Origin of the sequence: Pandoraea sp. PE-S2T-3 (assembly GCF_002179965.1) — a bacterium.
GTDB lineage: Bacteria > Pseudomonadota > Gammaproteobacteria > Burkholderiales > Burkholderiaceae > Pandoraea.
Window position 1 is genome coordinate 1 of the sequence record NZ_NGUQ01000001.1, and the last position, 115,343, is coordinate 115,343.

General features: G+C 63.0%; 101 protein-coding genes and 4 pseudogenes (1 of these 105 running past the window's edge). 34 read left to right on the plus strand and 71 right to left on the minus strand.

The features are described 5' to 3' along the window. From CDV46_RS00005 to CDV46_RS00055, 11 genes and pseudogenes are all read right to left on the minus strand, one after another. A pseudogene (locus tag CDV46_RS00005) lies at window positions 1-400 on the minus strand (allantoicase); the annotation flags it as partial. Between the two features lie 71 nt (window positions 401-471). Beyond that, window positions 472-1,005 (minus strand): 2-oxo-4-hydroxy-4-carboxy-5-ureidoimidazoline decarboxylase, encoded by a 534-nt coding sequence (gene uraD / locus CDV46_RS00010; protein ID WP_237171927.1) that lies wholly within the window; start codon window positions 1,003-1,005, stop codon window positions 472-474. A gap of 92 nt (window positions 1,006-1,097) precedes the next feature. After that, the gene (gene puuE / locus CDV46_RS00015; RefSeq protein WP_087689065.1) at window positions 1,098-2,054 is read right to left on the minus strand and encodes an allantoinase PuuE; all 957 of its coding nucleotides are present in this window, start codon (window positions 2,052-2,054) and stop codon (window positions 1,098-1,100) included. 326 nt (window positions 2,055-2,380) lie between these two features. Beyond that, on the minus strand, window positions 2,381-3,313 hold the full coding sequence (gene ldcA / locus CDV46_RS00020) for a muramoyltetrapeptide carboxypeptidase (protein ID WP_087721442.1): 933 nt from the start codon (window positions 3,311-3,313) through the stop codon (window positions 2,381-2,383). A 35-nt stretch (window positions 3,314-3,348) separates the two neighbouring features. Continuing rightward, the gene (gene tadA, locus CDV46_RS00025; protein WP_087721443.1) at window positions 3,349-3,954 is read right to left on the minus strand and encodes a tRNA adenosine(34) deaminase TadA; all 606 of its coding nucleotides are present in this window, start codon (window positions 3,952-3,954) and stop codon (window positions 3,349-3,351) included. Window positions 3,955-4,059: 105 nt separating this feature from the next. Continuing rightward, window positions 4,060-5,370 carry an MFS transporter gene (locus CDV46_RS00030; RefSeq protein ID WP_087721444.1) on the minus strand — a complete coding sequence of 437 codons (1,311 nt, stop codon included), beginning with the start codon at window positions 5,368-5,370 and terminating at the stop codon, window positions 4,060-4,062. 119 nt (window positions 5,371-5,489) lie between these two features. Further along, window positions 5,490-6,293, minus strand: coding sequence for a 2,5-didehydrogluconate reductase DkgB (dkgB, locus tag CDV46_RS00035; RefSeq protein WP_087721445.1), 804 nt, complete (start codon window positions 6,291-6,293; stop codon window positions 5,490-5,492). 181 nt (window positions 6,294-6,474) lie between these two features. After that, complete coding sequence (locus CDV46_RS00040; protein WP_170936024.1) at window positions 6,475-7,164, minus strand: GntR family transcriptional regulator; 690 nt, start codon at window positions 7,162-7,164, stop codon at window positions 6,475-6,477. 126 nt (window positions 7,165-7,290) lie between these two features. Then, window positions 7,291-8,178: a hypothetical protein gene (locus tag CDV46_RS00045; RefSeq protein ID WP_087721446.1), complete on the minus strand. Its 888-nt coding sequence runs from the start codon at window positions 8,176-8,178 to the stop codon at window positions 7,291-7,293. A 143-nt stretch (window positions 8,179-8,321) separates the two neighbouring features. Beyond that, window positions 8,322-8,936 (minus strand): LON peptidase substrate-binding domain-containing protein, encoded by a 615-nt coding sequence (locus tag CDV46_RS00050; RefSeq protein ID WP_087721544.1) that lies wholly within the window; start codon window positions 8,934-8,936, stop codon window positions 8,322-8,324. A 19-nt stretch (window positions 8,937-8,955) separates the two neighbouring features. Then, on the minus strand, window positions 8,956-9,894 hold the full coding sequence (locus CDV46_RS00055) for a LysR family transcriptional regulator (RefSeq protein WP_087721447.1): 939 nt from the start codon (window positions 9,892-9,894) through the stop codon (window positions 8,956-8,958). Window positions 9,895-10,065: 171 nt separating this feature from the next. Between CDV46_RS00055 and CDV46_RS00060 the strand changes: the two genes are divergently transcribed. Next, window positions 10,066-11,310, plus strand: coding sequence for an MFS transporter (locus CDV46_RS00060; protein ID WP_087721546.1), 1,245 nt, complete (start codon window positions 10,066-10,068; stop codon window positions 11,308-11,310). Between the two features lie 94 nt (window positions 11,311-11,404). Here the strand turns inward: CDV46_RS00060 and CDV46_RS00065 are convergent, their stop codons facing one another. From CDV46_RS00065 to gcvA, 10 genes are all read right to left on the minus strand, one after another. Continuing rightward, the gene (locus tag CDV46_RS00065; RefSeq protein ID WP_087721448.1) at window positions 11,405-11,884 is read right to left on the minus strand and encodes a VOC family protein; all 480 of its coding nucleotides are present in this window, start codon (window positions 11,882-11,884) and stop codon (window positions 11,405-11,407) included. Window positions 11,885-11,991: 107 nt separating this feature from the next. Further along, a complete protein-coding gene (locus CDV46_RS00070) occupies window positions 11,992-13,035 on the minus strand; it encodes a threonine aldolase family protein (protein ID WP_087721449.1) in 1,044 nt (347 codons plus the stop codon). 121 nt (window positions 13,036-13,156) lie between these two features. Continuing rightward, window positions 13,157-13,966 carry an AraC family transcriptional regulator gene (locus tag CDV46_RS00075; RefSeq protein WP_087721450.1) on the minus strand — a complete coding sequence of 270 codons (810 nt, stop codon included), beginning with the start codon at window positions 13,964-13,966 and terminating at the stop codon, window positions 13,157-13,159. 48 nt (window positions 13,967-14,014) lie between these two features. Next, window positions 14,015-14,407, minus strand: coding sequence for a hypothetical protein (locus CDV46_RS00080; protein ID WP_087721548.1), 393 nt, complete (start codon window positions 14,405-14,407; stop codon window positions 14,015-14,017). Between the two features lie 74 nt (window positions 14,408-14,481). Next, window positions 14,482-15,954 (minus strand): efflux transporter outer membrane subunit, encoded by a 1,473-nt coding sequence (locus tag CDV46_RS00085; protein ID WP_087721451.1) that lies wholly within the window; start codon window positions 15,952-15,954, stop codon window positions 14,482-14,484. Continuing rightward, entirely contained in the window at window positions 15,951-16,883 is a 933-nt protein-coding gene (locus CDV46_RS00090; protein ID WP_087689078.1) for an efflux RND transporter periplasmic adaptor subunit, read from the minus strand. Before CDV46_RS00090 ends, CDV46_RS00085 begins: the two co-directional genes overlap by 4 nt. Then, the gene (locus CDV46_RS00095; protein WP_087689079.1) at window positions 16,876-17,070 is read right to left on the minus strand and encodes a DUF1656 domain-containing protein; all 195 of its coding nucleotides are present in this window, start codon (window positions 17,068-17,070) and stop codon (window positions 16,876-16,878) included. Before CDV46_RS00095 ends, CDV46_RS00090 begins: the two co-directional genes overlap by 8 nt. After that, the gene (locus tag CDV46_RS00100) at window positions 17,060-19,195 is read right to left on the minus strand and encodes an FUSC family protein (protein WP_254915881.1); all 2,136 of its coding nucleotides are present in this window, start codon (window positions 19,193-19,195) and stop codon (window positions 17,060-17,062) included. The genes CDV46_RS00095 and CDV46_RS00100 overlap by 11 nt, the downstream gene beginning before the upstream one ends. 141 nt (window positions 19,196-19,336) lie before the next feature. Then, the gene (locus CDV46_RS00105; RefSeq protein WP_087721453.1) at window positions 19,337-20,251 is read right to left on the minus strand and encodes a LysR family transcriptional regulator; all 915 of its coding nucleotides are present in this window, start codon (window positions 20,249-20,251) and stop codon (window positions 19,337-19,339) included. 36 nt (window positions 20,252-20,287) lie between these two features. Then, the gene (gene gcvA, locus CDV46_RS00110) at window positions 20,288-21,184 is read right to left on the minus strand and encodes a transcriptional regulator GcvA (RefSeq protein WP_087721454.1); all 897 of its coding nucleotides are present in this window, start codon (window positions 21,182-21,184) and stop codon (window positions 20,288-20,290) included. Window positions 21,185-21,338: 154 nt separating this feature from the next. Between gcvA and CDV46_RS00115 the strand changes: the two genes are divergently transcribed. Beyond that, the gene (locus CDV46_RS00115) at window positions 21,339-22,043 is read left to right on the plus strand and encodes an SDR family oxidoreductase (protein WP_087721455.1); all 705 of its coding nucleotides are present in this window, start codon (window positions 21,339-21,341) and stop codon (window positions 22,041-22,043) included. Between the two features lie 90 nt (window positions 22,044-22,133). Here CDV46_RS00115 and CDV46_RS00120 read toward each other — a convergent pair whose 3' ends face one another. Further along, on the minus strand, window positions 22,134-22,856 hold the full coding sequence (locus CDV46_RS00120; protein WP_087689084.1) for a GntR family transcriptional regulator: 723 nt from the start codon (window positions 22,854-22,856) through the stop codon (window positions 22,134-22,136). Between the two features lie 171 nt (window positions 22,857-23,027). Between CDV46_RS00120 and CDV46_RS00125 the strand changes: the two genes are divergently transcribed. The 6 genes from CDV46_RS00125 (at window position 23,028) to CDV46_RS00150 (ending at window position 29,136) form a co-directional block, all read left to right on the plus strand. Next, window positions 23,028-23,789, plus strand: coding sequence for an alpha/beta fold hydrolase (locus CDV46_RS00125; protein WP_087721456.1), 762 nt, complete (start codon window positions 23,028-23,030; stop codon window positions 23,787-23,789). After that, on the plus strand, window positions 23,786-25,051 hold the full coding sequence (locus tag CDV46_RS00130; RefSeq protein ID WP_087721457.1) for an iron-containing alcohol dehydrogenase: 1,266 nt from the start codon (window positions 23,786-23,788) through the stop codon (window positions 25,049-25,051). The genes CDV46_RS00125 and CDV46_RS00130 overlap by 4 nt, the downstream gene beginning before the upstream one ends. A gap of 145 nt (window positions 25,052-25,196) precedes the next feature. After that, on the plus strand, window positions 25,197-26,579 hold the full coding sequence (locus CDV46_RS00135) for an MFS transporter (protein ID WP_087721458.1): 1,383 nt from the start codon (window positions 25,197-25,199) through the stop codon (window positions 26,577-26,579). A 46-nt stretch (window positions 26,580-26,625) separates the two neighbouring features. Beyond that, complete coding sequence (locus CDV46_RS00140) at window positions 26,626-27,435, plus strand: fatty acid hydroxylase (protein ID WP_087689088.1); 810 nt, start codon at window positions 26,626-26,628, stop codon at window positions 27,433-27,435. A 59-nt stretch (window positions 27,436-27,494) separates the two neighbouring features. Then, a complete protein-coding gene (locus tag CDV46_RS00145; protein WP_217896706.1) occupies window positions 27,495-28,439 on the plus strand; it encodes an alpha/beta hydrolase in 945 nt (314 codons plus the stop codon). 82 nt (window positions 28,440-28,521) lie between these two features. After that, window positions 28,522-29,136 (plus strand): 3'-5' exonuclease, encoded by a 615-nt coding sequence (locus CDV46_RS00150; protein WP_087721459.1) that lies wholly within the window; start codon window positions 28,522-28,524, stop codon window positions 29,134-29,136. A gap of 3 nt (window positions 29,137-29,139) precedes the next feature. On the opposite strand, the gene CDV46_RS00155 is transcribed toward CDV46_RS00150, so the two are convergent. Beyond that, a complete protein-coding gene (locus tag CDV46_RS00155) occupies window positions 29,140-30,447 on the minus strand; it encodes an SGNH/GDSL hydrolase family protein (RefSeq protein WP_254915882.1) in 1,308 nt (435 codons plus the stop codon). A gap of 111 nt (window positions 30,448-30,558) precedes the next feature. Here CDV46_RS00155 and CDV46_RS00160 point away from each other — a divergent pair, with 111 nt between their 5' ends. Next, window positions 30,559-31,473 (plus strand): LysR family transcriptional regulator, encoded by a 915-nt coding sequence (locus CDV46_RS00160; RefSeq protein ID WP_087721460.1) that lies wholly within the window; start codon window positions 30,559-30,561, stop codon window positions 31,471-31,473. Window positions 31,474-31,563: 90 nt separating this feature from the next. Here CDV46_RS00160 and guaA read toward each other — a convergent pair whose 3' ends face one another. The 3 genes from guaA to guaB are packed head-to-tail and all read right to left on the minus strand — an operon-like array spanning window position 31,564 to window position 35,314. Next, window positions 31,564-33,147, minus strand: a complete 1,584-nt coding sequence (guaA, locus tag CDV46_RS00165; protein ID WP_058378957.1) for a glutamine-hydrolyzing GMP synthase — start codon at window positions 33,145-33,147, stop codon at window positions 31,564-31,566. After that, window positions 33,122-33,847 carry a hypothetical protein gene (locus CDV46_RS00170; RefSeq protein WP_087721461.1) on the minus strand — a complete coding sequence of 242 codons (726 nt, stop codon included), beginning with the start codon at window positions 33,845-33,847 and terminating at the stop codon, window positions 33,122-33,124. Before CDV46_RS00170 ends, guaA begins: the two co-directional genes overlap by 26 nt. A gap of 6 nt (window positions 33,848-33,853) precedes the next feature. Then, window positions 33,854-35,314: an IMP dehydrogenase gene (gene guaB, locus CDV46_RS00175; protein WP_058378959.1), complete on the minus strand. Its 1,461-nt coding sequence runs from the start codon at window positions 35,312-35,314 to the stop codon at window positions 33,854-33,856. Between the two features lie 262 nt (window positions 35,315-35,576). Here guaB and CDV46_RS00180 point away from each other — a divergent pair, with 262 nt between their 5' ends. After that, complete coding sequence (locus tag CDV46_RS00180) at window positions 35,577-36,506, plus strand: DMT family transporter (RefSeq protein ID WP_087721462.1); 930 nt, start codon at window positions 35,577-35,579, stop codon at window positions 36,504-36,506. A 74-nt stretch (window positions 36,507-36,580) separates the two neighbouring features. Here the strand turns inward: CDV46_RS00180 and CDV46_RS00185 are convergent, their stop codons facing one another. Further along, window positions 36,581-36,916 (minus strand): RnfH family protein, encoded by a 336-nt coding sequence (locus tag CDV46_RS00185; RefSeq protein WP_087689093.1) that lies wholly within the window; start codon window positions 36,914-36,916, stop codon window positions 36,581-36,583. Then, entirely contained in the window at window positions 36,906-37,340 is a 435-nt protein-coding gene (locus tag CDV46_RS00190) for a type II toxin-antitoxin system RatA family toxin (protein ID WP_058378962.1), read from the minus strand. The genes CDV46_RS00185 and CDV46_RS00190 overlap by 11 nt, the downstream gene beginning before the upstream one ends. A gap of 154 nt (window positions 37,341-37,494) precedes the next feature. Here CDV46_RS00190 and smpB point away from each other — a divergent pair. Then, window positions 37,495-37,956 (plus strand): annotated as a pseudogene (smpB, locus tag CDV46_RS00195) (SsrA-binding protein SmpB); the annotation flags it as partial. A 136-nt stretch (window positions 37,957-38,092) separates the two neighbouring features. Here the strand turns inward: smpB and CDV46_RS00200 are convergent. From CDV46_RS00200 to ppsA, 3 genes are all read right to left on the minus strand, one after another. Beyond that, the gene (locus CDV46_RS00200; RefSeq protein ID WP_254915883.1) at window positions 38,093-39,115 is read right to left on the minus strand and encodes an SPFH domain-containing protein; all 1,023 of its coding nucleotides are present in this window, start codon (window positions 39,113-39,115) and stop codon (window positions 38,093-38,095) included. A 145-nt stretch (window positions 39,116-39,260) separates the two neighbouring features. Then, window positions 39,261-39,695, minus strand: a complete 435-nt coding sequence (locus CDV46_RS00205) for an NfeD family protein (RefSeq protein WP_087721463.1) — start codon at window positions 39,693-39,695, stop codon at window positions 39,261-39,263. Between the two features lie 157 nt (window positions 39,696-39,852). Further along, window positions 39,853-42,243, minus strand: a complete 2,391-nt coding sequence (gene ppsA, locus CDV46_RS00210; protein WP_087689095.1) for a phosphoenolpyruvate synthase — start codon at window positions 42,241-42,243, stop codon at window positions 39,853-39,855. Between the two features lie 264 nt (window positions 42,244-42,507). Here ppsA and ppsR point away from each other — a divergent pair, with 264 nt between their 5' ends. Further along, complete coding sequence (gene ppsR / locus CDV46_RS00215; RefSeq protein ID WP_084656603.1) at window positions 42,508-43,407, plus strand: posphoenolpyruvate synthetase regulatory kinase/phosphorylase PpsR; 900 nt, start codon at window positions 42,508-42,510, stop codon at window positions 43,405-43,407. Window positions 43,408-43,410: 3 nt separating this feature from the next. Here ppsR and CDV46_RS00220 read toward each other — a convergent pair whose 3' ends face one another. From CDV46_RS00220 to rpsB, 16 genes are all read right to left on the minus strand, one after another. Next, window positions 43,411-44,190 (minus strand): TrmH family RNA methyltransferase, encoded by a 780-nt coding sequence (locus CDV46_RS00220; RefSeq protein WP_087689096.1) that lies wholly within the window; start codon window positions 44,188-44,190, stop codon window positions 43,411-43,413. Then, window positions 44,187-44,822 (minus strand): ribonuclease HII, encoded by a 636-nt coding sequence (gene rnhB / locus CDV46_RS00225; protein ID WP_170936030.1) that lies wholly within the window; start codon window positions 44,820-44,822, stop codon window positions 44,187-44,189. Before rnhB ends, CDV46_RS00220 begins: the two co-directional genes overlap by 4 nt. Window positions 44,823-44,944: 122 nt before the next feature. Further along, window positions 44,945-46,120 (minus strand): lipid-A-disaccharide synthase, encoded by a 1,176-nt coding sequence (gene lpxB / locus CDV46_RS00230; protein WP_176398970.1) that lies wholly within the window; start codon window positions 46,118-46,120, stop codon window positions 44,945-44,947. 3 nt (window positions 46,121-46,123) lie between these two features. Next, a complete protein-coding gene (gene lpxA / locus CDV46_RS00235; RefSeq protein ID WP_087689099.1) occupies window positions 46,124-46,939 on the minus strand; it encodes an acyl-ACP--UDP-N-acetylglucosamine O-acyltransferase in 816 nt (271 codons plus the stop codon). A gap of 17 nt (window positions 46,940-46,956) precedes the next feature. Beyond that, window positions 46,957-47,433, minus strand: a complete 477-nt coding sequence (gene fabZ / locus CDV46_RS00240) for a 3-hydroxyacyl-ACP dehydratase FabZ (RefSeq protein ID WP_058378970.1) — start codon at window positions 47,431-47,433, stop codon at window positions 46,957-46,959. Beyond that, window positions 47,430-48,488, minus strand: a complete 1,059-nt coding sequence (gene lpxD / locus CDV46_RS00245) for a UDP-3-O-(3-hydroxymyristoyl)glucosamine N-acyltransferase (RefSeq protein WP_087721466.1) — start codon at window positions 48,486-48,488, stop codon at window positions 47,430-47,432. The genes fabZ and lpxD overlap by 4 nt, the downstream gene beginning before the upstream one ends. 14 nt (window positions 48,489-48,502) lie before the next feature. Then, on the minus strand, window positions 48,503-49,042 hold the full coding sequence (locus CDV46_RS00250; RefSeq protein ID WP_058378972.1) for an OmpH family outer membrane protein: 540 nt from the start codon (window positions 49,040-49,042) through the stop codon (window positions 48,503-48,505). A 52-nt stretch (window positions 49,043-49,094) separates the two neighbouring features. After that, a complete protein-coding gene (gene bamA, locus CDV46_RS00255; RefSeq protein WP_170936025.1) occupies window positions 49,095-51,398 on the minus strand; it encodes an outer membrane protein assembly factor BamA in 2,304 nt (767 codons plus the stop codon). A 91-nt stretch (window positions 51,399-51,489) separates the two neighbouring features. Next, entirely contained in the window at window positions 51,490-52,887 is a 1,398-nt protein-coding gene (gene rseP, locus CDV46_RS00260) for an RIP metalloprotease RseP (RefSeq protein WP_087721467.1), read from the minus strand. Window positions 52,888-52,934: 47 nt separating this feature from the next. Continuing rightward, window positions 52,935-54,134 carry a 1-deoxy-D-xylulose-5-phosphate reductoisomerase gene (ispC, locus tag CDV46_RS00265; RefSeq protein WP_087721468.1) on the minus strand — a complete coding sequence of 400 codons (1,200 nt, stop codon included), beginning with the start codon at window positions 54,132-54,134 and terminating at the stop codon, window positions 52,935-52,937. Between the two features lie 2 nt (window positions 54,135-54,136). Then, entirely contained in the window at window positions 54,137-54,946 is an 810-nt protein-coding gene (locus CDV46_RS00270) for a phosphatidate cytidylyltransferase (RefSeq protein WP_058378976.1), read from the minus strand. Next, entirely contained in the window at window positions 54,946-55,728 is a 783-nt protein-coding gene (gene uppS, locus CDV46_RS00275; protein WP_087689104.1) for a polyprenyl diphosphate synthase, read from the minus strand. The genes CDV46_RS00270 and uppS overlap by 1 nt, the downstream gene beginning before the upstream one ends. A 64-nt stretch (window positions 55,729-55,792) precedes the next feature. Then, the gene (gene frr, locus CDV46_RS00280) at window positions 55,793-56,353 is read right to left on the minus strand and encodes a ribosome recycling factor (RefSeq protein ID WP_058378978.1); all 561 of its coding nucleotides are present in this window, start codon (window positions 56,351-56,353) and stop codon (window positions 55,793-55,795) included. A gap of 89 nt (window positions 56,354-56,442) precedes the next feature. After that, window positions 56,443-57,156, minus strand: coding sequence for a UMP kinase (gene pyrH, locus CDV46_RS00285; RefSeq protein ID WP_058378979.1), 714 nt, complete (start codon window positions 57,154-57,156; stop codon window positions 56,443-56,445). A gap of 96 nt (window positions 57,157-57,252) precedes the next feature. Then, a complete protein-coding gene (tsf, locus tag CDV46_RS00290; RefSeq protein ID WP_058378980.1) occupies window positions 57,253-58,134 on the minus strand; it encodes a translation elongation factor Ts in 882 nt (293 codons plus the stop codon). Between the two features lie 152 nt (window positions 58,135-58,286). Further along, window positions 58,287-59,036 carry a 30S ribosomal protein S2 gene (gene rpsB / locus CDV46_RS00295; protein ID WP_058378981.1) on the minus strand — a complete coding sequence of 250 codons (750 nt, stop codon included), beginning with the start codon at window positions 59,034-59,036 and terminating at the stop codon, window positions 58,287-58,289. A 516-nt stretch (window positions 59,037-59,552) separates the two neighbouring features. Between rpsB and map the strand changes: the two genes are divergently transcribed. From map to CDV46_RS00310, 3 genes are all read left to right on the plus strand, one after another. Further along, the gene (gene map, locus CDV46_RS00300; protein WP_087689106.1) at window positions 59,553-60,416 is read left to right on the plus strand and encodes a type I methionyl aminopeptidase; all 864 of its coding nucleotides are present in this window, start codon (window positions 59,553-59,555) and stop codon (window positions 60,414-60,416) included. A 93-nt stretch (window positions 60,417-60,509) separates the two neighbouring features. Then, window positions 60,510-63,074, plus strand: a complete 2,565-nt coding sequence (locus CDV46_RS00305; protein ID WP_087689107.1) for a [protein-PII] uridylyltransferase — start codon at window positions 60,510-60,512, stop codon at window positions 63,072-63,074. Continuing rightward, the gene (locus tag CDV46_RS00310; protein WP_087721469.1) at window positions 63,071-64,750 is read left to right on the plus strand and encodes a pseudouridine synthase; all 1,680 of its coding nucleotides are present in this window, start codon (window positions 63,071-63,073) and stop codon (window positions 64,748-64,750) included. The genes CDV46_RS00305 and CDV46_RS00310 overlap by 4 nt, the downstream gene beginning before the upstream one ends. A gap of 95 nt (window positions 64,751-64,845) precedes the next feature. Here the strand turns inward: CDV46_RS00310 and def are convergent, their stop codons facing one another. The 5 genes from def to CDV46_RS00335 form a co-directional block, all read right to left on the minus strand. Next, entirely contained in the window at window positions 64,846-65,379 is a 534-nt protein-coding gene (gene def / locus CDV46_RS00315; protein ID WP_058378984.1) for a peptide deformylase, read from the minus strand. A 16-nt stretch (window positions 65,380-65,395) separates the two neighbouring features. Further along, a complete protein-coding gene (ligA, locus tag CDV46_RS00320) occupies window positions 65,396-67,519 on the minus strand; it encodes an NAD-dependent DNA ligase LigA (RefSeq protein ID WP_087721470.1) in 2,124 nt (707 codons plus the stop codon). Between the two features lie 250 nt (window positions 67,520-67,769). Beyond that, entirely contained in the window at window positions 67,770-69,287 is a 1,518-nt protein-coding gene (locus tag CDV46_RS00325) for a cell division protein ZipA C-terminal FtsZ-binding domain-containing protein (protein WP_087721471.1), read from the minus strand. 39 nt (window positions 69,288-69,326) lie between these two features. Further along, the gene (gene smc / locus CDV46_RS00330) at window positions 69,327-72,842 is read right to left on the minus strand and encodes a chromosome segregation protein SMC (RefSeq protein ID WP_087721472.1); all 3,516 of its coding nucleotides are present in this window, start codon (window positions 72,840-72,842) and stop codon (window positions 69,327-69,329) included. A gap of 156 nt (window positions 72,843-72,998) precedes the next feature. Further along, window positions 72,999-73,985 carry a DMT family transporter gene (locus tag CDV46_RS00335; protein WP_087688799.1) on the minus strand — a complete coding sequence of 329 codons (987 nt, stop codon included), beginning with the start codon at window positions 73,983-73,985 and terminating at the stop codon, window positions 72,999-73,001. Window positions 73,986-74,298: 313 nt separating this feature from the next. Here CDV46_RS00335 and dapC point away from each other — a divergent pair, with 313 nt between their 5' ends. The 6 genes from dapC (at window position 74,299) to cls (ending at window position 80,431) form a co-directional block, all read left to right on the plus strand. Beyond that, complete coding sequence (gene dapC / locus CDV46_RS00340) at window positions 74,299-75,513, plus strand: succinyldiaminopimelate transaminase (RefSeq protein ID WP_087688800.1); 1,215 nt, start codon at window positions 74,299-74,301, stop codon at window positions 75,511-75,513. 25 nt (window positions 75,514-75,538) lie between these two features. Continuing rightward, a complete protein-coding gene (gene dapD / locus CDV46_RS00345; RefSeq protein WP_087721473.1) occupies window positions 75,539-76,366 on the plus strand; it encodes a 2,3,4,5-tetrahydropyridine-2,6-dicarboxylate N-succinyltransferase in 828 nt (275 codons plus the stop codon). Window positions 76,367-76,412: 46 nt separating this feature from the next. After that, window positions 76,413-76,760 carry an ArsC family reductase gene (locus CDV46_RS00350; protein WP_087721474.1) on the plus strand — a complete coding sequence of 116 codons (348 nt, stop codon included), beginning with the start codon at window positions 76,413-76,415 and terminating at the stop codon, window positions 76,758-76,760. 4 nt (window positions 76,761-76,764) lie between these two features. Beyond that, on the plus strand, window positions 76,765-77,916 hold the full coding sequence (gene dapE / locus CDV46_RS00355) for a succinyl-diaminopimelate desuccinylase (RefSeq protein ID WP_087688802.1): 1,152 nt from the start codon (window positions 76,765-76,767) through the stop codon (window positions 77,914-77,916). A gap of 7 nt (window positions 77,917-77,923) precedes the next feature. Further along, window positions 77,924-78,835: a 50S ribosomal protein L3 N(5)-glutamine methyltransferase gene (prmB, locus tag CDV46_RS00360; protein WP_087721475.1), complete on the plus strand. Its 912-nt coding sequence runs from the start codon at window positions 77,924-77,926 to the stop codon at window positions 78,833-78,835. A gap of 168 nt (window positions 78,836-79,003) precedes the next feature. Beyond that, the gene (cls, locus tag CDV46_RS00365) at window positions 79,004-80,431 is read left to right on the plus strand and encodes a cardiolipin synthase (RefSeq protein ID WP_087721476.1); all 1,428 of its coding nucleotides are present in this window, start codon (window positions 79,004-79,006) and stop codon (window positions 80,429-80,431) included. Window positions 80,432-80,465: 34 nt separating this feature from the next. Here cls and CDV46_RS00370 read toward each other — a convergent pair whose 3' ends face one another. Continuing rightward, the gene (locus CDV46_RS00370) at window positions 80,466-81,062 is read right to left on the minus strand and encodes a hypothetical protein (RefSeq protein ID WP_140413259.1); all 597 of its coding nucleotides are present in this window, start codon (window positions 81,060-81,062) and stop codon (window positions 80,466-80,468) included. Window positions 81,063-81,360: 298 nt separating this feature from the next. On the opposite strand from CDV46_RS00370, the gene CDV46_RS00375 reads away from it, so the two are divergent. Next, window positions 81,361-83,283: an ATP-binding cassette domain-containing protein gene (locus tag CDV46_RS00375; RefSeq protein WP_087721478.1), complete on the plus strand. Its 1,923-nt coding sequence runs from the start codon at window positions 81,361-81,363 to the stop codon at window positions 83,281-83,283. Window positions 83,284-83,406: 123 nt separating this feature from the next. On the opposite strand, the gene radA is transcribed toward CDV46_RS00375, so the two are convergent. After that, window positions 83,407-84,783 (minus strand): DNA repair protein RadA, encoded by a 1,377-nt coding sequence (radA, locus tag CDV46_RS00380; RefSeq protein ID WP_058380337.1) that lies wholly within the window; start codon window positions 84,781-84,783, stop codon window positions 83,407-83,409. An 8-nt stretch (window positions 84,784-84,791) separates the two neighbouring features. Next, on the minus strand, window positions 84,792-85,862 hold the full coding sequence (alr, locus tag CDV46_RS00385) for an alanine racemase (protein ID WP_087721479.1): 1,071 nt from the start codon (window positions 85,860-85,862) through the stop codon (window positions 84,792-84,794). A gap of 492 nt (window positions 85,863-86,354) precedes the next feature. On the opposite strand from alr, the gene lplT reads away from it, so the two are divergent. Together lplT and thiD are read left to right on the plus strand one after the other, a co-directional pair. Beyond that, a complete protein-coding gene (gene lplT, locus CDV46_RS00390; protein WP_087688806.1) occupies window positions 86,355-87,647 on the plus strand; it encodes a lysophospholipid transporter LplT in 1,293 nt (430 codons plus the stop codon). 1 nt (window position 87,648) lies between these two features. Further along, window positions 87,649-88,494, plus strand: coding sequence for a bifunctional hydroxymethylpyrimidine kinase/phosphomethylpyrimidine kinase (gene thiD, locus CDV46_RS00395; protein ID WP_087688807.1), 846 nt, complete (start codon window positions 87,649-87,651; stop codon window positions 88,492-88,494). A gap of 34 nt (window positions 88,495-88,528) precedes the next feature. On the opposite strand, the gene CDV46_RS00400 is transcribed toward thiD, so the two are convergent. From CDV46_RS00400 to tsaB, 4 genes and pseudogenes are all read right to left on the minus strand, one after another. Further along, window positions 88,529-89,662: a DUF1853 family protein gene (locus CDV46_RS00400; RefSeq protein WP_170936001.1), complete on the minus strand. Its 1,134-nt coding sequence runs from the start codon at window positions 89,660-89,662 to the stop codon at window positions 88,529-88,531. Continuing rightward, entirely contained in the window at window positions 89,623-90,684 is a 1,062-nt protein-coding gene (locus tag CDV46_RS00405; protein ID WP_441339294.1) for a uracil-DNA glycosylase, read from the minus strand. The genes CDV46_RS00400 and CDV46_RS00405 overlap by 40 nt, the downstream gene beginning before the upstream one ends. A gap of 37 nt (window positions 90,685-90,721) precedes the next feature. Then, window positions 90,722-91,200 (minus strand): annotated as a pseudogene (gene rimI, locus CDV46_RS00410) (ribosomal protein S18-alanine N-acetyltransferase). Beyond that, window positions 91,200-91,961, minus strand: coding sequence for a tRNA (adenosine(37)-N6)-threonylcarbamoyltransferase complex dimerization subunit type 1 TsaB (tsaB, locus tag CDV46_RS00415; RefSeq protein WP_087721481.1), 762 nt, complete (start codon window positions 91,959-91,961; stop codon window positions 91,200-91,202). Before tsaB ends, rimI begins: the two are co-directional and overlap by 1 nt. Before the next feature lie 531 nt (window positions 91,962-92,492). On the opposite strand from tsaB, the gene CDV46_RS00420 reads away from it, so the two are divergent. Beyond that, on the plus strand, window positions 92,493-94,283 hold the full coding sequence (locus tag CDV46_RS00420) for a DEAD/DEAH box helicase (RefSeq protein ID WP_087688910.1): 1,791 nt from the start codon (window positions 92,493-92,495) through the stop codon (window positions 94,281-94,283). A gap of 138 nt (window positions 94,284-94,421) precedes the next feature. Here the strand turns inward: CDV46_RS00420 and CDV46_RS00425 are convergent, their stop codons facing one another. From CDV46_RS00425 to CDV46_RS00450, 6 genes and pseudogenes are all read right to left on the minus strand, one after another. Further along, window positions 94,422-95,423, minus strand: coding sequence for a hypothetical protein (locus CDV46_RS00425; protein WP_087721482.1), 1,002 nt, complete (start codon window positions 95,421-95,423; stop codon window positions 94,422-94,424). 65 nt (window positions 95,424-95,488) lie between these two features. Further along, a complete protein-coding gene (locus CDV46_RS00430) occupies window positions 95,489-96,448 on the minus strand; it encodes a hypothetical protein (RefSeq protein ID WP_087688813.1) in 960 nt (319 codons plus the stop codon). 178 nt (window positions 96,449-96,626) lie between these two features. Then, on the minus strand, window positions 96,627-97,556 hold the full coding sequence (pip, locus tag CDV46_RS00435; RefSeq protein ID WP_087688911.1) for a prolyl aminopeptidase: 930 nt from the start codon (window positions 97,554-97,556) through the stop codon (window positions 96,627-96,629). A 276-nt stretch (window positions 97,557-97,832) separates the two neighbouring features. Beyond that, a complete protein-coding gene (locus CDV46_RS00440) occupies window positions 97,833-99,176 on the minus strand; it encodes a hypothetical protein (protein WP_087721483.1) in 1,344 nt (447 codons plus the stop codon). A 246-nt stretch (window positions 99,177-99,422) separates the two neighbouring features. Further along, a pseudogene (gene aceB / locus CDV46_RS00445) lies at window positions 99,423-101,022 on the minus strand (malate synthase A). Window positions 101,023-101,122: 100 nt separating this feature from the next. Next, window positions 101,123-101,839: a haloacid dehalogenase type II gene (locus tag CDV46_RS00450; protein WP_087721484.1), complete on the minus strand. Its 717-nt coding sequence runs from the start codon at window positions 101,837-101,839 to the stop codon at window positions 101,123-101,125. A gap of 115 nt (window positions 101,840-101,954) precedes the next feature. On the opposite strand from CDV46_RS00450, the gene CDV46_RS00455 reads away from it, so the two are divergent. Both CDV46_RS00455 and CDV46_RS00460 read left to right on the plus strand, forming a co-directional pair. Continuing rightward, window positions 101,955-102,878, plus strand: a complete 924-nt coding sequence (locus CDV46_RS00455; RefSeq protein WP_087721485.1) for a LysR family transcriptional regulator — start codon at window positions 101,955-101,957, stop codon at window positions 102,876-102,878. A gap of 274 nt (window positions 102,879-103,152) precedes the next feature. Next, window positions 103,153-103,590: a universal stress protein gene (locus CDV46_RS00460; RefSeq protein WP_058379006.1), complete on the plus strand. Its 438-nt coding sequence runs from the start codon at window positions 103,153-103,155 to the stop codon at window positions 103,588-103,590. A gap of 83 nt (window positions 103,591-103,673) precedes the next feature. Here the strand turns inward: CDV46_RS00460 and CDV46_RS00465 are convergent, their stop codons facing one another. Both CDV46_RS00465 and CDV46_RS00470 read right to left on the minus strand, forming a co-directional pair. Beyond that, window positions 103,674-104,117, minus strand: coding sequence for a DoxX family protein (locus tag CDV46_RS00465; protein WP_087721486.1), 444 nt, complete (start codon window positions 104,115-104,117; stop codon window positions 103,674-103,676). A 75-nt stretch (window positions 104,118-104,192) separates the two neighbouring features. After that, window positions 104,193-105,065 carry a pirin family protein gene (locus CDV46_RS00470; RefSeq protein WP_087721487.1) on the minus strand — a complete coding sequence of 291 codons (873 nt, stop codon included), beginning with the start codon at window positions 105,063-105,065 and terminating at the stop codon, window positions 104,193-104,195. A gap of 100 nt (window positions 105,066-105,165) precedes the next feature. Here CDV46_RS00470 and CDV46_RS00475 point away from each other — a divergent pair, with 100 nt between their 5' ends. The 5 genes from CDV46_RS00475 (at window position 105,166) to CDV46_RS00495 (ending at window position 109,099) form a co-directional block, all read left to right on the plus strand. Then, window positions 105,166-106,074, plus strand: coding sequence for a LysR family transcriptional regulator (locus CDV46_RS00475; RefSeq protein WP_087721488.1), 909 nt, complete (start codon window positions 105,166-105,168; stop codon window positions 106,072-106,074). A 167-nt stretch (window positions 106,075-106,241) separates the two neighbouring features. Beyond that, the gene (wrbA, locus tag CDV46_RS00480) at window positions 106,242-106,841 is read left to right on the plus strand and encodes an NAD(P)H:quinone oxidoreductase (protein ID WP_087688820.1); all 600 of its coding nucleotides are present in this window, start codon (window positions 106,242-106,244) and stop codon (window positions 106,839-106,841) included. 38 nt (window positions 106,842-106,879) lie between these two features. Further along, window positions 106,880-107,308 carry an ester cyclase gene (locus CDV46_RS00485; protein ID WP_087688821.1) on the plus strand — a complete coding sequence of 143 codons (429 nt, stop codon included), beginning with the start codon at window positions 106,880-106,882 and terminating at the stop codon, window positions 107,306-107,308. Between the two features lie 10 nt (window positions 107,309-107,318). Continuing rightward, on the plus strand, window positions 107,319-108,092 hold the full coding sequence (locus CDV46_RS00490; RefSeq protein WP_087721489.1) for an SDR family NAD(P)-dependent oxidoreductase: 774 nt from the start codon (window positions 107,319-107,321) through the stop codon (window positions 108,090-108,092). A gap of 53 nt (window positions 108,093-108,145) precedes the next feature. Continuing rightward, window positions 108,146-109,099, plus strand: coding sequence for a quinone oxidoreductase family protein (locus CDV46_RS00495; RefSeq protein WP_087721490.1), 954 nt, complete (start codon window positions 108,146-108,148; stop codon window positions 109,097-109,099). 50 nt (window positions 109,100-109,149) lie between these two features. Here CDV46_RS00495 and CDV46_RS00500 read toward each other — a convergent pair whose 3' ends face one another. The 3 genes from CDV46_RS00500 to CDV46_RS00510 all read right to left on the minus strand — a co-directional run bounded on the left by CDV46_RS00500 (window position 109,150) and on the right by CDV46_RS00510 (window position 113,281). After that, window positions 109,150-110,409, minus strand: a complete 1,260-nt coding sequence (locus CDV46_RS00500; protein WP_087721491.1) for an FAD-dependent oxidoreductase — start codon at window positions 110,407-110,409, stop codon at window positions 109,150-109,152. Window positions 110,410-110,678: 269 nt separating this feature from the next. After that, entirely contained in the window at window positions 110,679-112,001 is a 1,323-nt protein-coding gene (aceA, locus tag CDV46_RS00505) for an isocitrate lyase (protein WP_058379015.1), read from the minus strand. A 368-nt stretch (window positions 112,002-112,369) separates the two neighbouring features. Beyond that, window positions 112,370-113,281 carry a DMT family transporter gene (locus tag CDV46_RS00510; RefSeq protein WP_087688825.1) on the minus strand — a complete coding sequence of 304 codons (912 nt, stop codon included), beginning with the start codon at window positions 113,279-113,281 and terminating at the stop codon, window positions 112,370-112,372. Window positions 113,282-113,465: 184 nt separating this feature from the next. On the opposite strand from CDV46_RS00510, the gene CDV46_RS00515 reads away from it, so the two are divergent. Further along, window positions 113,466-114,383, plus strand: a complete 918-nt coding sequence (locus CDV46_RS00515) for an NADPH-dependent 7-cyano-7-deazaguanine reductase QueF (protein WP_087721492.1) — start codon at window positions 113,466-113,468, stop codon at window positions 114,381-114,383. Beyond that, window positions 114,380-115,213 carry a queuosine precursor transporter gene (locus CDV46_RS00520; protein WP_254915884.1) on the plus strand — a complete coding sequence of 278 codons (834 nt, stop codon included), beginning with the start codon at window positions 114,380-114,382 and terminating at the stop codon, window positions 115,211-115,213. Before CDV46_RS00515 ends, CDV46_RS00520 begins: the two co-directional genes overlap by 4 nt. A gap of 44 nt (window positions 115,214-115,257) precedes the next feature. Here CDV46_RS00520 and CDV46_RS00525 read toward each other — a convergent pair whose 3' ends face one another. After that, window positions 115,258-115,343, minus strand: the final stretch of a protein-coding gene (locus CDV46_RS00525; RefSeq protein ID WP_087721553.1) for a gamma-glutamylcyclotransferase family protein. It continues 334 nt past the right edge of the window; the window shows 86 of its 420 coding nt (coding positions 335-420); the start codon falls outside the window, past its right edge — the gene reads right to left on this strand; it ends in the stop codon at window positions 115,258-115,260.

Here is a 115,343-nt window from a genome sequence, read left to right on the forward strand (position 1 = left end):
ACGTGGTCGAGGCGAGCAGTTCGAACCATTCGGCGTTATCTGCCGGGGTGCCGTCGGGGCTGTAGCAGCCTTCCAATGAGGCGGCGGGCGGGAAGTTGCCGGTGAAGTGGCTGGTGTCGAGATCGACGCCGAACAACACGCCCGGACGCGCCAGCTTGACGATGCACCAGTCGTAACCGTTGACGCGCTTGCGGCGCGTCTCCCAACCGTCCATCCACTTGCCGTTGTCGTCGTACTTGCCGGGGATGAACACGGCAGGGTCGGGGTTGAGCATGCGCTCTTTGGCCGCGAAGAATTCGTCGCTGGCCACCAGTGCCTGTGCACCCAGACGCGGGTCGGCCAGATTGACGTAACGGCGCACGAATTCCGGTGCGTTCGGGTCTTGCGGGGCGAGGGCCATGCCAACTCCTTAATGCGCTTTAGTGTCTGAAACGGTGATGCGGATGGTGCTTAAACCTGCTGGCGGGTGACTCAGTCGCTCACCAGATCCTGCAAGCGGAAACCCGCGATGCGGAATATCTGACGCAGGCACTCTTCGATCTCGTCGGCACGGCTGTTTTCCAGTCGCGTCGCGAAGTTCTCGATGATGCTGCTGCGCGTATGTCCACGCACGGCGAGGATGTACGGGAAACCGAATTTGGCCTTGTAGGCGTCGTTCAACTGCGTCAGCTGCGCAAACTCTTCGGCGCTGCATTGGTCGAGACCGGCACCGGCCTGCTCACGCGTGGATTCGGCCGTCAATTCGCCACGGACGGCCGCCTTCCCCGCCAATTCCGGGTGGGCACGGATGAGGTCGAGTTGCGGGCCTTCGCCGGCATCGATGACGGCCTGACACATCGCATCGTGCAAGGCGGCAACGGTGGCGAACGGACGATCTTCCCAGGCGGCTTCGGCCACCCACGGGGAATGCTCGAAAATGCCGTCGAGTGCGGCGATGAATTCTGCGCGCGGCAGCGCCGACAACGCGGCAACGGTACGTTGGGTCATAGGCAACGGGGCGTTCATTTACTGCTCTCCTGGAGAACAAGGGTGGCGCCCCGCCGCGCTCCCTCGCGCAGCCCGATGACGCCTGTCGGTTTCTAGATTAGGTGATGAACTCAAGCGGCCACGAACGGGTGGCGCTCCTGCCAATGGCGTGCCACGTCGATACGTCGGCACACCCACACCCGGTCATGCTTCTCGATGTGATCGAGGAATCGCTGCAACGCCGCAAAGCGCCCCGGACGACCCAACAACCGGCAGTGCATGCCGATCGACAACATCTTCGGTGCTTCGTCACCCTCGGCGTACAAGACGTCGAACGCGTCGCGCAGGTAATGGAAGAAGTGGTCGGCGGTGTTGAAACCCTGCGGCGCGGCAAAGCGCATGTCGTTGGTATCGAGGGTGTACGGCACGACCAGATGCGGCTTCACTTCGCCACTGCTGGTTTCCACCTGCGTCCAGAACGGCAGGTCGTCGCCGTAGTTGTCGGAGTCGTAGACAAACCCGCCCTGCTCGACCACGAGCCGGCGCGTGTTGGGACTGTCGCGCCCGGTGTACCAACCCAGCGGCGCGCTGCCGGTCATTTCCTTGAAGATGTCGATGGCGATGCGCATGTGCTCGCGCTCGGTCGCCTCGTCCATGTTCTGATAGTGAATCCAGCGCCAGCCGTGACACGCAATCTCATGCCCCAGCTCCTGAAACGCGGCGGTCACTTCCGGGTGACGCTGCATGGCCATGGCCACGCCGAAGACGGTCAGCGGCAATCCACGGCGCTCGAATTCACGCAGAATTCGCCACACCCCGGCACGTGAACCGTATTCGTAAATGGACTCCATGCTCATATGACGGGCTTCGTACGCGGCCGCGCCAATGATCTCGGAGAGGAACTGCTCGGACGCACGGTCACCGTGCAGCACGCAGTTCTCGCCACCTTCTTCGTAGTTCAGAACGAACTGGACGGCGACGCGCGCACGGCCCGGCCAATCGGCAAACGGCACGTGGCGGCCATAGCCGATCAGGTCGCGGGGATAATCCTTGGAGCTTGCGGTGTTGCTGGCTGGGCTGCTGGCCATGATGTCTTGGCATCCTTGTGACGGCGAAACGATCGAAGCAGTGTAGCCAAATCCACTCCGGCAAAACATAGCCGTACACAGATATTCAAGCTGTGCCGTGACATATAGTCGCCCTTCACCGCACCCGCTCGGCGATGCTCAGGCCGCCCCATCCGGCGCACTGGCGGCCCTGAACGCCCTGCCCGTTCTCCGGCGAACTGACAGCGATTTCCCCTGCAAATCCCCCAAAGCGCCCCGGATCTGCACGAAACCCAAAAAACAACGCCGGGCGCGAAATTCGGCCCGGCGTGGTTGTTCAAACGATGCGGCGGCGGTGATTTACGGCGTCAGACCGCCTTATAGGGATATCCCGTAAGCGTGAGCGTGACGCGCTCACCCGACGTCTGCAACCTCGCCTGACCGCCCACGGGCAAGGTCAGCTTGTCGGGGCAATGGCCGAACGGCAAACCCGTGACGATAGGAATACCGACGACTTTGCGCATGCTGGCAATCATGGTGCCCATGTCGTAGCCGTTGTCGTACTCGCTCAGCCGGTATTCGGAGAAGTCGCCCAGCACGAGCGCACGCTGCCGCCCGAGAATGCCGGTCTGATGCAACTGATACAACATGCGCTCAACCCGGTAAGGCGGTTCGTTCACATCTTCGACAAACAACACGCCACCGTCGATCTGCGGCAGATAAGGCGTCCCAATCAGGCTGCACACCATCGCTAGATTACCGCCCCACAAGGTGCCCGCAACGTCGATGTCTTTGCTGCCCCCGTCACCGGTCCATTCGGCCACGTGCTCGGGCGCGCTCAGAATCGACTGGAAATGCGAAAGCGTGAAGTCGCTCAGGGTCTCGGCCCCGAAGTCGGCGGTCAGCATCGGCCCGGAGAAGGTCGTCAGGTGCGAACGCGCCAGCAAGGCGAGTTGCAGCGCGGTGAAGTCGCTATGACCGACGATCGCCGCCGGCGTGCCGGACAGGCGTCGATGCAGTCCCTCGTAATCGAGTTGGTCGAGCAGATGCACCGCGCCGTATCCGCCGCGCACGGCCAGAATGACGTCGGGCACCGGATGGTCGCGCCCGGCGAGACGGTTGATCTCGGCAATGCGCTCGGCGTCGGTGCCGGCAAAACGCAGGTATTGGCGCTCGAGGGCTTCGCGGTTGTTCACGGCATAACCAAGGCGCTCGAGCGTCTCGATGCCGCGCGCGGCGACTTCAAGACTGGCCGGATAGCCGGAAGGCGCAATCAGTTCAAGCAGCTTCGTCTGGGTCAATTGGGTTGTCCCGGGTAGGCGTTGGGGGAGTTGTTTCAGGGGGTGTCGGGCGCGGGCGCTTTACCGGTGGCTTCGGCCGCAGTGGCAAGCCGTCGTGCCCGTGCAGCGGCACGACGTTCACTGAAGAACCGTTGCAGTATGCCGACGCACTCGTCGCGACGAACCCCGCCGACGACTTCGGCATGGTGATTGAGCCGCGGTTCCGCAAACAGATCGACGACGCTGCCGCAAGCGCCCGTCTTGGGGTCTGCCGCGCCGTACACGACACGCTTGATGCGCGCATGCATGATCGCGCCCGCACACATCACGCACGGCTCCAGCGTCACGTACAACTCGCAGTCGGGCAGCCGGTAGTTGCCTAGTGTCCGAGCGGCCGCACGCAAGGCCTGCATCTCGGCGTGAGCCGACGGGTCATGGCCACCCACCGGACAGTTGTGCCCGACGGCAACGACCTGCCCGTCGCACACGACCACGGCCCCCACGGGGACCTCGCCCTGCAACATGGCGGCGCGCGCCTGCTCGAGCGCCAGCCCCATATAGGTCGCGTCTGCGGTCGCTTCGGGAGTGCCGTGGAGGGCCGGATCGGTGTCGCCCGGCGGAACGTCGGGATGGTCGTCGGAGGCGGGTAAATCTCGATTCATGTAACGCTGACGGAAAGCCGCCACGCAACGCCCCGCCCTTCGGCGAGACGCCACGCAGCGCAATGGGCCGCTTTGGCAATGCGATATTCTCGCACGGCCGCGCCGTCAGGCCATCGCCGCCGTGGCCGCGCCGCGTTTTCGATACAGCACGAGGGTGGCGATCAGGCCGCACACGGCCGCGAAGGTCATCCACCAGCCGGGCGCAGCCTTGTTGCCGGTCAGCCCGATGAGCCCGGTCGCGACCGCAGGCGTGAAGCCGCCGAACAACGCCGTCGCCAGACTGTAGGCCAACGAGAAACCGGCCGTGCGCACGTCCACGGGCATGATCTCGGTCAGGGCGACCACCATGGCCCCGTTGTAGCTGGCGTACAGGAACGAGAGCCACAGTTCGACGACGAGCATCTTGCTGAAGGTCGGCTGCACGACCAGCCACGCCATCGCCGGATACGCGGTGAGAATGGTCAGCACGGTGAACACGATCAACAACGGCCGCCGCCCGATCCGGTCGGACAACGCCCCCATGATCGGCAGCCAGATGAAGTTGGACACGCCCACGCAGAAGGTGACGACCAACGCATCGGTGGTCGACAGTTTCAGCACGGATTTGCCGAAGGTCGGCGTGTAGACGGTGATGAGGTAGAACGACACGGTGGTCATGGCCACGAGCATGGTGCCCGCCACCACGAGGCCCCAGTTTTCCAGCATGGAGCGGAAGATTTCGCGAGTGCTCGGACGATGCTTGCGTGCGAGAAACGCTTCGGTTTCCTGCAACGAACGCCGGATGTAGAAGAGCACCGGCACGATCATGCAACCGATGAAGAACGGAACGCGCCAGCCCCAGTCGGCCACCTGCCCCGGCGTCAGCCACTTGTTGAGCAAGTACCCCAGCAACGCAGCCACGATGATCGCGACCTGCTGACTCGCCGACTGCCAGCTCACATAAAAGCCCTTGTGCCCCGGCGTCGCCATCTCGGACAAATAAACGGACACGCCACCCAGTTCGACGCCTGCCGAAAAGCCCTGCAACAACCGGCCAATCAGCACGAGCAGCGGCGCGGCGTAGCCAATGGTGGCGAAGCCCGGCACGAAGGCGATGAGGATGGTCCCCATGGCCATCACGGACAAGGTGACGATCAGCCCGCGCCGCCGCCCGATCCGGTCGACGTACGCGCCCAAGATGATGGCGCCCAACGGCCGCATCAGGAACCCTGCGCCAAACGTCATGAAGGTGAGCATCAGCGACGCAAATTCGTCACCCGACGGGAAGAACGTCGCGGAGATGTAGGTGGCGTAAAAGCCGAACAGGAAGAAGTCGAACATCTCCATGAAATTGCCACTGGTGACGCGAATCACCGTGGCAAATTTCGAGGAAGGCTTTTGGGACACGGAAGCGGAATCAGCAGGACTGGCAGCCATGATGCGTGCACCTCACCGGGGACGATGTCACTCAAGATAGCACTTGGCGCGACACTTGACATCATGGCTTTCACTTCTGCCGGCGCGACCGTATTACAGGTCGTTGGCCGCCGTCTTGCTTAGTCCCAAGCCGGGGCCAGCGAGGCCGGGTTGGCCTGACGGTCGTTGCGGTCGAGCGTCGCGATTTGCTGCATGTCGTCGTCGCTCAGACGCAGGTCACAGGCCTTCATATTACTGGCCAGATTCTCGCGCTTGGTCGACGACGGAATGACGGCGTAACCCTGCTGCATCGCCCACGCCAACGCCACCTGCGCGGTCGTCGCGCCGTGCGCCTGCGCAATCTTCACCAGCACCGGGTCGTTGAGCACCTTGCCGTACGCCAGCGTCATGTACGACGTCACCGGCACACCTTGCGCGCGGGCGAATTCGGCCAGCTTGCGGTTTTGCAGATACGGGCTCAGCTCAATCTGGTTGGTCGCCAGTTGGTCCGGCCCGGCAATGGCAATCGCCTGTTGCAACAACGCGATGGTGAAGTTGGACACGCCGATCGCCCGGGTCAGCCCCTGCGCGCGGGCTTCCAGCAACGCGCCGAGATACTCGTCCATGGACACGGCGTTGGCGGGCGACGGCCAGTGAATCAACGTCAGATCCACCCGATCGGTGCCCAGCTTCGACAGGCTGTCCTTGAGGCTCGGAATTAGCTTGTCGCGGGAAAAGTTGTCGACCCAGATTTTGGTGGTGAGGTACAGATCGTCACGCTTGACGCTGGAGGCCGCCAGCGCACGGCCGATATCGGCTTCGTTCTCGTAAATCTGCGCGGTGTCGATGGTGCGATAGCCCAGATCGAGCGCGTTGGTCACGGTGTCGAATACGGTTTGGCCCTTGAGGCGGAAAGTCCCCAGACCGAATGCGGGAAGCGTCATGAATGCCATCTCCTGTCAAAACGTCGCGCCGAAAAAATCAACAACGGTTGAATGGCGCGACAAAGAACGACAGTGTGGCCCAATCGCCCGATCCCCAAAAGTCCCCGCAGTCGCACAAGATTCGTGACGTAGATTCACAAATCTGTGCAACTCAGGCTGTGGCGTTCGGGAATCGAAAGACTCAGACGGCGGCGTAATTGAGGAAACCGCCGTCCTCGCGCGCCATCGCCTTGATTTCATTGCGTGTGGCGAGGATGTGCGCTTCGAGCAGCGACACGACGGCACTCACGTCGCGACGACGGCATGCCGCCAGGATTTCGTAGTGATCTTGCTGCGGCTTCTCTTTGCCGGTGGCCTGCGACATCGCGAGATGCGAGTGACGCTCGGTGTTGAGACAGTACTCTTCGATGAGCATGCGCAACCGCCGGTTGTTGGCCGGCGCACAGAGCGCCAGATGGAATCGCCGGTTGAATTCGGCCCACTCCGACACGACTTCCGACGCGGCGTACTCGGTGAGAATCTGCTCCATCACCTGAAAGTCGCGCTCGGCCATGTTCGGCACAGCCAGCTTGGCGGCATGGCATTCCAGCGCCACGCGAATGTCGAGCAACTCGCACAATTGCTCGAGATTCATGCTCGCCACGGTCGCGCCACGGTTGAGATGGTGCGTGACCAGCCCCTCCGCTTCCAGTTGGCGCAACGCTTCGCGCACGGGCACGCGGCTCGCGTGGAATCGCTCAGCCAAGGCCTCTTGGCGCAATTGATAACCACCCGGGAGCACGCCACTCAAGATCTCGTCTCGTAGCGTGTCGCGAATAGCCTGATGAAGTGCTTGGGGTCCGGGGGGGCGCATGGCGCGATTAGAGCACATTTCCTACAGTTTTTGCGATTATGGATCCAATTCCAATTTATTGGATCCAATATACGAAATAATATTTTTATCGATATATGTCACACATCGACGCTTGCGAATCGATGCGTGGCTTGGCGACAGGCGTTACTTCCCAGCGCGCGCTTCAGCGAGGGCGATCGTCAGGTGGGCCACCTTCTTCTTGAGTGCATCGCGCTCGGTGGTCATGGCCTTGAGCTCGTTCCCCAGACGCGTCAGCTCGTCCGGATACTGCGACGGATCGATGCTGGTGTCCCACGGCGGCGTGCCGTCGTCTTCCATCTCGTTCTCGTCTTCGCCCTTCTTCTTGCGCGGCTTGACCGGGCGCGCTTCGCGCACCTGACGGGCCAACTCGCGCAACTCCTGCTTGCCCGCCACCACGGCCGCGACCTGCGCCGCTTGGGGCAGCGTCGAGACAGCCGCCGCGGCATTGATCGACACTTCGCCGCGCTTCACGGCATCGACCAGTTCCGGTGCCGCTGCGTTATGGATCTGTTCGATCTGTCCGAGCGTATTGCTCGACAGTTTGGCCGCGCGTGCCAGAGCGGCACGCGTGAGCGCCATGGTGTGCGCCGGAATCCCCGAAGCGGCAGCAGGAGCGGCGCCGTCCTGCGCTTCGCCAGACGCCGAAGGCGCGGCCGGGGCCTCGTCCGCCGTCGCCAGCACGGCCGTGCGGGCTTCGATGATCGTCTTCTTGCGCAGGGCCAGCACGCCGCGCTGGTAGTCGGACACGCTGCGGCGGCCCAGATGGTTGTCGATCATCCACAGACGCACGTCGTCCATCGACTGGAACGACGGGTTCTGCGTCGTGCGGAATTCGATGTCGTGCTTGCAGCAGATTTCGTAGCGGTTGTGGCCGTCGACCAGCACGTCGCCCCACAGGACGAGCGCATCGCGGCACCCTTCGGCAAGCAGGCTCTGTTCGAGCGCCGCGTATTCGTCTGCCGTGAGCGGATCGATGTACGCCTTGAGTTCTTGGTTGATCTGGACTGTCATGGATTTTTCGTTACGGTCGCGCCGCGCGGAACATCGCCCCGGCGGGATTCACGGGACGACGCGGCGACGTGAGAGGAGAACTTTGCAGGCGGGATTATCGCCGATCAGCGAGGATGGCGACGCAAGAGAATGCCGTGATGGCGTCAGGACAACACGCCGTGATCGGTCAGAAACGCCTGAATACGGGCCAGACGGGCGACCGGATCGTCGATGCCGAGCAGCGTTTCTTTTTCGTGCGCCGGCAGCGGCAGCAACTCCGCCCAGCGATCGGCCACCCAGCCGCATTCGTCCAGCCGGTAAGGCGGCGCGAGCGGCAATTTGGCCGCACGGGCCGGGTCGCGCTGCAAGCCGGAGATCAGCTTGCCGAGCGTATCGGCGCTGACTTGCAGAGTGTCGGGAATGGCCGTAGGCGCATCGTCGGGCAGCATCTCGGCCTCGCCCATCCACAGGCCGTATTTGGCCAGCTCGACGGACGAAAGGCGAAATTTCGTCGTTCCCCGGCAGACCAGTTCGAGCAGCGCAGGCATCGGCGCGCGCCAGTCATCGATGCGCGCCAGGGTGCCGATCATCGCAGGCTCTTCCTGCGAATCGGGCAGGCGCACTTCACTGCCTTGCCGCAGCACGACGACACCGAACTCGGTCCCCTCGCTCAGGCAGCGCTTGATCATGTCGAGATAGCGCACCTCGAAGATGCGCAAATGCAGCACCCCTGCGGGAAACAGGGCGTTGCCGAGCGGGAAAAGGGGGATCTTTGCCATGCCGTATGATGACATGAAGTCAAACTTGGCACCGGTCGACATTCGGCCAGCGTGCGGTCTCCTGCGCGAAGCGTTCGATCAGAAAATCGAGCAGCGCGCGCACCCTCGGCACCATGTAGCGCGTGCGATGCCGCACAGCGTACACGCCCGGTTCCTTCGCAATGTAATCCGTCAGCAGAATCTTCAACCGCCCTGCCCGTACGTCGTCCGCCGCGTCCCATAACGTCTTGCGCACGATGCCCCGACCGTCCAGCGCCCAGCGCCGCGCCAGCGTGCCGTCGTTCGTCTCCCATGCCTGTGCCATCGGCACCGTGAACTGCCACGTGGCCTCGTGCTTGCGGAAGTGAAATTCGTTCAGCGGACCGGACGACGTCACCAGCACGATGAATTGATGCGCGGCCAGCGCCTCGGGCGTCTGTGGCTCGCCATGCCGGGCCAGATACTCGGGCGACGCGCAGAGCACGCGGCACATCGGCGCGAGACGACGGGCCACCAGCGCACCGTCATCGGGTTCGCTGAAACGGATGGCGAGATCGACGTCGTCCTGCACGAGATGCGAGATCGAATCGGTCAGCGTCATCGACAAACGCACATCGGGATAGCGCGCCGTGAATTCGTCCAGCCATGGCGTGAGGGTGTGCAGCCCGAAGTCCGTCGACGCCGAGAGCCGGATCTTGCCGCGAATGGCGGCGCAACCCGCTTGCAGCGCCGCCTCGCCGTCGTCGATGGCCTGCAACGCCACCAGACAATGTTCGAGATACACACGCCCCTCGTCCGTGAGGCGCAACTGACGCGTCGTGCGCACGAACAGCCGCGTCTGCAACGACGCTTCGAGCTTCATCAGCCGCGCGCTCGCCGCCGCCGGAGAGAGCCCCAGCTTGCGACCGGCCGCCGACAGACTCCCGAGCGTCGCCGCTGTCGTGAACAGGCGCATATCGCCCAGCTTGTCAGTGGCCATCTGCCCGCATCCCCTGCGTTCGATTGACGCGATCTAGTTGATCTAATCGATCCATTTGCCTGTCAGATTTGAAAGTCATTCAATTATTCGACGAATTATCAAATGTAACTCGCATCGGCAGACTTCGTCATGTTGTCCCTGCCGGGGACGTTTCGATGCCGATGAATGACCATGTCCTCTCCTTCCCCCGCGACCAGTGGCGGTCGCGCCGCACCTGTCTGCCCTGCTGACATCCCCATCACCCCGGGCCATGCTTCCGACGCCACACCGTGGGCGTCGATGGTCGCGCTGATGCTTGCCACGTTCGTTGCCGCCGCCAACGAAACCGTACCCGCCGGCTTACTGCCGCAACTGGCCGAAGGCTTCCATGTGTCCGAAGCGTGGGCCGGTCAGTGGGTGACGCTCTGTGCGTTGGGCGCCGGGCTCGGCGCAGTGCCGCTCACGACGCTGCTCCAGCGCTGGCCGCGCCGCCGGGTGCTGACCACCGCGCTGCTCGGCTTTTTCGCCTGCAATCTGGTCACGGCGGTGTCGACGCACTTCGCACTCTCGTTGGCCGCGCGCTTCGTCGTTGGGATGGCCACCGGGCTGGCGTGGAGCGAGATCGCCACCTATGCGCGCCGTCTCGTGCCGCCGTCGCGTCAGGGCCGGGCGCTGGCGATTGCCATGCTGGGCGTGCCGTTAGCGTTAGCGCTCGGCGTGCCGATGGCCACGTGGCTCGGACACCTGATCGGCTGGCGCTGGGTGTTCGGCGGTCTGTCGGCGTTCGCGCTGATTCTGGTCGGCTGGGTGCAACTCATCGTGCCCGACGTGCATGCCGAGACAGTCGGCGAGCGCGCCCGCATCGGTGACGTGCTGCGATTACCGGGCGTGCGGCCGGTGTTGGCCGTCGTGATGCTGTGGGTCATTGCGCACTACACGCTCTACACCTACATCGCACCGTTTTTGGCATCGGTCGGCCGGGAAGACCGTCTGGCGACCGTGCTGTCGACGTTCGGCATTTGCACGCTCATCGGCCTGTGGGGCGTGGGCATGTGGGTGGATCGCTGGTTGCGCCGGCTCGTACTGGTGGCGCTGGGCACATTTGCGCTGGTGATTGTCGCGTTCAGCGGATGGGGCGAGTCGTGGCCAGTGCTCTGCCTCGGTGCCGTGTTCTGGGGCTTGAGCTTCAGCGGCGCCCCCACACTGCTGCAAACCGCACTGGGCGATGCTGCGGGGGAACACGAACACGTGGCGCAGTCGATGCTCGTGACTGTGTTCAATCTGTCGTTCGCCGTCAGCGGCGTGCTCGGGGGGGCCGTGCTCGAAACGCTCGGGGCGAAGGCCATGCCTTGGGTGTTGCTCGGACTGGTGCTGGCGGCGTGGCTTGTCGCCTTCGCCGCGCGACGGCACGGCTTTGCGCCGCGACGCCGTCACTAAGTCGCACTTGAGGTGAACCCCGCCGAAGGGCCCGGCAGATCGCGTGAATCAGGCGCTGCCGGTGGCACTTCGGCGTGCCGATCGCGCCGTCGCGTCAGTCCGCGGCGGCGACCGCACGGTCCAGTGTGGCGATATCGATCTTCTGCATTTGCATCATGGCTTCCATGGCGCGCCGTCCGGCGACGGGATCGCTGCCGCCGATGAGATCGAGCAGACGCTGCGGCGTGATTTGCCACGAAAAGCCCCAGCGATCCTTGCACCAGCCGCAATCCATGGCCGCCCCGCCGTTGCCGATAATGGCGTTCCAGTAACGATCGGTCTCTGCCTGATCGCCGGTCACCACCATGAAGCTTACGGCTTCATTCGGCTTGAAATTCGGCCCACCGTTCAGCCCGACGAAACGGCGGCCGACCACGGTGAAATCGACAGTCAATTCCGGCCCCGCGCCGATGCCCGGGATGGGCGAAACATTTCTGGCGTCGACATGACTATCGGGAAACGTTGCCGCATAGAACTCAGCGGCCTCGCGGGCCTGACCCTGATCGAACCAAAGCATGGTGACGAGTTGTGTCATCGCTATCTCCTGTCAGACGCACGCAACCGCGTGCGCGCCCATGATAGTCCTGTCGCTGGCAGCAAACGTTCGCTATCCCAAGCCTGACGCGCTGGACTACCCCAACCTTATTTGTCGGATTCAGCGAGCGACGCCAGAAACGCATCGACTTGCCGGACATCCGTCGCCCACGATGTCACCAACCGAACCAGTGAACGGCTGGCATCGGCGCGCTCCCAGACGTAGAAGTCAAAGTCGCGCTTCATCGCTTCGATGACGGTGTCGGGCAGTATCGCGAACACCAGATTCGTGGCCGTATCCGAAGCCAGTTGATGCCCGTTGGCGACGATGCCTGCCGCTAGTCTCGCGGCCATCGCATTAGCATGGCGTGCGTTCCGGAAGAACAGATCGTTGTCGCCGAACAGCGCCTGAAACTGAATGCCCAGCAAGCGCCCCTTGGCAAGCATCGCGCCGCGCTGCTTGAGATGGAACGCAAAGTCCACCGCCAGTTCGGGATGGCAAATGACAATGGCCTCGCCGATCAGTGCGCCCGCCTTGGTGCCGCCGATCCAGAAGATATCCGCCAGCGACGCGATATCGGCCAGCGTCGCGTCGTTCTGGTCCGAGGCCAGCGCCGCGCCCAATCGCGCACCGTCGACGAACAACAAGAGCCCGCGTTGCCGGGCCAGTGTGGATATCGCGCTCAGTTCCGCCAGCGTGTAGACCGTTCCCGTCTCCGTGGCATTCGAGAGATAGATGAGCCGTGGCTTCGCCATGTGCGGAAAATGCGCGTTGCTGGCCAGCGCCGCTTCGATGCTCTGCGGCGTGAGTTTCCCGTCAACGGGCGGCACGACGATCAACTTGTGGCCGGTCGCCTCGATGGCCCCCGCCTCGCGCGTCACGATATGCCCGGAGGTCGCCGCGATCACGGCTTCGTGTGGCCGCAGGCAAGCGGCAATCGACACGATATTGGCAAGCGTGCCGCTGGCGACATAGTGGATCGCGCCTTGGAAGCGATCGCCCAGACGCGCCTTGATACGCGCCGTCGCGTCGGCACAGTAGTCGTCGTCGCCGTACGGGCGCTGTTGTTCGAGGTTGGATGCCGTGAGCGCGCTGAGGATGTCGGGGTGTGCACCCTCGCTGTAATCGTCGAGAAAGCTGAAAGTCGTCATACCGGGCTTCTGCCTTGGAAGAGGAACGCCCGGACGAGGGTCCGGCCGGGCACTGGACAGAAGACTACCGGCAGTTATCCGAATCGCCTTGTAAAAAATTGATCGGGGTGCCCATTGGGCATCAGAATCGCGCGGGCGTCACCCCGTAGGCCTGCCGAAAGGCCCGCGTGAAATGACTTTGATCGAAGAACCCAACGGCGTGCGCGACATCCGTCATGGGCATCTCACGATTCGCATGCATCAGCGCCACGGCCTTTTCGAGCCGCATTCGCAGCAGCCACGCGTGCGGTGTCATGCCGATGGCGTGCTTGAACAACTTGAGAAACCGGAACCGGTCAAGGCCGACCAGACCCGACAAGTCCTCCAGCACGATCTTCTCCGCGACATGGGCCTCCACATAATCGCGCACGCGCTGCAATTGTTGTGACGACAGCGCCCCCGCGACCGCCAGCGGTGCCGGCCGCCGCATGCGGGCAAACAGCGATTCAAGCACGGAAAGCACTTGGGTTTCGCTACGCATGACGTCGCCGCAAGGCTGGCGCAAGGCCGCATGGATGCCCAGCAGTTGTTCGGCAAGGCTCGCGTCCTGAAGCACGACGGCGGCCTGCGACGGGAAATAGTGCTTGCCCGTGATTTCTTCACCGAGACCGTCTAGCAAGGCCGGCGAGAGCCGAAACGTCTGGAGCGTGTACGAGGCTTCGGCGCCTGCCGTGCCGTCATGAACTTCGCCCGGCGGCATGAGCTGGATCGTGCCTCGGGTCAGCACCAGCGACTCACCCCGCATGGTTTGCCGTTGCACGCCGCTGGCGATCAGCGCGATATGACAGTCGAGATGGTAGTGAGGCGCAAAACGGAACTCGGCGAAACGCGCCGTGCCCAGCGTCAAGCCCGGAATGTCGCTCGAATGACTGTAATGCACCTCTTCTGACACCACCCGCCTCCTGCCCGCAGCCGGCCGTCCGCCATGCGCAAGCCTGCATTATGTCAGGCGCCGGACCAGCGCGAGCGCCTCCTCTCGTGTCGCAACCGCTTCATGGGCGATGCCGAACGCCTTGACCGCCGTCTCGCCCATTGCCTTGACCATGGCGCGCTGCGCGTCGTCGGGCTCGATGCTCACGAGCGCCTTGCACACTTCGGCCAGCGCCGCCTTGTTGTGCTTGAGCCAGACGGCGCGCTGCTTGCGGTCTTCGTGCGATTCGTCGCCCTTCAACTGATCGTAGACCACCACGAACGGTTCGCCGTTGTTCACGAGCGCGGCCATTTCTGCTTCCCACTGGCGGGCATAGCCGGGCTCGGCGGCGTGTTGATTGAAGAGGACAAACGGCAACTCGCGAATGTCGTGGATCGAAAACATCTGTGGATCGAGTGGCATGGTCGGTAACTCCTGTTGCGTGTTGAACGAAATGCGTGAATCGAATACATGAATGATTGCGGTATGCGGGGCGGTCAATTCACCGCCTCGCCCCATCCCGCCCCGAGCGACTTGTAGAGCGCGATCGCGCTGCGCACCTCGCCGCCCTGACTCAACGCGAGCGCATCGCGCGCATGATTTGCCGTTCGTTGCGCGGTGAGCACCGGCAAGTAGCCGCTCAGTCCACGGCGATACAAGCGCGTCGCCCGGTCGAGGGCCTGCTGGCTGTCGCTCACCGCCGCCGCCAATGAAATCTGCCGCGCGCGTTCGCTGTTCAGCCCGGTGAGCGCATCTTCGACGTCGCGTAACGCCAGCCGCACGTCGCGCGCATAGGCCAGCCGTGCCGCGTCCGCCTGCGCTTGTGCTGCCGTAACACCCGCACGTGAGCGCCCGCCGTCGTAGAGCGACTGGCTCGCTTGCAACGCTACGGACCACGCGAGACTCGCGCCCGAGAACAGGTCACTCAGCAGACTGGCCGTCGTGCCAAGGCTCAGCGGAATGCTGAAGTGGGGAAAGCGCGTGGCCTCCGCGACACCGATCTGTGCCGTCGCGGCAGCCAACCTGCGCTCGGCGGCGCGCACGTCCGGGCGCTGACGCATCACCTCCGACGGCATCGACAACGGCAACGACGGCGCGACAGGCAATCGTGGCGACGGCTGCGCCAGCACCTCTCGCCAGTCCCCAGAGAAGCCGCCCGTCAGCACACCGATGGCATGGCTCAGCCGAGCGACTTCGGCGTCCAGTTGTGGCGGCAACGCTTGCGCCGTCTCGCGCTCGGCGCGCGCCTGCGCCGCGTCGGCCGACGTGCCGAGGCCATGCGCCAGCGCCCGTTCGGCAAGCTGCTCCCCTTGGCTCAGGTTGCGGATGTTTTCCTGCGCAATGGCGAGCCGCGCCTGCACCGTGCGCAACATGGCGTAGTCGGCGGCGAGCTCAGCAAGCAAGCTCACCTGTACCGCGTGCGCGTCGTCTGCCACCGCATCGATTTGCGCGTCGGCGGCTTCCACCGCGCGGCGCGTGCCGCCAAAGATATCGAGCTCCCAACTGGCGTCGAAGCCTGCTCGCCATGTGCGCGATCCACCAATGCCGGGCGGCCAGTCGAGGCGTTCGCTGGAACGCAGCGCTTGCCCGACACCGCCGACCGAGACTGTCGGCCCAAGTCCGGCGGCGATCTGAATGCGCTCGGCTCTCGCTTGGGTCAGCCGTGTTCGGGCAATCGCGAGATCCTGATTGCCCGCCAGCGCGGCATCGACCAGCCGGTCAAGTATCGGATCGTTGAACGATCGCCACCACGTGCGCAGTTGATCCTGCTGGGCAGCACCGAATGCGCCGCGCCCATCGTGCCCCTGTTGCGCTTCATGCCATTGCGACGGCACATCGATATGAGGGCTGCGGTAGTCGGGACCGAGTGTCGTGCAGCCAGTCGCCAGCACGGCAAGTGATGTGGCAAGGACCCTCGCTCGCAGCGGCGGACGGCGCCGGGAGCCGTTCGAAATCAAGACAGCGCTCATGACATCCACCGCATCAGCAGGCTGGCCAGCGCGCCTTTCGGTGCGGCGCCCTGCCCTGACGAGCCAACATCGACGCTGCATGTCATGCCGGCGGCCAGTACGATCCCCGGCGGCACGCGGTCGATGGCGACACGCACGGGAATGCGCTGCGCCAGACGCACCCAACTGAATGTGGGCTCAACGCTCGGCAGTCCCTGCGAATCCGGACGCTCGTTGGCATCGGTGATGCCGCGCCCGATGCTCGCAACGTGGCCGTCAATCAGGTCATCGAAGCCCATCAGCCGGATGCGTGCCGGTGCGCCCGGGCGAATGCCCCGCAGTTTCGTCTCTTCGAAATAGCCCGTGACCCAGAAGCTGTGGGCGTCGAGCAGCGCAATGCTGGCGTGTCCGGCAACAGCGTAATCGCCCGGCCGCAAACGCAAGTGAGTGACGTAACCGTCGACCGGCGCGCGCAATTCGGTGCGCGCAAGATCGAGTCGCGCGACGTCGAGCGCAACCTGTGCCCGGCGTTGATCCGCCACGGCAATCGCCACCGCCTGACCCGCGCGCTGAATCTCTTCGCCGGGCACGAGATCGTCCATCCCGCGCCGGCGTCGAGCGTCTTGTTGCTTCTGCTGCAAGACGGCGCTCGCCGCGCCCAACTGCGCCTCGGCCTGCGCGACGGCAAGTCGAAAACGCTCGGGATCGACGCGATACAACACGTCACCGCGCTGCACAAACTGATTGTCGACGACGGCCACGTCTTGCACGGTGCCGGAGATTTCCGGCGCAATGCGCACGACTTCGGCACTGACGCGCCCGTCGCGCGTCCATGGCGCGAGGACGTAAGCGCGCCACAGTGCAACGACAAGAACCACCGCCAGACAAAGCGCGACCAAGGTGCCCGCCGCTTTCGCGACCGGACGGAACCACAACGCACGATTAGACATAAAGCATCAAGACAGAAACCAGACAGAGGGAAATGGCGAACTCGAAGAGCGCCGGATGCCAAACGCGCCGCAACACGCCGGTGCGCGCAAGGACGAAGCGCACACCGAGGAAAAGCGGCACCGCAACGCAGGCATAAACAAAGAACGGCGGCAAATAAATGCCCGCCACGGCAACTTCACTGAGCATGGGTACGCCCCGGAGGCAACGTTGAGAAATAGCTGGCGTGAGCGTCGAGCAAGTCGGCGATATCGGTCAGCGCGGCTCGCTCGCCGGCAACACCTGCCGCCTCTGCCTGCGCTGCCGAAAGACGCCGTGCGGCATCACGGGCGTGACGCGCTGCCCGAGGCGGATCGTCCGCACGGCGCGCCATGCGCGCGAGGGCCGTCGCGATGATCTGGCGACACAAGGCATCACCACCCTTGCGTTGCAACCACGCGCGCAGGCGATGAATTTCGCGCCCGAGATGCAGGCTGGCCAGCGCATCCGCAATCGCTCGATCCATGGCGTCCGGCTGCGTCTTGAGCAACGCGCCCAACTGCGCAATCCGATGCTGTTGCCGGCGTTGCCAGACGTGTGAACTGTGTGAGGCGGCCGCATGACTTCCCACACGCAACAACTTCACGGCCTCATCTCGAATGCGCGCTCGCAGGCGTGCGATGTCACGAGGTAGCTGTCGCGGCAGGAACAGCCGGAAGCCCATCCATGCGAAGAGCGTGCCCAGCACCCACGCAATCGACCAATTCAGAAACAACGCGACGTCGTAGTGCATCGGGTTGTCGGCCCCCGTCAACGTGTTGAAGCCAACGAGGTACGCCAGCGCAGCAAGACCATGCTGCGGCATCGTCGTCGCGTAAATACCGGGCAGCCAGAACAAGGCCAGCACGACGAGCAACAGCGGCAGGCCTTCGATGTGCGGCAGCACGACGAACGCGCAGACAAACGCCGCCGGCACCGCGATCACCGTGCCCTTGACGAACTGGAACGCCCCGGCCGCCGGGTTGGGTGCCGTCGCAAGCAACGCACAGTAAGGTGCAACGATCAGCAGCATCATGTCGCCGTGCGGCCAGCCCGTGACGATCCAGAACGCGCCGGTGCAGACCAGTGTCAGCATGGCACGCAGGCCGTTTTGCCACGCGGCGCGAACGTCGCGATGGAAATGCACGGGGCGTACGAGGGACATGGGGGGCACGGATGTCCCCGGACGCGTTCGACGCAGCGACGTGAGGCCATCCAACGCGGCCAGATAGTCGTCAATCTGTTCGATCAGCCGGTCGACGGCGATGTGAAGCGCCGGGGGCGTCGATGACGTGACGCTCGACGGTGCATCTCGCGTTGCCGATAGACGCGCCCGCGCAGTGCGCAGGATGTCCACCGCTTTTGGCAGGCCGGTTTCACCCGCTGCCACGGCCTGCCCGGCCTCGCGCCACGTGGTGGCGAGCATGGACTGCATGCCGCGCCAATGCTGCGAGTGCTGCCAGTGCCGCGATTGATCGCGCTCGCGCTCCGTCGATGGCGCACCACCCGCCAGCGCCGCAAAAAGCGAGGCCATCGCGTGTCGCACGGCGTCCGCGCGATGGGCGAGATCGGACGATTCGGCCTTGCCGAGCGACAGCAAGTCGTCGACGCCGTAAATTTCCGCCATCAGTTGCCGACGCGCCGGTGCGATCCGTGACGTCGTTGCGCCGCTCGCGTCTGCGCTGCCAGCGTCATGCTGGGTGGCCAGCGCCTCGGCAACATTGGCCGACAAGCGGCCCAGCAACGCGTCCAGCTTGTTGCGCACACTGCGTCGGCTGAACAATGCCGACACCAGCCCCAGACACACGACGCCGATCATGACGGTCGAGCCCCGGCCGATCACATGCTCAAAAGTCAGTTGCGGATGTTGAAGCGCGCCGAACGTTGCCAGCCCGACGGTGTAGCCTGCGACCACCACGCCTGATGCCCGGAAGTGCCGGAGCAACGTCATGCCCGCCACACAAAGCCCTAGCCACAGGCCGAAGCCCAGCAGAAACAGCCATGGCATCTGCCCGAACGCGCTCATGAGCAGCACCGACACGACCATGCCCCCAAGCGTGCCGAGCACACGCCACGTCCCCTTGCCGATGACGGCGCCCTGAATGGGATTGATGACGAGCAAGACCGTCGATGCCGCCGAATACGGCATCTCCAGTTCCAGCGCATAAGCGACGACGAGCGCGAGCCACGCGGCGAGGATGGACCGTAAGACGTAGGTGGCGCGCGGCGAACTGAGATCGAACCGCCCGAGCAAGACCAGTAATCGGCCGGTCAGGCGGCCGGGCAGTGTTGCCACGGCATTCGTCGCCGTCTGCGATGACGCGGATTGCACGATGACCCTTTACCGAAGTGATGTTGATCACCACTGTAGGGGTCACCGCTATGCTGCGAAAAGTGACTTGATCGAAATTGACGAGTGCATCAGACGCAATGATTCTCAGACGGCAGCGGACAGATCCCCGCATAGCTCGCGAATCGTGCGGCGCAGCCACTGATGCGCCGGATCCGCCTGAAAGCGCGGGTGCCACGCCTGCGTGAGCACCACGGTCTCCAGTGGCACCGGCAGATCGAACGCGCGAATGCGCATGCCCGCCGAGACGGCGCTCTGGGCAAGATCGGACGGCAACGCCAGCAACAAGTCCGAGTCTTGCAGCGCAAACAGTGCCGTGAACGGGGTCGAGACTACGAGCGCCACGTGGCGGCGAAGGCCGAGCCCGTCGAGTGCCGTATCGATCGGCCCCGCAAACTTCCCTCGCCGCGATACCCCGATATGCCCCCAGCGAGTGATTCGCTCGGGCGTAATGTCCTCGTCGAAGATCGGGTGATCGTCGCGCGCGATGCCCACAAAGCGCGTGGTGAACAGCGATTGCACCCGGATTTCCGGTCCGAGCTGGCGCGAGGCGCTGATGAAGAGATCGATGCGTCCACTGCGCAACGCTTCGTCGTCGATGTCGTCCTCTTCGGGGGCGAAACGCAGCATCGCGCGCGGCATCTCGTTGGACATCGCTTCCAGCAGGCGGCCCGAATGCATGCCGACGAAGATATCGTTGGCGCGCACGTTGAAGCGTCGCTCCAGCGTTTTCAGATCGACTTCCGCACTCGGCGAAAGGACCTGTGTTGCCTGCTCGACGGCCAGCCTGACCTGCTCACGCAACGCCAGCGCGCGTGGCGTCGGTACCAGCTTGCGACCGGCCTGCACGAATACCGGGTCGCCCAGCGTTTCGCGGATACGACTGAGCGTGCGGCTCATCGCCGGCGGGCTCAGATGCATACGCCGGGCGGCGCCCACGACGCTCCCTTCCTCCAGCAGAATGTCGAGCGCGTGAAGCAAATTCAGATCGGGGTAGGCCATGGCAGGTGAGTGTTTTCGATTGCGTTTGGCGAAATCCTAACCCGCGAAGCGTGTCTCCTGCAAAAGCCAATCGCGCACATTCGCCACCTGCCCCGCGTGACGCTGGCGACGCGGCGACACGATGTAGAAGCCCGCGCCCGTGCGCAATTCGGCATCGAAGAGGCGTACGAGCCGCCCGGCCGCGACGTCCGGGGCAACAAAGTCCATGTGGGCGAGGGCCAGCCCCTGCCCGGCGACAGCGGCGTCGATCGCAAGTGCGGTCTGGTTGAATCGGATGTTTTTCGCGACCGAGGGAAGTGACTTCGGCATCGCCTGATCGAGGAACTGCGGCCACGCGTTGTGCGCATCGTGCAGCAAGGCGTGGCCGTGAAGCGTGCCCGCAGGCCCGGGATGCCCGGCGGTAGCGAGCAATTGCGGGCTGGCGACGGCGACCTGCACTTCTTCGAACAGCAACTCCACACTCACGCCACCACCGAACGGCGGGCGGCCATAGCGCACGGCGAGGTCGACGGCGTCGGCCTGAAAATGCGACAGCCGGTCGGTCGCGAGAATGCGCAGATCAATGTCGGGATGCGTAGCGAGAAACGCCGGAAGCCTCGGAATCAGCCACTTGGCCGCGAACGTCGGCGTCACGCTGATCGTCAGCCGAAGCGGCTCCGGCCGCAACGCCTGCGTCGCTTCGCTGAGCACTTCGAACGCTCGGCGCACGCTGCTGGAATAGCGTCGGCCATTCTCCGTGAGCGAGAGTGTGCGCGGATGGCGCTCGAACAACTTCATGCCCAACTCGGCTTCCAGTCCCCGAATCTGTTGCGCGACGGCGCCCTGCGTCACGCCCAATTCCTCGGCGGCAATACGAAAATTCAGATGCCGGCTCGCGGCCTCGAAGGCGCGCAAGGCATTGAGCGATGGGAGACGGCCAAACGCTTCGGACATGGTGTAGTTTTTCTACTGTATCAAGCGTTGAAATCTGGTGCATCGACCAGGACGTGGGATGTTACGCTTTCATCCGTGGATTTCGTGAATTTCTTGGTTTATGAGCGTCGGGACGCCATGATGGCTGCCGCCGATGCATCTGGAGGATAGCAGCATGACTGTAGAAAAAGTGGCGTTGGTGACCGCCGGCGGTAGCGGCATGGGTGCAGCGGCAGCGCGCCGGTTGGCGGCAGACGGTTACAAGGTCGGCATTCTGTCGTCGTCCGGCAAGGGCGAGGCGCTGGCCGCCGAGTTGGGCGGCGTGGGGGTCACGGGCTCAAACCAGTCGGTGGAGTCGCTACAGCAACTGGTCGATGCCGCCGTCTCGCGTTGGGGCCGTATCGACGTGCTGGTCAACAGCGCCGGGCACGGTCCGCGCGCGCCGATTCTCGAAATCAGCGACGACGACTGGCATCGCGGGATGGATACGTATCTGATGAACGTGATTCGTCCGACGCGGCTGGTGACGCCGATCATGCAGAAGCAGCAAGCGGGCGCGATCATCAATATCTCGACGGCTTGGGCCTTCGAGCCGAGCGACATGTTCCCGACATCGGCCGTGTTCCGGGCGGGGCTCGCATCGTTCACGAAGCTGTTTGCCGACAAGTACGCGAAGGACAACGTGCGGATGAACAATATCCTGCCCGGCTGGATCGACAGCCTGCCGCAACAGGACACGCGCCGCGACAGCGTGCCGATGCAGCGCTACGGCAAGGCCGAGGAAATTGCCGCAACGGTGGCGTTTCTGGCGTCGGAAGGCGGCGGCTATATCACCGGCCAAAACATTCGGGTGGATGGCGGACTGACGCGCTCGGTGTAAGCCTCCCTCGCGCGCACGAAAAAGCCCCGCCATGTCTTGTCATGGCGGGGCTTTCTTTCTGAGGCGGCGTACTGACGTTCCCGATAGGCGCTATGCCCGGTCACCCAGCACCGTGGCACGCGTGAATTCCTCGATGTTGTCCAGCAGCGCGTCGAGCGCTTCACCGGCCCGCTTCACTTCTCCGGCGGCAATCGCTTCGGCCACTTCGGCGTGCAGACGCGCCATCGTCGGCAAGTCGGCCGCTTCCTTGTAGTGGTAGTACCAGAAACGGCGTGACAGGCCGTGCAGCAAACGCATCGCACCTTCGGCGAATTCGTTGCGCGCAGCAACCAGACACAACTCATTGAAGTCGCGGTCGGCCCGGACGAACTCCACATCCTTGCCGCTGCGTGCAGAACTCTTGAATTCCTTCGCCAGACGCGTGAAATGCTCGCGCTGTTCGGCAGTCGCCTTCTTCGCGGCGCTTCTGGCGATCAGCCGTTCCACTTCGCGCCGTGTTTCCAACAGCCGCAACTGCTTGCCCACATCCATCGGCGGCACGAGCAGCCCGCGCTGCGGCAGCACCACGATCAGATGTTCGCGGGCCAGCCGCTGAATCGCCTCGCGAATCGGCGTGCGGCCAAAGCCCGTCATTTCGCTCAACTGCAACTCCGACATGGTCGAGCCCGGCGCGAGCCGCAGCGTCACGATCGCCTCTTCAATCCATTCGTAAGCGCGATCGACCATGTGACCGCGAGGGATCGCTTCCACGCGCGGATCCGGCGTTGCCGCTTCTGCTTTTTCCTTACGTGGTGTCGCTTTTTTTGTCGCCATTGGGTCGGGGTTCAGAGCAAATATTAATTGTATATCACTTGCTTCTACGTCCTCTCCCGACGCCCCTCCCCTGCACTACCCCGGGCTTTCCCGGTGTCGGTACTGCTTGCCCGATCAAACTGATATGCTATTATTCATCAACTAATATATTACTCAAACAAAAGGCTTGTCATGGAGATTCGGCGCGTAGGAACGTCCGACGGCTTTCCGGTGGTGGCCCTGCACGGCATTCAGGGGACGAACGATTCCTGGGTGCCGCTGGCGACCGCGCTCGGCGACGCTTTCGAGTTCATTCTTCCGAATCTGCCCGGCAGAGGTGATGCGGCATTTCCGGCGTCTGCAAAGGCGTGCAGCGCGGACGCCTTCGCGCAGCTCGCCGGTGACGTCATCGCACAGGAAATCGGCGCTCGCCCCTACGTGCTGGCCGGCTGGAGCATGGGCGTGTCCGTCATCTTCGAACTGATGGCACAACTGGCGAATGGCACAGCACGACACGCGCCGCCGGTGGCCGTCATGCTGATGTCCGGCACCGCGCAATTGAATGAAGTGCGCTGGTTCGAGGCGTCCGAAGAGAGCGCGCTACGCGACGAGATACGGCAGCGGGAGATCCGTCTGGGGCTCAAACGCGCGGCTCACCCGCAGGTTGTGGCGTGGACTTGGCAGGCGCTCAAACCTGTCTCGCATCTCGCGCATCTGACTCACGTCACCATGCCCGCCCTCATCGTTCACGGCAGCGACGACGAAGACTGCCCGGTCGCGCACGCCCATCGCATGCATGAGGGCATTCGTGACGCGACGCTGCATGTGATTCCCGGCGCGCGCCATTCCCTTCTGACGCAGAACACGCAAGCCGTCGGTGTCGCCGTTCGGGCCTTCCTGTCCCGGCACAGTGCGCCGTCGCAGCCCCCGTTCAACCGAAAGGAAAATTCATGAGAATCGATGACTGCATCCACTTTTGTGCGCCCTCCCGGCTCATCATCGAACTGGGTTATCGCCACAAGCTTCCCCAACTGCTGCACAGTCTTGGCTACCGACGGGGCCTGCTCGTCACCGACCGCTTCTTCGCCGACAAAACGTCTTGGGTGAGCGACTACGTGGCGGCGTGCGCACAGCTTGGGGTCCACGTGGATGTTTACACCGGCGGCCAACCCGACCCCACCACCGACCTTTGCGATCAAGCCACCGTTGAACTGCGCCACATACTCGACGGGCAACGCCCCGATCATGTGGTGTCGCTGGGCGGCGGCAGCAACATCGATCTAGCCAAAGCGCTGTGCGTCACGCTCCCCGACGGGCGCCCCATTCGCGACTTCGGCGCGGGTGTCACCAGTGACTCGCCTGTCATCGACCATATCTCGGTGCCGACTACCGCCGGCACCGGCTCGGAGCTCACGCCGGGCACCATCCTGTTCGACCCGGCGACCGGCATCAAGACGGCCGTGATGGACAACCGCCTGCGCCCCGTCATCGCCGCCGTTGACCCCGAACTGACGTTCACCTGTCCGCCCAAGGTCACGGCCGAGTCCGGCATCGACGCCCTGACGCATGCGCTCGAATCGTTCGTCACGCTCGACTCCAGCCGGTTCGACCGCAACGGCAGCGCCGACCCGGGTTACAGCGGCCGCAGCGGCCTCACGATGCTCTTTGCCCGTGAGTCGATCCGGCTGGCGGCCGCGTATTTGCTGCGCTGCTATGAGAATGGCAACGACGTGGAGGCGCGCGTCGGCATGTGCTACGCGAGCGTCTATGCCGCGATGTCTTACGGCAGTGCGGGGCTCAACGCGGTCCACGGCATTGCTTACGGGGTTGCAGCCCTCACGCACAAATCCCACGGCGCCACGAACGCGGTGGTGCTGCCATATGCCATCGATCTCTTGCGCGAATCGCGCCACGCCGAGTTGCTGGAAGTCGCCCGAATGTTCGGCATCGACGACGCCGATGACGTGCAAGCCGTTCGCGCGCTGCCCCGCCTGCTGCGCGATCTCGTCGGCAAGTTGGGCATCCCTACCGATCTCAACGCGTTCGGCATCGCGCGTGCATCACTGAAAGACCTGCTCTCCGATTCACTCGGCGTGACTCGGTTGGCCAAAGCATTCCCCATCGGGAATATCGAAGAAGGCTATGCGCAAATCATCGACAACGCATGGCAAGGAGCGCTTCGAGACGAGAAGGCAGAGAGACTGACAGCCGCCTGATTGCGACGAATCGACTCGATTCGCGCTTTCACGGCTGCCCCCGCAAAGACACTACACATCAACGACCGGACTACCGGCCGCTTTGCGTCTCGATGTCTAATATGTTAGTTGATTATCAGCAACATGTATTGGAGGAGACACCCCTATGAATATGTCCGCAGCCGCGTCGCGGCTAGGTGTTGACGTGGTCGCCCGGCTTGAGCGGCTACCGATGACCCGTTATCAGCGCAGCCTTTTCTCGATCATTGCCACGGCTTGGTTTTTCGATTCGATGGATCTCGGATTGATGACGTTCGTGCTGGGCTCGATCAAGGCAGAGTTCGGTCTCTCCGCGTCGCAAGCCGGGCTGCTTGCCAGTTCAAGCTTCCTCGGGATGTTTGTGGGTGCTGCGACAGCGGGCTTGCTGGCCGACAAGTTCGGCAGAAAACCGATCTTCCAGATCAGCATGATTTTCTGGGGTGTCGGCAGCCTGATGTGCGGCTTCGCGCACAACGTTGATTCGCTGATGTTGTACCGCGTGCTGCTCGGCTTCGGCATGGGCATGGAGTTCCCGATCGGCCTGTCGATGGTCTCCGAGATCGTGCCGGCCAAGAGCCGTGGCAAGTATGTGGCCATTCTGGAGGGATTCTGGCCCATCGGCTTCATTGCTGCGGGCGTGTTCGCCTACTTCATGCTGCCCGTGATCGGCTGGCGCGGCATCTTCATCGCGTTGGCGGTCCCGGCGGTCTTCGTGTTCGTCATCCGGCGCATGGTGCCGGAGTCGCCCCGCTGGCTGGAAGACACCGGGCGCATGAAAGAAGCGGCCGACGTCATGAATCTCATCGAAGCCAAGGTGGAAAAGGCCTACGGGCACAAGCTGCCCGAGCCGGTCATCACCGCAAGTGCGCCGCGCGTTCAGTCTGATCGCAAGGCGCTCTTCGCCGAGATCTGGCGCGGCATCTATGCCAAACGCACGGTCATGCTGTGGACCACTTGGTTCTTCGCCCTCCTCGGTTACTACGGGCTGACGACGTGGCTCGGCGCGCTGCTGCAACAAGCCGGTTACGAGATCACCAAGTCGGTGCTCTATACCGTCTACATCTCGCTCGCCGGCATTCCGGGCTTCCTCTTTTCTGCATGGTTGCTGGAGAAATGGGGACGCAAGCCGACGTGTGCCCTGATGTTGCTGGGCAGTGCCGTGGCGGCCTATCTGTATGGGCAGGCAGCGGGCCACAAAGCGCCCATCGAGCAGTTGATCGCCGCGGGTCTCATGATGCAGTTCTTCCTCTTCGGCATGTGGTCCGTGCTGTACGCCTACACGCCCGAGCTCTACCCCACCCGCATGCGCGCCACCGGTTCCGGCTTCGCGTCTTCCATCGGACGCGTCGGGTCGCTGGCCGGCCCCTTCGCCATCGGTGTGCTGCTGCCGACGTGGGGACAAACGGGCGTATTCACCATGGGCGCCCTCTCCTTCGTCATCGCCGCGCTGGCCGTGCTGTTGCTCGGTGTCGAAACCAAGGGGCGATCGCTGGAGGACGTGTCGCATTAGTCGCGCACTTGTTAATTTTTCATCGTTCAAACGCAGGAGACTCGCCGTGATTACCGAGCGTCAATTGAAGTTCAGAGAGCAGTACAAGTCCGATATCAGCCCGATGTACAACGGTCTCCTGCACATCGTCGTGATGTACATCGTGGCCATTGGTGCAGTGACTTACGCGGTAAGCCGGTTGCAGCAGCCGACGTGGGAATGGTTGTTGATCGTGCCGGTGTTTTTGGCGGGCAACTTCGTCGAGTGGTTCATGCACAGGTTCGTGATGCATCGGCGCGTGGATGTCTGGGGTTTGCGCGAGATCTACAACCGCCATACGCGGCAGCACCACCAGTACTTCACCGATCAGTTGTCGACGATCGACACTACGCGCGAATTCCGGATCGTGTTTTTTCCGTGGCGTGTGCTGATTACGCTCGGGGTGGGCGGCGGCGTCTTCGGCTACGTGACTTCGCTGATTCTGAACACGAATGCGGGCTGGATGGTTTTCCTGACGATGGTCGGCCAGTATGTGATCTATGAGACCTTTCACTATTGCTGCCACTGTCACGAGAACTGGTTCGTGCGCAACATGCCGTTTATCAATACCATTCGCCGCCATCACACCGCTCATCACAACATGGGCATCATGATGAAATACAACATGAACCTGACGTTTCCGATTGCCGACTGGTACATGGGAAGCAGCGATTTGCGGCGCGGTTTGCTCGGCCATCTGTTCAACGGCTATAGCGAGAAGCACATTAAGGCGGAGCTCAAACCCATCATCGCGAAGTTCAGGGACGATCACTCTCAGGTCACGCTCGATGGCCCGATCCTTACGGAGGAAGAGCGCAAGGCGATGACAGCTTTCTGAGCGCACGGCTTTGGTAGAATCTGGCGCACACCGAGCGCTAGATAAGATAAGAGACCTTCATGATCGATCGACGTCAGTTCGTCCGCTATGGGTTGGGTGCCATGGCCGCCACATCGCTGTCCCGATTCGCCTACGCGGACGATACCGAAAAGAAGGTCTTTCTCGATTACACGCAGAAGCAGTTGGACGACGCCTACACGCAGACCGTGTGGGCGCCCAACGCCAAGCAGGTGATCGACGGCTATGCACGGACCAGCGAGGAAGTGCGTCAGAAGTTGCCGCCGACGACTTATTCGTACGGCAGCAAGGCGTCGGAAAATCTCGATGTCTTTGCACCGGCGGGTGCGCGCAATCTGCCCGTCATGGTGTTCATCCACGGTGGCGCGTGGCAGATGCTCTCCAAAGACGACAGTTCTGGCCCGGCGCCGACGTTTGTTGGTGCGGGAGCGATCTATGTCGCGATCAATTTCGACAATATGCCGGGCAACACGCTGCCCGGTATGGTCGATCAATGCCGCCGGGCGCTGGCTTGGGTCGGTGCCAACGCGCGGCGCTTCGGGGGCGACCCTGAGCGCGTTTATGTTTCGGGACATTCGTCCGGCGGTCATCTGACGGCGGTGATGCTCACCACTGACTGGAAGGCGCATGGTGCGCCTGCGCAGTTGCTCAAGGGTGGCGTTGTGATGAGCGGGATGGGCGACCTTGCGCCGGTCGTCATGTCGGTACGTGGGAAGTACGTGACGCTGAGCCCGGCACAGGTGATTGAATTCAGCCCGATGAAGCAACTGGACAAGGCCAATTGTCCCGCGCTGGTGGCGTGGGGGACATTGGAGAGTCCGGAGTTCAAACGCCAGAACCGGGAGCTTGCCGATGCACTGGCCGATCGTGCGCGGCTCGCTGGGGTGTTCCGGGTGCGAGGCGCAAACCACTTCGAAGTGGTTAATGAGTTGAATCGGCCCGATTCGGAGTTGTCGCGAGCGACGTTGGCGTTGATGAATATTTGATGCCGGCGGTCGACCCGGTGCCGAGCCCCAGCGCCAAGTTATTTGTAGTTCAGTAATTCTGTGATTCTTGATTTAGAGACGTATGCAAACTGTTGCCGTGCTTGACTTCGAAACGACGGGCCTGTCGCCCACGCAAGGTGACCGGGCCACCGAAATTGCCGTGGTGCTGTGGCGTGACGGGCAAATCGTCGACCGCTATCAGAGTCTGATGAACGCGGGACGACGCATTCCGTCCGACGTGGTGGCACTTACCGGCATCACGAACGACATGATCGCGTCAGCGCCGCCCGTGTCGAAGGTCATGCGCGAGGCGGTCGCGTTCGTGGGCAACTGTCCTGTCGTTGCGCACAATGCCGGGTTCGACAAGCGGTTCTGGCAGGCGGAGCTTGCGTTGCTCGGCACCCCGGCGAATCACGCGTTCGCGTGCACGATGCTGACGGCGCGCCGGATCTATCCCAATGCAGTGAATCACCGGCTCTCGAGCTTGGCGGCGATGCTGCAACTGCCGCAAACCGGACGCGCTCACCGGGCGATGGTGGACGCGGAAATGACGACGCATCTCTGGCAACGGATGCAGAACGATATCTCGCGGACTTATGGCCTTGCCCGCGTCGATCACGCACTGATTTCTCGCGTGCAAGTCACGAGCAAGGACAAGGTGCCGATGTTGTTGAGGACGTTGGCGGCGGGTGGGTAAGGTTCAGCGTCTTGCTGAATGGGTGAGGCCGATACCGGGCAGCAAAGCTTCGAGGTTGACGGTCTCTGCCATTGCACGATTTCCCTCGTCACCCGGGTGCAGGTGATCCCCGGAATCGAACCGTGTGTTCATTCGGGACGGATGCGTAGCGTCGCGCAGTGCTGCGTCGAAGTCGATGACGGCATCGAAAGCGCCGCCGTGACGAATCCACGCGTTCACCCGCTGACGTAGTGCGTCCTTTTCAGGCTGGTAGTAGTTATCAAGCGGCGTGCCGGGCAACGCGCCCTCGAACGGCGTGAGCGTCGCGCCGATCACGCGAATGCCTCGGTCGTGTGCCTGCGCGATCAGTTGGCGGTAGCCCGCCGTCAAGGCATCGAATGTCGGAAGCGCGCTGGTTGGCGCGAAAGCCGTCCCCGGCCATGAGATGTCGTTGATGCCCAGCATGACGACGACGCTCTTCACACCCGGCTGCGCGAGCACGTCGCGATCGATTCGCGCCAACGCATTCACCCCCATACCGTCGGACAACAGTCGAGCGCCCGAAATACCGGCGTTGACAACGCCCACTCCATATGGCGCCAAGCGAGCCGCCAGAAAATCGGGCCACCGGCTGTCCTTGTCGAGGCTGGCGGTCGCGCCATCCGTGATGGAATCACCGATGACTGCAATCGTTTGCGTGGTCGATGGTGCTTCGACGAGTACCCCGCTCAGCAGCGCGCGCGCTGTGGTGCTTTCCGCTTTCGGCCCTGACGCTGGCGGTGTCGCCACCGTCGTCTGGTCGCCGGCAACGATCCAACCGGTTTGGCGGCCGTCCCAATGGAAGGTGGTCACCGGGGTGTTCTCCGGCAAATACACGCTCACCGTCACCTGCCGGAGTGCGGGCACGGCCAACGCAACAGGGTCGCTGATCAACGATGCGCCGGGCAGGATCGTGGCCGTTTCGTGCCCGCCGAAGGTAGTGGTACGCAGGCTGTCATTGATAAATGCGCCATCCCCATTCGCCGCAGACAACGCGATCGTGGCCTTGCCCACGACGAGCGGCTGCTTTCCGTATGCATTGGACAAGACGATGCGTACCCGCTTCCCGCCCAGACTGACACGAGCTACCTGACGTACGGTCTGATCACGCAGTGTTGCCGGGATGTTGGTGGGAAACAGGAAGTCAGCGCCCCATACGGGCTGCGGGCTGGCGGTCCATGTGGTGATCCAAGTTGCGTCGGCAGCGCTTGCCTGCGCAGAGGAAACCGCTGCGCCAGTCGTTAGCGCCAAGGCCAGCATCGCGTTGGTCGAGGATTTTGAGACGATTTTCATATTGGTGAATTCAATGTCAATACAGGTGTTAATCATGAATTCAACGACACCTATGGACTAGACTGTCTCCGGTACAAATATTCATGACTTGAATTCACCGAGGAGGTCGTCGTGGCACGTCTTGAGGTCAACCGGTCCGGCGAGTTGGAAGTGTTCGTTCGCGTTATCAAACTGGGCGGCTTCGCGGCGGCGGCGCGTGCCAGCGGGATGACGCCGTCTGCCGTCAGCAAGCTCGTGGGGAGACTGGAAGGTCGTCTCGGGACTCGGCTGATCAACCGGTCTACTCGACAGCTTCAACTGACGCCGGAAGGCTGCGCATTCTATGAGCGCGGTATTCAGGTGTTGGCCGATCTGGACGAAGCCGAACGTTACGCCAGTGCGCAAGTCACGCCTCGCGGCAGATTGCGGGTCAACGCGAATGTGCCGTTCGCGCATCACTTCTTGTTGCCACTCGTTCCCGAATTCCTTGAGCGCTATCCCGATGTCTCGCTGGATATCGTGCTGACCGATGAAGTCATCGACATCCTTGAGCAGCGCACGGACGTCGCAGTTCGTGCGGGTCCGCTCAAGAGTTCCAGCCTCATGGCGCGCAAGCTCGGTCAGACGCGCATGGTGATTGTTGGAGCGCCCAGCTATCTGGCGCGTCGCGGGACGCCGATGACGCCAGACGAATTGCAGCAACACAATCTGCTCGGGGCGAATTACGTGCGAGCGCAGCCGGGGTGGCCGTTTCGGGTTGATGGTATTGACACCGTGTTCCCCGTCACCGGGAACGCGCAGGCCAGCGACGGTGAAGCGTTGCACCGTCTGGCAGTTGCGGGGCTTGGTTTGGCATGCCTCGCCGCCTTTCAAGTGCGAGAAGACATCGCCGCCGGGAGACTGGTGCCGCTACTCGAAGCGTTCAATCCGGGGGAGATGGAGGAAGTCCATGCGGTGTTTGTTGGGCAAGGTGGTCACCTGCCCTTGCGAGTGCGTGCGCTTCTGGATTTTCTTGCCGAGCGGGTCAGCATTAGTGAGGACTATTGAGCGGAACGAATGAAAAAACGGCTTGGCAATTGAATTGCCAAGCCGTTTCTCATTCGCTACCGAGCTAATCTCCTAACTGCGTGAAGATTTTCACTCCCATTCAATCGTCGCCGGCGGCTTACCCGAGATGTCATAAACAACCCGGTTCAAACCACGCACTTCGTTAATAATACGGTTCGAGACCTTGCCGAGCAAATCGTGCGGCAAGTGTGCCCAATGCGCCGTCATGAAGTCTTGCGTCTGCACCGCGCGCAGTGCCACCACCCACTCATACGTGCGGCCATCGCCCATCACGCCCACGCTCTTCACCGGCAGGAACACCGCGAACGCCTGGCTCGTCAGTTCATACCAAGTCTTGCCGCTGTTCGGCTCGACCGTGTTGCGCAGCTCTTCGATGAAGATCGCATCGGCACGGCGCAGCAGGTCGGCGTACTCCGACTTCACTTCGCCCAGAATACGAACGCCCAGACCCGGGCCCGGGAACGGGTGGCGATACACCATATCGTGCGGCAAACCCAGCGCCACACCCAACTCGCGCACTTCGTCCTTGAACAGATCACGCAGCGGTTCCAGCAGCTTCAGACCCAGCGTTTCCGGCAGGCCACCCACGTTGTGGTGGCTCTTGATCGTCGTCGCCTTCTTCGTCTTCGCACCGCCCGACTCGATCACGTCCGGATAGATCGTGCCCTGTGCCAGCCACTTCGCGTTCTTCAGCTTCTTCGCTTCCGCCTGGAACACTTCCACGAACTCGCGGCCGATGATCTTGCGCTTCTGCTCCGGATCGGTCACGCCCTTCAGGTGACCCATGAACTGCGCCGACGCGTCCACATGCACCACCTTCGCGTGCAGACGGCCCTGGAACATTTCCATCACCATCTGGCCTTCGTTCAGGCGCAGCAGACCGTGGTCAACGAACACGCACGTCAGTTGATCGCCAATCGCGCGGTGAATCAGCGCCGCCGCGACGCTCGAATCGACACCGCCCGACAGACCCAAAATCACTTCCTCGTCACCCACTTGCTCGCGAATGGCCTTCACAGCCTCTTCGATGTGGTCGCGCATGATCCAGTCCGGCTTGGCACCCGCGATCTGGAGCACAAAGCGCTCCAGCAACTCGCGGCCCTTCACCGTGTGCGTGACTTCCGGGTGGAACTGCACTGCGTAGTAGTTGCGCGCCACGTCGGCGATACCGGCAATCGGGCAGCTCGGCGTCGATGCCATCAGCTCGAAGCCCGGCGGCAGTTGCGTCACCTTGTCGCCATGGCTCATCCACACCTTGAGCATGCCGTGGCCTTCGGCGGTACGGAAATCCTCAATACCTTCGAGCAGCGGCGTATGCGCATGCGCACGCACTTCGGCATAGCCGAACTCGCGATGGTCGCTGGCCTCGACCTGACCGCCCAACTGCACCGTCATCGCGAACATGCCGTAGCAAATGCCCAGCACCGGCACACCCAGTTCCCAGACGGCCTGCGGTGCGCGCAGGTCCTTATCTTCGTACGTGCTCGCGTGGCTGCCCGACAGAATGACGGCCTTCGGGTTGAATTCGCGGATGAATTCGTCCGAAACGTCGTTCGGATGGATCTCGCAGTAGACGTGCGCTTCGCGAACGCGGCGTCCAATGAGCTGGGTGACTTGCGAGCCGAAGTCAAGAATGAGGATTTTGTCGTGCATCGTGAGGTACGGATGAAGTGGATTCGTTGGACGTCGGCGCCGTGGCGGAAGGCACGGGCGTGACAATGCCGGTGGCGCCTACAGGCTCGACCGGTGTAGCGGGTGCGGAGCCGCCGCGAGGCGTCTCCATGCGCGGCTCAGCGCGCGTGCCTCGGGCCTCGTCGGCCCGGGCATCGGGGTAGTCGTACGGAACGGTGTCGCGTGCATCGCGTGCATCGCGTGAATCACGTGAGGCCCGGCCTGCGCCATCAGTCACGACGCCGCCACGCACCCGCTCAGTGGACTGCTGTGCCGCCTTCACACGCTCTTTCGTGCGTACGCTGGAGGCCAGCTTGACGAGAATTGCGCCAATCACGAGCAACACGCCGCCGAGCGCCGGCATCAACAACTTGCCGCCGCCCGTGACCGGCAATTGCCCGGAAATCAGCCAGCCCAGCACGAACGCACCAATGACCCAGTTGATGTGCCCCGTCACTTTCGCGACGGTCGACGTCAACTGGCCATTCACGGTGGCGTGCCATTGCAGCCAGGCCACACCGATGAATGCCACACCCAACGCCTGCGCATAAAGCACAGGCGATGGCGCAGGCACCTCGATGGCTGCATACAGCGAGGACCAGAACGACGCAATCAACAGCACGCCAAGTGCCAGATTCAACGCCGCATCGAGGAACAGTACCGTACGCAACATGGCCTTCATGGGCAATTACTCCACGTGGTAGTTGGGGGCTTCCTTCATGATCTGAACATCGTGAACATGCGACTCGCGCATGCCGGCAGACGTGATTTCCACAAACTCGGCACGGTTGTGCAGGTCTTCGATCGACGGGCAACCCAGATAGCCCATCGACGAGCGAATACCGCCAGTCAACTGGTGAATGATCGCCAGCACACTACCCTTATACGCCACTCGACCCTCGATGCCTTCCGGCACGAGCTTGTCGGCGTTGTTGGCCGGGTCCTGGAAGTAACGGTCAGCCGCGCCATCCTTCATCGCGCCCACCGAACCCATGCCGCGGTAGCTCTTGTACGAACGGCCCTGATACAGGAACACTTCGCCCGGGGCTTCTTCCGTGCCCGAGAACATGCTGCCCATCATCACGGTGTGTGCACCGGCCGCCAGCGCCTTGGCGATGTCACCCGAGTAACGGATACCACCGTCCGCGATCAGCGGCACGCCAGTGTCCTTCAATGCCTTGGCCACATTGGCAATCGCCGTGATCTGCGGCACGCCAACGCCTGCCACGATACGCGTCGTGCAGATCGAACCCGGGCCGATACCGACCTTGACGGCGTCTGCGCCATGTTCGACCAGCGCCAGTGCGGCACTCGCCGTGGCAATGTTGCCGCCGACAACTTCGATTTGCGGGAAATGCTTCTTGACCCATTGCACGCGGTCCAGCACGCCTTGGCTGTGGCCGTGTGCCGTGTCGACCACGATGACGTCAACGCCGGCGGCTACCAGCAGTTCGACGCGCTCTTCGTTGTCCGGGCCCACGCCGACCGCCGCGCCAACGCGCAGCTTGCCGTGTTCGTCCTTGTTCGCGAGCGGGTGCTCGGTCGCCTTGGTGATGTCCTTGACGGTCATCAGGCCGCGCAGCTCGAACGCATCGTTCACGACCAGCACGCGCTCAAGGCGGTGGCTGTGCATCAGATGCTCGGCGTCGGCCGGCGAGGCGCCTTCAGGCACCGTGATCAGCTTGTCCTTCGGCGTCATGATCGCGCGCACCGGCTCATCCAGACGCTTCTCGAAACGCAAGTCGCGGTTGGTAACGATACCGATCAGTTGGGCGCCTTCGACCACCGGGAAACCGGAAATGCCATGCTGGTTCGACAGCGCAATCACGTCGCGCACCTTCATGTGCGGCGGAATCGTGATCGGGTCGCGCACCACGCCAGACTCGAAACGCTTGACCTTGGCGACTTCGCGCGCTTGCTCGGCCGGCTTCAGGTTCTTGTGAATAATGCCGATACCGCCCTGCTGGGCCATGGCAATCGCCAGGCGAGCTTCGGTCACCGTATCCATGGCGGCCGACAGCAAAGGCATATTCAAAGTGATGTTGCGCGTGAGCTTGGTTTTCAGGCTGGTGTCGCGCGGGAGAACGACCGAGTGGGCCGGGACGAGGAGCACGTCATCGAAAGTGAGTGCTTTTTGGATCAGACGCATGGCAAATCCTATAGGCGCAAAACCGAATTATACAGAAATCGCGCGATCGATGGCACGTCTACCCCATATGTCAAGGGGCTTTTTCCCCGATCAATTTCTCAACCGGGCCGGGTGCCGGATTCCACAATTAACGCCCGCTGAGCCCATGCTATTCTTGCGCCCTCCCGGATGGCACTGGCCATCGCCACGACCGGCCCGTCAGCCTCACCGGCTAACACGCCCGTCACCCTTCACTCTTCTACGGACAACAGGCGCGAACTTCATGGGCCAAGGCATTTCTTTCGGACTGGCAGCAGGCGCCCTCTGGGGACTGGTATTTCTCGCCCCGCGCCTGCTTCCCGGCTTTTCGCCCCTCGAATTGTCCGCCGCGCGCTACGTGCTCTACGGCCTCGTGTCCGCCCTGCTGCTCGCCCCGCTTTGGGCGCGCCTGCGACATTCGGTCACAGGCAATGACTGGCGTGCGCTTTTCCGGCTGAGTCTGGTCGGGAATCTGATTTATTACCTGTTTCTCGCCGGCGCCGTCCAGATGGCCGGCATTGCGCCCGCGTCGCTAATCGTCGGCGTGCTGCCGGTGACGGTGACGCTGGTCGGCAGCCGGGACCAAGGCGCCCTGCCCCTGTCACGGCTGGTCGGTCCGCTGGCGCTGGTGGCGGCCGGGATCGTCTGTATCAATGTGGATGTCTTTGCGCACGCCACGGCCAACGGTGGCGACTGGCGGCTGACGCTGCTCGGCATTCTCTGCGCCGTCGGGGCGTTGGTGAGCTGGACCTGGTATGCGGTCGCGAATGCACGCTATCTGGCGCGCTTCGGCCACTTCACGAGTCAGGAATGGTCGCTGCTGACGGGGGTCGCGACTGGCGTGCTCGCCCTAGTCTTGGCAGTGCCCGCCGTCTTGCTGCCGCATCCGGTGGCGGCCGATGTGCCGCGTGACTGGCAGATGTTCATTCTGGTGAACATTGCCGTGGCCGTCGGCGCATCGACGATTGGCAACGCGTTCTGGAATGCTGCCAGCCGGCGCCTGCCGCTGACGCTGTCGGGTCAGATGATCGTGTTTGAAACGCTGTTCGCGCTGGTCTACGGGTTCATTTACGAACACCGGTTGCCGCGCCTATTGGAAGTGGCCGCCGTCGTGCTGCTACTGGCCGGGGTGAGCGCCTCAGTGCGGTTGCATGCGCGTGGCTCCGCGCACTGACAGCGTTGAGTTCTCTAGATTTTCGAAGTATCTGAAGTCGGGGCCGCCCTCACGCGCGGCCACAGCGACTGTGATCAGCTGCCGCGACGGCTGCCGAGCCACTTCTGGCCCTCCCGGCTGCCTTCGTTGCGAACCTTGTCGACGCGACGCTGGCGGGCGAGTTTCGGATCCGCCTTGAGCGGGCGGTAGATTTCCACGCGATCGCCCGCCTCTACGGCCGCGTCGAGCGCCCGCACCTTGCCGAACACGCCCGCTTTCATGCGAGCCAAATCCAGTTCGGGGAATTGTTTCAGCAGACCGCTACGCTCGATGGCATCGCCCACGGTCGCGCCTTGCGGCAGCGTGAGCGCGACGATGGCCTGAGAATTGGGCAGCGCGTAGCAAACTTCGATGGCAAGCTCAGCGGACATAAACCGCCTCCGCGCGCTTGACGAAGGCGTCGACGAATGTATTCGCGATATGGCTGAACACGGGACCGATGACCTTTTCGAGCAGAAAATTCGCAAATTCGTAGTGCAGGCCGAATTCGATCTTGCAGGCGTTCTCGCGCAGCGGCGTGAACTTCCACGTGCCATGGAAACGCTTGAAAGGCCCTTCGACGAAGGTCATCTGGATGGAGTGCGGACGCTCCTGAATATTGCGCGTCGCAAACGAATGCTTCAGGCCCTTGAAGTCGATGAGCAGCGACGCCTCCATGCTGTGCTCGTCCTGGTGCCGAATATCGACACCGCCGCACCAAGGCAGAAATTTGGGGTAATCGGCGACATTGGTCACCAGATCGTACATTTGCTCAGCAGAGAAATGCACGAGAACGGTTTTGCTGACTTCGGCCATCGTCTGTCGGGCAAGGTGGGCGTTTGCGCGTGAGCGCATCGATCAAGAATCGACACGCCTGCGTCGTGGGCCGCCCCTTGCCGAGACTCTTTGTTAAAATCAGCATTTTACCCGAGCCCGACTCACCGGGTCCGACCAAGTTACCCGCCAAGGATCCATGAGCATCATTGACAACAAGAAAGCCTTCTTCGACTACTTCATCGAGGAGCGATACGAAGCCGGGATCGTGCTCGAAGGATGGGAAGTCAAGGCGATTCGCGCCGGGCGGGCGCAGATCAAGGAAGGCTACGTCGTCGTCAAACACGGTGAAATCTTTCTGATCGGCGCAAATATCAGCCCGTTACAGACAGCGTCGACTCACATCAAGCCCGACCCGGTCCGCACGCGCAAGCTCCTGCTCAAGGCCGACGAAATCAAGAAACTGATCGGCAAGGTCGAGCAGCGCGGCTACACGCTCGTGCCCCTGAACTTCCACTACAGCAAAGGTCTCGTGAAATGCGAGATCGGACTGGGCAAGGGCAAGAAGCAGCACGACAAGCGCGAAACCGAAAAGCAACGCGACTGGGATCGCGAGAAAGCCCGCCTGATGCGCACACCGACGCCGGCGGCGGACTGACGACGTCCGTGATGCCGCCTGCGATGGCAAGTGCAGCGCTCTTGCAGTTCCCTCTCAGCACCCGCAGTGTCGCCAACGCGGCACCATAGAAAAACGGCCCCTCGGGGCCGTTTTGCTTTTTCAACCACGCAATCGATCAGCGCCGAACGCTGGAGCCACCGAAGCCCGCTACGCCGCCAGTGCCGCCAGCACCACCGGCACCCGCCCCCGCACCTCCACCGCCTGCGCCGCCACCCGAGCCGCCCTCCGTGCCACGCACGATCTTGAGCGCCGACGCGATCATGCCGCTCATGTCCGTCAGATTGCCCGGCACGATCAACGTGTTGCCAGCCTTCGCGAGCTTGCTGAACGCGTCGACATACTGCTCGGCCACCTTCAAGTTGACGGCTTCCATACCGCCCTGCGTCTGAATGGCCGTCGCAATCTTGTGAATGGCCTCGGCGTTGGCTTCCGCCACTGCGAGAATCGCCGACGCTTCACCCTGTGCCTGATTGATCTGCGCCTGACGCTCGCCTTCGGACTTCTGGATCGCCGCTTCGCGCGCGCCAGAAGCAAGGTTGATCTGCTCCTGACGCTTGCCTTCCGATGCCGCAATCAACGCGCGCTTTTCACGCTCAGCCGTGATCTGCGCCTGCATGGCGTGCAGAATTTCCTTCGGCGGCGTGAGGTCCTTGATCTCGTAACGCAGCACCTTCACCCCCCAGTTCGATGCCGCTTCATCCAGCGCATTGACCACACTGTGATTGATGTAGCCGCGCTCTTCGAACGTCTTGTCGAGCTCCAGCTTGCCGATCACGCTACGCAGCGTCGTCTGCGCCAATTGCGTGATGGCCACGATGAAATTGCTCGAACCATACGATGCCTTCATCGGGTCGGTGACCTGGAAGTACAGAATGCCGTCGACCTGCAACTGCGTGTTGTCCTTGGTGATACAGATCTGGCTCGGCACATCGAGCGGAATTTCCTTGAGCAGATGCTTGTAGGCCACACGATCGACGAACGGTACGACGATCGACAGACCCGGCGTAAGCGTGGCGTGATACTTGCCGAGACGCTCAACCACCCAGGCGTGCTGCTGCGGCACGATCTTGATCGAGCGCGCCGCGATGATGATCGCAATGATGAACAGAATGAACGCGACGTTGGATAGAGCGAACATGGTTTCCCCTGAAGCGCCGGCGAATACTGCCGGCTAGTTCCCCGTTGCGTGAAAACACGGGGCGTATATCGTATACGGTCACTGCAACGCGTTTGCCCGGCGCGCTAACCAATCAGTGACTTTTCCTATGCAGCCGAATGCAGTCCTAGGCGACCTCGTGCACCACGAACAACCGGCTGCCGCGCACTTCGCGAATCACGAACCAACCGGCACTCGGTGCCTCCCCCGGCAACAACTCGACATCCCACTCCGCGCCACGATACTTGGTGCGCGCACTGCCGTCGGCCTGCCAGGCTTCGACATGCAAACGCTCGCCGATATCCAGATTGGCATTCGGATCGGCCGTCGCGTCGACCTTGATGCGACGACGCCCGAACCTGCTACGCCGCAACAGCCAGACCGCCACGGCAGCTACCACGGCGGCCGCGACCAACTGACCGGGCCAGCTGACGCCCAACAGCGCCGCCACACCGCCGGCGAACATACCCAGCGCAACCATCAGCAGATAGAACGTGCCGCTGGCAAGCTCCAGCACTACAGTCAATCCGGCAACGCCGAACCACAGCCAAGCCTGCTCCATTGCGATCCCCAAAAAACAAAAAACCCCGGTGTATTACCGGGGTTTATAGCATGAAACCGTGGCCATCAGCGCACGCGTCCCATGGGGCTAGCGGCCATTTGGGCGACGTCCGACACGTGGACCGGACTCTTCCCAAACGGGCGCCGACGCCGTTACATCACTTCAACACCTTGGCGAGTTGCTGCCACGTCTCGACAACCGTATCCGGGTTGAGTGACATGGACGCAATGCCTTCCTTCGCCAGCCATTCGGCCAGATCCGGATGGTCCGACGGACCCTGACCGCAAATGCCGACGTACTTGCCCTTCGCCAGACATGCCTTGATGGCACGGCTGAGCATGAAGGTCACCGCCGGGTCGCGTTCGTCGAAGTCCTTGGCCAGCAGTTCCATGCCCGAGTCGCGGTCCAGACCCAGCGTGAGCTGCGTCAGGTCGTTCGAGCCGATCGAGAAGCCGTCGAAGTATTCGAGGAACTCGTCGGCCAGAATGGCGTTCGACGGCACTTCGCACATCATCACCAGCTTCAGACCGTTGTCGCCACGCTTCAGGCCATGGCCTGCGAGCATGTTGACCACGCGCTCGGCCTGACCCAGCGTACGCACGAACGGCACCATGATTTCGACGTTCGTCAGACCCATTTCGTCACGCACGCGCTTGAGTGCACGGCACTCCATCGCGAACGCTTCGGCGAAGTCTTCCGAGATGTAGCGCGAGGCGCCACGGAAACCCAGCATGGGGTTTTCTTCATCCGGCTCGTAACGCGAACCGCCGACCAGCTTCTTGTACTCGTTGGACTTGAAGTCCGACAGACGCACGATCACGCTCTTCGGGTAGAACGCCGCCGCGATGGTGGCAATCCCTTCGGCCAGCTTGTCGACGTAGAACGCCTTCGGCGACGCGTGACCGCGAGCGACCGACTCGACGGCCTTCTTCAGGTCCGCGTCGATGTTCGGGTACTCGAGAATCGCGCGCGGGTGCACGCCGATGTTGTTGTTGATGATGAATTCCAGACGCGCCAGACCCACGCCTTCGTTCGGCAGTTGCGCGAAATCGAAAGCGAGTTGCGGGTTGCCCACGTTCATCATGATCTTCACCGGGATCTTCGGCATTTCGCCGCGCTGGATCTCGGTCACTTCGGTCTCGAGCAGACCGTCGTAAATCTTGCCTTCGTCGCCCTCGGCACACGACACCGTCACCAGTGCGCCTTCCTTGAGCACGTCGGTCGCGTCGCCGCAACCGACCACGGCCGGCACACCCAGCTCACGCGCGATGATGGCCGCGTGGCACGTACGGCCGCCACGGTTCGTCACGATGGCCGCAGCGCGCTTCATCACCGGCTCCCAGTTCGGGTCGGTCATGTCGGCCACGAGCACGTCGCCCGGCTGCACACGTTCCATCTCGCTCGGGTCCATGATCACGCGCACGGGACCGGCGCCGATCTTCTGACCAATGGCACGGCCCGTGGCCAGCACCGGGGCATCGCCCTTGAGCTTGAAGCGTTGTTCGATCTTGCCGGCCGACTGGCTCTTCACCGTTTCCGGGCGTGCTTGCAGGATGTAGATCTTGCCATCCTTGCCGTCCTTGCCCCACTCGATGTCCATCGGACGGCCGTAGTGCTTTTCGATGATCAGCGCGTACTTGGCCAGCTCGACGCAATCGTCGTCGGTGATCGAGTAACGGTTGCGCAGTTCCATCGGCACGTCGACGGTCTTCACACGGCCCGGTTCGCCCGGCTGCGTGAATTCCATCTTCAGGAGCTTGGAGCCCAGCGTGCGGCGAATGATCGGGTACTTGCCGGCCTTGAGCGTCGGCTTGAAGACGTAGAACTCATCCGGGTTCACGGCGCCCTGCACCACCGTCTCGCCCAGACCGTAGCTCGACGTGATGAACACCACGTCCTGGAAGCCCGATTCGGTGTCGATGGTGAACATCACGCCCGATGCGCCGGTGTCCGAGCGGACCATGCGCTGCACGCCAGCCGACAGTGCGACCTCGGCGTGCGTGAAGCCCTTGTGCACGCGGTACGAGATAGCGCGGTCGTTATAGAGCGACGCGAAAACGTGCTTCATGCGATCGAGCACGCTGTCGATGCCGACCACGTTCAGGTAGCTTTCCTGCTGACCGGCGAACGAGGCATCGGGCAGATCTTCTGCGGTGGCCGACGAACGCACGGCAAACGACGCATCCGGCTGGTCTGCCGTGATGCGTGCGAACTGCTCGCGAATGTCTTTTTCGAGCTGCGGTTGCAACGGCGCGTCGACGATCCATTGACGGATGTCGGCACCGGCTTCTGCGAGCGCCTTGACGTTATCGACGTCCAGACCCTCGAGACGCTTGGCAACGCGTTCGGTGAGATTGTTGTGCTGGAGGAACTCGCGGAAAGCGAAGGCGGTCGTGGCGAAACCACCCGGCACGCGCACGCCGGCGCTGTCCAGTTGGCTGATCATTTCACCAAGCGATGCATTCTTGCCGCCGACCGACTCGACGTCGGTCATGCGCAGATGCTCAAACGGCACCACGTAGGCGCCGTCGTGTGCTGCGTTAGTCATAAAAGCCCCTAAGGTAAGAAAAAAAATTCTCGGCGAATCGGCTGGGACTGACATGGGCCGACTGACCTGTTGGATAAGAAATCGCGCGAAGGCGATGTCGGCGGCCAGGGGCTAGCTCCCGACAACTTGCCTCGACCGTCCGAATTTCCCGGAGCGCCGCACCGGGCGGGCCTCTGACAGGAACTCACGCGACGCTCGCGCAATTGCTTATCCAACAAGTTGCCGCTATTCTACCGTGCAATGCACCATTTTGCGATTCTGCGCATGAGCGAAGCCTCTACTCCCCCGAATTCCCCGGCAAGCCCCGCCGTTGCTGCCGATACGTCTGCCGCAGCGGTTAAACCCGTGAGCGTGCGCCCGGTCTTTATCGTGTCCGACGGCACGGGCATCACGGCGGAAACCTTTGCGCATTCGATCCTCGCGCAATTTGAGATGCGTTTTCGTCAGATTCGCGTTCCGTTCGTGGATTCCGTCGATAAAGCCTATGAGACGGCGCAACGGATCAATGAAATGTATCGGGTCGACAATGTCCGCCCGATTATTTTCAGCACGCTCGTCGATGCGCGTGCCAATGAGATTCTGCGCAACACGCAGGGCGTGATTCTCGACATGTTCCAGACATTCATCGAGCCGCTCGAACTGGAACTCGGGCTCAAGTCGATGCACGCCATCGGCCGCGTGCACCAGAACGCGGACAGCGAGGCGTACAAGAACCGGATCGAAGCGGTGAATTTCTCGCTCGCGCACGACGATGGTCAGTCGAACAAGAATCTGAAGAGTGCGGATGTGATTCTGGTGGGGGTTTCGCGCAGCGGCAAGACGCCGACGACGCTGTATCTCGCCATGCAGTACGGCGTGAAAGCGGCCAACTACCCGCTGATTCCGGACGATTTCGAGCGCGAGAAACTGCCCTCCACGCTCGATCAGTTCAAGGACAAGATCTTCGGCCTGTCCATCGACCCGATCCGCCTGTCGGAAATTCGTAATGAGCGCCGCCCGGGCAGCAAGTACGCTTCGCTGGAGAATTGCCGTTACGAGGTCAACGAAGCGGAAGCCATGATGCGCCGCGAAGGCATCAAGTGGCTGTCGTCGACCCACAAGTCGATCGAAGAAATTGCCACGACGATCCTTCAGGAAATCAAGCTCGAACGCGACGTTTATTGATAGTCAACTCAGCCGCTGACGCACTGCCTCGAACAGACAAATGGCAGCGCACGCGGCGACGTTGAGCGACTCCATGCCGCCCGGCTGCGGAATCCGCACGGGCGTCTGCACGCGCTCCAGCCAATGCGGCGATACGCCCGCCCCTTCATTGCCGAAGATCCACGCGACCGGCTGCCGCAAATCCTCCTGATACAGCGATGTCTTCGCCTGCAAGCTCGTTGCCAGCAGCGGCACCGCCAATCGCGGCGCCAGCGAATCGGGCGTGCAATGTTCGACGATATTCAGCGAGAAATGCGCGCCCATGCCGGCGCGCAGCACCTTGCTCGACCACGCTAGTGCCGTCCCCGACATGCAATACACGTCGCGCACCCCGGCCGCCGCTGCGCTGCGCAGAATCGACCCGACGTTACCGGCATCTTGTACCGCATCGAGAATCACGCAATCCGCCGTTTGCGACGCCGGCAGGTGGCCATTCGGCATCTCCACCACGAACAGCAGCGGCACGCCGTTCACCAGCGTCGAGAGCGGCTCGAAAAGCGCATGCGGCAGGCTGACCCGGCGATCGGGATCGACGCGCGCCCAGATGGCAGCCACTTCGTCGTTATCGAGCGCCTCTTCCGCCGCCACGCAAACGAGCGGCTGACCCAGCGCGCCGAGATACGCGTCGGCCAGATGCACGCCTTCGAGCAGCGTCTGCCCGAGCTTGCGGCGTTGCTGATTCGACTGCGCGAGTTGCTTCAGTCGCTTGTAGAACGGGTTGTCTTTGGAACTAATCAGTTTCATGAGGACAGGGCCACGCGTGAGATCGTGAGCGCACCGAATTTCTCGAACGCCTCACGCACCGGGGCAAACGATTGGCGGTGATGCGGGCTCGGCCCGTGCGTGCGCAAAGCTTCCAGATGGCGCGGCGTGCCATATCCCGCGTGCTCGTCGAAACCATACTGCGGGAACGCTTCGTGCAGTTCGACCAGTTGACGGTCGCGCGTCACCTTTGCAAGGATCGACGCAGCGGAAATGGCCGGCACCTTGTCATCGCCCTTGACGATGGCTTCGGCGCGCATGGGCAGCACCGGGCAGCGATTTCCGTCGATCAGCGCCAGCGACGGCACGCGCGGCAGTCCAATCACGGCTCGCTGCATCGCCAGCATGGTCGCGTGCAGAATATTGAGCGAATCGATCTCGGCGACGCTTGCTTCGGCGATGTAATACGCCAGCGAACGCTCGATGATCTCTTCATAGAGCGCTTCACGGCGCTTCGCCGTCAGCTTCTTCGAGTCGGCGAGCCCTTTGATGGGACGCGACGGATCGAGAATGACCGCCGCCGTAACCACCGGCCCCGCGAGCGGGCCACGACCCACTTCGTCGACACCGCAGATCAGATCGGCTGCAATTTCACCGAACAGATCCAGCGACATTTGCGGCACTGCGGCCTTGGCGGCCCGTGTACGCGGCTTCACGACCGGCGACGATACTTCGGCCGCATTTTGCTCACGCGACGCGCTACGACTCGTCCTGCGTCCTTTGACGATGTCTTCGCTCATAGACGCCCTTTCTCGCGCAACACACGCTCGATCACTTCTGCCGCACGTGCGGCCGTGTTCTGGCGCAACTGCTCGTGAATTTTGGTGAAGCGCGCCTGTAACGACTCGCGCAACGCCGGGTCGGTCAGTTGCTTCCACACGGCATCTGCCAGCGCTTCCGGCGTGGCGAAATGCTGCAACAACTCCGGCACGACAAACTCCCCGGACAGGATGTTGGGCAACCCGACATACGGCAGATAGCCCTGCCGCTTCATGATCTGCGCCGTCAGCCAAGGCACCTTGTACGAGATCACCATCGGCTTCTTGTACAGCGCCGCTTCCAGCGTCGCGGTGCCACTCGCCAGCAAGACGCTGTCCGACGCTTCGAGTGCCAACGGGGCTTTCCCGTCAGTCACCGTCAGATTCAGGTCGTTATGCGCATCGAAAATCGGTTGCATCAAGTTACGCAGACGCGGCGTCGCGGCGGGCAAGACGAAGCGGATCGACGGATCGCGCTGCGCAAGCAGGCGCATCGCTGCGAAGAATACCGGTGTCAGGCGCTGCACCTCGGAGGTCCGGCTGCCGGGCAGGATCGCCACGACCGGCGCGTCGCCGGTCAGGCCCAGCTTGGCGCGAGCCCCTACCACATCGGGCACCATCGGAATCTTGTCGGCCATGGGGTGCCCGACAAACGTCGCATCGATTCCCGCGCGATGGTAGATCTCCGGCTCGAACGGAAACAGGCAGAGCATGTGATCGACGGCGCGCTTGATCTTCTTGATACGTCCGCCGCGCCACGCCCAGATCGACGGGCTCACGAAGTGAATCGTCGGGACGCCCGCCTCACGCAGCTTGATTTCGAGATCGAAGTTGAAATCCGGCGCGTCGAAACCGACGAACGCTATCGGCTTGTCAGCCAGCCAGTGCTCGCGCAGTTGCTTGCGGATCGAGAGAATTTCGCGCAGATGCTTGATGACTTCCACATAGCCCATGACCGACAGCTTGTCGATCGGCCAATAGGCGTTGAAGCCCTCTTCGGCCATATGCGGGCCACCGACACCTGCATACGCGATGTCGGCGGGAAGACTCTGCTTGAGACCGGCAAGCACGTTGCCGGCAATGAGATCGCCAGACAACTCCCCGGCCACCATCGCCAGGGTTCGCTGGCCGGTACCGGGAAGGGTCGGCGGCATAGGTCAGCGCACGATACCGCGCGTGCTGGTATTGAGGAAGTCGAGCAGTGCGAGCACCGAGCCGTGAACGTCGGCAGCTTCGGTGGCGGATGCAGCCGCCGAGTTGGCCTTGTCGAATGCGTCGATCTGCGCCTTGGCTTCGTCGAGCGTCAAGCCGCTCTTGTAGAGCAGCTTGTACGCATCGCGCAACGCCTTGATCGCATCGGCGGAGAAGCCACGGCGACGCAGCCCTTCGACGTTGATGCCGTACGGCACTGCGCGGTCACCCGAGGCGATCACGAACGGCGGCACGTCCTGCACGAGGACCGACGCGCCACCGACCATCGAATGCGCACCGATGCGCACGAACTGATGCACGCCGGTCATGCCGCCGATGATGGCCCAATCGCCAACGTGGACGTGCCCTGCCAACTGCGCATTGCTCGAGAACACCGTGTGATTGGCCACGTGGCAATCGTGCGCGATATGCACGTAAGCCATGATCCAGTTGTCGTTACCGACGCTGGTCAGGCCGCCGTCCTGCACCGTACCGGTGTGGATGGTCGTGAACTCGCGAATCGTGTTGCGATCGCCGATCACGAGCCGGGTGGGCTCGCCAGCGTATTTCATGTCTTGCGGCGTGCCGCCAATCGACGCGAACGGGCCGATCTTGTTGCCCTCGCCCAGCGTCGTGTGACCGTCGATGACCGTGTGCGACAGGATCTGCGAGCCCGCGCCGATCGTCACGTTCGGCCCGACGATGGCGTACGGACCGACGACAACGTCGTCAGCCAGTTGCGCCTTGGGATCGACAACTGCGGTGGGATGAATATTCGTCATGGACGTCTCGGTTCCGGTTATTCGCCGTTCTTCTTGACCATGCACGTAAACTCGGCCTCGGCGGCAACATTGCCATCAACGAGTGCCTGCCCCTTGAACCAGTAGATGGAACGCTTGTGCTTCACGAAGTCGACGTCGAGCACGAGCTGGTCACCCGGTTCGACCGGACGCCGGAAGCGAACGTTCTCGATACCCACGAAATAGTAGAGCGTGTTCTCGTCATGCACGGCTTCTTCCGAGAACGTGAGCAGCGCCGCGGCCTGGGCCAGCGCTTCGACGATCAGCACGCCCGGCATCACCGGGCGCTGCGGATAGTGCCCCGTGAAGTACGGCTCGTTGATCGTGACGTTCTTGATGACCTTGATGTTCTTGTGCGGCTCGAGAGCGATCACGCGGTCCACCATCAGCATCGGATAGCGATGGGGCAACAGCTTCATGATCTTATGGATGTCGAGCTTGCTGACGTCGACGATATTGGTATTGGTCTCGCTCATTTGTCTTGCAGGTCCTTGACCTTCGCTTCAAGTTGACGCACGCGGTCGCGCATCTTGTCCAGATTGCGCATGATCGCCGCGTTTTTATTCCATTCGGCGTTCGGAATTGCCGGAAACGCGCTGGTGTAGGTACCCGGCCCCGGAATCGACTTCGACACGCCCGATTTGGCCGTGACGATGACACGATCGCCGATGGTCACATGGCCCGCTACGCCGACGGCCCCGCCCAACATACAGAACTTCCCGATGGTACTGCTGCCGGCAATGCCCGTGCAGGCGGCGATGACGGTATAGGCACCGACCCGCACGTTGTGCGCGATCTGCACTTGATTGTCGATCTTGCAACCGCGCTCGATCACCGTATCCGCCATTGCACCGCGGTCGATCGAGGTCGACGCGCCAATCTCAACGTCGTCTTCGATCACTGCCCGGCCGACTTGCGGAATCTTCACCCACTCCCCGCCTGCGGCGGAAAAGTCGGGAGCAAAACCGAAACCGTCGGAGCCGATCACCGCACCCGCGTGAATCACGCAGCGCGCACCGATCACGCTCGTGTGGTACAGCGTCGCATTCGGATACACATACACGTCGTCGCCCAGCGTCGTGCCACGGCCGACGAACACGTTCGCCACCAGTTGCACACGCTCGCCAAGACGAACGCCGGCTTCGATCACCACGTTCGGGCCGATCACGCACGACGCCGGTACCACCGCCGTCGCATCGACCACAGCGCTCGGGTGAATGCCTGCGACCGGCGCCGGCGTGGCAGCGTCGGCGAACATCTGCGCAACCCGTGCAAAGTACGCATACGCGTTGGGCGCTATGATCCACGCACGGCCGTCGTGCGACGGCAGTTTGTCGAAATCGGCTTGGGAGAGAATCACGGCCGCCGCACCCGAATCGGGCACTTCGGCGAGATATTTCGGATTGGACAGAAACGCGAGTTCACGCGCGCCGGCACGATCGAGCGGCGCCAGACCTTCGACAGCGACCTCGGCGTTGCCGACGAGCGTGCCACCGAAGCGGGCAACCAACTGAGCGAGCGAGACCGACATGGAGCGCGCCCCCGTCACTTGCCGCCAGCGGTGCCGTTGCCCGAACTTGCGTTCAGCGTCTTGAGCACCTTGTCAGTGATATCGATGCGCGGGCTCACGTAGACCGCTTCTTGCACGATCAGATCGTACTTTTCCGCCTCGGCAATCGACTTGATCACGCGGTTTGCGCGATCGAGCACGGCCGCGAGTTCTTCATTGCGACGCTGGTTCAGGTCTTCACGGAATTCGCGCTGCTTGCGCTGGAATTCCGTGTCGGCCGCGGCCAGATCGCGTTGACGCTTGGCGCGCTCGGCGTCGGACAACGTGGCGTTGTCCTTGTCGAGCTTGTCCGACATCGCCTTGAGGCGTGCAGCCATGGCCTGAAGGTCCTGATCTCGCTTGGAGAACTCGGCTTCGAGCTTGGCTTGTGCGGCCTTGGCCGGTGCTGAATCGCGCAAGATGCGATCCGAATTGACAGCGGCGATGCGCGCATCCTGAGCCGAAGCGGCAAATGCCGCACCAGCCAGCAACGCCGCGGCCACGCCGCGCAGGCAATGCTTACGGATACCGTTCAATGTATTACCCCTTACAACGATGAAACATTCGGAACCGGTCGATGTGCCGTCGTTAGAACGACGTACCGACCTGGAACTGGAATTTCTGATACTGGTCGCCCGTCTTCTTGACGAGCGGGAAGCCCATCGAGAGCTTGAGCGGGCCAATCGGCGAAATCCACGACAGGCCGAAACCGTAAGAATAGCGCAGGTTATTCAGCGTAATCGCCTGGCCGTTATCGAACACGTTACCGCCGTCCATGAACGTGAAGATACGCAGCGTACGGTCATAACCGGTGCCCGGCAGCGGGAACGTCAGTTCGATGTTACCGATCAGCTTCGACGCACCACCCAACGGTTCGCCGTTGGTGTCCTTCGGGCCCAGCGAGCTCGGCTCAAAACCACGCACCGAGCCGATACCGCCGGCGAAGTAGTTCTTGAAAATCGGGAACGGCTGACCGCCCATCCCGTGGCCGTAGCCCACTTCACCATTCAGTGCCAGCGTGAAGCCGCGGCTCACCGGGTAGTAGTACTGGTGCTGGTAGTACGCACGGAAGTACTTGGTCGTCCCGATCGGCGTACCGACTTCGATGTTGGCCTGTTGATAGTGACCGCGATTCGGGATCAGCGCGCTGTCACGCGAGTCGCGCGACCAACCCACCGTCAGCGGGTAGTTGTTGCTGACGTAACCGAACTGGTTCGCGTAGTCGATGTAGCGTTGCGGCGTCGTGCCGTCGCTGGTCAGGTGCAGACGCGTCTGCTCGAAACCGATGCCGAAGAACACGGTATCGACTTCCGAGAACGGCACACCGAACTTCAGGTTGCCGCCCAGCGTGTTGATACGGAAATCGGAGTCGCTCGTGAGCAGCAGCGGCTGATACGTACGGTAGTAGACGTCGGTAATACGGCTCACGCCGTCGACGGTGAAGTACGGATCGACCTGCGTCACGGCCAACGTACGGTAGGTCTTACCGGTATTCACGTTCACCGACAGCGACGTACCCGAACCGAACACGTTGTCCTGGCTGATACCCGCTTGCAGCACGACCTTGTCGGTCGACGAGAAGCCGGCACCGACGTTGATCGTACCGGTCGGCTTTTCTTCCACCTTCACCTGAAGGTCGACCTGGTCGTTCGAACCGGCCACCGGCTCGGTCGTCACGTTCACGTCGGTGAAGTAGCCCAGACGGTTGATACGGTCTTGCGAGAGCTTCAGGCGGTCGGCGTCGTACCACGAGCTTTCCAACTGGCGCAGTTCGCGGCGAATCACTTCGTCGCGCGTGCGCGAGTTGCCCACGATGTTGATCTTGCGCACGTACACACGGCGGCCCGGATCAATCGTCAGCGTCAGCGCCACGGTGTGGTTGTTACGATCGATGGTCGGCTGGGCGTTCACGTTGGCGAACGCGAAGCCGTAGTTGCCGAGCAGGTCAGAGATCGCTTTCGTGCTCGCTTGCAGCTTGGCAGCCGAGAACGTATCGCCGGCCTTGAGTTGCACGAGCTTCTGCACGTCGTCCTGCTTGCCGAGCATTTCGCCGGTGAGCTTGACGTCCGAGACCTTGTACGGCTCGCCTTCGTGCAGGTTGATCGTCAGGTACATCTCGTCCTTGTCCGGCGTGATCGAGACGTCGGTGGAGTCGATGTTGAATTCGAGATAGCCACGGTTCAGGTAGAACGAACGCAGCTTTTCCAGATCGCCCGTGAGCTTGTCTTTCGAATACAGATCGTTCTTCGAGTACCACGACAGCCAGTTCGGCGTGCCCAGTTCCATTTCGGCCTGAAGGTCCGACGTCGAGAAGGCCTTGTTGCCGACAAAATTGATCTGCTGGATCGTCGCCTTGGGGCCTTCGGTCACGGCAAACTGGATGCCCACGCGATTGCGTTCGAGCGGCGTAATCGTCGTCTTCACCTCGGCAGCGTAGTAACCGCGCGTAAGGTATTGACGCTTGAGTTCCTGTTCCGACTTGTCGAGCAAGTTGCGGTCGAAGGTGCGGCCTTCAGTCAGACCGACCGAGCGCAGTGCCTTCTTCAGACCGTCCTTGTCGAATTCCTTGATGCCGAGGAAGTCGATCGTTGCAATGGCGGGGCGCTCATTGACGTGCACCACCAGCACGCTGCCTTGCGCCTCAACGCTCACGTCCGAGAACAGGCCCGTGGCATAAAGGGCACGAATTGCTTCGGTGCCCTTATCGTCGTTGAACTTGTCGCCCGGCTTGACCGGCAAGTAAGAGAACACGGTGCCGGGTTCAATACGCTGCAAGCCCTCCACTCGGATATCCTTGACCACAAACGGCTCGACGGCGCGTGCCAGGAAACTGTGTGCCGCCAGAACCGCAATCACCAGGGTCTTCGGAACAAGGTGGTATTTATTCGACAACTTGCTTCCCCAAGAAACAATTGAATCGTGAAAAACTCGGATTTGCCTGCGACCGGCAGGCACGTGACGCTGTCAGGGCGGAAGAATCACCCTAGTGCAACAATTTCGACAGGTCATTGAAAAGTGCTACGGCAGAGAGCGCAAGGATGCAAACGATGCCCACTCGTTGCAGCGCGCCCTGCCACCGCTCGGAGACTGCCCGACCGGTAATCGCTTCGACCGCATAATATAACAGATAGCCACCGTCCAAAACCGGAATCGGTAGCAGATTCAATACGCCCAGGCTGATGCTGACAAGGGCCAGAAAGGCTACGAAATAATCGAGGCCGAGGCGCGCCGATCGACCCGCATAATCCGCAATCGTGACCGGGCCGCTCAAATTCTTGAGCGAGGCCTGCCCCGTGATCATCTTGCCGAACATCCGCACGCTGAACGCCGTGACATCCCACGTGCGCTGCGCACCGCGCCCGACCGCCTCGAACAGTCCGTAACGCACCGTGACGGTGTCGACCTGACTCGCCAGCGCCGCACCGATCTTGCCCACGCGCGCCCCGCCCGCCTGCTCGGCGTCGACTTCGGCGCTCGGCGTCAGCGTCACATCCTGTGTCGCCCCTGCCCCATTGCGGCGAATCGTCAGTGTCATCGGCTTGCCGGGGTGCGCCCGCACGGCGTCGACGAACGCCTTCGCCGAGGCAATCGGGCTACCGTCGACGGCCGTGATCTCGTCGCCCACGCGCAGGCCGGCCTTGCCAGCCGCGCCATCAGGCAACAGTTGCCCCACTTTGATGCGCGCCGACGGCACCAGCCCCAGACGCTGCATGAAGTCCTGCTCGCTGTCGGCATCGAAATGCTGCCCGGCAGCGTCCAGCGTGTATTCCGCCCGGCCGTCACGTGTGCGTGCCACGAGCGTGACACGTTGGCCGTCGATCATCGGATCGACCAGACGCCAGCGCAAATCTTCCCAGGAGCGCACCGGGCTTTCGTCGCCCACGGCTTCGTCCGGGCTATTGCCGTTCTCGCGAACACCGGTAATGAGTTCGCCGCCCGCCAGACCGGCGCGCGCCGCCAGCGTGCCTGCCGCCGGGGCGGCCACGCGCGCGACCGGCTCCGTCACGCCCGCGAGATTCAGACCGGCGTAAAGCGCAATGGCAAGCAGGAAATTGGCGATCGGCCCCGCCGCGACAATGGCGAAGCGCTTGTAGACCGATTGACGGTTGAACGCGCGCGGCAGGTCTTCGGGAGCGACAACCTGCGTCTCGTCGCGTTCGTCGAGCATCCGCACGTAGCCGCCGAGCGGCAGCGCGCAAAGCGTCCATTCGGTGCGATCCCGCCCCATCGTCCACTTGATGAGCGGCGCACCAAAGCCCACCGAGAATCGAAGCACCTTCACACCGCACAGCCGCGCGACCGTGTAGTGCCCCAACTCATGGAATACCACCAGCACACCAATGGCGACGGCGAAGGCGAGCAACGTGGTGAGCAGGGTCATGAGCGAGATCGGGCCGCGGTGGTATTACGACAACAGGGAAAACAGCGTCATGACGACGCCGGTGCCGGCAGTTTGGCCACATAGGCCGTTGCCAGTTCACGGGCACGGCGGTCGGCTTCGAGCACGACGTCGAGCGACAACGCCTCACCCACGGCCTCGCTGTCGAGCACGTGCTCGACAACTTGCGAGATCGCCGTGAAGCGAATGCGGCCTTCAAGGAAAGCAGCGACGGCGATTTCGTTGGCCGCGTTGAGCAACGCACCGGCCGTGCCGCCGCGATGCAGCGTTTCGAACGCGAGGCGCAGGCACGGGAAGCGGCGCAGGTCCGGCGCTTCGAACGTCAGCTTGCCGATATCGGCGAGATTCAACCCCGCGACACCCGACGTCACGCGATCCGGGAACGCCAGCGCGTGAGCAATCGGCGTGCGCATGTCGGGGTTGCCAAGCTGCGCGAGCGTCGAGCCATCCGTATAGGTGACCATCGAATGGATCACGCTCTGCGGATGAATCAGCACTTCGATACGCTCGGGCGGCATGTTGAACAACCAGTGCGCCTCGATCACTTCGAGACCCTTGTTCATCATGCTGGCCGAGTCGACCGAAATCTTCCGGCCCATCACCCAGTTCGGGTGGGCGCAGGCTTCATCCGGCGTCACATTGTCGAGCGATGCCAGTTCGCGTTCGCGGAACGGGCCACCGGAAGCCGTCAGCACCAGCTTCTCCACGCCACGCGTGGAAATGCGGTTCTCGCCGGCCACTTGCGGCAGGCACTGGAAAATAGCGTTGTGTTCGCTGTCGAGCGGCAGCAATGTGGCGCCGGCGCGCTCGGCCGTCGCCATGAACAGCGCCCCGGAGAGCACCAGCGACTCCTTGTTCGCCAGCAGAATGCGCTTGCCGGCGCGCGCCGCAGCCAGCGTCGATTGCAGACCGGCAGCGCCCACGATGGCCGCGACGACCATGGTGGCTTCGGCCGCTTCGGCCACATCGATCAGCGCTTGCGGACCGTAGGTCACTTCGATCTTCAGTCCGGCATCCGCCAGACGCGCCGCAATCTGGCGGGCACCGTCGGCGTCCGCCACCACAGCAACCTGCGGGCGGTGCGCGACGCACTGCTCGAACAAGCGGTCGAGGTTGCGGTGCGCCGTCAGCGCGTAGACGGAGAAGCGATCGGGATGACGGCCCACGACATCGAGCGTGCTGACGCCGATGGAGCCGGTGGAGCCAAGAATGACGAGACGTTGCGACATGATCAGACGAAGAGCAGAGCCAGTGGCAGCACCGGAAGCAACGCATCGATGCGATCGAGCACGCCTCCGTGGCCGGGCAGCAGCGCGCTGGAATCCTTCACGCCGGCTTGCCGTTTGAGTTGAGATTCGAACAGGTCGCCGACGACCGAGAAGGCCACCAGCACCGTGAGCGCGATCACGCCGAGCCCAAGGCCGAGCGTGTTGGCGAGATGCGAAACAATGGTCGGTGCCTGAAGGCCGCTCGCGAGCACAACGCCCGCCACGACCAGCACCAGCAGCCAGCCGCCGATGGCCCCTTCCCACGACTTGCCGGGACTGATCGACGGCGCCAGCTTGCGCCGCCCGAACGCGCGTCCGGCAAAATATGCACCGGTATCGGCAAGCCAGACGATGACGAGCACCGACAGCAGGAATGCCACGCCTTGCTCACGCGCCAGACACAACGCCTGCCATGCGGCAATCAGCAACACCGGGCCGGCAACGAGCAACAGCCCGCGCCATGCGCCTTTCGTTGCCGGTTTGCGCAACAGCGTGAAGGGACCGGCGAGCACCCAGAAAATGGCGGCGGGCTTGAGCCAGATATGCGTGAGCGTCCAGCCGCCCGCCCACGTCATGCCCACGCCAAGCAAGGCGAGCGCGCCATAAAACACTGCGCCGGTGCCGTTCAGGCCGACCAGGCGGCCCCATTCCCAACCCGCCGCGGCAACAATCACGGCGGCGAGCAATGCAAACTGCGCCGGCGTACCGACGAAGATCACAGGCAAGAGAATGGCAAGGAGTACGACAGCGGTAATAACGCGTGTCTTGAGCATCAGGCGGAGTGTCCCGAGGGGTTCTGGACTTGCGCGCTGGTACGGCCAAAGCGTCGCTCACGTTGCTGAAACTCGGCAACCGCGCGTTTAAGCGTATCGGCGTTGAAGTCCGGCCAGAATTCTTCGGTGAAATACAGTTCAGTGTACGCCAGTTGCCAAAGCAGAAAATTACTGACGCGCTGATCGCCACCGGTGCGGATAAACAGATCCGGCTCCGGTGCGTAAGCCATGCTCAGGTACGGCGCGAGCTCGTCTTCGGAGAACGACGTCTCGAGTCCGGCGGCCCCGCCCTGCGCCACACGCTCGGCAGCGAGCTTCTGCGCAGCTTGCAGGATGTCCCACCGGCCACCGTAGTTGGCGGCAATGGTGAGCGTGAGGCCCTTGTTGTCTTTCGTGCGTGCTTCGGCGCGGCGCACCAGTTCCTGGATGCGTGGCTCGAAGGCTTCAAGTGCACCGATGACGCGCAGGCGAATGCCATTGCTATGCAACTTGCCCACTTCACGCTCGAGCGCGAGGATGAACAACTGCATCAGCGTCGAGACCTCGTCCTGCGGACGACGCCAGTTCTCGGAACTGAACGCGAACAACGTCAGGTACTCGACACCGAGTTCGGCGCAGGCCGTCACGGCCTCGCGCACGGCATCGACGCCGCGCTTATGCCCTGCAACGCGCGGCAATTTACGACTGGTAGCCCAACGCCCGTTGCCATCCATGACGATGGCAACGTGGCGCGGAATACTTGCTGTTTCAGGAACAGTAAGCGTGGAGCTGAGAAAACCCATTGAGATACGGCGCGGGAGTCAGGGCGTAGGTCGGCGAGGAATCAGGCGTTGAGTGCTTGCGCACTCACACCTTCATGATCTCGGCGTCCTTCTGCTGAACCAGCTCGTCGATCTCGACGACGGACTTGTCCGTCAGCTTCTGAACGACATCGCTGCCACGGCGCTCGTCGTCTTCCGAGGCTTCCTTTTCTTTCACGAGCTTCTTGAGCTGCTCGTTGGCGTCACGGCGCAGGTTACGCACGGCAACCTTGGCGTTTTCGCCTTCCGACTTGACCAGCTTGGTCAGCTCACGGCGACGCTCTTCGGTCAGCATGGGCATCGGCACGCGAATCAGATCGCCTTGCGTGGCCGGGTTCAGGCCGAGATCGGCGTCGCGAATGGCCTTTTCGACCACACCGACCATCTTCTTTTCCCACGGCTGCACACCGATCGTGCGGCCGTCGACGAGCGTCACGTTGGCGACTTGCGAGATGGGCACCATCGAGCCGTAGTAGTCGACCTGCACGTGGTCAAGCAGACCGGTATGCGCGCGTCCGGTACGAATCTTCGCAAGGTTGCCCTTGAACGATTCGATCGAGCTCTGCATCTTTTGCTCGGCATTCTTCGTGATGTCAGCAACGGTCATGACAACCTCCAAACCTAGAATTGATACGCAAACAAACGTAAATGATACGGCGTCGGCACGCCAATGCGCGCCGACGCCGCAATTTGAACTCAAACGTGGACGAGCGTTCCCTCGTCTTCGCCCAGGATGACGTGCTTGAGCGCGCCCGGCTTCACGATCGAGAAAACGCGCACCGGCATCTTCTGATCGCGGCACAGCGCGAAAGCGGTGGCATCCATGACCTGCAAGTTCTTCGAGATGGCTTCATCGAAGCTGATGGTCGAGTACTTGACGGCGTCCGGATCCTTCTTCGGATCGGCCGAGTACACGCCGTCGACCTTCGTAGCCTTGAGCACGACTTCGGCACCGACTTCCGAACCGCGCAGCGCTGCGGCCGTGTCGGTCGTGAAGAATGGGTTGCCCGTACCGGCGGCGAAGATCACAACTTTACCTTCTTCCAACTGACGGATCGCGCGGGGGCGGATATACGGCTCCACCACCTGATCCATGCGCAGCGCGGATTGCACACGCGCTTCGATACCGGCGTGACGCATGGCGTCCTGCAACGCCAAGGCGTTCATCATGGTGGCCAGCATGCCCATGTAGTCGGCCGTTGCACGGTCCATACCGGCGGCACCGCCTGCCACACCACGGAAGATGTTACCGCCGCCGATCACGACAGCCAGTTGCACGCCCAGGCGAACGACTTCGGCAATATCGGCCACCATCCGTTCGATCGTCGAACGGTTGATGCCGAATGCATCGTCACCCATGAGGGCTTCACCAGAGAGCTTGAGAAGTACGCGTTTATAAGGAGTAGACATGGCGGTCCCTAAGAAGTCTGGTCTGGCACTGTGGGTATTCTGGATGAAACAACGGGGACGGCACCGCCGCCCCCGGATACTACGGTACTGCGCGAATTACGACTGCTTGGCGGCGGCCACTTGTGCTGCCACTTCTGCTGCGAAGTCGTCTTGCTTCTTCTCGATGCCTTCGCCGACCACGAACATGGTGAAGCCCTTCACCGTCGTGTTGTTGGCCTTGAGCATTTGCTCGACGCTCGACTTGTCGTCCTTCACGTAAGCCTGGTTCAGCAGCGAAACTTCCTTCAGGAACTTCTGCACGCTGCCTTCCACCATCTTCGCGACGATTTCAGCCGGCTTGCCCGATTCGGCAGCCTTCTGCGAAGCGACGCTGCGCTCCTTCTCGATCAGGTCGGCCGACACTTGGTCTGCCGACACCGACACCGGCTTCATGGCGGCGATGTGCATTGCCACGTTCTTGCCCACTTCAGCGTCGGCACCGTCGAACTCGACGACCACGCCGATACGCGTGCCGTGCAGGTACGCGGCCAGCTTGCCAGCCGTTTCATAACGCTGGAAGCGGCGGATGGTCATGTTTTCGCCGATCTTGCCGATCAGGTCAGCACGGATCTGCTCAACGGTCTTGCCGTCGAGCGGCAGTGCCGACAGAGCAGCCACGTCAGCCGGGTTGTTGTCAGCGACGAGCTTGGCCACGTCGTTGGCAAACTTCAGGAAGTCGTCGTTCTTCGAAACGAAGTCGGTTTCGCAGTTGATTTCGACCACGGCACCCTTGCCGCCGTCGATGTAGGCTGCGATCACGCCTTCAGCCGTGATACGGCTGGCGGCCTTGCTGGCCTTGCTGCCCAGCTTGACACGCAGGATTTCTTCGGCACGGACCATGTCGCCATCGGCTTCGGTCAATGCCTTCTTGCATTCCATCATCGGCGCATCGGTCTTGGCGCGCAGTTCGCCCACCATCGCTGCAGTAATTGCCGGCATATCGTTACTCCTGTCTATCGAATCAGTCGGGCGGATGGCACCCAGGCGGCCGCACTGCCCTGCCCAGGCGCCCCGCGCACCCGACGCGGGGAAATCGGACTAAAAAAAAGGGGCGCCACAAGCAGCCCCTTTTGTTACGCAGCGGTGGCCGCTTACGCCTCTTCGTTCACTTCGACGAAGTCGTCGCCTTCACCGCGCACGGCTTCGACGACTTCCTTGACGGCGTTTGCACGGCCTTCGAGGATCGCGTCAGCAACGCCTTGCACGTACAGTTCGACAGCCTTGCTCGAATCGTCGTTACCCGGGATGACATAATCCACACCTTCCGGCGAGTGGTTCGTGTCAACCACGGCGATCACCGGAATGCCCAGCTTGTTGGCTTCGGTGATGGCAATCTTGTGGTAACCGACGTCGACCACGAAGATGGCGTCGGGCATACCGCCCATTTCCTTCACGCCGCCGATCGACTTTTGCAGCTTGGCCATTTCGCGATCGAACAGCAGCGCTTCCTTCTTGCTCATGCGCTCTTGTTCGCCGGCTTCCAGCGCCTGCTCCATGTCCTTCAGCTTCTTGATCGACGACTTCAGGGTCTTGAAGTTCGTCAGCATGCCACCCAGCCAACGGTTGTTGACGAACGGCTGGCCAGCGCGGCCTGCGGCTTCCGCCACGATTTCACGCGCTTGACGCTTGGTGCCCACGAAGAGGATCGTGCCGCGGTTTGCAGCCAGTTGGCGCACATACTTCAGCGCGTCCTGGTACATCGGCAACGTCTTTTCGAGGTTGATGATGTGGATCTTGTTGCGATGGCCGAAGATGTAAGGGGCCATCTTGGGGTTCCAGAAACGGGTTTGGTGACCAAAGTGGACGCCCGCTTCCAGCATCTGACGCATAGTGACAGACATGTGATTCTCCGTGAGGGTTGGGTCTTAGACCGGCTGCCGTACCCGTTTCGTCAGACTGCCATACAGCTTTGCATGACCCGCCTGCGAAGTTCGGGCACCCTGGGTGCGCCGGCCCGCGATTTCAAAGTTTTCCAAGCCGATAACGAATTGAGTCACCCGGCATTCCCTCGGACGCGATGCGAATCAACCGATTTGCACCACTGCGGGGCAGAAATCACCCCAAAAACCCGACAGAACCCATTGAATCCCAAGGGAAAACCCTTGGGCTTATTGACAACTCGTCCTCGACTTAGCCCGAGATTATAGCATCGCACCCCGCTGGCACTCAAGCGACGCGTGAACTTACCGTGACATCCCGTAAATCCCCGGTTTGCGCGGCTCTCCGGCGAATTCGGAAAGTGCTTGGCTACGCACCGCCGAACCACCGGATCGATTCCGGAAAATCGCCCGGAAATCCACGCCGCACGGGGCGGGCCCCGGTAAAAGCGGGGGCGAAAACCATAGGTTGGTGCGATAATGCGCCATTGTTTACGCGATTCGTTCGATTCCCCAATGGCCATCACCATCAAGAATGCCCACGATGTCGAAATGATGCGCGTCGCCTGCCGTCTGGCAAGCGAAGTGCTCGACTTCATTACGCCGCACGTCCGTGCCGGCGTGACTACCGGTGAACTGGACCGCCTGTGCCATGAGTACATGCTCAAGGAGCAAGGCACCGTCCCCGCGCCGCTGAATTATCAGCCGCCGGGCTATCCGCCCTACCCCAAAGCCACCTGCATCTCGGTCAATGACGTGATCTGTCACGGCATCCCGGGTGACAAGGCGCTCAAGAACGGCGACGCGCTCAACATCGACATCACCGTCATCAAGGACGGCTATTTTGGCGATACGAGCCGCATGTTCATCGTCGGCGACGGCACCATTCTCGCCAAGCGGCTGGCCCAGGTGACCTACGAGTGCATGTGGCTCGGCATCAATCAGGTGCGCCCGGGTGCGCGCCTCGGCGATATCGGCCACGCCATTCAGACGCATGCAGAAGCCCAAGGCTACAGCGTAGTGCGTGAATATTGCGGCCACGGTATCGGTCAGGTGTTTCATGAAGACCCGCAGATCCTGCACTATGGCCGTCCGGGCACCGGGCTGGAATTGCAGGCCGGCATGATCTTCACGATCGAACCGATGATCAACGCCGGCAAGCGCGAAATTCGCACGATGCCCGATCAGTGGACGGTCAAGACGCGCGATCGCAGCCTGTCCGCGCAATGGGAACACACACTGCTGGTGACGGAAACCGGCCACGAAGTGCTCACGCATTCGGCCCTGACGCCGCCCCCGCCGCCGGGTTCGGCGTATCTGGCGTCGTACGCCGCCGCCGCTTGAGCTTGATGTCTAGTTGAAGTCTTAATTGTCCGGCCGCCCTCCCCCAGGCGGCCGCCCAGCCTGACCCCGTTTCACCACGCCCAGGAAGCCGCCATGCACGCGCGCGCGCACGCCCCTTCTCCGCTACGTCAGGCCGTCAAGGAACGTAAGGCCGAACTCGTCGAACGCTTTGCCACCCACGGCAAGATCGACGTGCTGTTGCACGGCCTTTGTCAGGCGGTCGATCAGGCCATGCGCGAAGCATGGGCCAGTTGCGCCATGCCCGACGATCTGGCGCTCGTCGCCGTGGGCGGCTATGGGCGCGGCGAGCTGTATCCGTACTCCGACGTCGACATTCTCGTCTTGCATCGCCACACCGAGGGCGAGGCGCTGACCTCGCACGTTGAGCCGTTCATCAGCTTTCTGTGGGATATCGGGCTGGAAATCGGCTCGTCGGTGCGCACGGTGGACGAATGCATCACGGAAGCCCATGCCGACGTGACCGTGCAGACGAGCCTGCTCGAAGCGCGCCTGCTCACCGGCAATCAGGCGCTTTTCGATGAATTCGAACAGCGCTTTTCGGCCGATCTCGACCCGCGCGCGTTTTTCCGCAGCAAGCAGTTGGAGATTCGCCAGCGTCACGCGAAGTATCAGGACACGCCCTACAGTCTCGAGCCGAACTGCAAGGAAAGCCCGGGCGGCTTGCGCGACCTGCAAGTGATTTTGTGGATGACCAAGGCTGCCGGCCTTGGCAATAGCTGGTCGGAGTTGTTCGCCCGCGACCTGCTGACCGATCGCGAACTCAAGGAATTGCGCCGCAACGAGCAGTTTCTCAAGGGGCTGCGCGCGCGCCTGCATCTGATCGCCCGCCGCCGTCAGGACGTGCTCGTCTTCGACATGCAGACCCCGCTGGCGCAGAGCCTCGGCTTCGAGGCCACCAGCACCAAGCGCGCGAGCGAGCAACTGATGCGCCGCTATTACTGGGCGGCCAAAGCGGTCTCGCAGTTGAATACCGTGCTGCTGCTCAACGTCGAGGCGCGGCTCTTCCCGCAGAGCAGTGGCATCACCCGGGTGATCAACGAGCGTTTCGTCGAGAAGCAAGGGATGATCGAAATCGTCGACGATGAGCTGTATCAGCGCCATCCGAACGCGATTCTCGAGACGTTTCTGCTCTACGAGCAGGTCATCGGGGTGAAAGGTTTATCAGCACGTACGCTGCGGGCGCTTTACAATGCGCGCGATCTGATGAATGCGCAGTGGCGTGCCGATCCGGAAAATCGCCACACGTTTCTGGCGATCCTCCAGCAACCGCAAGGCATCACGCATGCGTTGCGCCTGATGAATCAGACGAGCGTGCTGGGCCGCTATCTGATCAACTTCCGTCGCGTGGTCGGTCAGATGCAGCACGACCTGTACCACGTGTACACCGTCGACCAGCACATTCTGATGGTGGTGCGCAATATTCGTCGCTTTGCGGTGGCGGAACATGCGCACGAATATCCGTTCTGTAGCCAGTTGATCGCCAACTTCGACCGGCCGTGGGCACTGACGATTGCCGCGCTCTTTCACGATATTGCGAAGGGCCGTGGCGGCGATCACTCCACGCTGGGCATGGTCGACGCGCGACGTTTCTGCACGCGTCACGGCATCGACAAGGAAGACACCGAGTTGATCGTCTGGCTCGTGGGCGAGCATCTGACGATGAGCACGGTGGCGCAGAAGCAGGACACGACCGACCCGGAGGTCATTCGCCGCTTTGCGGAGAAGGTGGGCAATGAACGGCGCCTGACGGCACTGTATCTGCTCACGGTGGCCGATATTCGCGGCACCAGCCCGAAAGTCTGGAACGCCTGGAAGGGAAAACTGCTCGAAGACTTGTACCGTCTGACGTTGCAGGTGCTGGGCGGCGCCAACCCCGACCCGCACGCGCAGTTGAAGACCCGCAAGGAGGAAGCGCTCGGCCTGCTGCGGCTTTATACGGTGCCCGAGCGCGCCCAGGAGGCGCTCTGGAATACGCTGGACGTGGCTTATTTCCTGCGCAACGACCCGGCGGACGTGGCTTGGCAGACGCGGCACCTGTGGCGCCATGTCGATAGCAACACGCCGATCGTCAAGGCACGGCCGTCGCCGATCGGCGAAGGCTTGCAGGTGATGGTCTTCGTGCGCGATCAGGTCGATCTGTTCGCGCGCATTTGCGGCTATTTCGAGCGCAAGGGTTTGTCGATTCTCGACGCCAAGGTGCACACCACGAGTCACGGTTTCGCGCTCGACAGCTTTTTGCTGACGGACCCGGGACTCGACACGAGCTATCGCGACATCATCAGTCTGGTGGAAAGCGAACTGGTGGCATTGCTCACCCGTGTCGAGCCGCTCGCCGAGCCGAGCAAAGGCCGGTTGCCGCGCCGTTCGCGCAGTTTCCCGGTCACCCCGCGCGTCGATCTGCGACCGGACGATCGCGGTCAGTATTACCTGCTGTCGGTGTCGGCCAACGACCGCACCGGTCTGCTTTACGCGGTTGCCCGCGTGCTTGCGCGTCATGGCGTGAGCGTGCGCACCGCCCGCATTAATACCCTCGGCGAGCGTGTCGAAGACACGTTCCTGCTCGATGGCAGCCGTTTGCAGGACAGTCGTCTGCAAATCGCCGTAGAGACCGAATTACTAGAAGCACTGGAACCATGAGCGATACCCCGCGCGCCAAACTGGGCGCCAAACACCCCCGAACCCTCGACAAGACCCGCGCGCCGGTGCGCTCGTCAGGCGCTCTGCGCCGTCCGACGAAATCTGTCCCGGCGTCGATGCTCGACGGCAGCGGCGTGAAGAAGAAGCCCACCGGACCGCGGCCTTCCCGCCCGCGTCCGGCGGGTGACGATTTCACGCAAGCCACGGGGGGCGCACGACGCCCGGCCAGCCCGGCTGGCGCTGGTGCTGGTGCAGCACCGCGCAAACCTGCGGGCGCCGGCAAGCCGTTCGAGAAGCGGCCTTACGGCGAACGTCCGCCGGCGCGCGGCCAGCGCGAGCGCGTCGCGGGTGCTCGTCCGGCACGTGCCGATGACGACCGCCCGCCGCGCCGTTTCGATGAAGACCGTCCGCGCCGCGCGCCTGAAGGTGGCGCACGTGGCGAACAAGGCCGTCCGTTCAACCGTGGTGCCGATGACCGCGCACCGCGTCGCTTTGACGATAACCGTCCGCGCCGTGCGCCTGAAGGTGGTGCACGTGGCGAACAGGGCCGCCCGTTCAACCGGGGTGCCGACGACCGCGCACCGCGCCGCTTTGACGAGGACCGTCCGCGTCGCGCACCCGAAGGTGGCGCGCGAGGCGATCAGGCCCGCCCGTTCAATCGTGGCGCCGACGACCGCGCGCCCCGTCGCTTCGACGATAACCGCCCGCGTCGTGCCCCTGAGGGTGGCGCTCGCGGCGATCAGGCCCGTCCGTTCAACCGGGGTGCCGACGACCGCGCACCGCGCCGTAGCCCGGAGGGTGCACCGCCGCGTGGCCGGTTTGGCAACGACGAGCGCGGCGCACGTCCGGCCCGCACTTCGCGCCCGACGCGCGTCGAGCGCGATGACGACGACGATATCAAGGTGCACAACGACGCCGCGGGTTCGCTGCGTCTGTCCAAGCGCATGTCGGAACTCGGCCTGTGCTCGCGTCGCGAAGCCGATGAATGGATCGCCAAAGGCTGGGTCCGTGTCGACGGCAAGGTCGTGACCGAGCTCGGCACCCGGATTCTGCCCACGCAGGACATCACCGTCGTGCAGGCTGCCCGCAAGGAGCAGGCCAATCGCATGACGATCATCATCCACAAGCCGGTGGGCTATGTGTCGGGTCAGGCGGAAGACGGCTACGAGCCGGCGATCGTGCTGGTCACGCGTGAAAACCACTGGGCGGAAGACGATGCCGGCGTGCGCTTCTCGCCGACGCATCTGCGCAGTCTGGCCCCGGCCGGACGCCTCGACATCGACTCGACCGGCGTGCTGGTGCTTACGCAAGACGGCCGCGTCGCCAAGCAACTGATCGGCGAAGACTCGGACGTCGAAAAGGAATACCTCGTGCGCGTGTCGTACGACGGCCAAGAGCAGAACGTGCAGGCGCTGTTCCCCGAAAGCCGTCTGGCGTTGCTGCGCCACGGGCTCGAACTCGACGACCAGCCGCTCAAGCCGGCCCAAGTCGAGTGGCAGAACCCGGAGCAACTGCGTTTCGTGCTGAAGGAAGGCAAGAAGCGCCAGATTCGCCGCATGTGCGAACTCGTCGGCCTGCATGTGACGGGGCTCAAGCGCGTGCGCATGGGCCGCGTCACGCTCGGCAATCTGCCGGTGGGTGAATGGCGTTACCTGCGCCCCGGCGAAGAGTTCTGATCTCGCTGCACGCTAGATGACGCAAGACGTGAAAAAGCCCGCGAAAGCGGGCTTTTTTTACATCTGGCGATACGAATCAAACGTGCATCAGCACATCAATCGTCGCTCGCCGGATCGAGTCCGGGGAACAGGATTTCGGTGAAACCGAACTTGCTGAAATCGGTGATGCGCATCGGATACAGCTTGCCGATCAGGTGATCGCACTCATGCTGCACCACGCGGGCGTGAAAGCCTTCGGCAATGCGGTCGATGCTCTTGCCATACTGATCGAAGCCTTCGTAGCGCAGCATCGAATAACGGCTGACCATGCCGCGCAGGCCGGGCACCGACAAGCACCCTTCCCAGCCCTCTTCCATATCCTGCGTTAGCGGCGTGATCACCGGGTTGATCAACACGGTCTCCGGCACCTCGGGCGCATCGGGATAACGATCGTTATGCTCGAAGCCGAAGATCACCACCTGCAAGTCCACGCCGATCTGCGGCGCGGCGAGCCCCGCCCCATCGGCATGCCGCATGGTGTCGAACATATCGGCCACCAGCTCGTGCAACTCGGGCGTGTCGAAATGCTCGACCGACTTGGCGATGCGCAACAGCCGCGGATCGCCCATTTTCAGAATGTCGCGAATCATCGATTGGGTCCTCACATCAAAGCGCGGCCAACATGGTCCGCATAGCGTCCTCATCGAGCACGGGTACGCCCAGTGCCTCCGCCTTCGCCAGCTTGCTGCCGGCTTCCGCGCCGGCAACCAGATAGTCGGTCTTTGCCGATACCGAGCCTGCCACCTTCGCACCCTTCTCTTCGAGCATCGCCTTCGCCTCGTCGCGCGAGAGCGTGGGCAAGGTGCCCGTGAGCACGAACGTCTTGCCCGCCAACGGCAACGGCGCTACTGCCGCCGGTTCGGACTCCGGCCAGGTCACGCCTGCCGCGCGCAATTGTTCGATCACCTCGACATTATGCGGCTCGGCAAAAAAATTGGCGATGGACTGGGCCACAATGGGTCCGACGTCCGGCACGGCCAGCAGTTCCTCGGCCGTCGCCGCCATCACGTTATCCATCGTACCGAAATACCGCGCCAGATCCTTGGCCGTCGCCTCGCCCACGTGGCGAATGCCCAGCGCAAAGATAAAGCGGGCCAGCGTCGTGTGACGCGCCTTCTCAAGCGACGCCACCAGATTGGCCGCCGACTTGTCGGCCATCCGGTCGAGTGCCGCCAGCTTGGCCACGCCGAGCTTGAACAGATCGGCCGGCGTGCGAATGATTTGCTGGTCGACCAATTGCTCGACGAGCTTGTCGCCCAACCCTTCCACGTCAAGCGCGCGACGCTGCGCAAAATGCAGCAACGCCTGCTTGCGCTGCGCAGCGCAAATCAACCCGCCCGTGCAACGCGCGATGACTTCGTCGGGCAGCTTTTCGATGGCCGAGCCGCACACCGGACACTCGGTCGGCATGACAAACGCCCGCGCGTCGGCCGGACGGCGCTCAAGCACCGAACCCACGACTTCGGGAATCACATCGCCTGCACGGCGCACGATCACCGTGTCGCCGATCATCACGTCCTTGCGGCGGATTTCACCTTCGTTATGCAGGGTGGCATTGGTGACGGTGGCGCCGCCGACGAACACCGGCGCCAGACGCGCCACCGGCGTGATTGCGCCGGTACGCCCGACCTGCACTTCGATGTCGAGCAGCGTCGTGAGGGCTTCCTGAGCCGGGAATTTGTGCGCGAGCGCGAAGCGCGGTGCCCGCGAGACGAAGCCCAGTCGGTCTTGCTCGTCGCGGCGATTGACCTTGTACACCACGCCGTCGATGTCGTACGGCAGCGAGTCGCGCGTCTCGCCGACCGCCTTGTAGAACGCGAGCAGCCCGGCCGCGCCGCGCACCACCTCGCGCCGCTCGTTCACCGGAATGCCGAGTCCGTCGTACCAGTCGAGCAGCGCCGAGTGCGTCTCGGGCATCGGCACCCCTACGAGTTCGCCAATGCCATACGCGAAGAACGACAGCGGACGTTTCGCCGTGATCTTCGAGTCGAGCTGACGAAGGCTGCCGGCCGCGGCATTGCGCGGATTGACGAACACCTTTTCGCCGGCTGCCTCCTGCGCACGATTGAGCTTGTCGAAGTCGGCGCGGAACATCAGCACCTCACCGCGAACTTCGAGGACTTCGGGCGGATGATCGGTATCCAGACTCAGCGGAATCTTCTTGACCGTTCGGATGTTGGCCGTGACGTCTTCACCGGTCGTGCCATCCCCGCGTGTGGCTGCCTGCACGAGCACGCCGTGCTCGTAGCGCAAGGCGATCGCGAGGCCATCGAACTTCAGTTCGGCGGCGTACTCCACCGGTTCAGCGGCATCACCGAAGAGGTCGCCGGACGGTGCCGCGTTGGGGTCGCGCAAGCCATCGGACACCCGGCGGTCGAAGGCTTCGATATCTTCTTCGCTGAAACCGTTGTTCAGCGAGAGCATCGGCACACGGTGCACCACCGGCGCAAAGCCTTCTACGGCCTTGCCGCCGACGCGTTGCGTGGGCGAGTCGGCGCGCTGCAATTCGGGGAATGCGGCCTCCAGCCCGACAAGCTCGCCAAACAAGCGATCGTATTCGGCATCGGGCACGATCGGTGCATCGTCTTCGTAGTAGGCACGGTTCAGGCGTGCCAGTTCGATGCGCAGCGCAGCGGCACGCTCGGCGGCCTCGGCAGCGTCAGCGACATTCGCAACACTGGCGGCCGTAGGGGCGGTAGCGCTCGGGTCCGGAACGGGTGTTTGGGTCATGCGTGGGAACTCTGGATTCGCGGGATTCGCGGGGTCGCTAAATAAGTCAGAACATTATGCCTTCGACGCGCCCGCGTTGGCGCGCTCGGCGGTCCGACATCACAGGAAACCCGCGGCGGAATAAAAACGCCGCTCACCCGACGGTGAACGGCGTGCATCAAAGACAGTGCCGGACCGATGTTCGCAGGATGCCCGCAAACCCCGTGCCAGCCTGTCACAGCGGGCTGACCTGCCGTGTCTTCCGAATCATTTACTGGCTGAACAAGCGGCGCGTGACCGGTGAGCCCGCCGGCAAACCACGGGCTTCCAGACGCTCATAAAGCTTGAGCAACTGTTTGTCGACGTTTTGCAGTGCGGCATCCGAGAGCGGCCGGCGCTGATCGTCCACGACTCGCCCGCCGATACGCTGACCGATGGAGCGCGCGTAGTCGCACATCAGGCGGAACGGCAGCAGGTCTTCGTCGGCCACCGGCACGTCAAGCAGCATCGTGATCAGATCGCCGCCCTTGTAGGTCAGGTCGTCGCGCAGGAAGTTGGTGTCACCGAATTGCAACATGAACACCGGGTTCTGGCGCGTGTCGAGCTTCACGAAGCGCATGCCGTCGCGCGACAGCAGCAAGCCGTCTTGCGTGGCGACTGCCTGAACGTAGTTGGCCGACCACGGCGCACCGTCCGAGAGGACGTTCACCGACAGTTGCGCGTCGCACTGGGCAGCGAAGCTGTCCAGTTCACGGCCGCGCGCGACCGTCTCCATCATGTCGGGCAGTTCCGGCAGCGCATCGACAGCATCAGCCAGCGTCTGCACGAGATTCGAGAACTCGGAGAACTCGACTTCGTTGAGCGCCCCAGCGCGGTTGGCCAATTGCACGGCCATGCGCAGTTGGTGATAGCGGCCACCGCTGCGAATCGGCTCCCACGGCGAGTCTTCGTCCGCGCGGCCTTCGATGTTGACCGGCTTGCCGCCCGCACGGCGCATGCGCACCGTCAGCGGCATCAGGCGCTCGGCGGCAACCACATTGGCCAGCGGCAGTTCGACGATGCAATCGATGCGCTCGTCGATCACCGGCGGCGGACCGCTCGGCACCGCAGGGCGCGTCGCGACCGCGACTTCAGCCGGTGCAGCCGCCACTGGCGGGGCTTCGGCGGCATGGGTCGCATGGGTCGTCGGCGCCACGGCGTCCGGTGCCCCTGCGGCAGCGGCAACCGAGGCAGCCGAAGAGGCGTCTACGGTGTCGTCGGCTGCCAGTTCGGCATCCACGCGTGCCACCATACTTGCCGTAGCCGCCTGTTGCGCGTCTTCGGCTTGCGCCGCTTCGGCAGCAGCTATTTCAGCCGTGACTTCCGTCGAGCCTTCGACGCCGGCGGAGGCAGCAGCGCCGCCAAAGCTCGGCTCTACGGGCGCGCCAGCCTGCTGGGCGGCTGCTTCCTGCGCGGCACGCTTACGTGCGGCGGGCGGGGCATCCCAGGCGTCTTCGTTGATGGCAAAGGCGTCCTGCACCGACGTGCTGGCCGCCGTTGCCGGGCCCAGCGTGGGTTCGCGACGCTCGCCCGACTGCGGCATGCGCGGCGGCGAGAGCGTCGGTTCGATGAACGGACGCTCGTCATCGGGATCGGGAATGCCGGCAGTGGCATCGATCCCTGCGCCGTCGACCGGCATGCGACGTGGAATGCGCTGGCGGGCCTTGCTGCCCTGCCATGCGTTATAAGCCACAACCCCCAGTAGTACCACTACCCCTGCGGCAATCAAGCTCAGCTGCAGTTCATTCATGCGCGGCGTTCCTCTCTCTTCTCCATCGTGGGCATGGGGTCAGGCAATTTCGGCCAGATTGATCGCGGATTCCATGTCCACCGCCACAATCCGCGACACCCCTTGTTCCTGCATGGTGACGCCGATGAGCTGATTGGCCATTTCCATCGCGATCTTGTTGTGTGAAATAAAGACGAACTGCGTGCGGTCCGACATGCGCGCAACCATCTTGGCGTAACGCTCGGTGTTGGCGTCGTCCAGCGGCGCGTCCACCTCATCGAGCAAACAGAAAGGTGCCGGGTTGAGCTGGAACATGCCGAACACGAGCGCGATGGCCGTGAGGGCCTTCTCTCCACCAGACAGCAAGTGAATCGTAGAGTTCTTCTTGCCCGGCGGTTGTGCCATCACCTGCACGCCGGCGTCGAGAATTTCGTCGCCGGTCATGATGAGTTTGGCCTGACCGCCACCGAACAGCATCGGGAACAGTTCGCCGAAATGCTTGTTCACTTCGTCGAACGTGCCTTGCAGCAGTACGCGCGTCTCTTCGTCGATCTTGCGGATCGCGCCTTCCAGCGTTTCGATGGCATCGTTCAGGTCGGCCGACTGCGCATCGAGGAAGACCTTGCGCTCGCGCGCCGTCTCCAGCTCTTCCAGCGCGGCCATGTTGACCGGGCCCAGCGAGTTGATCGCATTGTTGATGCGCGTGACTTCGCCTTGCAGGTACGACGCCTTCATGTCCGGCGTGAGCTTGGCCGACAGCGCCTCTTCGTCGACCTCGGCATTCGTGAGTTGCTCCACGAACTGCTCGCGGTTCAAGCGGGCGGCCTGCTCCTTCAACTGCAATTCGGTGATGCGATCGCGCAGCGGCTGCAAGCCACGTTCAGCGGCCAGCCGCTCTTCGTCGCTCTGGCGCAGCTTGTGCGTGAGCGTGTCGAGTTCGATACGGGCGGCGCCCAGAATCTCTTCCTTCTCGGCACGCAGTTCCAGCGCGTCCTGAAGGCCGTTCTCGGTGGTCTGTTCGGTGATCTGCGCCAGTTCGGCCTGCGCTTGTTCGATCGACACCACCAGACGGTCGGCTTGTTCAAGCGAGGTCTGAATGCTGCGGCGATGCTCGTCGATCTTGCTGACGATGCCCTTCTGACCGAAAGAGGCTTCCTGTGCCAGACGCTCCAGCTCGCGGGCGCGATTGCGGGCGTCGGAAAGCTTGCTGTCGAGCGATTCGAATTCGAGCTGACCGTCTTCGAAGGTGGCCTGCAATTCGGCCAGACGTCCGTCGTTCTGTTCGAAATTGGCTTCCGACTCGGCGCGCAGCGCTCGTTGCTCTTCAATCTGCGCCGCAATTTCACGCAGCTCTTCATCGATCTGCGTGCTGCGCGCGTTGAAGCGCTCGTAGGCTTGCGTGAGCTTGAGCACGTCGAGTTGCAAGGCGTGCACGCGCTGCGTCGCGCGCTCGGCACGGCCGCGCACATCCGTCAGCGCCTGCGCCGCCTGGCTGTAGGCGGCTTCCGTACGCACCGCTGCCGACTTGGCTTCGTCGGAGAGCAGCACCTGCGCACGCAGTTGCTTGCCGAGATTCTCGATTTCCTGCTGACGGGCGAGCAGGCCCGCCTGCTCCGAGTCGGCCGCGTAGAGCTGAACGCCCACACGCGTGACCTGATGGCCTGCCTTGACGACGAACGAAGCGCCTTCGGGCAACTGCGCACGCAGGGACATCGCCTGCGTGAGATCGTCCGCCACGAAGGTTTGGCCGAGCCATTCCTGCAACACCGCACGCAGGCCCGGATCGTCGATACGGAGCAGCGAAAGCAGCGGGCGCAGCGACGCCGGGGCATCCAGCGGACGCGCAGCCGGCGGCGGCGAATAGAACGCCAGCTTGGCCGGCGGGGCATCGCTCGCAAACGCCTTGACCCAGTCGAGATTACTGATCTCAAGGGCGGCCAGCCGCTCGCGCAACACCGATTCGAGCGCGCTTTCCCAGCCCGGTTCGATGTGCAATTTCTTCCACAGACGCGGCAGTTGCGCCAGCTCGTGCTTGTCGAGCCACGGCTGCACCTTGCCTTCGGTCTGCACGCTTTCTTGCAGTTGCTTGAGCGCGACGAGGCGGGCTTCGAGCTGAGCGATCGTCGCAGCCTCGGACTGCACGCGCGCCTGCGCTTCGCTGCGCTCGGCTTCGAGACGCGGCAGACGCTCTTGCGCCTCGGCCAGTTCGGCCTGCGCGTCTTCGAGCATCGCCTGATGTTCGGCCAGATCGCCGCGCTGCATTTCGAGCTCGGCTTCGTCGGGCTTGTCGAGCCCGCGTGCCTCGCCTTGCAAACGCTCCTGACGCTGCTGCAACTGTTGCAAAGCCTGATCGGCGTTGCGCTGATGCGCCGCTTCCAGCTTCAGGCTCTGTTCTACTTGTGCGATTTCGCTGCGCTGCTCGTTGAGCAGGCTCTGCGCATCGCGCCAACCGGTTTCGAGCGCCGGCAGCGCATCGTTCTGATCCGCCGCCTGATCCTGCGCCGTCGCGGCGCGCTCTTCGGCAATGATGAGTTCTTCTTCGGCCAGCGCGAGCGCTTCTTCCGACTGCGAAGAACGGGCCTGCCACTGTTCACGCTGCGAGGTCAGTGCCGCCAGTTGCGCCTGCACGCGATTGCGCGACTCGACGACATAGCGAATCTCGGCCTCAAGCCGGCTCACCTCCGAGTTGGCTTCGTACATCGCGCCTTGCGCGGCTTGTACGGCGTCGGTGGCGGTGTAGTGCGCGGCACGCAGCGTTTCGAGATCGGATTCCGACCCGCGCAGGCGTGCCATCTGCGCTTCGAGATCGACCTGAGCCGATTCGATGGCGCGCTGCTGGCGCTCTTGCTCGCCCTGCGCTTCGTTCTTGCGCAGCAGCCACAGCAGTTGCTGCTTTTCTTCGCCGTCGCGATGCAAGTCCTTGAAACGATTGGCAACGACCGCCTGCGATTCGAGCTTTTCGAGATTGGCACCGAGTTCGCGCAGAATGTCTTCCACGCGCGTCAGATTCTCGCGAGTGTCCTGCAAGCGGTTTTCGGTCTCGCGGCGGCGTTCCTTGTACTTCGACACACCGGCGGCTTCTTCGAGGAACACGCGCAGCTCTTCGGGCTTGGCCTCGATGATGCGCGAGATCATCCCCTGCCCGATGATGGCGTAGGCGCGCGGCCCGAGGCCGGTACCGAGGAAGATGTCCTGAATGTCGCGGCGGCGTGCCGGCAGGTTGTTGATGTAGTAGCTGGAGGTGCCATCACGCGTGAGCACGCGCTTGACGGCGATTTCCGCGTACTGGCTCCACTGCCCGGCGGCGCGCCCGGCGCTGTTGTCGAACACGAGTTCGACGCTGGCGCGGCTCGCCTGTTTGCGGGCGGTCGATCCGTTGAAAATCACGTCCTGCATCGATTCGCCGCGCAGCTCGGAGGCGCGCGATTCGCCGAGCACCCAGCGCACGGCATCGATGATGTTGGATTTGCCGCACCCGTTCGGGCCGACAATCCCGACCAACTGGCCGGGAACCGCGAAGTTCGTCGGGTCGACGAAGGATTTGAAGCCAGCGAGTTTGAGGGAAGTCAGACGCACGGCAGGTTCGCTTTATCGGTCGTTGAATGATGGGAAAGACGCAGACGCGCTTAGCTGGTCCTGTCGGGCCTCGCGCACGCTGGCGTGCGCGGGCCGCTCATACTGGTAATGACATCGGTAACAGCACCGGTCACACCGGTATTACATGGGTACGCATCATACCATCGCATCCCCCGGCGTCGTGGATTTACAACGCTTGGATTCGGGCAAAATTCCGGACAGGATACCGGCCGCCACAATGCACAATCCACCGGCGATTTCGCGGGTTCCGAGCCCTTCGCTGGCCAGCCACCACGACGAGATCGCGGCGACCACGATTTCGAACAGCATGATGAGCGCTGCCTGATTGGCCGGCACCCGTGCCAGCCCGAACTGCACGATCACGTTCGAAAAGGCGATGGTGCAACCCAAGGCAACCGCCACCACCGCCGTCGCCGGGCTCGACGTTAGCGCCGAGAGCGCCGCCCCGCCCGATTGCAGCCCGCCGTCGAACGGCAGCACCAGCAGGCCGCCGACCAGACAGCCCAGATACAGGGTCCAGCTCCGCATTTCCGGCTTGACGTCGGGTAGTTCGAGGCTCACCCGGCGCAGGAGCACGTTATTCAGCGCGAAAGCGGCCCCGGCGATCATCCCGGCCCACTCACCGGGATTGTTCGGCACCGGCCAGCCCATTTCCGGCGACCACAGCATGAGCCCCGCCCCGCCGAGCGCCAGCGCGATCAGGCCCGCCCCGCGCAGCCCGACGCGCTCGCCGAGCAGCCAGTTCGCGAAGAGCGCCGTCCATACCGGGGTCAGATAGAAAAGCAGCAGCACCCGCATGACATGGCCGTGCGTGGTGCCCCAGACGAAGGCGACGTTGGTAATGCCGCCCGCAAAGGCCACGCCCGCCAGCAGCCATGACCAGCGCAGCGTGCCCAGCGAGCGCCGGTAGACCAGCGAGAGCAGCAGCAAGGCGATGGTGGCCGTGCAGGCTTGCGCCGGCACGGCGGCGACGCCCCACTGGGCGAGAACACGGTAAGGGAACCAGGCGAGACCCCACACGGAGGATCCGATGAGAATGGCCAAGGCGGGGGCCGCCCGGGCACGCAGCGTGGCGCCGGACAGGGAGTCCGGGCCTGGCGCGCCGTTGCCGGCTACGGTCATACTTGCTCCTGAAAAACCTGAGATACTCCGCAGACTTGCCCCACTGGCGCCTCGGAGTGTGCTGAATTACGCAGCGGTTCGCGCTTTGTGCGCGCCGTGACGGTATAATTTTCGCTTTACCGATCTTGCCATTCTTGGGCGCGTCCGGGAACCCCTTCGTGTGATGTGCCTTATACACGGCGCGCTACCCAACACCCGGCGCCCCATGTCAACATCCGGTATCCCGGCACGATTCCTGCACCGGAAGCGCCGCATCCTCGCGATAACGCCATAGCGCCTCGCGAGCCCTAGCCCTGAGTCTGTTTGAATTCTCGTGAACCCATTACTCGACAAGCTCCAGCCCTATCCCTTTGAACGCCTGAAAGCGCTCGTGGCCGATGTCACGCCCGCTGCCGCGTACAAGGCCATCAGCTTCGGTATCGGGGAGCCCAAGCACCCCACGCCGCAGTTCATCAAGGAAGCCCTGATCGAAGGGCTGGGCGGTCTCTCGAACTACCCGGCGACGGCCGGCGGCGAGCCGCTGCGCGCCTCAATCGCTGCATGGCTGGAGCGCCGCTACGCGCTGCCCAACGTGAACCCGGCCACCGAAGTGCTGCCTGTCACTGGCTCGCGCGAAGCGCTGTTCTCGTTCGCTCAGGCAGTGGTCGACGGCAGCAAGCCCGGCGCGCGCGTGCTGTGCCCGAACCCGTTCTATCAAATCTATGAGGGTGCGACGCTGCTCGCCGGCGCCACGCCCTATTACGCCGACAGCGATCCGGCCCGCAACTTCGCCCCCGACTACGACGCCGTGCCGGCGGACGTGTGGCGCGACGTGCAGTTGGTCTTCCTGTGCTCGCCGGGCAATCCGACCGGTGCGGTGCTCAATCTGGCCGACTGGAAGCGTCTGTTCGAACTCTCGGACGAGTACGGTTTCGTGATCGCGTCCGACGAGTGCTATTCCGAGATCTATTTCGACGAAGAACGCGCACCGTTGGGCGGTCTGGCAGCGGCCCACCAGTTGGGTCGCGGTTTCGAGCGTCTGGTGGTGTTTTCCAGTCTGTCGAAGCGCTCGAACGTGCCGGGCATGCGCTCGGGGTTCGTGGCGGGCGATGCGGCCATTCTCAAGAAATTCCTGCTGTACCGTACCTACCACGGTTGCGCCATGAGCCCGGCCGTGCAGGCCGCGAGCATTGCCGCATGGAACGACGAAGCGCACGTGCGCCTGAATCGCAGCAAGTACCTGAAGAAATTCCAGACCGTCACGCCGATGCTCGCCGAAGTGCTCGACGTGCGCCTGCCCGACGCGGGCTTCTATCTGTGGGCCAAGGTCGACGAAAAGACCGGCCTGTCGGACACGGAATTCACGCGCCAGTTGCTGGCGCAATACAATGTCGCCGTACTGCCCGGGTCGTATCTGGGCCGCGCGGCGCACGGCACCAACCCGGCTGAGAACTACGTGCGCATCGCCCTCGTGGCCGATGTGGACGAATGCACCGAAGGCGCGCAGCGCATCGTGCAGTTCTGCCAGTCGCTGAACCAATCCCGTTAATCTCTTTTAGCTTCACATTCTCGCCATGTCGCAACAACTGCAAACCATCATCGACCAAGCTTGGGAAAACCGTGCCGAGATCTCGGCCAAGTCGGCACCTACCGACGTGCGTGAGGCGGTTGCTCACGTCATCGCCGAGCTTGATAAGGGCGCCCTGCGCGTGGCCCAGAAGCAAGACGGCCAGTGGATCGTGAACCAGTGGATCAAGAAGGCCGTGCTGCTGTCGTTCCGTCTGGAAGACAACGCCGTGATGCCGGCGGGCGGTTTCAGCCAGTTCTACGACAAGGTGCCGAGCAAGTTCGCCAACTACACGGCGGAAGACTTCGCCCGTGGCGGCTTCCGCGTGGTGCCGCCGGCGGTTGCCCGCCGTGGTTCGTTCATCGGCAAGAACGTGGTGCTGATGCCGTCGTACACCAACATCGGCGCATACGTCGATGAAGGCACGATGGTCGACACGTGGGCCACCGTCGGTTCGTGCGCCCAGATCGGCAAGAACGTTCACCTCTCGGGCGGCGTCGGCATCGGCGGCGTGCTCGAGCCGCTGCAAGCCAACCCGGTCATCATCGAAGACAACTGCTTCATCGGCGCGCGCTCGGAAGTGGTCGAAGGCGTGATCGTGGAAGAAAACTCGGTGATTTCGATGGGCGTGTATCTGGGTCAGTCGACCAAGATCTATGACCGCGAAACCGGTGAAGTGCATTACGGCCGCGTGCCGGCCGGCTCGGTCGTCGTGCCGGGCAACCTGCCGTCGAAGGATGGCAAGTACAGCCTGTACTGCGCCGTCATCGTGAAGAAGGTCGACGCGCAAACGCGCGCCAAGACCGCGATCAACGATCTGCTGCGCGGCGAGTAATTTCCCGTCGCCGCCAAGGCGACATCGAACTCAGGAGTTTCAGGCGATGACGGCAGTGCTGTACGGCATTCCCAACTGCGATACCGTGAAGAAGGCGCGCACGTGGCTCGACGAGCACGGCGTGGCGTACGACTTTCACGACTTCAAGAAGGCGGGCGTGTCCGACGCACTGCTGAGCACCTGGCTCGCTCAGGTGCCGCTCACCACGTTGCTCAACCGCAAGGGCACAACGTGGCGCAAGCTCACGCCGGAGCAACAGGCCGCGGCCGCCGAAGTACCGGCGGCCCGCGTGCTGATGATCGAAAACCCGTCGCTCATCAAGCGTCCCGTGCTGGTGGCCGACGGCAAGGTTTCAGTGGGCTTCACGCCCGACAGTTACGCTTCACGATTCTGATTTCATGACATCCTCCCAAGGCGCCACGCTGGCGCTTACCGAGCAACTGATTGCCCGTCACTCGGTGACGCCCGAAGACCGCGACTGCCAGAGCATTCTGTCGCGCCGCCTTGAGGCGATCGGCTTCGCGTGCGAAACCATTGCATCGAACGGTGTGACGAACCTGTGGGCCGTCAAGCGCGGCACGCGCGGCACCGACGGCAAGCTGCTCGTGTTCGCCGGCCATACCGACGTGGTGCCGACCGGCCCGGTCGAGCAATGGCATTCGGACCCGTTTGCGCCGACGCATCGCGACGGCATGCTCTATGGGCGCGGTGCGGCCGACATGAAGACGTCGCTCGCTGCGTTCGTGGTGGCCTCGGAAGAGTTTGTCGCCCAACACCCGGATCACGCCAACGCCATCGGCTTTTTGCTGACGAGCGACGAGGAAGGCCCGGCGACTGACGGCACCGTCAAGGTCGTCGAAGCCTTGCAAGCCCGTGGCGAGCGCATGGACTACTGCGTGGTCGGCGAGCCGACGTCGAGCCAGAAGCTTGGCGACATGGTCAAGAACGGCCGTCGCGGCTCGATGTCCGGCAAGCTCATCGTCAAGGGTGTGCAGGGCCACATTGCCTATCCGCATCTCGCCAAGAACCCGACGCATCTGTTTGCGCCGGCGCTGGCCGAGTTGACCGAGACGGTATGGGACAACGGCAACGAGTACTTCCCGCCCACGACGTGGCAGATTTCGAACATCCATGCAGGCACCGGCGCCACCAATGTGATCCCGGGCGAACTGATGGTGATGTTCAACTTCCGCTTTTCGACGGCGAGCACGTCCGACGGGCTGCAAAAGCGCGTGCACGAATTGCTCGATCGTCATGGCCTCACGTACACCATCGACTGGTCGATCAGCGGCCAGCCGTTCCTCACGCCGCGCGGCGATCTGTCTGACGCGCTGGCGGGCGCAATTCACGAGGAAACGGGGCTCGACACCGAACTCTCGACCACGGGCGGCACGTCCGATGGCCGGTTCATTGCGCGCATGTGCCCGCAGGTGATCGAGTTCGGGCCGTGCAACGCCAGCATCCACAAGATCGATGAACACATTGCCGTGGCCGATATCGAGCCGCTCAAGAACATCTATCGTGGTGTGTTGACCCGTCTGATTGCCTGAATTCACCATGAGCCCCCAACAAGCTTCACACCCCGCATCGCATCCGTTCAAGACGCTGCGCGACTTGCTGCGTTACGCCGTCTCGCGCTTCACCGAGGCCGAATTGGCCTTCGGTCACGGCACCGCCACGGCTTACGACGAAGCCGCGTATCTGCTGCTGCACACGCTGCATCTGCCGATCGACACGCTGGATCCTTTCCTCGACGCGCGTCTGCTGCCGGAAGAAATCGAACGTGTGTTGTCGGTGATCAATCGCCGCGCCGGTGAGCGGGTGCCGGCGTCGTACATCACGAACGAAGCGTGGATGCATGGTCACCGCTTCTACGTCGATGAGCGCGTGATCGTCCCGCGCTCGTTCGTCGGCGAACTGCTCGAAGACGCGCTGCAACCGTGGGTCGATCATGCCGAGTTGGTGAACGACGTGCTCGAACTTTGCACCGGCTCTGGCTGCCTCGCGATTCTGGCCGCCGAGACGTTCCCGGTGGCGCAGATCGACGCGGTCGACATTTCGCCCGACGCCCTCGACGTGGCGAAGATCAACGTGGCCGATTACGCGCTCGAAGATCGTGTTTCGCTGCATCTGGGCGATCTCTACGCGCCGCTGCCCAAGGGCAAGCGTTATGACGTCATCCTCACCAATCCGCCCTACGTCAACGAAGGGACGATGCAGGTGCTGCCGGCCGAATATCTTCACGAGCCGCGTCTTGCGCTGGCCGGTGGCGATGACGGCATGGATGTCGTTCGCCGCATCATCGCGGGCGCACGCGAGCATCTGACCGACAACGGCGTGCTGGTCGTGGAAATCGGCAACGAGCGGAATTTCGTGGAAGCGGCCTTCCCCGACCTGCCGATGACCTGGCTCGCCACGAGCGCAGGTGACGACATGGTGTTCCTCGTCCAAGCCGCCGACCTGCCCTGATCGCACGCACACTGCGCACGCCGTGGCTTCGGCATAGCGGCTGACTTCGCCTCAACCGCCTTCTCCACTGACGCTGCCAACGCCGCTTACTCCCTAAGTTCACGCGTCCCGGGTACACTCAGGTTCCCGGGTCCGCGCGACTCTTGGCATGGAGGAAGGCAGTCGGTCATGACGCTCAACTGGCTCGATGTCGGCTTTGCCGTCGCCTGTCTTCATGTGCTCGGCGTGGTGGCAGCCATTCACGCCGTGCTGACGGTGCGCACCTCGCAAGGTGCGGTGGCATGGGCGGTCTCGCTCGTGACGATGCCGTATCTCACGCTCATCCCCTATCTGTTTCTCGGCCGCTCCAAGTTTGTCGGCTATGTCGAGGCACGCCGTGCGCGCAACGAAGTCCTGCAATCGCGCATGGGCGAGACCGAGCGCAGCGGCGAGCCGCCTGTCGCCGTCGAAGCCCATCCGGAATACAGTGCACTGACCTCGATCACCGGCATGTCGTTCGTCGCCGGCAACCGTGTGCGCTTGCTCGTGAACGGCCGCGCCACGTTCGACGCGATCTTTGCCGCCATCGACCGCGCGCGCGATTACGTGATCGTGCAGTTCTTCATCGTGAAAGACGACGCGCTCGGCCGGGCCCTTGCTGCGCGTTTGCTCGCGCGCGCCGCGACCGGCGTGAAGGTTTATTTCCTGTACGACCGTATCGGCAGCCACGATTTGCCGCGCAGCTATTGCGAGAAGCTGCGCAAGGGGGGCGTCGAAGTGCACGAGTTCGCGGCGGCCAAACGTGGCATCGTCGTCAACCGCTTCCAGCTCAACTTCCGCAATCACCGCAAGATCGTGGTGATCGACGGCAACGAGGCGTTCATCGGCGGCCACAACGTGGGCGTGGAATACCTCGGCGAAAAGCCGCCGTTGGCGCCGTGGCGCGATACGCATATTTCGGTGCGCGGGCCGGCGGTGGTCGGTATTCAACGGGCGTTTGCCGAAGACTGGCACTGGAGCACCGGCAACGTGCCGACGCTGAACCGGCAACCGGTCGCCTCGGGCGAGGACATGCACTGTCAGGTGGTGCCGAGCGGACCGGCCGACCGGCTGGAAACGTCGTCGCTGTTCTTCGTAACATTGATCAACGCCGCACAACATCGCGTGTGGCTGACCACGCCCTACTTCGTACCCGACGAGGCAGTGTTCTCAGCGCTGCGACTGGCGGTGCTGCGAGGTGTGGACGTGCGCATTCTGGTCCCGGACCGGGCAGACCACCGGGTGGTGTTCGAGGCGACAACGTCGTACGCATTCGAAGCCGTGCGCAGCGGCATTAAGGTGTACCGGTACCACCACGGGTTCCTGCATCAGAAGGTGGTGCTGATCGACGACAGCGCCGCTGCCGTGGGCAGCGCCAATCTCGACAACCGGTCATTCCGGCTGAACTTCGAACTCATGCTGCTGACGGTGGATCGCGGCTTTGCCGACGACGTCGCCTACATGCTCACGCACGACTTCGATCAGGCGACGCTGCTCGACAAGGACGAATTCCGCCAGATCCCGCGCTGGCGGCAAATCGTCATGCGCGTGGCGCGCTTGTTTGCGCCGATTCTGTGATGGCCTCATACCGCGTGGCGCACCACTGCGCGGGTCAGGCAGGCGGAAATTTGAACAGGACCGCATCACGCAAGGCAAACGCACAGTTGTCGTCATCGTCGTCGTTGGGCGTTGCCAGATCGGGGCCGTCATCCGACAAGCTGACTGTCGTGTAGTTGTCCATTTCGGCGGGCGGCGCGGCTGCGTCCTGCGGCTGCAATTTCTCGTTCTTGAAATAGAGTTCGAACTGCTGGTTCGCTCGCCCTTCGATCCAGAACCGGAACACATGCTTGACCCACGATGACGTTGCCACGGTGCTGAGGATATAGAACTGCCCCAGACCACCATCGGTTGGATGGATCACCAAATTGATGGTCGCTTTGCGTGTCACTCCCCGGACCGCATCGCCCTGCTTGTCGGAAGTCCGAAGCCAATACCCGACGACATACGCACCATCGGAACTCTCACGATCGATCAGTTGCCGCAGAACGACCTTGGCGCCATAAGGTACAGGCGCCAGCACAGCGATATTCTTGCCCTCCTGAGGCACGATAGCCATGTCTTCCGGGGTCCAGGACATCCATCCGGAGAAATCGCCGATGGCAAAATTCCCGTTGACGAGTAGCTCCCCGTGAGCTTGTTTTTCAGTCATGACAACCCCCTAAGTCCGGATTCGCAAACGACACTCGTATGGCGCCGACATGCCACTTGCCACGACATCGGGTACGAGCACATGGGCAGTCTGCGCGTGGCGGTGCCTCTCGACACCTGTCAAGGTTGTCAGGGGATCAACCCATACCCCGTCGCCAACAAATCCGGCAACAAATGCCGCGTGTCCTCCACACCCGGTAAAATAGCGACTTTGTCGCACCTGACGCGGCGTTGTGTGCCACATCCGCCACGCCCGCCACGCTTTCGACCCTTACCCGATTTCGCCTCCCCCTTTCGCTGTGATCCGATTCGAACACCTCTCCCTCGCGCGCGGCACCAAGCAGCTTTTTGAAGACATTTCCGTCACGCTCAATCCGGGCGAGCGCGTCGGCCTCGTCGGGGCCAACGGTGCAGGCAAGTCGACCTTGTTCGCCCTGCTGCGCGGCCAGTTGCATGCCGACGGCGGCGACGTCTTCATTCCCGGCGCGTGGCGCATCGCCCACGTGATGCAGGAAACGCCCGCCGTCGATCGCACCGCGCTCGATTACGTGCTCGACGGCGACACGCGCCTGCGCGACATCGAAGCCCGCATCGCACAAGCCGAAGCCGCCCACGACGGCCACGCCCAAGGCGAAGCCCACACGGCCTTTGCCGACGCCGACGGCTACACCGCCCCGGCACGCGGCGAAGCCCTGCTGCTGGGTCTGGGCTTCACGCTCGCGCAAACGGCCATGCCCGTCGCGAGCTTCTCCGGCGGCTGGCGCATGCGCCTGAACCTCGCGCAGGCACTCATGTGCCCGTCAGAACTGCTGCTGCTCGACGAACCGACGAACCACCTGGACCTCGACGCCATCGTCTGGCTCGAAGACTGGCTCAAACGCTACCCGGGCACGCTCGTCGTCATCTCACACGATCGCGAATTCCTCGACGAAGTCTGTAACGTCACGCTGCATATCGAGAATCAGCAGATCAAGCGTTACGGCGGCAACTACAGCCAGTTCGAAATCACACGCGGGCAGCAACTGGCCCTGCAACAGAACGCCTTCGACAAGCAGCAAAAAACGATTGCTCACCTCGAATCGTTCATCACGCGTTTCAAGGCCAAGGCAACGAAAGCCCGTCAGGCTCAGAGCCGGATGAAGGCGCTCGAAAAAATGGAGCGCATCGCGCCCGCGCACGCGGCGTCGCCGTTCACGTTCGAATTCCGCCCGGCCGACAGCGCGCCGAACCCGATGCTGGTGCTCGAAGGCGTTCGCTGCGGCTATCACTTGGAAGACGGCAGCGAGAAAGTGATTCTGCCGCACGTGACGATGTCGGTGCAGAACGAGCAACGCATCGGCCTGCTCGGCGCGAACGGTCAGGGCAAGTCGACGCTGATCAAGACGCTGGCGGGCACGCTCGATGCCCTCTCCGGCAATGTGAAGACCGGCAAGGGGTTACAGATCGGTTACTTCGCGCAGCATCAGGTCGAAACGCTGCGTCACGACGACTCGCCTATTCAGCATTTGCAACGCCTCGCGCCCGACACCCGCGAACAGGAGCTGCGCGATTTTCTCGGCGGCTTCAACTTCCGGGGCGAGATGGCGACGTCGTCCATCGCACCGTTCTCCGGCGGCGAGAAGGCACGCCTCGCGCTTGCGCTCATCATCTGGCAGAAGCCGAACCTGCTGCTGCTCGACGAACCGACGAACCACTTGGATCTCGAAACGCGTCATGCCCTGACGATGGCGCTGGCACAGTTCGACGGTACGCTGATTCTCGTCTCGCACGATCGACATCTGTTGCGCGCCACGACCGATCAGTTTCTGCTCGTGGCCGGTGGCGAGGTGAAGCCGTTCGATGGCGATCTGGACGACTACCGCGACTGGCTGCTGCAACACGCCGCCGATCAACGGGCCGCCGCGCGCGACAGCGCCGACACCGATGACAACGGCGTGAACCGCAAGGACCAGAAGCGCGCCGAAGCGCAGGAGCGGCAGCGCCTGTCGCAACTGCGCAAGCCGTTGCAGCGCAAGATCGAAAAGCTCGAACAGTCGATGGCCAAGCTCTCCGACGAGAAGGCCCGGCTCGACGCCATTCTCGCCGACAGCAGCACCTACGAAGACGCGAAGAAAGCCCTGCTTACCGACAGCCTCAAGCAGCAAGTCGAAGTCACGGCGAAGCTCTCGGATATCGAAGCCGAATGGCTCGAAGCGCAGGAAGCGATGGAGCAAATCGTCTGAGCGTTCGTCGCATAACGAAAAGGCCCGGTCAGCGAACACTGACCGGGCCTTTTTCATGCCTGCTTGCGATGTCTGCACGACGGGGAAAATCACCCCGTCGCCGACGCGTCGCGCGTCACCGCATTACAAACCTGCCACCACCGAAATCGCTTGCTCCAGACGGTCGACGGCATGCACTTCCAGTCCGTCGATCGGCTGCTTAGGCGCATTGGCCTTCGGAATGATCGCGATCGAGAAGCCGAGCTTGGCCGCTTCCTTCAGACGATCTTGTCCGCGCGGACTCGGCCGGATTTCGCCCGCCAGCCCCACTTCGCCAAACGCCACGATCCCGCGCGGCAGCGGCTTGTTGCGCAGCGACGAATGAATCGCGAGCAACACGGCCAAGTCGGCCGCAGGTTCGGTAATCTTCACACCGCCCACTGCGTTCAGAAACACGTCCTGATCGAAGCATGCAATGCCTGCGTGACGGTGCATCACGGCCAGCAGCATCGCCAGACGGTTCTGCTCCAGCCCGACCGCCAGACGCCTAGGGTTAGGCACCTGTGCGGTGTCGACCAGCGCCTGCACTTCGACCAGCAGCGGCCGCGTGCCCTCCTGCGTCACCAGCACGCAAGAGCCTGCCACCATCTGCTCATGCTGCGACAGGAACAACGCCGACGGATTCGCCACGCCGCGCAGCCCCTTCTCGGTCATCGCGAACACACCGAGTTCGTTCACGGCACCAAAGCGGTTTTTGAACGCCCGCACCAGCCGATACGACGAATGCGTGTCGCCTTCGAAATACAGCACCGTATCGACGATGTGCTCAAGCACACGCGGGCCCGCGAGGCTGCCTTCTTTGGTCACGTGCCCGACCAGAATCACGGTCACGCCGCTCTGCTTGGCGCAACGCGTCAGTTGCGCCGCGCATTCACGCACCTGCGCCACCGAACCGGGCGCCGAGCTGAGGGCTTCGGAATACACGGTCTGGATCGAGTCGATCACCACCACGTCGGGCTTCTCGGACTCGATCGCGCCGAGAATCTTCTCAAGCTGAATCTCGGCCAGCAAATCGAGATCACCACCGCCGCCCTCGCCTGCTGCGCCCAGACCGAGACGCTGCGCACGCAGTGCGATCTGCGCGCCCGACTCTTCACCGCTGACATAGAGCGCGCGACGCTCGCGCGACAGATGCGCCAGCGATTGCAGCAACAGCGTCGACTTGCCGATACCGGGATCACCACCGATCAGCACCACGCCACCGGCGACGAGCCCCCCGCCGAGCACACGGTCGAATTCGCTCACGCCACTGGAGAAGCGCGGCACATCAGACGCTTCGATCTCCGCGAGCTTGCGGATCGGCGTGCTCTTGGCGAGCGATTGATAGCGGTGGCCGGTCGACGTTTCCGGCACCGATTCGACGAGCGTATTCCAGCCGTTGCAGTGCGGGCACTGGCCAGCCCACTTGGGGCTCTGGCCACCGCATTCGGTACAGATATAGACAGTCTTGGCTTTGGCCATGCGCGCGCTCAGTGCGCGTGCACGGGCACGCGACGCGCCACGGCACACATCAACTCGTAGCCGAGCGTGCCGGCCGAGGCCGCCACTTCATCAATAGAGAGGCCACGGCCCCACAGCGTCACCGACGTCCCGACGCGGGCCTGCGGCACCGGCGTCAGATCGACCGCCAGCATGTCCATCGACACCCGCCCGACGATCTGCGTACGCACCCCATCCACCAGCACCGGCGTGCCCGACGGGGCCACGCGCGGATACCCGTCGGCATAACCGCAAGCCACCGTCCCGACACGCATCGGCGCTTCGGCCGTGAAGAGGCTGCCATAGCCGACGGTGCCGCCGGCCGGGACTTCCTGAATGCCGATCAGTTCCGATTCCAGCGTCATGGCCGGTTGCAGACCGAGGTCGACGGCAGGGACTTCGAGCCCCTTCGGCGACGAGCCGTACAGCATGATGCCCGGGCGCACCCATGCGCCATGCGTCTCCGGATGGAAAAGCGTCGCGGCCGAGTTGGCAAGGCTGCGCTCGCCCGGCACATCGCGGGCGCCACGCTCGAAAGCGGCCACCTGATGCTCGATGCCACGGGGGCCATCGGCGTCCGAGAAGTGCGTCATCAGCACGATCTGGCTGACCCCGGGGATGGCACGGGCACGTTCCCACGCGGCGCGATAGCGCTCGGGAGCGAAGCCCAGGCGATTCATGCCCGAGTTCATCTTCAGTTGCACGTTGAGCGGCTTGGTCAGGCGCGTGGTCTCGAGCATGCGCAGCTGGTCGTCGCTATGCACGGTCGTGGTGAGACCGTACTTGTCGACGATGGCGAGATCGGACGGCGTGAAGAACCCTTCGAGCAACAGGATCGGGCCGGCCCAGCCGAGTTCGCGCACGCGCACGGCCTCGTCGAGATCGAGCAGGCCGAAGCCGTCGGCATCGCGCAAGCCGGGATAGGCATTTTCAATGCCGTGCCCATACGCATTGGCCTTCACCACCGCCCAGACCTTGGCGTTGGGGGCGTGGCGACGGGCGACATCGAGATTGTGAGCAAGCGCTGCGGTATGAATCGAAACTTTGATCGGACGAGGCATGGCAGGATTGAGGACAGAAGAGAGGCGCCACCGGAACACGGCTTCAAAAACACGGCCAAAGGACTGGCTGAAGCACTGACTGAAGCAGCGGTTCAAATACACTGCATTGACATGCCCCGCGCGAATTGGTGCGATTTTGTGCGAAGGGAAATGACGCAGGGTGGACCACAGCGTTTCAGGCATGCCTGAAGGTGCCGGCGGCATAACGCATCGGCATATTTTCGTGTTATAAAGCCGTGCGCACAACTTGTTTTGCCGAAATCTTTATCCCGACAACAATATCGGTCAAAGACCGAGGGCGACCGGGCGCCCGACACGGGGGCTACAAGGCCGAATATACGGCCCATTAGCGACACATGCATGCTTGATGAGCGCAGATACCCCTGTGTTTAAGCCCGGTTTCATCCCGTTTGGGTGCCCGACGCGGGCACCGCGGATTCCGACAACCGAGACACGCAAGTTTTACGCCGCACGGGATCGACTCAAGTACCGATGAAGAAAGGCTTTTACACCATCATGGCCGCGCAGTTTTTTTCGTCGCTGGCCGACAATGCATTGCTTATTGCAGCAATCGCACTTCTGAAAGATCTGCATTCCCCGCAGTGGATGACTCCGCTGCTCAAACTCTTCTTCGTTCTCTCGTACGTCATTCTGGCTGCCTATGTCGGCGCCTTTGCGGATTCCATGCCCAAAGGCCGCGTCATGTTCATCAGCAATTCGATCAAAGTGGTCGGCTGCATGATGATGCTGTTCGGCTCGCACCCATTGATCGCGTACGGGGTGGTCGGCTTCGGCGCGGCGGCGTACTCGCCCGCGAAGTACGGCATTCTCACTGAGCTGTTACCGGCAGAACGACTGGTCGCGGCCAATGGGTGGATCGAAGGGCTCACCGTCAGTTCGATCATTCTCGGCACAGTATTGGGCGGCGCGCTGATCAGCCCCCACGTCTCCGAATGGATTCTGCTGCGCACGCCCGAAGTCATCAGTTCGCCGGCCATGGCTGCGATGGTGATCATCATGGGCATCTATGTAATCGCAGCCCTGTTCAATCTGCGCATTCCCGACACCGGCGCCCGCTACGCGCGCCAGGAACGCAACCCGATCAAGCTGGTTTCCGACTTCGCCGACTGCTTCGTCACCCTGTGGCGCGACAAGCTGGGTCAGATCTCGCTGGCGGTCACCACGCTCTTCTGGGGTGCTGGCGCGACGCTGCAATTCATCGTGCTGCGCTGGGCGGAAAAAGCCCTCGGCATGACCCTGTCGGAAGGTGCGATTCTGCAAGCCGTGTCGGCCGTGGGCGTGGCCATTGGCGCCATCGTCGCGGCCTCGCGCATCCCGCTCAAGCGCTCACTCTCCGTCCTGCCCGTGGGCATCGCCATGGGCGTTGCCGTGATGGCCATGGCCTTCTTCTCGAAGGATCTGCTGCCGTTCGGTCAGCACTGGAAGGTGCCGCTGTATCTAATCATTGCGTATATCTTCCTGATCATCGTGGGCGCGCTCGCCGGCTTCTTTGTCGTGCCGATGAACGCCCTGCTGCAACACCGCGGCCACGTGCTGCTGTCTGCCGGCCACTCGATCGCCGTGCAGAACTTCAATGAAAACCTGTCGGTGCTGATCATGCTGTGCCTGTACGCGCTGCTGATCTGGTTCAACGTGCCGGTCGGGATCGTCATTGTTCTCTTCGGTTTGTTCGTGTCGGGCACGATGTGGCTCGTCATGAGGCGCCATCAGGCCAATCAGCGCGAATTCGATTCGCTCTCGCTCATTGGCGAAGTCAAGCATTGATATGAATTCGCAATCGTCGTCCGCTTCGCAAACCTCCACAGGCATTCCCATTGCGCTGACCATCGCCGGCTCGGATTCGAGCGGCGGTGCCGGCATTCAGGCCGATCTCAAGGCGTTCTCTGCGCTCGGCGCGTACGGCGCGAGCGTGATTACCGCTCTGACCGCGCAGAACACGCGCGGCGTGACCGACATTCACACGCCGCCCGCGAGCTTCGTCACGGCACAGATGGATGCCGTGTTTCAGGACCTCGATGTGGATGCCGTCAAGCTCGGCATGCTGGCCAACGCCGAGGTGGTGCGGGCGGTCGCCGCCGGCCTGCGCAAGTACCGGCCGCGCTTCGTGATTCTCGACACGGTCATGATCTCGAAGAGCGGTCATGCCCTGCTGCAACCGGATGCTGTCGCCGCGTTGCGCGACGAACTGCTGCCGCTGGCTGACCTGATAACGCCGAACCTGCCTGAAGCCGCCGCGTTGCTCGGCGTTGCCCCGGCCACCAACGAAGACGAGATGGAACAGCAGGCGCAGGCATTGCGCGCGCTGGGCGCTCGCAACGTGCTGGTCAAGGGCGGTCATCTGGGCGGCGATCTGAGCCCGGACTGGCTCGTGAGTGCCGAGGGCGTGGAGCGCTTCAACGCACCGCGCATCGCCGCGCACAACACCCACGGCACCGGCTGCACGTTGTCGGCGGCGTTGGCCGCATTGCGCCCGCGCCGCAGCGACTGGTCGAGCACCGTGCGTGACGCGAAGGCTTACCTCAACGGCGCGCTCGCCGCCAGCGATGAGCTTCACATCGGACACGGCATCGGCCCCGTGCATCACTTCCACGCGATCTGGCCGAAGGCATAAGCCCTGCCCGGCCCAGCCCACTGGCTTAACCGGTCTAAAGCGACGGCGCGCCATCGTCGGCACTCGCTGCCAACGCACGACGGGCCGCCGCATCGGCCCGCTCCGCCAACTCTTCGATACGATGCCGCGCACGCGGCGCCCAGTAGTCGGGCACGATAAAACCGCGTTCGCGCTCGATCCAATCGCCCTGCGTCGGTGCACCCCCTGCCACCGGCGCCGCCCGCGTCAACGACACGATCAACAACGGCTCGGCCACCCCTCGCTCACGCCAGTGCGTCTCGATGCGCTCACGCATGGCCTCGAGCGAGAACACCGCATGTTCGGCCACCCGCGCGGGCGCCAGCCAACGCACCCGCGGCAGAATGGCCCACGCCTCGTCGGCCTGCACGTCACCGGCCGACACCGCCTGCTGCGCGTGCACCCACCACTCGTCAAGCGTCGCCCACCAGCCGCGCCCATGCGTCTCGGCGGCCACCTGAGGCAAGACGGAAGGCTGAGTGAGCGGATGGAACAACCACCCTTTGAGATAGACCTGCGGCAACCACGGGCCGGCGGCGGGCAATGCGCTGCGCACGGCGTCGAAGGTAGTCAACCGCAATTGATGGCCGAGCAGCCGCGCCACCTTGTCGGCGAGACTGTCGGCGAGATTCGGACCCAGCCAGTGGAATTGGAGCGAGCGTTCGTCGAGCGGCGGCACCTGCGCGACCGGCCCGGCCGGGGGGACGAACAAATAGAGTTTGACGGCCAGTTCCCAGTGCAATAACCGCCGGTCGGCGCGTCGCTCCAGCAGGAAGTCGCACTCGCCCAGCGTCATGTTGCCGCGCCGGACGTCGCGCACTTGCAGCCCCGCCGCCAGCAGCTCAAGGGACGGGCTGTGCAGCAGTGCGAAATGCAGCAACTGCTCGGCATAACGGCCGAGACGGTTACTTTGCCCCTGCTGCACGATGAATTCGCGCAGCGGCTCGACGTCGGCATCGCAGGCGAGCAACCAGTCGTGCAATGCCGCCGTGGCGCCCGGCCCGTCGTCGAGGTGCGCCACCGCCGCCGGAAAACGCGCAGCACTGAGCAGATCGTCGGACAACAGCAGCCACGCGAGGTCCCGTACCGGCGGCTCGCGCAGCGTTGCGATCAGTTCGCGATAGGCTTGTTGGCCGGAGTCGATTCGCACACCGCCTCGTAGGTGGCCCGCGCCAGGCACCAATCCGTCCAGGCTTTGGCCTTGTCGGGCAGACTGCGTAACAGATATGCCGGATGGTACGTCACGATCACCGGCACGCCTTCATACTCGTGCACACGTCCACGCAGGCTGGCAATGCTTGCCTGCGTACGCAAGATACTCTGCGCGGCAAAGCGCCCCATCACGACGATCACGCGCGGCTTGAGCAGAGCGACCTGACGCTTGAGATACGGCTCGCAGCTTGCCACCTCGTCCGCCTCGGGATCGCGGTTGCCGGGCGGGCGGCACTTGAGCACGTTGGCGATATACACGTTCTCGCCACGCTTGAGCGCCGACGCCCGCAGCATGTTGTCGAGCAGCTTGCCTGCCTGCCCCACGAACGGCTCGCCCTGCAAATCTTCCTGCTGACCCGGTGCTTCGCCGACGAGCAACCAATCAGCCTCGCGGTCGCCGACACCAAAGACGGTTTGCGTACGCTTCTCGCACAATCCGCACAACTGGCAGTTGGCCACACGCTCGGTAAGCGCTTCCCAATCCAGCGTTTCTACCGCCGGCAATGCCGGACGCTTCTCAGCGTCTGCGGCACCGCCATCGCGCACGATCGACCACAGCGCGGCATCGGCCGCCGCATCGCCGTCGCCATTGCCCTCGCTGTCGAGCCACATCGGGACATCGTCGGGCGGCATATCGCTCGCCCTGCCGGCATTGCCCGCAGGGTTCGACGCCACCGGACGCGGGTTGGCGGCGCGCGCCGCCGGTGCGGCAGGCGGCTCGCGATATGCCGGCACAGGCGTCGCCCGTTCAGACGGCGAATCCGATGGGGCAGTATCGAACGCGTTGGCTCGGGCCACTGGGCGCGCCACCACCGGCGGCGTGACGTCCCAAGGCGGCAGATCGTCGGTGCCGAGCTCGGCAGTGGCGACCGGCGCAGCCACTTCCAGCGTCGCGATGTCCCCTTCTTGTGCGGCATTGGCAGCATCAGCGGCGGCCGCAGCCACCGCATCGTGCGACATCCATACTGGCCAAAGGCCGAACTCTTCCAGAATTGCTTTAGGCCACGGCACGATCGGTCTCCCACGACAGGCGCATCACGATGGCGTCTTCGCGACGCCCGCTGGCCGGATAGTATCCTTTGCGCCGGCCGATCTGTTCGAAGCCAAAACGCTCGTAAATGCGCAGCGCGCGCATGTTGGACGGCCGCACTTCCAGCAGCACGCCACCCATGCCTTGCTCTCGCGAGGTGCGCACGATCTCTTCGAGCAGCGCCACCCCAAACCGTTGCCCTGCATCTCGGGCACGACACAGACGTTGAGCAGGTGCGACTCGTCCACCACCGGCATCAACAGAAAATAGCCGAGCAGCGAGCCGTCCACCGCACGCAGACACACGCCCTGATGCCCGGCATCGAGCGAATCGGCGAAGTTCTGCCGCGTCCACGGAAACGGGTACGCGCGCACTTCCACGGCGATGACTTCGTCGAGGTCGGCCAGCGTCATCGGCGAGAAGTGATTCGGGCCGGTCTGACGCATCAGGACGCCCCCTTGCCGTCAGCCTGGGCTGCCGCCTGCTTGATGGCTTCGCGTTCGGCCGTTGTCTGGGCGACCTTGTTACGGATATAGACGGGCATGGCCTGATCGGCAGCAATCGCTTCGCCCCGGGCGAACGCGCGCGCCGCCAGCGTCGCCACGTAGCGGGCACGCGGCATGGCGTCGGCCAGCACGGCCTGCGCCTGCTGGGCGGCAATCAGGCGATCGCCGAACGCGACGGCGGCATTCCCGGCGACCACGAACGGCGCATCGGGGGCACGCACCAGCTCGGCCGCATCGAGTGAAGGCGCTTGCGCTTCACGCCAGTCGCCGGCAGCAGCATCCCAGACGTAATCGGCCCAGTAGGCCTCGTTCATACGGGCGTCGAGCGCGACGAGCACACGCTGCGTGTCGACGTGCGTCGCACGGGCCGCTTCGGCGCAGGCCAGCAGCGTGCCGACCGGCACGACCGGCAGACCGGCACCGAAGGCCAGCCCTTGCGCGACGCCGCACGCCGTGCGAAGGCCGGTAAACGACCCCGGTCCGGCGCCAAAGGCAATGGCGTCGCAATCGGCGAGCGCAAGACCGGCCTCGCGGAGCACGTCGCGCGCGGCAGGCAGAATATGGGTACTGGAGACGGGACCGGTGTCGAGGTGACGCTCGACGACGAGCGCTGGTGCGTCGCTGGCAGGATCATGGCGATACACGGCAACCGAACAAAACTCGGTCGACGTATCGAGGGCAAGAAGCGTAATCGAAGACATGGCGCTATTGTAATCGGGCACACGGCGAGCAACCTAGCGGATCGACGCAGGAAAACGAGAGATCGCAAGCGTCCACTGGCAAGCAGGCATCCGCCAACACCGCCGGACCGCCGCTATCTCCGCTCGCCGACTTCACCGGCGCACCCCGCCCTGAACGCCCGCGTGAGTGGAGAGACCGGCACCCGGACTGGGCTTTTTCACCCCGTGTAAATGCCAACGTGCATTTCCTAAAAAAATCAGGTATAATTCGCGCTTCGCTTTTCGGGGCACCATGTTGTACCCCATCAGGCGACGAAAACTGCGTTTTGCCCCAATCCTGTGATAAGCCTTTGTAGTAGTTCTTGCCGGTACTGGCGTTCCTAACCGAACGACCCGCCACCGTCCCCTGGCTTACGATACGGATTTCGATCCGCTTTCTGCCCCATCCGCGATTTGCTTCCTGCTTGCGACGAATTGGGTTTGCCGATTGGCGCCAACGCCCCAACGTAACCCTATCAATCCGCAAGAGGATTCATGGAACAGACATCCAAGATGTCTGCGCTCGCGCAGACCTATTTCCCTTCGTCCGAAGAAAACGCAATCGACGCAGCCGCTCCGCAAGTTGCAGCCGTTGCCGCCGTTGCTGAAGGCCCCACGTTCGCCGAACTCGGCCTGAACGAAGCCATTCTTTCGGCACTCACCACCGCCGGTTACACCAACCCGACCCCCGTGCAGCAGCGTGCGATTCCCGCCGCGCTCGCCGGTCGCGACCTGCTGGTCTCGAGCCCGACGGGCTCGGGCAAGACCGCCGCTTTCATGTTGCCCGCGATTCACCGCTTTGCCGAAATGCAAGCCAGCGGCGATCTCGGCAACCGTGCCCCGGCTGCTCACCCGCGCAACCAACCGGCTGCCCCGGGCGAAAAGCCGCGCAAGGGCCAACGCATTCGCCGCGTCGCCGCGCAACCGCTGCTGCTCGTGCTCACGCCGACGCGTGAACTGGCTCAGCAGGTGTCGACGGCCGCCGACACGTACGGCAAGCAACTGCGCCGTCTGCGCACCGTCAGCATTCTGGGCGGCATGCCCTACCCGCGTCAGCTGGAAATGCTGGCCAAACAGCCCGAAATCATCGTGGCAACGCCGGGCCGTCTGCTCGACCACATCTCCAGCGGCAAGATCGATCTGTCGCAACTGATGATGCTCGTGCTGGACGAAGCCGACCGCATGCTGGACATGGGCTTCATCGACGACATTCAAACGATTGTCGACGCGACGCCGGCAACGCGTCAGACGCTGCTGTTCTCGGCAACGATCGACGGCCGCCTGAGCGAAATCACGCGCCGTCTGCTGCGCGATCCGGAAACCATCGAGATCACGCGTAGCAACGACCAGCGCACCAACGAAAACATCGAACAGATGCTGCACTATGTGGACGACCGCTCGCACAAGGATCGCCTGCTGACGCACCTGCTCGGTAACGACTCGCTCGACCAGGCCATCGTGTTCACGTCGACCAAGCGCGACGCCGACCTGCTGGCCGATCAACTCGAACAAGCCGGCTTTGACAGCGCCGCACTGCACGGCGACATGCCGCAAGGCGTGCGTAACCGTACGCTGCGCGCCCTGCGCGAGCGCAAGGTGCGCGTGCTGGTGGCGACCGACGTCGCGGCCCGCGGTATCGACGTGCCGGGCATCACGCACGTGTTCAACTACGATCTGCCGAAGTTCGCCGAAGACTACGTGCACCGCATTGGCCGTACGGGCCGTGCCGGCCGCCGTGGCGTCGCCGTGAGCCTCGCCGCACACGCCGAAGTCGGTGCCGTGCGCCGTATCGAACGCTACACGCGTCAACCCCTGCCGGTGAACGTCGTGGTCGGCTTCGAGCCGCGCCGCTCGGCCCCCAAGGCAGGTGCTGGCACCGGCGGCAAGCGTCCGGGCCAAGGCCGTGGCGGTCCGCGTCAGGGTGCAGGTGCGGGTGCAGGCCGTTGGAGCAATAACGGTCCGCGTCAAGGCGGCAACGGTGGCGGCGGTTATCAAGGCGGCCAACGCTTTGGTGGCGCCGGCAAGCCGGCGGGCGGCACTTTCGAGCGTCGTGAGAGCACCGGTTACCAAGGTGGCTATGCGGGCGGCGAAGGTGGTAATGGCGGCAATGCCGGCAACACCAGCGGCTTCTCGAACGGCAGCGGCACCGACCGTTTCGAGCGTCGCGCATCGCGTCCGTTCGAAGGCAACCGTCAAGGTCAGGACCGTGGCACGGGCGGTGGTTATCGCCAGGATCGCGGCGGCTACGGCGGCGGCAATCGTAACGGCGGCAGCGGCGGCGGCTTCAAGCGTCGCGGCGACTAAGTCCGTGCAGCGCTGGTCACTTCGACTGGCGCTACCGGCGACATAGTCAAACTCGCCCGCAGTCAACGCATTAAACGACACCCCGGCAGGTGGGACATCAGTCCCGCCTCCGGGGTGTTGTCATATGGGGCGGTGAAATCACCCTACGCTGCCGCGCCGATATTGCCGCTCACGCGGCATCCCCATGGGCGCCGCGCACCGCACCGCTCCCCGTCCTTCGACGTCGATAGCGAATTCACCGATCTTCTGACGTAACTCTTTCGCCCGGAGCCCCTGACCGAGTCCCTCGCACCGCTCGGCGAATGCCATGCAGGCGCTCAGCACTTCCGAGAAGCCACCCACCGCGATAAATGTGTCTCTGGAACTCGCAAGGCAGCGAATCACCGCCGCTTGCTTGTCGGCGCTCGCGAAATTCGAAATCGCTCCCGTGTAAAGGTCCGCCGCGATATCGAACCGCCCCCCAGCGGCATAAGCGCTGGCATCGCGTTCGTGCTCGCGTGCCAGCCGCTCAACGGCGTCCGGCGATAGCGCCCGACGCACCAACAACAATCGCTCACGAATGGAGTTCGCTTCGCCCGCCGAGGAATTCAGCAGGCTTGCGCGCTCCATTTCGGTAATCGCACCGTCGCCGCCGCCGAAACACGCCGGCATGAGCGGGATACGCAGGCCGATGCCGGGAATCTGCACGGTAATCAGCCCGCACGGAAAGACCTGCGGCCCCTCATTGACGGGGCATTCTGTCGAAGGAAACAACATGACGGACCTGGCGTCCGCGTTCAGCTTTTGAAACAGAAACCGGCTACTCTCGCCCGTCTTGAGCGGAAACTCCCCCAATTCGCGCAAGTGCTGTCTTCCCGCAGGCGTTGACGCGATATGGCAGCGCACCAACGCATCGAGGATGCTTCGCTTCTGACCATCATTGGCAAATACGTCGGCGACCCAGTCAAGCAGCCCCATCTGGGCGATGCCGTGCCGAAAGTGGTGAAAGGCCGCAGACAGGCGAGATCCGTTGTCAGCGAAATTCCTGATGACGATATCAAGCGCGTCGATACGTTTGCGAACCCTCTCTGCGCGCAATTCGCTGAGCTCACCACCGGGGTATCCGTGCACGGGCAGGCTTCTGGCCACTGTCGATAGCATTGCGATACCTCAATTCTGCCGGGGCGGCAACATCGCCGCCCAGCGTGTGGATGTGCACCGGAATGTCAGTCGAGCGCAACGATCGTCCCGTTAAACATGTTCATGACGCGCTCGAACTCAGCGACCTCGCGACGAACCCGCTGCGCATCGTGATGCCGTCCGGCAATCTCGCGGTCTTCGGCGTACCAACGACACACCTTGATGACGGCCGCCGCGTCGCCCGTGATCGGAAAAATCTCCTGCGCATGCCCAAGGCAACGGATCAGGTGATCAGGTGTCGGTAGTCGCACGAACGCCTCGATAGCACTCTGAAGCAACCGGCTGGCGACTTTGAACTGACGGTCCCGCTGATAAATCTGCGCATCCGTCTCGCAAGCGAGTCCCAGCGTTTCGTACTCGGCGAGCGACAGCCGCTCATGCCGGTCGGAAAGGATCTGGCTTATCGATCTCCCCCCCATAAACGCCTGATGCATCAGCCACTGGTGCTCGTACGGCGTGATTGCGCCGTCACCGTCGCCAAAGCAATCTGCCATGAGTGGCAGGCGAAGATCCACGGCAGGTACCCGTAGATGTATCGGCGGTCCGGATTCGGCCAGTGTCAGCCGTTCGCAGGACAAGTTATCAGGCGTCGGCATCAACATGCGCGAGCGGGCATCGGGCGTCAGATGCCGCAACAGATACAGGCTGCTCTCACCCGCCTTCAGCGGATACTCCCCCACCTCGGACAAGTATTGCCGTCCTTGCATGTATGACCCGATATGGCATCGGGCCAGCGCCTCCAGAATCGATCGCTTTCGTGCACCGTTCGTAAAAACATCCTTGATGCGATCCCACGGTCCCATCTGCGTCACGCTGCGGCGGAATCGCTCAAATGCCACGCGTGAGGCAACCGCGTTGTCGGCCTCGTCGGAAAGTGTGTCCTCGAGGGCACGAACGCTGTCGTGAATCGCGTCAGCACGTGCCTCGCTGAGTTGCCGGGAGGGATACCCTTGCAGCGGAAGAGATAGGGAGTGAGCAGGTAGCATCGCGGTGCCTCTGACGTGTCGGACGCAACCGTGCGCCGGCGCCAGCCACCGGGCATGGGGATCACGCAGGTGCCGTCGCTCCCTGACTATCGCGTCACGCGGCGCCCGGATATTTCAGGAATCGCCGAACGCGCACAAGCGGGTTCCCAAACGCGGCCGCCATCGACACGTCACACCACTACGCAAACCGGTCCGTCGCCTCGATCAACCAATGCAAAATCGTCGGTTCATTGAACGCGTGACCGGCGTCTGCCGCCCAGAAGAAGTCGGCTTCCGGCCAAGCCTTGTGCAATTCCCACGCCGTGCGCGCGGGCGTCGCCACATCGTAACGGCCCTGCACGATCACACCGGGAATGCCACGCAGACGCCACGCATCCGCGATCAGTTGATCGGGCTTGAGAAAGCCGTCGTGCACGAAATAGTGGTTTTCGATGCGCGCAAACGCAATCGCGTAGTGCGGATCGCCAAACGCTTCGGTCAGCGCCGCGTCGTGCAGCAACGTGATCGTGCTGCCCTCCCACATGCTCCATGCGCGAGCGGCTTGGATCTTCGCAGTCTCATCGGCCCCCGTCAGGCGCTTGCGATAAGCGCGCATCAGGTCGCCCCGTTCTTCCAGCGGAATCGGCGCAAGAAACGCATCCCATCGATCGGGGAACAGCCACGACGCCCCTTCTTGGTAATACCAATGCAATTCCTCACGGCGCACCGTGAAGATGCCGCGAACGATCAATTCGCTCACGCGTGTGGGATGCGTCTGCGCGTAGGCCAGCGCCAGCGTGCTGCCCCATGAACCGCCCAGCACGAGCCACCGGTCGTAGCCGAACTTTTCGCGCAGGCGCTCGATGTCGCGCACGAGATCCCACGTCGTGTTGTGGTCCAGACTCGCGTGCGGCAACGAGCGGCCGCAGCCGCGCTGATCGAACAGGGTGATGCAGTACTTTGCGGGATCGAACAGCCGTCGCTGCTCGGGAGAACACCCGCCACCGGGGCCGCCGTGCAGGAACACGGCGGGTTTGCCGTGCGGGTTGCCGCACTGCTCCCAGTAGATCTGATGGCCATCGCCTACGTCGAGCATGCCGCTCGCGAACGGGGCAATCGGCGGATACATCTGGCGCAGGCGCTCGGGACGCGCTTCCACCACGTTGCCGGCGGCGCGCGCGCCGGGTTGCGACGGCGGCGTCACGGCATGCGCATCGCGAAGCCCATCGCAGGGGGTGTCATCGGGAAAGTCGGCTGGCATCGGCATCCTCGCGTCCATCGTTCATGGTCAGAGTGGCGAGGTTCAGTGTAGCGCGGCAACTTCAACAAGACAAAGCAGCGCCTGCGCGTCGGCCCGTGGAGACGGTAACCGTACCGGTGAGGGGCAAGGGGCGAGCGGTAACGCTCAGGACATTGGCCGGGGTTCCGCGTCCACCAGCAGATCCAGCGCCGCAGCACCCCGCAGGATATCGCTGTGGTGCAGTGCCTCGCGCGTCAGCGGATGCGTGCCGATCGATTCCAGTTGCTTCGCCGTCTCCACGGTGATCAGGTCGTAGGTTCGTTTGCCCTGATGCTCCCCGCGTAGCAGCAGACACCAGCGCTCGCCCTCCCCCGCGTCGAATGCCATGGCGGAAATCGGGTCACACATGTCGTCCATGAAGACCGTCGTCGAGCCCGAATCGAAACCCGACGATGCCAGCGCATCGCGATGACGCCGGATCGCCTTGTCGATCGCAACGGCGATCGCGTCCTCGTTGCGGGCATCCGCCTCACACAGATCTGCCCAGCGAAAACACTCGTCCGCCCGTGCGCGAAATTTCGCGGCCGTGGCCGCGTCGTCAGCCTGTACGCAGATGTCAGCAACGGCCGCGTAGAAAACGCCGGAAATGGCGTATTGCGTGTTGAGACTGCACAACTGTGCGGCGTCGACGATCGCGTCGATGATTTGCCCGGACGCCTCGTTTGCCGGATGGCATGCGCGTGCCCGGGCCAGACACCGCAAGGCATCGTCATATTGACGGCCCCTTGCGAAGTGCTGCATTGCCTTGAAGAACTCCGTCGCCGCATTTTCGTGACATCCGCCGAGCGAGAACGCCGCCGCCAACAGTTCCTCCTGCCTCGCCGCCAACGCGCACTCAGGCTCCGACAGTGCTTCGTCCCGGCTCGCGATGGTTTCCCCGACCGTCATCCATGCTTCAGTCCGCAAGCCCATCAGCAGACCGGCCTCATGTTCGCTCAAGGCGCCGTCCGCACAGGAGAAGCACGCCGGCAGCAGCGGTATGCGCAACGGCGTGCCGGGGATCGTGACCACGATGATCGAGAGCGCCGACACCGACGGCAGCCTTGCAGCATGCGAAGTCAGCAGCGAGGTGCGCGCCCCGGGCAAGAGCCGTTGCAGCAGATACAGGCTCTGGTCGCCGGTCTTGAGCGGGTAATGACCTTTGGAAAACAAGTACCGTCGCCCCTGCGCGTAGCTGGCAACGTGGCACCGTGCCGCCGCCTTCAGAATCTCGCGCTTGTGCGACCCGCTCTGGAACGCGTCCATCAGACGGTCCCAGACACCCATGCGGGTGACATCGCCGATGAATCGTTCGCAATGCGTCTCGATGTCGGCATCGCTCATGACCCAAAGCAGGTTGTCATCGAGCGTTGCGACACAGTCGGTAATCAGTTGTGCGCGGTTGGCGCTGAGTTGCAGACCGGGATAGCCCTGTAGCGGCAATGCGGTGGCGTTGATGGAAGTGCTCATGGGCGATCGGTCGTGGTGTTCTGAAGCAAAGTCATTCGGGCAGCGTGCCCAATACGACCGCTAGTGTCACAGCAATGACAACCGTTGCATTTCAGGTTTAGCCCAAGCGGCCATGCCTCGAAACCCCATGCACTGCCCCGAAAAGCAAAGCGGGGCGATATCGCTATCGCCCCGCCTTTTACCGAGGTATCACCGATGCCTCACCGATGTCGCACTGACGACGTTCCGCTGTCGCCAGCCTGCCGGTCAGACCGCTTCGTAAAGCGGCAGCGTCAGAAAATCGACAAAGTCGTCGCTCGTGCTCATCTGCTCGAAAATCACGGCCGCACGATCATACGAAGGCGCGACCTGACCAACCAGTTCCTTCACGTTGGCGAGTTCCTGCGGAATCAATTCGCGCACCAGCTCGGCCGTGACCTTGCGGCCATCTTCGAGCTTGCCCTTCGGCGAGCGAATCCACTGCCACACCTGCGAGCGCGAGATCTCGGCGGTCGCCGCATCTTCCATCAGGTTGTGAATCGGCACGCAGCCGTTGCCATCGAGCCACGCCCCCAGATAGTGGATGCCGACGTTGATGTTGTAGCGCAGCCCGGCTTCGGTAATCGGCGCTTCCGGCTTGAATTCGAGCAGGTCGCGCCCCTTCACCTTCACGTCGTCGCGTTGCTTGTCGATCTGGTTCGGACGATCGCCCAACACCTTTACAAACTCCTCCATGGCCACCGGCACGAGGCCCGGGTGTGCCACCCAGCCGCCGTCGTAGCCGTCGGTGGCACTCGCGTGCCTTGTCGCCACGGATGCCGGCCATCGCTTTCTCGTTGGCTTCCGGATCGTTCTTGATCGGAATCAGTGCGCTCATGCCGCCAATCGCGGGCGCATTGCGATGGTGGCAGGTCTTGAGCAGCAACAGCGCATAGGCGCGCATGAACGGCACCGTCATGTTGATGCGGCTGCGATCGGCCAGACAGAAGTCGGCGTCGACCTTGAACTTCTTGATGCACGAGAAAATGTAATCCCAGCGGCCGGCATTCAGGCCCGAGCTATGCTCACGCAGCTCATAGAGAATTTCGTCCATCTCGAACGCCGCGAGAATGGTCTCGACCAGCACGGTCGCCTTGATGGTGCCTTGCGCCACGCCCAGTTCGTTCTGCGCGAGCACGAACACGTCGTTCCACAGGCGTGCTTCGAGATGGCTTTCCAGCTTGGGCAGGTAATAGTACGGCCCAAAACCGCGCGCCAGCGACGCCTTCGCGTTGTGGAAGAAATGCAGGCCGAAGTCGAACAGGCTGCCCGACATGCGCACGCCGTCCACCGACACGTGCTTCTCGTCCAGATGCCAGCCGCGCGGGCGCACGATCAGCGTCGCCACCTTGTCGTTGAGCTTGTACTGCTTGCCGTTCTGCTCAAGGCTGATTTCGCCGCGCACGGCGTCGCGCACGTTGATCTGACCTTGCAACTGGTTGTGCCAGTTCGGCGTGTTCGAGTCCTCGAAGTCGGTCATGTAGCTGTCCGCCCCCGAGTTCAGCGCATTGATGATCATCTTGCGCTCGACCGGACCGGTGATTTCCACACGGCGGCATTGCAGGGCGTCGGGCAGCGGCGCAATGCGCCAGTCGGCGTCGCGAATCGCTTGGGTTTCAGGCAGGAAATCGGGCACTTCACCGGCATCGAGGCGGGCAGCGCGCTCGACCCGCGCCGCCAGCAATTGTTGCCGGCGCGGTTCAAACGCACGGTGCAGTTTGGCGATGAACGCGAGCGCCTCGGGGGTCAGGATCGCTTCGTATTCAGGACGAACATCGGTGTTCGCATCGACATGCAGTTGCATGCCGGGGGGCAGCGTCAGGGACATCAGGGATCTCCAGCTTTCTTGATTTATATAAGGGAGTGCGCCGCAAGAAGGAACATCAGGGGCTTTGCACAAGAGGCGTCACGCCATGCCGTTTTTACGGCTATGAACGTGAAGCGCGCGCTCCCGTCAGAGACTCGACAAAGCGCTGCAAGTCGCGCATATCGCGCCCCATCCCTTGCGGCGTCACGCCGAGTTGTTCGACCGGCAGCCCGGCACGGTTGACCCAAAACGTCGGGTAGCCGAACCAGGTGGCACCGGCCGCGTCCCAGCCGTTGCTGGAGACGAAAACGATGGACTCGACCGGCAGGCCGAACGCGGCCGGGCCCAGTCGATAGGCCTCGGGGGCCGTTTTGTATTTGCGCACGGCATCGACCGACAACACGTGATCGAACAGGTCTTTGATGCCCGCGCTCTTCAGGCCGACGTCGAGCATTTGCGGGTTGCCGTTCGAGAGCACACCAAGACCCAGCCCCATGGCGCGCAAGGCACGCAGCACCGGCGGGTTCTCGGGGAACACGGACAAGCAGGTGTACTCGTCCATCAGACGCTTCTCCGCCACCGGCGAAAGTGTGAGGTTCAGGCGCGCGGCGGCGTAGCGCAGTGCATCGGCAGTGATGTCCCAGAACGGGCGGTAGCGTTCTCCGTTGGGGCCAGAGAGTGTGCGCAGTTGTGTGTACTCGATCTGCTTGATGCGCCACAACTCGGCGAGCGCCGCCCCGTGACCGGGGAACTGCTGCTCGGCGGCGGCTGCGACGGAATACACGTCGAACAGCGTGCCGTACGCGTCGAAGATCACTGCCTGAATGCGAGAAGCCATAGCTTGGGGGTCGGTTGACACTTGTCGTTGCAGGTCGATTGTATTACCTATGTAGAACGTCATAAAATAGCCAAAACATCACTTTATCTTTGACTTTTTAGTACATAATCGCCGCGTGGATCGCTTCAAACAACTCGAAACTTTCGTCGCCGTGGCCGCCAAAGGCAGCCTGTCGGCGGCCGCCGCGCTCGAAGGCGTGGCCCCCGCCGTGATCGGGCGGCGCATCGACGCGCTCGAAACCCGGCTGGGCGTGAAGCTGCTCGTGCGCACCACGCGACGTGTGACGCTCACCTTCGAGGGCTCGGCCTTTCTCGAGGACTGCCAGCGCATCCTGAACGAGATGCACAACGCGGAGAGCGCGGTGTCTGCGGGTGGCGTCAAGGCCAGCGGGCATTTGCGCCTGTCGGCCCCCGCTGGCTTCGGACGCCGTCACGTGGCGCCGCTGCTGCCCGTGTTCATCGAGTCGCATCCCGACGTTACCGTCACGCTCGATCTGTCCGACCGGCTCGTCGATCTGGTCAACGAGGGTTTCGACTGTGCCATCCGGTTGGGCGAGTTGCCCGATTCGAGTCTAGTTTCCTTGCGGCTTGGCGAAAACCGGCGCGTCTGTGTGGCCGCCCCGGCCTATCTGGCCAGACGGGGCACGCCCGAATCGCTCGATGCGCTCGCACGTCACAACTGCCTCGCGTTCGGCTCGACGGCCAATCAGCAGCGCGGCTGGACCTTCGCGCAGGACGGCAAGGTCGTCACCATTCGCGTGAACGGGACGATGGAATGCACCGACGGCGCGGTGCTGCACGACTGGTGTCTCGACGGCTACGGCCTCGCGTGGCGCTCGTGGTGGGAAGTGGGCGACGATATTCGGGCCGGCCGGCTCGTGACCGTGCTGGATGCGTTCGCTGCGCCCCCGATCGGCATTCACGCCGTGTTTCCGCAACGCCGTCACCTGCCGCTGCGCGTTCGGCTCTTCATCGACCATCTCAAGCATCACTACAGCAGTCCGACGTATTGGCAGGACGAGGGGCCAGCGAGCGCATGAACCGATGGCCCTGCCGAACGCCGTGCGTCGATTCGACACACGCGTCATGTGGAACGTTTGTTACGCGGAGCCCGTCCGATACATAGAGGATGTCGTGCATTACCGGGTTTGCCCCCGTTGTTGCATCGCGCCAAAGCCATAGAATCGAAGCGAAGGGTCTGTCATGGCGTCGGCAGCACGAACCGAACGCACTGACCGACTGGGTTGTGCAAGACCGTCATACCTGCGCGAGCCTGTGAACGCGTGTTCAGCAACGCCAACTGCGGGAGGTCATATGTTATTTACCCATATCCTCATTCCGACCGACGGCTCGGAGCTATCCGAAAAAGCCGTCACCGGCGGACTCGAACTAGCACGCGCCCTTGGCGCGAGAGTGACCGGCTATTGTTGCCTCGCCGAATATCCCTACTCCCCCTTCAGCGAATACGTCCTCGAAGCGCCCGCGACTTTCAGTGAGCGCATCGCCGAGGAGGCTTGCTCGCACCTCGACAAACTGGCCGAATCGGCCGCCGCGGCCAGCGTGCCGTTCCATCGCGACACCTCCACCTTCCCTGCCCCGTACCTCGGCATCATCGACGCCGCCGAGCGCCATGGCTGCGACGTCATCCTGATGGCCTCGCACGGGCGGCGCGGACTCACCAGCCTGCTGCTCGGCAGCGAAACCCAGCGCGTGCTCGTGCACTCGAAGATTCCGGTCATCATCTATCGCTGAGCCGACAGGCAGGTCGAGTCGGGTCGCATCCAAAGAAAAAACGGCTGCAAGGCATCGCAGCCGTTTTTTCTTGAGCCGTCCGCTCAGCGAGCAGGACTGGCGACGCTATCGATCTTCATTTGCCGCCGGTCGAGGCTGTAAGCGCCGCCGCCGAAGGCCGCCACTTGCAGCAAACCACCCGCCACAGCCAAGTTCTTCATGAAGTGGAACAGCTGATTCTGATCGCCTAGCGCGTTGTGAAAGATCAACGCCGAGACCACCGAAAACAGCGCCAGGATGGCCGCCACCAGCCGGGTGCGATAACCGAGTGCGAGCAGCGCGCCGCCGATCGATTCGGTCGCCAGCGCTGCCGCAAAGGCCAGCACGGGTACTGGGAGACCCACCGAGGCGATGAAGCCGATCGTGCCGGCGGGTGCTGCCAGTTTGCCGAAAGCGCTGATGAGAAAAAGACTGGCGATCAGCAAACGGCCGATCAGGGACAGTGCCGAGACCTGCGTGTGAGTGGCGGTAGTGAACGTATTGGACATGGTGAAGTTCGTTAAGGAATGTCGAGAATCAAGGGGTTGAGAGGTCCATCCGTGCATTCAGTGGATTCAGCGCGTTCAGCGCACTCGGCCACGGGCGCGGAGTTGCGAGCCGATCCGGCTAATTTCTTGTTCACCGCGCACAAGCGCAGCGTCGCTGGTGTGCACGGAGTAGTGCCCGAGCACCAACGGGTGCGGATGCCGGACAGCGGTGCCGATAACGAACTCGGTCGTGCCTTCGGCGACCACGTCGATCTCGGCGCCACTTTCGTTGAGCACCGCGAGTTCGTTAGCCACACGCGTGCCGGCAACGTGCAGTGCCCCTGCGCTGACATGGAGCCAGCCAACGTCGTGGCCCGCTTCCGGCGTCAGTTGCCAGCGTTCGCCATCGCTGAGCCTGACATGCAGAAACAGCAGGTTTTCGGGGGCAAGTGCCTGACTTTGGACTCCCGCATAGCGGCCAAGAATGACGCGTGCCGGTCCCGATTGTGGAACCGCTTCGGGCGGCAGGTACTGACTCTGCGCCGGGGCAAGTTCCATCGCAGCCGGCAGGGCAACCCACAGCTGGTAGCCGCGAAAGCGCCCGGCACCGGCCGGAGAACCGTCGTGCCAGACGCCGTGACCGGCGCGCATCCATTCGACGCTGCCCGCCGCCAGCACGCCCGAAGCCCCCGTCGTATCTTCATAGCGCAGGGCGCCGGAGAGCAGCACCGTCGTCGTGGCGATCCCCGAATGCGGATGCATCGGAAACATCGCGCCACCGGTCGCCTGAAAATCGAAGTAATCCAGAAACACAAACGGCTTGACCTGATGCCCGATGTCGCCGGGGCTGAAGATCCGGGTCACCGGGCCATGACGGTGGCCGGTGGCGCGCTGAACCACGTGGCGTTGCGCGCCCTGAGGTGTGGTCACTGGCCGCTTGGAATGCAGTGATGCGGTGAGGTTGTCCATCGAAGTTGTTCCATCTGAAGAGATATGTGCAACTTTAGGAACTGGACATGTAGCTGAGAAGCCTATATTTTTCGATGGAATCCATCCGCAGGAGCGATAGATGCTCGACGGCATATCGTTGGACCAGCTACGAACCTTCATCGCGGCCGCGGAGGAAGGCAGTTTTTCTGCGGCAGGACGCAAGCTGCGCCGCGCCCAGTCCGTGATCAGTCAAACCATGGCCAATCTCGAAGCGCAGTTGCGTGTGACCCTGTTCGACCGCAGCGCACGCTACCCGGTGCTGACCGACGAGGGCAAGGCACTGCTGGGTGAAGCCAAGCTCGTGGTGAATGGCATGGATGCGTTCAAGGCACGCGCCCGCACCTTGTCCGAGGGGCTGGAGCCCGAGCTCTCGGTAGCCGTCGACGTGATGTACCCAATGGCGTCGCTGACCGACGCCGTCGGCGCCTTTCGCGAGGCCTTTCCCACGACACCGCTGCGTATGTATGTCGAGGCGCTGGGTGCCGTGGTCCAGCCAGTGCTCGACGGCATGTGCCGTATCGGTGTGATTGGCTCGATGCCGGTAATACCCGAAGGGCTCAACGCCGAAAGGCTGCCGGAAGTGCCCATGGTCACCGTGGTTGCTCCCAATCATCCGCTGGCCGAAAGCCAAGGCATCCTGCCCGGCAGCGTGCTTGAGCGCCATGTGCAACTGGTGCTGACCGATCGCACTACATTGACTGCCGGCACCAATTTCGGTGTGTTCTCGCCGCTGATCTGGCGGCTTGCCGATCTTGGCGCGAAGCATGCCTTTCTCAAGGCTGGATTTGGCTGGGGACACATGCCGCTGGCGATGGTGGCGCCGGATCTGGAGGCCGGCAGACTGGTCCGCATCCGTCTGGAAATGCACCAGCCGGCCATACCGGTCATCGCCATGTACGCCGTCTACCGCACGGACGAACCGCCCGGACCTGCCGGGCGCTGGTTCATCGACCGGCTGCAACAGTTCACGACCGACGCGCCGGCGTAGCGCTTTCTCCTCCCCCCTTCCGACCCAATCGCTCCTGCGCAACGCAGGCTGTAGCATCGTTTTTTCCGATGGACTCCATCGAAACAAACAGGCTACCGCGATAGGTCGGTGGCTCCTACGCTTGGGACATGACAACTCACCGTGTTGTCCAACCCAAGGAGCCTCAAATGACCAAAGTTCTCGTTCTCTACTACTCGTCCTACGGCCACATCGAGCAAATGGCCGAGGCCATCGCCGACGGCGCCCGTAGCGCCGGTGCCCAAGTCGACATCAAGCGTGTCCCCGAAACGGTGCCGGCAGAAGTAGCGAAGAACGCGCACTTCAAGCTCGACCAAGCAGCCCCGGTCGCGACTGTCGCCGACCTGGAGCACTACGACGCCATCGTTGTCGGCACCGGCACGCGCTTCGGCCGCATGTCTTCCCAAATGGCCGCCTTCCTCGATCAGGCAGGCGGGCTGTGGGCACGCGGCGCGCTCAACGGCAAGGTCGGCGCGGCCTTCAGTTCTTCGGCCACCCAGCACGGCGGTCAGGAGACCACGCTGTTCTCGATCATCACCAATCTGCTGCACTTCGGCATGACCATCGTCGGCTTGCCGTACAGCCACCAAGGCCAGATGAGCGTGGCCGAGATCGTGGGCGGCGCCCCCTACGGCGCGACCACCATCGCGGGCGGCGACGGCTCGCGTCAACCCTCGGAAATCGATCTGGCCGGCGCGCGCCACCAAGGCGAGTTGGTCGCCAAGACGGCTGCCAAGCTGTTCGGTTAAGGCGTTCACTTCCTCACCGACTTTGCAAGGAGCATGTCATGTCTGAACTCAATGTCAGCGACGCCGCCAAGGCCGTGATCCGCCGCAACACCGATGAGGTGCAAGGCGGCGGCGACTGGGCGCTCTTCGACGAACTGTTCGCCGATGATTTCGTCGACCACACGCCGCAGCCCAACAGCGGTGCCAACAAGGCCGGCGTGCTCGGCCTCTACCGCAAGCTACGCGAAGCCTTTCCGGATTTCCGCGCCGTCATCCACTGGCAGCGCGCCGATGGCGACGTGGTAACCACGTACAAGACTTACTACGGCACGCACCAAGGCGACTTCCTCGGCCTGGCCCCCACGGGCAAGGCGATTCACTTCGAGACCGTGGATGCCATGCGCGTGCAGAACGGCAAGATCACCGAGCACTGGGGCGTCGCCAATCTGTACTCCGCACTCCAGCAACTCAACGCACTGCCGCGCTAAGGCCCTCGTCATGAACACCAATATCCTGCAAGACAAGGTCGTCGTCGTCACCGGCGCGGCCAGCGGCATCGGTCGTGCGATCGCTATCAATGCCGCCCGGCACGGCGCGAAGGCAGTCGTCGTGTCCGACATCAGCGAGACCCCGCGCGAAGGCGGCACGGCCACCACCCATGAGATCGAAGCGTTGGGCGTACCGGTTCGTTTCCATGCGGCCGATGTCAGCCAGCGCGAGCAGGTCGATGCGCTGGTCGAGGCCGCAGCGGCGTTCGGTGGCGTCGACGTGATGGTGGCGAATGCGGGCATCACCCTGCGCCACGACGGCGTGGACGTGTCCGAGGACGACTTCCATCGCCTGATGGCGGTCAATCTCGACGGCACACTGTTTAGCGCCCAAGCCGCCGCGCGCCAGATGAAGGCACGGGGCCAAGGCGGCAGCATCGTGCTGATGGCCAGCATGGGCGGCCTGTCGGGTGCCGGCATGACGGTCGCCTATTCCACCAGCAAGGGCGGCGTCGTGCTAATGGCCAAGGCCATGGCCGACGCGCTGGGCCCTGACGGTATCCGCGTCAATGCGGTCGCACCCGGCACCATCGACACGCATCTGCTGCGCACCAGCCCCGGCATCGCCGAAGCAGCCGAGGGCTTTCGCCAGCGCACGCCACTGCGCCGTCTGGGCCGACCGGAAGAAATTGGCGACGCCGTGGCGTGGCTGGGCTCCGACCTTTCCAGTTATGTAACCGGCACTGCTCTGCTGGTCGACGGCGGCCTGCTGTCCGTCATCTGACGCTCCCGATTCTTTCAATCTTTCAAACTTTCAAACTTTCAAGGCAACGCATCATGAACACCACCCTCCGTTTCCATCAGTACGGCGATCCCTCAGTCCTTCAGATCGAGGACGACGCCATCGGCACGCCCAGCGTCGGCGAAGTGCGCCTGCGCCATGAGGCTATCGGCGTCAATTTCATCGACACCGCGTTCCGGCAAGGCATCTTCCCCGTGCCCCTGCCCTCGGTGCCGGGCGTCGAAGGCGTGGGTATTGTCGAGGCGACAGGCGCGGGCGTAACCGGCATCGAGGTGGGCCAGCGCATGGCCTACTTCCTTGCACCGGGAAGTTACACGCAGCAGCGCCTGATCGCGGCCGAGCATCTGGTGCCGGTGCCGGACGACTTGTCTGCCGAAATCGTGGCCGCCTTGCTGACCAAGGGGCTGACCGCCTGGGCCGGAATGAACGGCTACTACCCGTTGCAGGCCGGGCAGACCGTGCTGATTCAGGGCGCCTCCAGCAGCGTAGGCAATCTGCTGGCTCGCTGGGCCAAGGCGCGCGGCGCGATCGTGATCGGCACGGCCGGGTCACCGGAAAAACTCGCCGCACTCGCCTCGGCGATCGATCACGCGCTGCCTTCGGGGGCCCCTGATCTGGCAGCGCAAGTCAAACGCGTTGCACCGCACGGCGTCGATGTCGTCTACGAGTTCGTCGGCAAGGCGACGTTCGCAGCCACCGTTGCTGCGGTACGCGACGGCGGGACCATCGTCACGATCGGCGCCGCCTCCGGTGCCCCCGAGTTCGACAAGGCTGAGCTTGCCCGTCGCCGGATCCACATGGTCGGCGGCCCGATGGCGAACCACCTGCAAGGGCGCGTCGGCGAGGCCACGCAAGCCGTATTCGATGCCTACCGGCGTGGTGTGTTCAGTGCCGTCACAGCGACCCGTTATGCGCTCAAGGACGCGGCTCAGGCGCACACCGACATCGCGCGACGCCAAAAGGCAGGATCGCTGGTGCTGATTCCTTGAGGCGAACGAGGTGCAACGCCATCCGCATGCCCTCGCTCGGATGGCTCGCTTCAGTGCGATTGCATGATTTGCAGGAAGGCCTCGGCCGAGTCCTTCGAGAACATGGCCTCGAAGGTCGCAAAACCCTCCGGCGCCGCCTCGTTCGCCCGGTGCTTCATGGCGGCTGCCGCTTGTGCCACTTGTACGGTCCAGTCGCCATCCAGCGTAAGTGCCGTGGCAAGTTCGGCGGCATCCAGCATCGCGAGATTCACGCCGAAACCAACCGGGGGCAGCAGATGCGCGGCATCGCCGAGCAACGTCAGTCCCGCCACCTGTCGCCAGCCGAAGTCACCCGGCAGCGTGTAGATCGGCCGTGTCACGATGACATCGAGACACGACGAAATCAGTGCCAGCAGTCGCGGCGACCAGCCCGCGAAACCTTGCAGCAACGCGGCGCGCATCTGTGCGGGGTCTTGCGTATTCACACCGAGCGCGTCGGCCCAGTTTTCCGGGCGGCGGAACGCCGCGTACACCCGCACGTGCCCGCCGCCGTTACGTTGGGCAATCAGCCCCATGTTGCCGTGCAGCGAGAACATCGTGCCGCGCCCCACCAGCGCCGCGATCTCGGGATGGCGCGTATCCACCTCGTCGAGCCAGCATTCGACGAAGGTCACGCCGGTGTACACCGGCACCACGTCCGAGAGCTTCGCGCGAATCTTCGACCACGCACCATCGGCCCCGATGACCAGATCGAAGGTCTCCTCTTTGCCGTTGGCAAAGCGCAGCACGTGCTGACCGATGGGCGCGTTGCGCTCACCCTCTGCCGCCCCCGCCGTCGCGACCGGTTCGACCGGTTCGACAGCAACCAGCTTGTGCCCCCATCGCACGGTATCGGGCAACAGGGAGGCCAGTAGCAGGTCACGCAGCGTACGCCGGTCGATTTCCGGACGATCGCCGGTGCCGGACGGCGGTGAATCCTCAAACAAGGGCTGCGCGCTCGCATAGTCGAGCATGCGGGTGCCCTGATCGTCATAGCGCGCGTGACTGACGAACGTGTCGTGCAGTCCGGCAAGTTCGAGGGCTTTTTGCCCGGTCTCGACGTGCAGATCGAGCGTGCCCCCTTGATCGCGGGCAGACGTCGATGCCTCGGCTTCGAATACGACGGGATTGAATCCGCGCAATTGCAGAATGCGGGCGGCGACCAGCCCCGCAGGGCCGGCGCCGACGATGGCGATTCGCCGGGCACTTTGCGGGGCACTGCGAGGGGAATGGCGAAGGGAATGGCTCGTGGAAGTGTCCGGGGAATTCTGCCGGGAAGACGTCGGGAACATGCTGCCTCAGTTTGCATAGGTGTCTGCGCAATTTAGCAAAGAATCGACGTCGTCCCCATGAAAAAAGGCCCGTGAGCGGGATAAGCTCACGGGCCTCTTCTCGTCCGGCGTGCACTGCAACCCTGACGACGACGGGACACGCCGTCAGGGCCGCCCCGGCCGGATAGACCGGGATGCGCGGTCGAAGCGCGGCGGCAGTCCGCTCACGATGATGTGCCCCCACGACGCATCACCGTTAGCAGGCGCCGCTGCGCCCTCCCTCAGCCTGGTCAGGCTGCCTTGACCTGCGCCTTCTTTTCGTCGAAGAACTGTTCGTCCTCCGTCGAACCCTTCAGGGCCGTGGTCGATGCGTCGCGCTCGATGGTCTGCGTGACGGCGTCGAAGTAGCCCGTACCCACTTCACGCTGATGCTTGACCGCCGTGAAGCCCTTGTCGGCGGCGGCGAATTCGGCTTCCTGCAACTCGACGAAGGCGCTCATCTGACGGCGGGCGTAGCCGTGGGCCAGATTGAACATCGAGTAGTTCAGGCTGTGGAAGCCGGCCAGCGTGATGAACTGGAACTTGTAACCCATGGCACCGAGTTCCTTCTGGAACTTGGCGATGGTCGCGTCGTCGAGGTTCTTCTTCCAGTTGAACGACGGCGAGCAGTTGTACGAAAGCATCTTGCCCGGGAAGTGCTTGTGAATACCTTCGGCAAACTGCTTGGCGAACTCGAGATCCGGCTTGCCGGTTTCGCACCACACCAGATCGACATACGGGGCATACGCCAGACCGCGCGAGATGGCTTGATCGAGACCGTTACGCGTGCGGTAGAAGCCCTCGACCGTGCGCTCGCCCGTGCAGAACGGTTGATCGATCGGGTCGACGTCGGCGGTGATCAGGTCGGCCGCTTCAGCATCGGTACGGGCGATGAGCACCGTCGGCACGCCCAGCACGTCGGCCGCCAGACGCGCCGCCACCAGCTTGGCAACGGCTTCACGCGTCGGCACGAGCACCTTGCCGCCCATGTGGCCGCACTTCTTGACCGAGGCGAGCTGATCTTCGAAGTGAACGCCGGCCGCGCCGGCTTCGACCATGGCCTTCATCAGTTCGAACGCGTTGAGCACGCCGCCGAAACCGGCTTCGGCATCGGCCACGATCGGGGCGAAGTAGTCGATGTAGCCTTCGTCGCCCGGGTTCTTGCCTTCCGACCATTGGATCTGGTCGGCACGCGTGAACGTATTGTTGATGCGGCGCACGACTTGCGGCACCGAGTTGGCCGGGTACAGCGACTGGTCAGGATACATTTCACCGGCGAGGTTGGCGTCGCCGGCGACTTGCCAGCCCGACAGGTAGATCGCCTGGAGGCCGGCCTTGACCTGCTGCATGGCCTGATTGCCGGTGAGCGCGCCAAGCGCGTTCACGAACGGCTGCTCGTTGATCTGATTCCACAGACGCTCGGCGCCGCGACGGGCCAACGTTTGTTCCGGCTGGATCGAACCACGCAGACGCACGACGTCTTCCGCCGAGTAGCCACGCTTGATGCCTGCCCAGCGCGGATTGTTCGCCCAGTCCTGCTCGAGTTGCTTCACTTGTTCTTGACGCGTCGTCATGGTGATCTCTCCTGGTTTCTCGATACAAATAAAAGAGGGGTATCTCTTTGCTGCCCTGATTCCGTCCGGTCGCTGCCCTTGGCAGTTGACCGCTTTTTGTGTCTCCGAATCGGCAGGTCTTGTATAAGAGTTTAGGGATTCTTCACGCATCGCAACAGAACGAATGTCGTGCCTATCGCATATTTTTTTCTTATAAAAATCAAATAGATAACAAAATATTTTTGCGATGTGAAACGATGTTTCCCTTCCTGAAATCATGATGTTGTGCCAAGCAGCGCAAATTTTTACGCACCGCAACCCCATTCCACATCATGAAAAAAGGCCGGTAACGCGAGTTACCGGCCTGCTTGCTTCCCTCGGGTACCGCGTCAGGAGGTCACGCGACTCGCGACCGGGGCGGCCTTCGGCGGCTTGCAGACGAGCCACACGGCCATGGCGATAAAGCAGCCGCCGACAAGGTGAGCGAAGGTGACCGCTTCGTTCAGGAACAAGGCGCCCCACAACACGCCGAACGGCGGAATGAGGAACGTGACGGTGAGCGAGCGCAGCGGACCGAGATCGGCGATCAGGCGGAAGAACAACATATAGGCCAGCGCGCTGCATACGAAGCCGAGCGCCGCCATGGCCGCCCATACGCCGCCCGTGGCAGGGCCCGGCATGCCGGTCGTGGTCGATACATAAGCGAAGAACGGCAGCAGCACGAGCGCCGCCCCCAACTGGCTGCCGAAAGCCACGAGCTTGGCGTCGAGACCGCCGCGGTCGCTAATCCAGCGCTTGGTGAGATATCCCGCAAGGCCGTAGCAAGACGTCGCCACGAGACACGCGAGCGCCCCCATCACGACGGGCCCAGACATCGCCACGGGGCCGGTGCGGGTCAGCACCGCCACACCGATCAGCCCCAGCAGCACACCAAGGCCCTTGGCACCGGTCAGACGCTCACGGAAGAACACCACGCCGATCAGCACCCCCATCAGCGGCGTGGTGGCGTTGAGGATGGACGAGTAGCCGGCGGGCAACACACGCGCGGCCAGACAGTACATGACGAAGGGAATGCCGGAATTGATCACGCCGAGCACCATCGACGCGCCTAACAACCCTTTGAACTGCCAACGGACGCGCAGCACAAGCAGGATGACGGCCAGCCCCAGCGCGCCGAGTGCGACGCGGAAGAAGGCCGTCGGCAACGGCCCCAGTGCGGGCACGATGATACGCATGAAGAGGAAACTCGCGCCCCAGATGGCGGAGAGCGTCAGCAAACGGGCAATGTCGGACGATCGCATGGTGTGGGAGACGGCGCAAAGGCCGCATATGTCTACCGGAATGCGTGCATGCTCCCACAACCGCCCGCGTTGCGCTGGTCATAATCGGACATGGCGGCGTCGGCACATTTCAGATTCGACGCATTGAACGCACCGGACACGCGCGTTAAGTTCGACGGTCAAACTTTCGGAGGAACCCCAGCCTATGTCACGCAACGATTCCGGTGCCGCCAGCGCGGTCAACGTGCATGCCACGCATGGGGGCGAGCACGTGAGCCCAGATGCCCCGGCGACGGTGTTTCCTCGTCCGCTGCCGCGTGCCCGCCTGCGCGGGGCGCCTGACGCTGCCGCTCGTGGGATCGGCATGCGCGGCTACGATCTCTGGAACGACTACGAGGTCGCCTGGCTCGACATGCATGAGCGCCCGCAAATTGCGGTGCTGGAAATTGTCATTCCCTGCGATTCGCCGTTCACGCTGGAAATGTCGGACGCGAGGCGGTACCTTTCGACGCTTCGTGAACTTCGGTTCGAATCGGCACAAGCGCTCGAAGCCCACGTCGCGGGGGCGCTCACCCATTGCCTGAAGTCTTATGTGCTTGTGCGCGCGACGCCGGTCCGGCAGGCGGTTCGTGCCACTTGCGGTGGCGAGCCTGACGCTGTGAGTCTTGATACCGAGCCCGTCGGCGTCGTGCGCGGTGGCGTACAGGCCAGCCTGCTGCGAATCGTTCATGACGCTGGAGGCGCTGGAATTGCTGGAAACGGCGGCAACGCGGGAAACGCTGATCCGGGGCTGGCGACGCTGTTTCACGAACGCCTCAGCTCGGACCTGCTCAGTTCACGCTGTCCGCTGACCGGTGGCATCGACCTCGGTACCCTATGGATCGACTACACCGGCGCACGCATTTGTCGGCAAACCTTGCTCGCCTATGTACTCTCGTTCAGAGACAGCGAGATGTTTCACGAACAATGCGTGGAAACCGTCTTTATCGACTTGCTCGCCCAATGTGCGCCCACGCGCCTGACGGTCGGCGCACGCTTTACGCGGCGTCACGGCCTCGATATCAATCCGGTGCGCTCGACGCACGCCATCTCCATTCGCAACGTCCGCACCGTACGCCAATGACCGCCTCGTCTTCACATTCCGAATCGTCTACGGTGAACCCGCCGTCTCCAGCGTCTCCGGCATCCCAGGCATCGACGTGCCCGCCTGCCCACCAAAAGCAAGCCACACGCATTACCCCGGCCGTCATCTGCCTCGCCATTGCATTCGTGAGCTTTCTGCTGATATCGAATGCGCTCGGGGCGCGTGTATGCGAGATCGTGCTGCCGTGGCCGTTCTCCGGTGAGCCGCTGCGGCTGACGTTTTCGGCAGCGATCATCAGCTTTCCGTTCGCCTATCTGTTCGCGTCGGTGCTGACCGAGGTGTACGGCTACCGCATCAGCCGCGTGGTGATCTGGAGCGGGCTCGCCGCCAACCTCATCCTCATCGGCTTTCTCTGGCTGATGGCGTTGCTACCCACACAGCCGGCATGGGCCGCGCAAACCGGTTTCACCGATGACGTGCAGCGTCACTGGTTCGAAGCCATCACACATATGTTTGTGGCGTCGGTATCGGCGTGCTTTGTCGGAGAGTTCGCCAATGCGGCAACGCTCGCGCGCATGAAGGTGGCCATGCACGGCCGTTGGGCGGGCTTGCGCATCATGGCGGGCAGCGCGTTGGCGGCTCTGCTCGATACGCTCGTGTTTGTCGTGATTGCGTTTGCCTACGTGCTCGATGCCGATGCGATGGCACGCATGATCGGACTCGAATTCGTCTTCAAGTGTGCGTTGCAGTGGCTGGTGCTGCCGCTCACTGTCGGACTCGCTCGTCTGCTCAAGCGACTGGACGGCATCGATCATTACGATGTCGGCACGTCGCTCAACCCGTTTGCGTTTCGAGGGCGCGGCGAGTGAAACGATGCGCCGCGTCACATCGCAGCGCATCGTGTCGCGCCATGTCACACCGCGCTGACTTCCCGCGTCTTCCGATAGTCGACCCAATCGCCGCCGGCGATGTGCGGCAGACCTGCCACGGTCGCTTCAT

Excerpts from the sequence above, each read along its gene's own strand:
- CDV46_RS00270 (WP_058378976.1), bottom strand. The coding sequence starts at position 54,946 with ATGCTCAAGACACGCGTTATTACCGCTGTCGTACTCCTTGCCATTCTC.
- CDV46_RS00420 (WP_087688910.1), top strand. The coding sequence starts at position 92,493 with ATGTCTGCGCTCGCGCAGACCTATTTCCCTTCGTCCGAAGAAAACGCA.
- CDV46_RS00405 (WP_441339294.1), bottom strand. The coding sequence starts at position 90,684 with ATGTCGCACGATGCGGTGGCTGCGGCCGCCGCTGATGCTGCCAATGCC.
- tsf (WP_058378980.1), bottom strand. The coding sequence starts at position 58,134 with ATGCCGGCAATTACTGCAGCGATGGTGGGCGAACTGCGCGCCAAGACC.
- CDV46_RS00515 (WP_087721492.1), top strand. The coding sequence starts at position 113,466 with ATGTCACGCAACGATTCCGGTGCCGCCAGCGCGGTCAACGTGCATGCC.
- CDV46_RS00120 (WP_087689084.1), bottom strand. The coding sequence starts at position 22,856 with ATGGCGACAAAAAAAGCGACACCACGTAAGGAAAAAGCAGAAGCGGCA.
- CDV46_RS00520 (WP_254915884.1), top strand. The coding sequence starts at position 114,380 with ATGACCGCCTCGTCTTCACATTCCGAATCGTCTACGGTGAACCCGCCG.
- CDV46_RS00090 (WP_087689078.1), bottom strand. The coding sequence starts at position 16,883 with ATGTCTAATCGTGCGTTGTGGTTCCGTCCGGTCGCGAAAGCGGCGGGC.
- CDV46_RS00205 (WP_087721463.1), bottom strand. The coding sequence starts at position 39,695 with ATGGAGCAGGCTTGGCTGTGGTTCGGCGTTGCCGGATTGACTGTAGTG.
- map (WP_087689106.1), top strand. The coding sequence starts at position 59,553 with ATGCGCCATTGTTTACGCGATTCGTTCGATTCCCCAATGGCCATCACC.
- pyrH (WP_058378979.1), bottom strand. The coding sequence starts at position 57,156 with ATGTCTACTCCTTATAAACGCGTACTTCTCAAGCTCTCTGGTGAAGCC.
- CDV46_RS00185 (WP_087689093.1), bottom strand. The coding sequence starts at position 36,916 with ATGTCCGCTGAGCTTGCCATCGAAGTTTGCTACGCGCTGCCCAATTCT.
- lpxD (WP_087721466.1), bottom strand. The coding sequence starts at position 48,488 with ATGTCGGTCTCGCTCGCTCAGTTGGTTGCCCGCTTCGGTGGCACGCTC.
- CDV46_RS00150 (WP_087721459.1), top strand. The coding sequence starts at position 28,522 with ATGCAAACTGTTGCCGTGCTTGACTTCGAAACGACGGGCCTGTCGCCC.
- CDV46_RS00030 (WP_087721444.1), bottom strand. The coding sequence starts at position 5,370 with ATGGCTGCCAGTCCTGCTGATTCCGCTTCCGTGTCCCAAAAGCCTTCC.
- radA (WP_058380337.1), bottom strand. The coding sequence starts at position 84,783 with ATGGCCAAAGCCAAGACTGTCTATATCTGTACCGAATGCGGTGGCCAG.
- CDV46_RS00080 (WP_087721548.1), bottom strand. The coding sequence starts at position 14,407 with ATGCCACTCGATCCACAGATGTTTTCGATCCACGACATTCGCGAGTTG.
- CDV46_RS00060 (WP_087721546.1), top strand. The coding sequence starts at position 10,066 with ATGTCCTCTCCTTCCCCCGCGACCAGTGGCGGTCGCGCCGCACCTGTC.
- CDV46_RS00470 (WP_087721487.1), bottom strand. The coding sequence starts at position 105,065 with ATGGACAACCTCACCGCATCACTGCATTCCAAGCGGCCAGTGACCACA.
- CDV46_RS00495 (WP_087721490.1), top strand. The coding sequence starts at position 108,146 with ATGAACACCACCCTCCGTTTCCATCAGTACGGCGATCCCTCAGTCCTT.
- tadA (WP_087721443.1), bottom strand. The coding sequence starts at position 3,954 with ATGAATCGAGATTTACCCGCCTCCGACGACCATCCCGACGTTCCGCCG.
- CDV46_RS00040 (WP_170936024.1), bottom strand. The coding sequence starts at position 7,164 with ATGTGCTCTAATCGCGCCATGCGCCCCCCCGGACCCCAAGCACTTCAT.
- ispC (WP_087721468.1), bottom strand. The coding sequence starts at position 54,134 with ATGTCGCAACGTCTCGTCATTCTTGGCTCCACCGGCTCCATCGGCGTC.
- frr (WP_058378978.1), bottom strand. The coding sequence starts at position 56,353 with ATGACCGTTGCTGACATCACGAAGAATGCCGAGCAAAAGATGCAGAGC.
- fabZ (WP_058378970.1), bottom strand. The coding sequence starts at position 47,433 with ATGAGCGAGACCAATACCAATATCGTCGACGTCAGCAAGCTCGACATC.
- CDV46_RS00305 (WP_087689107.1), top strand. The coding sequence starts at position 60,510 with ATGCACGCGCGCGCGCACGCCCCTTCTCCGCTACGTCAGGCCGTCAAG.
- rpsB (WP_058378981.1), bottom strand. The coding sequence starts at position 59,036 with ATGTCTGTCACTATGCGTCAGATGCTGGAAGCGGGCGTCCACTTTGGT.
- CDV46_RS00350 (WP_087721474.1), top strand. The coding sequence starts at position 76,413 with ATGACGGCAGTGCTGTACGGCATTCCCAACTGCGATACCGTGAAGAAG.
- CDV46_RS00465 (WP_087721486.1), bottom strand. The coding sequence starts at position 104,117 with ATGTCCAATACGTTCACTACCGCCACTCACACGCAGGTCTCGGCACTG.
- uppS (WP_087689104.1), bottom strand. The coding sequence starts at position 55,728 with ATGGGTTTTCTCAGCTCCACGCTTACTGTTCCTGAAACAGCAAGTATT.
- ppsR (WP_084656603.1), top strand. The coding sequence starts at position 42,508 with ATGAGCGAAGCCTCTACTCCCCCGAATTCCCCGGCAAGCCCCGCCGTT.
- CDV46_RS00085 (WP_087721451.1), bottom strand. The coding sequence starts at position 15,954 with ATGAGCGCTGTCTTGATTTCGAACGGCTCCCGGCGCCGTCCGCCGCTG.
- uraD (WP_237171927.1), bottom strand. The coding sequence starts at position 1,005 with ATGAACGCCCCGTTGCCTATGACCCAACGTACCGTTGCCGCGTTGTCG.
- CDV46_RS00130 (WP_087721457.1), top strand. The coding sequence starts at position 23,786 with ATGAGAATCGATGACTGCATCCACTTTTGTGCGCCCTCCCGGCTCATC.
- dkgB (WP_087721445.1), bottom strand. The coding sequence starts at position 6,293 with ATGACGCTTCCCGCATTCGGTCTGGGGACTTTCCGCCTCAAGGGCCAA.
- CDV46_RS00045 (WP_087721446.1), bottom strand. The coding sequence starts at position 8,178 with ATGACAGTCCAGATCAACCAAGAACTCAAGGCGTACATCGATCCGCTC.
- def (WP_058378984.1), bottom strand. The coding sequence starts at position 65,379 with ATGATTCGCGACATTCTGAAAATGGGCGATCCGCGGCTGTTGCGCATC.
- CDV46_RS00095 (WP_087689079.1), bottom strand. The coding sequence starts at position 17,070 with ATGCTCAGTGAAGTTGCCGTGGCGGGCATTTATTTGCCGCCGTTCTTT.
- tsaB (WP_087721481.1), bottom strand. The coding sequence starts at position 91,961 with ATGTCTTCGATTACGCTTCTTGCCCTCGATACGTCGACCGAGTTTTGT.
- CDV46_RS00450 (WP_087721484.1), bottom strand. The coding sequence starts at position 101,839 with ATGGCTTCTCGCATTCAGGCAGTGATCTTCGACGCGTACGGCACGCTG.
- CDV46_RS00135 (WP_087721458.1), top strand. The coding sequence starts at position 25,197 with ATGAATATGTCCGCAGCCGCGTCGCGGCTAGGTGTTGACGTGGTCGCC.
- CDV46_RS00170 (WP_087721461.1), bottom strand. The coding sequence starts at position 33,847 with ATGAAGGCCATGTTGCGTACGGTACTGTTCCTCGATGCGGCGTTGAAT.
- CDV46_RS00430 (WP_087688813.1), bottom strand. The coding sequence starts at position 96,448 with ATGCTACCTGCTCACTCCCTATCTCTTCCGCTGCAAGGGTATCCCTCC.
- rnhB (WP_170936030.1), bottom strand. The coding sequence starts at position 44,822 with ATGTCGCTGGATCTGTTCGGTGAAATTGCAGCCGATCTGATCTGCGGT.
- CDV46_RS00105 (WP_087721453.1), bottom strand. The coding sequence starts at position 20,251 with ATGGCCTACCCCGATCTGAATTTGCTTCACGCGCTCGACATTCTGCTG.
- puuE (WP_087689065.1), bottom strand. The coding sequence starts at position 2,054 with ATGGCCAGCAGCCCAGCCAGCAACACCGCAAGCTCCAAGGATTATCCC.
- CDV46_RS00200 (WP_254915883.1), bottom strand. The coding sequence starts at position 39,115 with ATGTTCGCTCTATCCAACGTCGCGTTCATTCTGTTCATCATTGCGATC.
- CDV46_RS00055 (WP_087721447.1), bottom strand. The coding sequence starts at position 9,894 with ATGGCCACTGACAAGCTGGGCGATATGCGCCTGTTCACGACAGCGGCG.
- CDV46_RS00145 (WP_217896706.1), top strand. The coding sequence starts at position 27,495 with ATGATCGATCGACGTCAGTTCGTCCGCTATGGGTTGGGTGCCATGGCC.
- CDV46_RS00510 (WP_087688825.1), bottom strand. The coding sequence starts at position 113,281 with ATGCGATCGTCCGACATTGCCCGTTTGCTGACGCTCTCCGCCATCTGG.
- guaA (WP_058378957.1), bottom strand. The coding sequence starts at position 33,147 with ATGCACGACAAAATCCTCATTCTTGACTTCGGCTCGCAAGTCACCCAG.
- ppsA (WP_087689095.1), bottom strand. The coding sequence starts at position 42,243 with ATGACTAACGCAGCACACGACGGCGCCTACGTGGTGCCGTTTGAGCAT.
- CDV46_RS00065 (WP_087721448.1), bottom strand. The coding sequence starts at position 11,884 with ATGACACAACTCGTCACCATGCTTTGGTTCGATCAGGGTCAGGCCCGC.
- CDV46_RS00180 (WP_087721462.1), top strand. The coding sequence starts at position 35,577 with ATGGGCCAAGGCATTTCTTTCGGACTGGCAGCAGGCGCCCTCTGGGGA.
- CDV46_RS00500 (WP_087721491.1), bottom strand. The coding sequence starts at position 110,409 with ATGTTCCCGACGTCTTCCCGGCAGAATTCCCCGGACACTTCCACGAGC.
- CDV46_RS00485 (WP_087688821.1), top strand. The coding sequence starts at position 106,880 with ATGTCTGAACTCAATGTCAGCGACGCCGCCAAGGCCGTGATCCGCCGC.
- rseP (WP_087721467.1), bottom strand. The coding sequence starts at position 52,887 with ATGACCCTGCTCACCACGTTGCTCGCCTTCGCCGTCGCCATTGGTGTG.
- pip (WP_087688911.1), bottom strand. The coding sequence starts at position 97,556 with ATGTATCCGCCGATTGCCCCGTTCGCGAGCGGCATGCTCGACGTAGGC.
- CDV46_RS00125 (WP_087721456.1), top strand. The coding sequence starts at position 23,028 with ATGGAGATTCGGCGCGTAGGAACGTCCGACGGCTTTCCGGTGGTGGCC.
- dapE (WP_087688802.1), top strand. The coding sequence starts at position 76,765 with ATGACATCCTCCCAAGGCGCCACGCTGGCGCTTACCGAGCAACTGATT.
- CDV46_RS00155 (WP_254915882.1), bottom strand. The coding sequence starts at position 30,447 with ATGAAAATCGTCTCAAAATCCTCGACCAACGCGATGCTGGCCTTGGCG.
- gcvA (WP_087721454.1), bottom strand. The coding sequence starts at position 21,184 with ATGTCCGAAGCGTTTGGCCGTCTCCCATCGCTCAATGCCTTGCGCGCC.
- guaB (WP_058378959.1), bottom strand. The coding sequence starts at position 35,314 with ATGCGTCTGATCCAAAAAGCACTCACTTTCGATGACGTGCTCCTCGTC.
- CDV46_RS00460 (WP_058379006.1), top strand. The coding sequence starts at position 103,153 with ATGTTATTTACCCATATCCTCATTCCGACCGACGGCTCGGAGCTATCC.
- CDV46_RS00425 (WP_087721482.1), bottom strand. The coding sequence starts at position 95,423 with ATGCTATCGACAGTGGCCAGAAGCCTGCCCGTGCACGGATACCCCGGT.
- dapD (WP_087721473.1), top strand. The coding sequence starts at position 75,539 with ATGTCGCAACAACTGCAAACCATCATCGACCAAGCTTGGGAAAACCGT.
- CDV46_RS00490 (WP_087721489.1), top strand. The coding sequence starts at position 107,319 with ATGAACACCAATATCCTGCAAGACAAGGTCGTCGTCGTCACCGGCGCG.
- prmB (WP_087721475.1), top strand. The coding sequence starts at position 77,924 with ATGAGCCCCCAACAAGCTTCACACCCCGCATCGCATCCGTTCAAGACG.
- CDV46_RS00335 (WP_087688799.1), bottom strand. The coding sequence starts at position 73,985 with ATGACCGTAGCCGGCAACGGCGCGCCAGGCCCGGACTCCCTGTCCGGC.
- CDV46_RS00325 (WP_087721471.1), bottom strand. The coding sequence starts at position 69,287 with ATGAATGAACTGCAGCTGAGCTTGATTGCCGCAGGGGTAGTGGTACTA.
- CDV46_RS00310 (WP_087721469.1), top strand. The coding sequence starts at position 63,071 with ATGAGCGATACCCCGCGCGCCAAACTGGGCGCCAAACACCCCCGAACC.
- cls (WP_087721476.1), top strand. The coding sequence starts at position 79,004 with ATGACGCTCAACTGGCTCGATGTCGGCTTTGCCGTCGCCTGTCTTCAT.
- CDV46_RS00115 (WP_087721455.1), top strand. The coding sequence starts at position 21,339 with ATGACTGTAGAAAAAGTGGCGTTGGTGACCGCCGGCGGTAGCGGCATG.
- lpxA (WP_087689099.1), bottom strand. The coding sequence starts at position 46,939 with ATGACGAATATTCATCCCACCGCAGTTGTCGATCCCAAGGCGCAACTG.
- CDV46_RS00475 (WP_087721488.1), top strand. The coding sequence starts at position 105,166 with ATGCTCGACGGCATATCGTTGGACCAGCTACGAACCTTCATCGCGGCC.
- CDV46_RS00440 (WP_087721483.1), bottom strand. The coding sequence starts at position 99,176 with ATGAGCACTTCCATCAACGCCACCGCATTGCCGCTACAGGGCTATCCC.
- CDV46_RS00220 (WP_087689096.1), bottom strand. The coding sequence starts at position 44,190 with ATGAAACTGATTAGTTCCAAAGACAACCCGTTCTACAAGCGACTGAAG.
- CDV46_RS00070 (WP_087721449.1), bottom strand. The coding sequence starts at position 13,035 with ATGACGACTTTCAGCTTTCTCGACGATTACAGCGAGGGTGCACACCCC.
- lpxB (WP_176398970.1), bottom strand. The coding sequence starts at position 46,120 with ATGCCGCCGACCCTTCCCGGTACCGGCCAGCGAACCCTGGCGATGGTG.
- wrbA (WP_087688820.1), top strand. The coding sequence starts at position 106,242 with ATGACCAAAGTTCTCGTTCTCTACTACTCGTCCTACGGCCACATCGAG.
- ligA (WP_087721470.1), bottom strand. The coding sequence starts at position 67,519 with ATGACCCAAACACCCGTTCCGGACCCGAGCGCTACCGCCCCTACGGCC.
- CDV46_RS00370 (WP_140413259.1), bottom strand. The coding sequence starts at position 81,062 with ATGACTGAAAAACAAGCTCACGGGGAGCTACTCGTCAACGGGAATTTT.
- thiD (WP_087688807.1), top strand. The coding sequence starts at position 87,649 with ATGAATTCGCAATCGTCGTCCGCTTCGCAAACCTCCACAGGCATTCCC.
- CDV46_RS00050 (WP_087721544.1), bottom strand. The coding sequence starts at position 8,936 with ATGGCAAAGATCCCCCTTTTCCCGCTCGGCAACGCCCTGTTTCCCGCA.
- aceA (WP_058379015.1), bottom strand. The coding sequence starts at position 112,001 with ATGACGACGCGTCAAGAACAAGTGAAGCAACTCGAGCAGGACTGGGCG.
- lplT (WP_087688806.1), top strand. The coding sequence starts at position 86,355 with ATGAAGAAAGGCTTTTACACCATCATGGCCGCGCAGTTTTTTTCGTCG.
- CDV46_RS00190 (WP_058378962.1), bottom strand. The coding sequence starts at position 37,340 with ATGGCCGAAGTCAGCAAAACCGTTCTCGTGCATTTCTCTGCTGAGCAA.
- alr (WP_087721479.1), bottom strand. The coding sequence starts at position 85,862 with ATGCCTCGTCCGATCAAAGTTTCGATTCATACCGCAGCGCTTGCTCAC.